At 60.8% G+C, this 109720-nt stretch carries 120 protein-coding genes, 3 tRNA genes and 2 pseudogenes (1 of these 125 cut by a window edge); 77 read left to right on the forward strand and 48 right to left on the reverse strand.

Features of this window, described 5'->3' with window-relative positions:
* The 28 genes and pseudogenes from ACQKKX_RS08340 to rplQ all read left to right on the forward strand — a co-directional run.
* Positions 1–94: pseudogene (locus tag ACQKKX_RS08340) on the forward strand (elongation factor Tu); the annotation flags it as partial.
* Between the two features lie 320 nt (positions 95–414).
* Positions 415–723, forward strand: coding sequence for a 30S ribosomal protein S10 (gene rpsJ / locus ACQKKX_RS08345; RefSeq protein WP_003507767.1), 309 nt, complete (start codon positions 415–417; stop codon positions 721–723).
* Positions 724–758: 35 nt separating this feature from the next.
* Positions 759–1400 (forward strand): 50S ribosomal protein L3, encoded by a 642-nt coding sequence (rplC, locus tag ACQKKX_RS08350; protein WP_427570137.1) that lies wholly within the window; start codon positions 759–761, stop codon positions 1398–1400.
* Between the two features lie 13 nt (positions 1401–1413).
* Entirely contained in the window at positions 1414–2034 is a 621-nt protein-coding gene (rplD, locus tag ACQKKX_RS08355) for a 50S ribosomal protein L4 (protein ID WP_427570138.1), read from the forward strand.
* Positions 2031–2324, forward strand: coding sequence for a 50S ribosomal protein L23 (locus tag ACQKKX_RS08360; RefSeq protein WP_427570139.1), 294 nt, complete (start codon positions 2031–2033; stop codon positions 2322–2324). Before rplD ends, ACQKKX_RS08360 begins: the two co-directional genes overlap by 4 nt.
* A 12-nt stretch (positions 2325–2336) precedes the next feature.
* Positions 2337–3173 carry a 50S ribosomal protein L2 gene (gene rplB, locus ACQKKX_RS08365; protein WP_112731766.1) on the forward strand — a complete coding sequence of 279 codons (837 nt, stop codon included), beginning with the start codon at positions 2337–2339 and terminating at the stop codon, positions 3171–3173.
* A gap of 15 nt (positions 3174–3188) precedes the next feature.
* The gene (rpsS, locus tag ACQKKX_RS08370; RefSeq protein ID WP_007531666.1) at positions 3189–3467 is read left to right on the forward strand and encodes a 30S ribosomal protein S19; all 279 of its coding nucleotides are present in this window, start codon (positions 3189–3191) and stop codon (positions 3465–3467) included.
* Positions 3468–3469: 2 nt separating this feature from the next.
* On the forward strand, positions 3470–3859 hold the full coding sequence (rplV, locus tag ACQKKX_RS08375) for a 50S ribosomal protein L22 (RefSeq protein ID WP_427570140.1): 390 nt from the start codon (positions 3470–3472) through the stop codon (positions 3857–3859).
* Positions 3859–4596, forward strand: a complete 738-nt coding sequence (gene rpsC, locus ACQKKX_RS08380) for a 30S ribosomal protein S3 (protein ID WP_427570141.1) — start codon at positions 3859–3861, stop codon at positions 4594–4596. The genes rplV and rpsC overlap by 1 nt, the downstream gene beginning before the upstream one ends.
* Positions 4597–4634: 38 nt before the next feature.
* Positions 4635–5048: a 50S ribosomal protein L16 gene (gene rplP, locus ACQKKX_RS08385; protein ID WP_093000489.1), complete on the forward strand. Its 414-nt coding sequence runs from the start codon at positions 4635–4637 to the stop codon at positions 5046–5048.
* A gap of 12 nt (positions 5049–5060) precedes the next feature.
* Positions 5061–5261: a 50S ribosomal protein L29 gene (gene rpmC / locus ACQKKX_RS08390; protein ID WP_132273298.1), complete on the forward strand. Its 201-nt coding sequence runs from the start codon at positions 5061–5063 to the stop codon at positions 5259–5261.
* Positions 5262–5273: 12 nt separating this feature from the next.
* Entirely contained in the window at positions 5274–5510 is a 237-nt protein-coding gene (gene rpsQ / locus ACQKKX_RS08395) for a 30S ribosomal protein S17 (RefSeq protein ID WP_153352825.1), read from the forward strand.
* Positions 5511–5747: 237 nt separating this feature from the next.
* Positions 5748–6116: a 50S ribosomal protein L14 gene (gene rplN / locus ACQKKX_RS08400; RefSeq protein WP_003495199.1), complete on the forward strand. Its 369-nt coding sequence runs from the start codon at positions 5748–5750 to the stop codon at positions 6114–6116.
* 12 nt (positions 6117–6128) lie between these two features.
* The gene (gene rplX, locus ACQKKX_RS08405; protein WP_112731758.1) at positions 6129–6437 is read left to right on the forward strand and encodes a 50S ribosomal protein L24; all 309 of its coding nucleotides are present in this window, start codon (positions 6129–6131) and stop codon (positions 6435–6437) included.
* Complete coding sequence (gene rplE / locus ACQKKX_RS08410) at positions 6430–6987, forward strand: 50S ribosomal protein L5 (protein WP_427570142.1); 558 nt, start codon at positions 6430–6432, stop codon at positions 6985–6987. Before rplX ends, rplE begins: the two co-directional genes overlap by 8 nt.
* 33 nt (positions 6988–7020) lie before the next feature.
* Positions 7021–7326 carry a 30S ribosomal protein S14 gene (rpsN, locus tag ACQKKX_RS08415; RefSeq protein ID WP_112731754.1) on the forward strand — a complete coding sequence of 102 codons (306 nt, stop codon included), beginning with the start codon at positions 7021–7023 and terminating at the stop codon, positions 7324–7326.
* A 12-nt stretch (positions 7327–7338) separates the two neighbouring features.
* Positions 7339–7737 (forward strand): 30S ribosomal protein S8, encoded by a 399-nt coding sequence (gene rpsH, locus ACQKKX_RS08420; protein ID WP_427570143.1) that lies wholly within the window; start codon positions 7339–7341, stop codon positions 7735–7737.
* Positions 7738–7780: 43 nt separating this feature from the next.
* On the forward strand, positions 7781–8314 hold the full coding sequence (rplF, locus tag ACQKKX_RS08425; protein ID WP_427570144.1) for a 50S ribosomal protein L6: 534 nt from the start codon (positions 7781–7783) through the stop codon (positions 8312–8314).
* Between the two features lie 12 nt (positions 8315–8326).
* On the forward strand, positions 8327–8689 hold the full coding sequence (gene rplR, locus ACQKKX_RS08430) for a 50S ribosomal protein L18 (RefSeq protein ID WP_427570145.1): 363 nt from the start codon (positions 8327–8329) through the stop codon (positions 8687–8689).
* A gap of 125 nt (positions 8690–8814) precedes the next feature.
* Positions 8815–9381 carry a 30S ribosomal protein S5 gene (gene rpsE / locus ACQKKX_RS08435; RefSeq protein WP_427570146.1) on the forward strand — a complete coding sequence of 189 codons (567 nt, stop codon included), beginning with the start codon at positions 8815–8817 and terminating at the stop codon, positions 9379–9381.
* A 14-nt stretch (positions 9382–9395) separates the two neighbouring features.
* Positions 9396–9605, forward strand: coding sequence for a 50S ribosomal protein L30 (gene rpmD, locus ACQKKX_RS08440; RefSeq protein WP_062282918.1), 210 nt, complete (start codon positions 9396–9398; stop codon positions 9603–9605).
* A gap of 10 nt (positions 9606–9615) precedes the next feature.
* Positions 9616–10092, forward strand: coding sequence for a 50S ribosomal protein L15 (gene rplO, locus ACQKKX_RS08445; protein WP_427570147.1), 477 nt, complete (start codon positions 9616–9618; stop codon positions 10090–10092).
* 236 nt (positions 10093–10328) lie between these two features.
* Positions 10329–11669, forward strand: a complete 1341-nt coding sequence (secY, locus tag ACQKKX_RS08450) for a preprotein translocase subunit SecY (RefSeq protein WP_427570148.1) — start codon at positions 10329–10331, stop codon at positions 11667–11669.
* The gene (locus ACQKKX_RS08455) at positions 11666–12250 is read left to right on the forward strand and encodes an adenylate kinase (RefSeq protein ID WP_427570149.1); all 585 of its coding nucleotides are present in this window, start codon (positions 11666–11668) and stop codon (positions 12248–12250) included. Before secY ends, ACQKKX_RS08455 begins: the two co-directional genes overlap by 4 nt.
* 233 nt (positions 12251–12483) lie before the next feature.
* Complete coding sequence (gene rpsM / locus ACQKKX_RS08460) at positions 12484–12852, forward strand: 30S ribosomal protein S13 (RefSeq protein ID WP_427570608.1); 369 nt, start codon at positions 12484–12486, stop codon at positions 12850–12852.
* A gap of 127 nt (positions 12853–12979) precedes the next feature.
* The gene (gene rpsK, locus ACQKKX_RS08465; protein WP_112731736.1) at positions 12980–13369 is read left to right on the forward strand and encodes a 30S ribosomal protein S11; all 390 of its coding nucleotides are present in this window, start codon (positions 12980–12982) and stop codon (positions 13367–13369) included.
* A gap of 177 nt (positions 13370–13546) precedes the next feature.
* On the forward strand, positions 13547–14557 hold the full coding sequence (locus ACQKKX_RS08470; RefSeq protein ID WP_112731734.1) for a DNA-directed RNA polymerase subunit alpha: 1011 nt from the start codon (positions 13547–13549) through the stop codon (positions 14555–14557).
* Positions 14558–14700: 143 nt separating this feature from the next.
* Entirely contained in the window at positions 14701–15126 is a 426-nt protein-coding gene (rplQ, locus tag ACQKKX_RS08475) for a 50S ribosomal protein L17 (protein WP_427570150.1), read from the forward strand.
* Between the two features lie 141 nt (positions 15127–15267).
* On the opposite strand, the gene msrQ is transcribed toward rplQ, so the two are convergent.
* Both msrQ and msrP read right to left on the reverse strand, forming a co-directional pair.
* On the reverse strand, positions 15268–15918 hold the full coding sequence (msrQ, locus tag ACQKKX_RS08480) for a protein-methionine-sulfoxide reductase heme-binding subunit MsrQ (protein WP_427570151.1): 651 nt from the start codon (positions 15916–15918) through the stop codon (positions 15268–15270).
* The gene (msrP, locus tag ACQKKX_RS08485) at positions 15918–16859 is read right to left on the reverse strand and encodes a protein-methionine-sulfoxide reductase catalytic subunit MsrP (protein WP_427570152.1); all 942 of its coding nucleotides are present in this window, start codon (positions 16857–16859) and stop codon (positions 15918–15920) included. The genes msrQ and msrP overlap by 1 nt, the downstream gene beginning before the upstream one ends.
* Before the next feature lie 226 nt (positions 16860–17085).
* Between msrP and ACQKKX_RS08490 the strand changes: the two genes are divergently transcribed.
* The 4 genes from ACQKKX_RS08490 to ACQKKX_RS08505 all read left to right on the forward strand — a co-directional run bounded on the left by ACQKKX_RS08490 (position 17086) and on the right by ACQKKX_RS08505 (position 20285).
* Positions 17086–17508 (forward strand): DUF4112 domain-containing protein, encoded by a 423-nt coding sequence (locus ACQKKX_RS08490; RefSeq protein WP_427570153.1) that lies wholly within the window; start codon positions 17086–17088, stop codon positions 17506–17508.
* A gap of 280 nt (positions 17509–17788) precedes the next feature.
* Positions 17789–19624 carry a dihydroxy-acid dehydratase gene (ilvD, locus tag ACQKKX_RS08495; protein ID WP_427570155.1) on the forward strand — a complete coding sequence of 612 codons (1836 nt, stop codon included), beginning with the start codon at positions 17789–17791 and terminating at the stop codon, positions 19622–19624.
* Between the two features lie 92 nt (positions 19625–19716).
* Positions 19717–19941, forward strand: a complete 225-nt coding sequence (locus tag ACQKKX_RS08500; RefSeq protein ID WP_427570156.1) for a DUF433 domain-containing protein — start codon at positions 19717–19719, stop codon at positions 19939–19941.
* On the forward strand, positions 19941–20285 hold the full coding sequence (locus ACQKKX_RS08505; RefSeq protein WP_427570157.1) for a DUF5615 family PIN-like protein: 345 nt from the start codon (positions 19941–19943) through the stop codon (positions 20283–20285). The genes ACQKKX_RS08500 and ACQKKX_RS08505 overlap by 1 nt, the downstream gene beginning before the upstream one ends.
* Before the next feature lie 12 nt (positions 20286–20297).
* Here the strand turns inward: ACQKKX_RS08505 and ACQKKX_RS08510 are convergent, their stop codons facing one another.
* The gene (locus tag ACQKKX_RS08510) at positions 20298–20651 is read right to left on the reverse strand and encodes a lysozyme inhibitor LprI family protein (protein ID WP_427570159.1); all 354 of its coding nucleotides are present in this window, start codon (positions 20649–20651) and stop codon (positions 20298–20300) included.
* Between the two features lie 399 nt (positions 20652–21050).
* Between ACQKKX_RS08510 and ACQKKX_RS08515 the strand changes: the two genes are divergently transcribed.
* Positions 21051–22457, forward strand: coding sequence for a DegQ family serine endoprotease (locus ACQKKX_RS08515; protein WP_427570161.1), 1407 nt, complete (start codon positions 21051–21053; stop codon positions 22455–22457).
* Positions 22458–22463: 6 nt separating this feature from the next.
* Positions 22464–23780 carry a replication-associated recombination protein A gene (locus tag ACQKKX_RS08520; protein ID WP_427570163.1) on the forward strand — a complete coding sequence of 439 codons (1317 nt, stop codon included), beginning with the start codon at positions 22464–22466 and terminating at the stop codon, positions 23778–23780.
* A gap of 4 nt (positions 23781–23784) precedes the next feature.
* Here the strand turns inward: ACQKKX_RS08520 and ACQKKX_RS08525 are convergent, their stop codons facing one another.
* The 3 genes from ACQKKX_RS08525 to ACQKKX_RS08535 form a co-directional block, all read right to left on the reverse strand.
* A complete protein-coding gene (locus ACQKKX_RS08525) occupies positions 23785–24093 on the reverse strand; it encodes a DUF1883 domain-containing protein (protein WP_427570165.1) in 309 nt (102 codons plus the stop codon).
* A 304-nt stretch (positions 24094–24397) separates the two neighbouring features.
* Positions 24398–25411: a ketopantoate reductase family protein gene (locus ACQKKX_RS08530; RefSeq protein WP_427570166.1), complete on the reverse strand. Its 1014-nt coding sequence runs from the start codon at positions 25409–25411 to the stop codon at positions 24398–24400.
* A gap of 181 nt (positions 25412–25592) precedes the next feature.
* The gene (locus ACQKKX_RS08535) at positions 25593–26489 is read right to left on the reverse strand and encodes a hypothetical protein (protein ID WP_427570167.1); all 897 of its coding nucleotides are present in this window, start codon (positions 26487–26489) and stop codon (positions 25593–25595) included.
* A gap of 864 nt (positions 26490–27353) precedes the next feature.
* Here ACQKKX_RS08535 and ACQKKX_RS08540 point away from each other — a divergent pair.
* Entirely contained in the window at positions 27354–27986 is a 633-nt protein-coding gene (locus ACQKKX_RS08540) for an outer membrane protein (protein ID WP_427570168.1), read from the forward strand.
* Between the two features lie 73 nt (positions 27987–28059).
* Here the strand turns inward: ACQKKX_RS08540 and ACQKKX_RS08545 are convergent, their stop codons facing one another.
* The 5 genes from ACQKKX_RS08545 to ACQKKX_RS08565 all read right to left on the reverse strand — a co-directional run bounded on the left by ACQKKX_RS08545 (position 28060) and on the right by ACQKKX_RS08565 (position 35319).
* Complete coding sequence (locus ACQKKX_RS08545) at positions 28060–28395, reverse strand: DUF6665 family protein (RefSeq protein WP_427570169.1); 336 nt, start codon at positions 28393–28395, stop codon at positions 28060–28062.
* A gap of 340 nt (positions 28396–28735) precedes the next feature.
* Positions 28736–29458, reverse strand: a complete 723-nt coding sequence (locus ACQKKX_RS08550; protein ID WP_427570170.1) for a hypothetical protein — start codon at positions 29456–29458, stop codon at positions 28736–28738.
* A gap of 294 nt (positions 29459–29752) precedes the next feature.
* On the reverse strand, positions 29753–33562 hold the full coding sequence (locus ACQKKX_RS08555) for a vitamin B12-dependent ribonucleotide reductase (RefSeq protein WP_427570171.1): 3810 nt from the start codon (positions 33560–33562) through the stop codon (positions 29753–29755).
* Between the two features lie 743 nt (positions 33563–34305).
* Entirely contained in the window at positions 34306–34803 is a 498-nt protein-coding gene (gene gpt / locus ACQKKX_RS08560; protein ID WP_427570173.1) for a xanthine phosphoribosyltransferase, read from the reverse strand.
* A gap of 180 nt (positions 34804–34983) precedes the next feature.
* Positions 34984–35319 carry a hypothetical protein gene (locus ACQKKX_RS08565; protein WP_427570175.1) on the reverse strand — a complete coding sequence of 112 codons (336 nt, stop codon included), beginning with the start codon at positions 35317–35319 and terminating at the stop codon, positions 34984–34986.
* A gap of 254 nt (positions 35320–35573) precedes the next feature.
* On the opposite strand from ACQKKX_RS08565, the gene ACQKKX_RS08570 reads away from it, so the two are divergent.
* Positions 35574–36851, forward strand: a complete 1278-nt coding sequence (locus tag ACQKKX_RS08570) for a DUF1963 domain-containing protein (protein ID WP_427570176.1) — start codon at positions 35574–35576, stop codon at positions 36849–36851.
* A 71-nt stretch (positions 36852–36922) separates the two neighbouring features.
* On the opposite strand, the gene ACQKKX_RS08575 is transcribed toward ACQKKX_RS08570, so the two are convergent.
* Both ACQKKX_RS08575 and ACQKKX_RS08580 read right to left on the reverse strand, forming a co-directional pair.
* Entirely contained in the window at positions 36923–37768 is an 846-nt protein-coding gene (locus ACQKKX_RS08575; protein WP_427570177.1) for a universal stress protein, read from the reverse strand.
* A gap of 121 nt (positions 37769–37889) precedes the next feature.
* Positions 37890–38669: a competence/damage-inducible protein A gene (locus ACQKKX_RS08580; RefSeq protein WP_427570179.1), complete on the reverse strand. Its 780-nt coding sequence runs from the start codon at positions 38667–38669 to the stop codon at positions 37890–37892.
* Positions 38670–38964: 295 nt separating this feature from the next.
* On the opposite strand from ACQKKX_RS08580, the gene wrbA reads away from it, so the two are divergent.
* Positions 38965–39561 carry an NAD(P)H:quinone oxidoreductase type IV gene (gene wrbA / locus ACQKKX_RS08585; protein ID WP_427570181.1) on the forward strand — a complete coding sequence of 199 codons (597 nt, stop codon included), beginning with the start codon at positions 38965–38967 and terminating at the stop codon, positions 39559–39561.
* 57 nt (positions 39562–39618) lie between these two features.
* Here the strand turns inward: wrbA and ACQKKX_RS08590 are convergent, their stop codons facing one another.
* A complete protein-coding gene (locus ACQKKX_RS08590; protein ID WP_427570183.1) occupies positions 39619–39852 on the reverse strand; it encodes a hypothetical protein in 234 nt (77 codons plus the stop codon).
* Between the two features lie 158 nt (positions 39853–40010).
* Here ACQKKX_RS08590 and ACQKKX_RS08595 point away from each other — a divergent pair.
* The 5 genes from ACQKKX_RS08595 (at position 40011) to ACQKKX_RS08615 (ending at position 43238) form a co-directional block, all read left to right on the forward strand.
* Positions 40011–40095 (forward strand) — tRNA-Leu (locus ACQKKX_RS08595).
* Between the two features lie 117 nt (positions 40096–40212).
* Positions 40213–41463, forward strand: a complete 1251-nt coding sequence (gene ilvA / locus ACQKKX_RS08600) for a threonine ammonia-lyase (RefSeq protein ID WP_427570184.1) — start codon at positions 40213–40215, stop codon at positions 41461–41463.
* Between the two features lie 71 nt (positions 41464–41534).
* The gene (locus ACQKKX_RS08605) at positions 41535–41858 is read left to right on the forward strand and encodes an HlyU family transcriptional regulator (RefSeq protein ID WP_427570185.1); all 324 of its coding nucleotides are present in this window, start codon (positions 41535–41537) and stop codon (positions 41856–41858) included.
* Positions 41859–42004: 146 nt separating this feature from the next.
* A complete protein-coding gene (locus ACQKKX_RS08610) occupies positions 42005–43108 on the forward strand; it encodes an EAL domain-containing protein (protein ID WP_427570187.1) in 1104 nt (367 codons plus the stop codon).
* Complete coding sequence (locus ACQKKX_RS08615; protein WP_427570189.1) at positions 42999–43238, forward strand: hypothetical protein; 240 nt, start codon at positions 42999–43001, stop codon at positions 43236–43238. The genes ACQKKX_RS08610 and ACQKKX_RS08615 overlap by 110 nt, the downstream gene beginning before the upstream one ends.
* 107 nt (positions 43239–43345) lie before the next feature.
* Here the strand turns inward: ACQKKX_RS08615 and ACQKKX_RS08620 are convergent, their stop codons facing one another.
* Positions 43346–43960: an FMN-dependent NADH-azoreductase gene (locus tag ACQKKX_RS08620; RefSeq protein WP_427570190.1), complete on the reverse strand. Its 615-nt coding sequence runs from the start codon at positions 43958–43960 to the stop codon at positions 43346–43348.
* A 146-nt stretch (positions 43961–44106) separates the two neighbouring features.
* Here ACQKKX_RS08620 and ACQKKX_RS08625 point away from each other — a divergent pair, with 146 nt between their 5' ends.
* On the forward strand, positions 44107–45072 hold the full coding sequence (locus tag ACQKKX_RS08625) for a LysR family transcriptional regulator (protein WP_427570192.1): 966 nt from the start codon (positions 44107–44109) through the stop codon (positions 45070–45072).
* Positions 45073–45166: 94 nt separating this feature from the next.
* On the opposite strand, the gene ACQKKX_RS08630 is transcribed toward ACQKKX_RS08625, so the two are convergent.
* Complete coding sequence (locus tag ACQKKX_RS08630; protein ID WP_427570193.1) at positions 45167–45544, reverse strand: acyl-CoA thioesterase; 378 nt, start codon at positions 45542–45544, stop codon at positions 45167–45169.
* A gap of 267 nt (positions 45545–45811) precedes the next feature.
* On the opposite strand from ACQKKX_RS08630, the gene ACQKKX_RS08635 reads away from it, so the two are divergent.
* Positions 45812–47290, forward strand: coding sequence for an extensin family protein (locus tag ACQKKX_RS08635; protein WP_427570194.1), 1479 nt, complete (start codon positions 45812–45814; stop codon positions 47288–47290).
* Between the two features lie 159 nt (positions 47291–47449).
* Here the strand turns inward: ACQKKX_RS08635 and ACQKKX_RS08640 are convergent, their stop codons facing one another.
* On the reverse strand, positions 47450–48373 hold the full coding sequence (locus tag ACQKKX_RS08640) for an MYG1 family protein (protein ID WP_427570196.1): 924 nt from the start codon (positions 48371–48373) through the stop codon (positions 47450–47452).
* Between the two features lie 583 nt (positions 48374–48956).
* Between ACQKKX_RS08640 and ACQKKX_RS08645 the strand changes: the two genes are divergently transcribed.
* The 3 genes from ACQKKX_RS08645 to ACQKKX_RS08655 all read left to right on the forward strand — a co-directional run bounded on the left by ACQKKX_RS08645 (position 48957) and on the right by ACQKKX_RS08655 (position 51344).
* A complete protein-coding gene (locus ACQKKX_RS08645) occupies positions 48957–49925 on the forward strand; it encodes an ABC transporter ATP-binding protein (RefSeq protein ID WP_427570198.1) in 969 nt (322 codons plus the stop codon).
* Entirely contained in the window at positions 49922–50698 is a 777-nt protein-coding gene (locus ACQKKX_RS08650; RefSeq protein WP_427570199.1) for an ABC transporter permease, read from the forward strand. Before ACQKKX_RS08645 ends, ACQKKX_RS08650 begins: the two co-directional genes overlap by 4 nt.
* Positions 50699–50822: 124 nt before the next feature.
* Positions 50823–51344, forward strand: a complete 522-nt coding sequence (locus tag ACQKKX_RS08655; RefSeq protein ID WP_427570200.1) for a TIGR00645 family protein — start codon at positions 50823–50825, stop codon at positions 51342–51344.
* A gap of 71 nt (positions 51345–51415) precedes the next feature.
* Here ACQKKX_RS08655 and ACQKKX_RS08660 read toward each other — a convergent pair.
* Positions 51416–52108: pseudogene (locus ACQKKX_RS08660) on the reverse strand (HPP family protein); the annotation flags it as partial.
* 123 nt (positions 52109–52231) lie between these two features.
* Positions 52232–53434: an MFS transporter gene (locus ACQKKX_RS08665; protein WP_427570202.1), complete on the reverse strand. Its 1203-nt coding sequence runs from the start codon at positions 53432–53434 to the stop codon at positions 52232–52234.
* 73 nt (positions 53435–53507) lie between these two features.
* On the opposite strand from ACQKKX_RS08665, the gene ACQKKX_RS08670 reads away from it, so the two are divergent.
* Positions 53508–54503, forward strand: coding sequence for an AraC family transcriptional regulator (locus ACQKKX_RS08670; RefSeq protein ID WP_427570203.1), 996 nt, complete (start codon positions 53508–53510; stop codon positions 54501–54503).
* Positions 54504–54529: 26 nt separating this feature from the next.
* Here ACQKKX_RS08670 and ACQKKX_RS08675 read toward each other — a convergent pair whose 3' ends face one another.
* Genes ACQKKX_RS08675 through cobS form a run of 3 tightly spaced genes read right to left on the reverse strand, consistent with a single transcriptional unit; the run spans position 54530 to position 56277 of the window.
* Positions 54530–55234: a TIGR02281 family clan AA aspartic protease gene (locus ACQKKX_RS08675; protein WP_427570204.1), complete on the reverse strand. Its 705-nt coding sequence runs from the start codon at positions 55232–55234 to the stop codon at positions 54530–54532.
* Positions 55231–55470, reverse strand: coding sequence for a DUF1289 domain-containing protein (locus ACQKKX_RS08680; RefSeq protein ID WP_427570205.1), 240 nt, complete (start codon positions 55468–55470; stop codon positions 55231–55233). The genes ACQKKX_RS08675 and ACQKKX_RS08680 overlap by 4 nt, the downstream gene beginning before the upstream one ends.
* Before the next feature lie 9 nt (positions 55471–55479).
* Positions 55480–56277 carry an adenosylcobinamide-GDP ribazoletransferase gene (gene cobS, locus ACQKKX_RS08685; protein WP_427570609.1) on the reverse strand — a complete coding sequence of 266 codons (798 nt, stop codon included), beginning with the start codon at positions 56275–56277 and terminating at the stop codon, positions 55480–55482.
* A 100-nt stretch (positions 56278–56377) separates the two neighbouring features.
* On the opposite strand from cobS, the gene cobT reads away from it, so the two are divergent.
* Together cobT and ACQKKX_RS08695 are read left to right on the forward strand one after the other, a co-directional pair.
* Complete coding sequence (gene cobT / locus ACQKKX_RS08690) at positions 56378–57400, forward strand: nicotinate-nucleotide--dimethylbenzimidazole phosphoribosyltransferase (protein ID WP_427570207.1); 1023 nt, start codon at positions 56378–56380, stop codon at positions 57398–57400.
* Positions 57401–57492: 92 nt separating this feature from the next.
* Positions 57493–57885, forward strand: coding sequence for a diacylglycerol kinase (locus tag ACQKKX_RS08695; protein ID WP_427570209.1), 393 nt, complete (start codon positions 57493–57495; stop codon positions 57883–57885).
* Positions 57886–57953: 68 nt separating this feature from the next.
* Here the strand turns inward: ACQKKX_RS08695 and ACQKKX_RS08700 are convergent, their stop codons facing one another.
* The gene (locus tag ACQKKX_RS08700; RefSeq protein WP_427570211.1) at positions 57954–59492 is read right to left on the reverse strand and encodes a sensor histidine kinase; all 1539 of its coding nucleotides are present in this window, start codon (positions 59490–59492) and stop codon (positions 57954–57956) included.
* 156 nt (positions 59493–59648) lie between these two features.
* Here ACQKKX_RS08700 and ACQKKX_RS08705 point away from each other — a divergent pair, with 156 nt between their 5' ends.
* The 4 genes from ACQKKX_RS08705 to ACQKKX_RS08720 all read left to right on the forward strand — a co-directional run bounded on the left by ACQKKX_RS08705 (position 59649) and on the right by ACQKKX_RS08720 (position 62692).
* Complete coding sequence (locus ACQKKX_RS08705) at positions 59649–60209, forward strand: thermonuclease family protein (protein WP_427570212.1); 561 nt, start codon at positions 59649–59651, stop codon at positions 60207–60209.
* A gap of 64 nt (positions 60210–60273) precedes the next feature.
* The gene (locus ACQKKX_RS08710; protein WP_427570610.1) at positions 60274–60918 is read left to right on the forward strand and encodes a uracil-DNA glycosylase family protein; all 645 of its coding nucleotides are present in this window, start codon (positions 60274–60276) and stop codon (positions 60916–60918) included.
* Positions 60919–60985: 67 nt separating this feature from the next.
* On the forward strand, positions 60986–61477 hold the full coding sequence (locus ACQKKX_RS08715; RefSeq protein WP_427570214.1) for an Lrp/AsnC family transcriptional regulator: 492 nt from the start codon (positions 60986–60988) through the stop codon (positions 61475–61477).
* 195 nt (positions 61478–61672) lie between these two features.
* Positions 61673–62692 carry an alpha/beta fold hydrolase gene (locus ACQKKX_RS08720; RefSeq protein WP_427570215.1) on the forward strand — a complete coding sequence of 340 codons (1020 nt, stop codon included), beginning with the start codon at positions 61673–61675 and terminating at the stop codon, positions 62690–62692.
* Between the two features lie 46 nt (positions 62693–62738).
* Here the strand turns inward: ACQKKX_RS08720 and ACQKKX_RS08725 are convergent, their stop codons facing one another.
* Positions 62739–63611, reverse strand: coding sequence for an NAD(P)-dependent oxidoreductase (locus ACQKKX_RS08725; protein WP_427570217.1), 873 nt, complete (start codon positions 63609–63611; stop codon positions 62739–62741).
* Positions 63612–63888: 277 nt separating this feature from the next.
* On the opposite strand from ACQKKX_RS08725, the gene ACQKKX_RS08730 reads away from it, so the two are divergent.
* From ACQKKX_RS08730 to ACQKKX_RS08745, 4 genes are read left to right on the forward strand one after another with little or no spacing between them, the layout of a single operon-like run.
* On the forward strand, positions 63889–64854 hold the full coding sequence (locus ACQKKX_RS08730; protein ID WP_427570219.1) for an aliphatic sulfonate ABC transporter substrate-binding protein: 966 nt from the start codon (positions 63889–63891) through the stop codon (positions 64852–64854).
* 23 nt (positions 64855–64877) lie between these two features.
* Positions 64878–66053, forward strand: coding sequence for an FMNH2-dependent alkanesulfonate monooxygenase (gene ssuD / locus ACQKKX_RS08735; protein ID WP_427570220.1), 1176 nt, complete (start codon positions 64878–64880; stop codon positions 66051–66053).
* A 21-nt stretch (positions 66054–66074) separates the two neighbouring features.
* Positions 66075–67016 carry an ABC transporter permease subunit gene (locus ACQKKX_RS08740; protein ID WP_427570221.1) on the forward strand — a complete coding sequence of 314 codons (942 nt, stop codon included), beginning with the start codon at positions 66075–66077 and terminating at the stop codon, positions 67014–67016.
* Positions 67017–67026: 10 nt separating this feature from the next.
* Positions 67027–67884 carry an ABC transporter ATP-binding protein gene (locus ACQKKX_RS08745; protein WP_427570222.1) on the forward strand — a complete coding sequence of 286 codons (858 nt, stop codon included), beginning with the start codon at positions 67027–67029 and terminating at the stop codon, positions 67882–67884.
* A gap of 19 nt (positions 67885–67903) precedes the next feature.
* Here the strand turns inward: ACQKKX_RS08745 and ACQKKX_RS08750 are convergent, their stop codons facing one another.
* The 10 genes from ACQKKX_RS08750 to ACQKKX_RS08795 form a co-directional block, all read right to left on the reverse strand.
* Positions 67904–68323 (reverse strand): CopD family protein, encoded by a 420-nt coding sequence (locus ACQKKX_RS08750; RefSeq protein ID WP_427570224.1) that lies wholly within the window; start codon positions 68321–68323, stop codon positions 67904–67906.
* Entirely contained in the window at positions 68316–68888 is a 573-nt protein-coding gene (locus tag ACQKKX_RS08755) for a DinB family protein (protein ID WP_427570225.1), read from the reverse strand. Before ACQKKX_RS08755 ends, ACQKKX_RS08750 begins: the two co-directional genes overlap by 8 nt.
* A gap of 33 nt (positions 68889–68921) precedes the next feature.
* Complete coding sequence (locus ACQKKX_RS08760) at positions 68922–69758, reverse strand: PhzF family phenazine biosynthesis protein (RefSeq protein ID WP_427570227.1); 837 nt, start codon at positions 69756–69758, stop codon at positions 68922–68924.
* Positions 69759–69906: 148 nt separating this feature from the next.
* Positions 69907–71895 carry a bifunctional 2',3'-cyclic-nucleotide 2'-phosphodiesterase/3'-nucleotidase gene (locus ACQKKX_RS08765; RefSeq protein ID WP_427570228.1) on the reverse strand — a complete coding sequence of 663 codons (1989 nt, stop codon included), beginning with the start codon at positions 71893–71895 and terminating at the stop codon, positions 69907–69909.
* Between the two features lie 98 nt (positions 71896–71993).
* Positions 71994–72326, reverse strand: a complete 333-nt coding sequence (locus ACQKKX_RS08770; protein WP_427570229.1) for a PilZ domain-containing protein — start codon at positions 72324–72326, stop codon at positions 71994–71996.
* Between the two features lie 109 nt (positions 72327–72435).
* A complete protein-coding gene (locus tag ACQKKX_RS08775; RefSeq protein WP_427570231.1) occupies positions 72436–72903 on the reverse strand; it encodes a DUF1203 domain-containing protein in 468 nt (155 codons plus the stop codon).
* Positions 72904–72970: 67 nt separating this feature from the next.
* Complete coding sequence (locus ACQKKX_RS08780) at positions 72971–73468, reverse strand: hypothetical protein (protein WP_427570233.1); 498 nt, start codon at positions 73466–73468, stop codon at positions 72971–72973.
* Positions 73468–74886, reverse strand: a complete 1419-nt coding sequence (gene sseA / locus ACQKKX_RS08785) for a 3-mercaptopyruvate sulfurtransferase (RefSeq protein ID WP_427570234.1) — start codon at positions 74884–74886, stop codon at positions 73468–73470. Before sseA ends, ACQKKX_RS08780 begins: the two co-directional genes overlap by 1 nt.
* Positions 74887–74945: 59 nt before the next feature.
* Positions 74946–75704: an alanyl-tRNA editing protein gene (locus tag ACQKKX_RS08790; RefSeq protein WP_427570236.1), complete on the reverse strand. Its 759-nt coding sequence runs from the start codon at positions 75702–75704 to the stop codon at positions 74946–74948.
* Between the two features lie 7 nt (positions 75705–75711).
* Positions 75712–76749: a cysteine synthase A gene (locus tag ACQKKX_RS08795; protein WP_427570238.1), complete on the reverse strand. Its 1038-nt coding sequence runs from the start codon at positions 76747–76749 to the stop codon at positions 75712–75714.
* A 362-nt stretch (positions 76750–77111) separates the two neighbouring features.
* Here ACQKKX_RS08795 and ACQKKX_RS08800 point away from each other — a divergent pair, with 362 nt between their 5' ends.
* Positions 77112–77753, forward strand: a complete 642-nt coding sequence (locus ACQKKX_RS08800; protein WP_427570240.1) for a ChrR family anti-sigma-E factor — start codon at positions 77112–77114, stop codon at positions 77751–77753.
* Positions 77754–77827: 74 nt separating this feature from the next.
* Here the strand turns inward: ACQKKX_RS08800 and ACQKKX_RS08805 are convergent, their stop codons facing one another.
* The 4 genes from ACQKKX_RS08805 to ACQKKX_RS08820 form a co-directional block, all read right to left on the reverse strand.
* On the reverse strand, positions 77828–79345 hold the full coding sequence (locus ACQKKX_RS08805) for a tripartite tricarboxylate transporter permease (RefSeq protein ID WP_427570241.1): 1518 nt from the start codon (positions 79343–79345) through the stop codon (positions 77828–77830).
* A gap of 112 nt (positions 79346–79457) precedes the next feature.
* Entirely contained in the window at positions 79458–79949 is a 492-nt protein-coding gene (locus ACQKKX_RS08810; RefSeq protein WP_427570243.1) for a tripartite tricarboxylate transporter TctB family protein, read from the reverse strand.
* On the reverse strand, positions 79946–80890 hold the full coding sequence (locus tag ACQKKX_RS08815; protein ID WP_427570244.1) for a Bug family tripartite tricarboxylate transporter substrate binding protein: 945 nt from the start codon (positions 80888–80890) through the stop codon (positions 79946–79948). Before ACQKKX_RS08815 ends, ACQKKX_RS08810 begins: the two co-directional genes overlap by 4 nt.
* 210 nt (positions 80891–81100) lie before the next feature.
* On the reverse strand, positions 81101–82174 hold the full coding sequence (locus ACQKKX_RS08820) for an ABC transporter substrate-binding protein (protein ID WP_427570611.1): 1074 nt from the start codon (positions 82172–82174) through the stop codon (positions 81101–81103).
* A gap of 175 nt (positions 82175–82349) precedes the next feature.
* Here ACQKKX_RS08820 and ACQKKX_RS08825 point away from each other — a divergent pair, with 175 nt between their 5' ends.
* From ACQKKX_RS08825 to ACQKKX_RS08840, 4 genes are all read left to right on the forward strand, one after another.
* Positions 82350–82859, forward strand: coding sequence for a DUF1993 domain-containing protein (locus ACQKKX_RS08825; RefSeq protein WP_427570246.1), 510 nt, complete (start codon positions 82350–82352; stop codon positions 82857–82859).
* A gap of 70 nt (positions 82860–82929) precedes the next feature.
* Positions 82930–83607 carry a response regulator transcription factor gene (locus ACQKKX_RS08830; protein WP_427570247.1) on the forward strand — a complete coding sequence of 226 codons (678 nt, stop codon included), beginning with the start codon at positions 82930–82932 and terminating at the stop codon, positions 83605–83607.
* A gap of 37 nt (positions 83608–83644) precedes the next feature.
* Complete coding sequence (locus tag ACQKKX_RS08835) at positions 83645–85030, forward strand: sensor histidine kinase N-terminal domain-containing protein (RefSeq protein WP_427570248.1); 1386 nt, start codon at positions 83645–83647, stop codon at positions 85028–85030.
* A 143-nt stretch (positions 85031–85173) separates the two neighbouring features.
* Positions 85174–85413: a hypothetical protein gene (locus ACQKKX_RS08840; protein ID WP_427570249.1), complete on the forward strand. Its 240-nt coding sequence runs from the start codon at positions 85174–85176 to the stop codon at positions 85411–85413.
* 31 nt (positions 85414–85444) lie between these two features.
* On the opposite strand, the gene ACQKKX_RS08845 is transcribed toward ACQKKX_RS08840, so the two are convergent.
* Complete coding sequence (locus ACQKKX_RS08845; protein WP_427570250.1) at positions 85445–85609, reverse strand: hypothetical protein; 165 nt, start codon at positions 85607–85609, stop codon at positions 85445–85447.
* A gap of 349 nt (positions 85610–85958) precedes the next feature.
* Here ACQKKX_RS08845 and ACQKKX_RS08850 point away from each other — a divergent pair, with 349 nt between their 5' ends.
* Positions 85959–86828: a hypothetical protein gene (locus ACQKKX_RS08850; RefSeq protein ID WP_427570251.1), complete on the forward strand. Its 870-nt coding sequence runs from the start codon at positions 85959–85961 to the stop codon at positions 86826–86828.
* A 214-nt stretch (positions 86829–87042) separates the two neighbouring features.
* Positions 87043–88308, forward strand: a complete 1266-nt coding sequence (locus ACQKKX_RS08855) for a GGDEF domain-containing response regulator (RefSeq protein ID WP_427570252.1) — start codon at positions 87043–87045, stop codon at positions 88306–88308.
* A gap of 64 nt (positions 88309–88372) precedes the next feature.
* Here the strand turns inward: ACQKKX_RS08855 and ACQKKX_RS08860 are convergent, their stop codons facing one another.
* From ACQKKX_RS08860 to ACQKKX_RS08870, 3 genes are read right to left on the reverse strand one after another with little or no spacing between them, the layout of a single operon-like run.
* On the reverse strand, positions 88373–89806 hold the full coding sequence (locus tag ACQKKX_RS08860) for a c-type cytochrome (protein WP_427570253.1): 1434 nt from the start codon (positions 89804–89806) through the stop codon (positions 88373–88375).
* A gap of 2 nt (positions 89807–89808) precedes the next feature.
* Positions 89809–91443, reverse strand: coding sequence for a GMC oxidoreductase (locus tag ACQKKX_RS08865; protein WP_427570254.1), 1635 nt, complete (start codon positions 91441–91443; stop codon positions 89809–89811).
* Positions 91444–91470: 27 nt separating this feature from the next.
* On the reverse strand, positions 91471–92016 hold the full coding sequence (locus tag ACQKKX_RS08870; protein WP_427570255.1) for a sugar dehydrogenase complex small subunit: 546 nt from the start codon (positions 92014–92016) through the stop codon (positions 91471–91473).
* Positions 92017–92332: 316 nt separating this feature from the next.
* On the opposite strand from ACQKKX_RS08870, the gene ACQKKX_RS08875 reads away from it, so the two are divergent.
* Both ACQKKX_RS08875 and ACQKKX_RS08880 read left to right on the forward strand, forming a co-directional pair.
* The gene (locus tag ACQKKX_RS08875) at positions 92333–92776 is read left to right on the forward strand and encodes a MarR family winged helix-turn-helix transcriptional regulator (RefSeq protein ID WP_427570256.1); all 444 of its coding nucleotides are present in this window, start codon (positions 92333–92335) and stop codon (positions 92774–92776) included.
* Positions 92777–92837: 61 nt separating this feature from the next.
* On the forward strand, positions 92838–93149 hold the full coding sequence (locus ACQKKX_RS08880) for a hypothetical protein (protein WP_427570257.1): 312 nt from the start codon (positions 92838–92840) through the stop codon (positions 93147–93149).
* A gap of 214 nt (positions 93150–93363) precedes the next feature.
* On the opposite strand, the gene ACQKKX_RS08885 is transcribed toward ACQKKX_RS08880, so the two are convergent.
* Positions 93364–93438: transfer RNA gene (locus ACQKKX_RS08885), tRNA-Asn, on the reverse strand.
* 147 nt (positions 93439–93585) lie between these two features.
* Here ACQKKX_RS08885 and ACQKKX_RS08890 point away from each other — a divergent pair.
* Positions 93586–93891, forward strand: coding sequence for a hypothetical protein (locus tag ACQKKX_RS08890; protein ID WP_427570612.1), 306 nt, complete (start codon positions 93586–93588; stop codon positions 93889–93891).
* A gap of 76 nt (positions 93892–93967) precedes the next feature.
* Here ACQKKX_RS08890 and ACQKKX_RS08895 read toward each other — a convergent pair whose 3' ends face one another.
* Positions 93968–94609 carry an exopolysaccharide biosynthesis protein gene (locus ACQKKX_RS08895; RefSeq protein WP_427570258.1) on the reverse strand — a complete coding sequence of 214 codons (642 nt, stop codon included), beginning with the start codon at positions 94607–94609 and terminating at the stop codon, positions 93968–93970.
* Between the two features lie 540 nt (positions 94610–95149).
* On the opposite strand from ACQKKX_RS08895, the gene ACQKKX_RS08900 reads away from it, so the two are divergent.
* Positions 95150–95431 (forward strand): hypothetical protein, encoded by a 282-nt coding sequence (locus ACQKKX_RS08900; RefSeq protein ID WP_427570260.1) that lies wholly within the window; start codon positions 95150–95152, stop codon positions 95429–95431.
* A gap of 235 nt (positions 95432–95666) precedes the next feature.
* Here ACQKKX_RS08900 and ACQKKX_RS08905 read toward each other — a convergent pair.
* Together ACQKKX_RS08905 and ACQKKX_RS08910 are read right to left on the reverse strand one after the other, a co-directional pair.
* Positions 95667–95740: transfer RNA gene (locus ACQKKX_RS08905), tRNA-Cys, on the reverse strand.
* A gap of 336 nt (positions 95741–96076) precedes the next feature.
* Positions 96077–96370, reverse strand: a complete 294-nt coding sequence (locus ACQKKX_RS08910; protein ID WP_427570261.1) for a hypothetical protein — start codon at positions 96368–96370, stop codon at positions 96077–96079.
* Between the two features lie 254 nt (positions 96371–96624).
* Between ACQKKX_RS08910 and ACQKKX_RS08915 the strand changes: the two genes are divergently transcribed.
* The 5 genes from ACQKKX_RS08915 (at position 96625) to exoR (ending at position 104437) form a co-directional block, all read left to right on the forward strand.
* Positions 96625–97272, forward strand: a complete 648-nt coding sequence (locus ACQKKX_RS08915; RefSeq protein WP_427570262.1) for a protein-L-isoaspartate O-methyltransferase family protein — start codon at positions 96625–96627, stop codon at positions 97270–97272.
* A gap of 178 nt (positions 97273–97450) precedes the next feature.
* On the forward strand, positions 97451–98404 hold the full coding sequence (locus ACQKKX_RS08920; RefSeq protein ID WP_427570263.1) for a DUF2497 domain-containing protein: 954 nt from the start codon (positions 97451–97453) through the stop codon (positions 98402–98404).
* 124 nt (positions 98405–98528) lie between these two features.
* Entirely contained in the window at positions 98529–101447 is a 2919-nt protein-coding gene (locus ACQKKX_RS08925) for a valine--tRNA ligase (RefSeq protein ID WP_427570264.1), read from the forward strand.
* A 325-nt stretch (positions 101448–101772) separates the two neighbouring features.
* Entirely contained in the window at positions 101773–103056 is a 1284-nt protein-coding gene (locus tag ACQKKX_RS08930; protein WP_427570265.1) for an OmpP1/FadL family transporter, read from the forward strand.
* 586 nt (positions 103057–103642) lie between these two features.
* A complete protein-coding gene (gene exoR / locus ACQKKX_RS08935; protein WP_427570266.1) occupies positions 103643–104437 on the forward strand; it encodes an exopolysaccharide production regulator ExoR in 795 nt (264 codons plus the stop codon).
* A gap of 88 nt (positions 104438–104525) precedes the next feature.
* Here the strand turns inward: exoR and xth are convergent, their stop codons facing one another.
* Entirely contained in the window at positions 104526–105314 is a 789-nt protein-coding gene (xth, locus tag ACQKKX_RS08940; RefSeq protein WP_427570267.1) for an exodeoxyribonuclease III, read from the reverse strand.
* Between the two features lie 76 nt (positions 105315–105390).
* Complete coding sequence (erpA, locus tag ACQKKX_RS08945) at positions 105391–105720, reverse strand: iron-sulfur cluster insertion protein ErpA (protein ID WP_427570268.1); 330 nt, start codon at positions 105718–105720, stop codon at positions 105391–105393.
* A gap of 126 nt (positions 105721–105846) precedes the next feature.
* Between erpA and ACQKKX_RS08950 the strand changes: the two genes are divergently transcribed.
* From ACQKKX_RS08950 to ACQKKX_RS08960, 3 genes are all read left to right on the forward strand, one after another.
* A complete protein-coding gene (locus tag ACQKKX_RS08950; RefSeq protein ID WP_427570269.1) occupies positions 105847–107064 on the forward strand; it encodes a deoxyguanosinetriphosphate triphosphohydrolase in 1218 nt (405 codons plus the stop codon).
* A 62-nt stretch (positions 107065–107126) separates the two neighbouring features.
* Complete coding sequence (argS, locus tag ACQKKX_RS08955) at positions 107127–108884, forward strand: arginine--tRNA ligase (RefSeq protein WP_427570270.1); 1758 nt, start codon at positions 107127–107129, stop codon at positions 108882–108884.
* A gap of 68 nt (positions 108885–108952) precedes the next feature.
* Positions 108953–109720: the start of an SPOR domain-containing protein gene (locus ACQKKX_RS08960; protein WP_427570271.1), read on the forward strand. It continues 2091 nt past the right edge of the window; only the first 768 of its 2859 coding nucleotides appear in the window; it begins with the start codon at positions 108953–108955; its stop codon lies off the right edge, out of view.

A 109720-nucleotide genomic window follows, 5' to 3' on the forward strand; every position in this document is an offset into this window, starting at 1 on the left:
CGTTCCGATCGCGATGGAAGAAAAGCTGCGCTTCGCGATCCGCGAAGGCGGCCGTACCGTCGGCGCCGGCATCGTTGCCTCGATCATCGAGTAAGACAGGTGAGGGCGCCGCTCGCGGCGCCCTTTTCCTTTTATTCAGGCCTTTTTTCATAGGCGGGCGGCGTAGGCCCTTGCGTATGACATAAAAATGTAGCAGATGGCGCGTGAGCGCAGTGAGATGTGGCTTCGGCCTTCGAATCGTCTGCCGCAAATCAATATAAAGGTGGGTCCCCTCGGGACCCGAAGACTGGAAAGAGCCGCGGTTCGCCGGGGTCTCTCTCGATCTTTGACACCGGTGGTCCGCCTTTAGGTAAGAAGAGCCTGTGCCCTGTTCTTTGCAGTGCACGGATAACAAGACAACAAGGATAACGTCGAATGAACGGCCAAAATATCCGCATTCGCCTTAAGGCATTCGATCATCGTATTCTCGACGCTTCCACGCGCGAGATCGTGTCGACGGCGAAGCGCACCGGAGCTAGCGTCCGGGGCCCCGTTCCGCTTCCGACTCGCATCGAGAAGTTTACGGTCAACCGGTCTCCCCACGTCGATAAGAAAAGCCGCGAGCAGTTCGAAATGCGCACGCATAAGCGCCTGCTCGACATCGTCGATCCGACGCCCCAGACAGTCGATGCTTTGATGAAGCTCGACCTCGCCGCTGGTGTCGACGTGGAAATCAAGCTCTGAGACCTGGTCTCGGGTGAGTGAGAAGGATTGAACCGATGCGTTCAGGTGTAATTGCACAGAAAGTTGGGATGACCCGCGTCTACAACGACGCCGGCGAGCATATCCCGGTAACGGTACTGCGCATGGAAAACTGCCAGGTGGTGGCCCAGCGTACCGATGAAAAGAACGGCTATACGGCTGTCCAGCTTGGCGCTGGCACTGCCAAGGTCAAGAACACGACAAAGGCTCTGCGCGGTCATTTCGCCGTTGCTGAAGTCGAGCCCAAGGCGAAGCTCGTCGAGTTTCGCGTATCCAGCGACAACCTCATCGATGTTGGCTCCACGCTGACCGCGAGCCACTTCTCCGCCGGCCAGCTGGTCGACGTGACGGGTACCTCGATCGGTAAGGGTTTTGCCGGTGCCATGAAGCGCCATAACTTCGGCGGTCTTCGTGCCACGCACGGTGTGTCCGTTTCGCACCGTTCGCACGGTTCGACTGGTAACAACCAGGATCCGGGCAAGGTCTGGAAGGGCAAGCGCATGGCTGGTCACATGGGTTCTACCCGCGTTACCACGCAGAACCTGGAAGTCGTATCCACCGACGAAGATCGCGGTCTGATCCTCGTCAAGGGTGCAGTCCCCGGTTCGAAGGGCGCTTGGATCATCGTCCGCGACGCCGTCAAGTCGGCCGCGAAGTAAGGGAGCCAAGCAAATGGAATTCAACGTCAAGACCCTCGAGGGTAAAGACGCCGGCAAGGTTTCCCTGTCCGACGCGATCTTCGGCCTCGATCCGCGCGAGGACATCCTCGCCCGTATGGTTCGCTACCAGCTCGCCAAGAAGCAGCAGGGTTCGCACCAGACGCTGACCCGCGGCGAAGTATCGCGCACGGGTTCGAAAATGTACAAGCAGAAGGGTACGGGCCGCGCTCGTCACCATTCGGCTCGCGCTCCGCAGTTCCGCGGCGGTGGCAAGGCTCATGGCCCGGTCTCCCGCAGCCATGCACACGACCTTCCCAAGAAGGTTCGCGCGCTTGCTCTGCGTCACGCCCTGTCGGCCAAGCTGAAGTCCGAAGACTTGATCGTCATCGACAACCTGGTTGCTGCTGAAGCAAAGACCAAGGGCCTCGTCGGCACGTTCGCTTCGCTCGGCCTGACCAACGCTCTGTTCATCGGCGGCGCCGAACTGGACGGCAACTTCAAGCTCGCAGCCCAGAACATCCCGAACGTGGACGTTCTGCCGGTACAGGGCATCAATGTTTACGACATCCTGCGTCGCGGCAAGCTCGTGCTTTCCAAGGCTGCGGTTGAAGCCCTCGAGGAGCGTTTCAAGTGATCGATATTCGCCACTACGACGTGATCGTCTCTCCGTCGATCACCGAAAAGTCGACGCTGGTATCTGAACAGAACCAGGTCGTCTTCAACGTCGCCAAGACCGCTTCCAAGCCGGAAATCAAGGCTGCCATCGAAGCACTCTTCGGCGTCAAGGTCACTGCCGTCAACACGCTGGTCCGCAAGGGCAAGGTAAAGCGCTTCAAGGGCTTTGCCGGCAAGCAGAAGGACGTCAAGAAGGCCATCGTGACGCTCGCCGAAGGCCAGTCCATCGACGTGTCCACGGGCCTCTGAGGGAATTAGATCATGGCATTGAAAAGCTACAATCCGACGACTCCGAGCCAGCGCCAGCTGGTCATCGTCGACCGCTCGGGCCTCTGGAAGGGCAAGCCGGTCAAGGCGCTGACGGAAGGTCTCTCCAAGAGCGGCGGCCGTAACAACAACGGTCGCATCACCGCCCGCTTCATCGGCGGCGGTCACAAGCGTACCTACCGCCTGGTCGACTTCAAGCGTCGCAAGTTCGACGTCGAAGGCACGGTCGAGCGTCTGGAATACGACCCGAACCGCACCGCGTTCATCGCGCTCGTCACCTACACGGACGGCGAACAGGCCTACATCCTCGCTCCGCAGCGCCTCGCTGCCGGCGACAAGGTCATCGCTTCCAACAAGGCTGTCGACGTGAAGCCGGGCAACACCATGCCCCTGCAGTACATCCCGGTTGGTTCGATCGTTCACAACGTCGAAATGAAGCCGGGCAAGGGTGGCCAGATCGCCCGTTCGGCTGGCACCTACGTACAGCTGGTCGGCCGCGACGCCGGCATGGCTATCCTTCGTCTGAACTCTGGTGAGCAGCGTCTCGTCCCGGGTTCGTGCCTCGGTACCGTCGGTGCCGTATCCAACCCGGACCACGGCAACATCAACGACGGCAAGGCCGGTCGTACCGTTTGGCGTGGCAAGCGTCCGCATAACCGCGGCGTCGTCATGAACCCGGTCGACCACCCGCACGGTGGTGGTGAAGGTCGCACCTCCGGTGGCCGTCACCCGGTCTCGCCGTGGGGCAAGCCCACCAAGGGCAAGCGCACGCGCTCGAACAAGTCCACGGACAAGTTCATCATGCGCTCGCGTCACGCTCGTAAGAAGTAAGAGGGAAGTCAGGAAATGGCTCGTTCAGTATGGAAAGGTCCGTTTGTTGACGGCTATCTTCTCAAGAAGGCTGAGAAGGTGCGTGAAGGCGGACGTGCAGAAGTAATCAAGATCTGGAGCCGTCGCTCCACGATCCTGCCCCAGTTCGTTGGTCTGACGTTCGGCGTCTACAACGGCTCGAAGCATGTACCGGTCAGTGTCAATGAAGACATGGTCGGTCACAAGTTCGGTGAGTTCTCCCCGACCCGTACCTATTACGGTCACGGTGCGGACAAGAAGGCGAAGAGGAAGTAACCATGGCGAAGGCTAAGACCGAACGCCGGCTGAAGGACAACGAAGCACAGGCAGTCGCCCGCACGCTTCGCGTCAGCCCGCAGAAGCTCAACCTCGTCGCTGCCATGATCCGTGGCAAGAAGGTTGACCGCGCCCTGGCAGAGCTGGAATTTTCGCGCAAGCGCATTTCCGGCCAGGTGAAGAAGACTCTCGAGTCCGCTATCGCCAACGCCGAAAACAACCACGACCTCGACGTCGACAGCCTCGTCGTAGCGGAAGCTTACGTCGGCAAGTCGATCACCATGAAGCGTTTCCACGCTCGTGGCCGCGGCCGCGCATCGCGCATTGAAAAGCCGTTCGCGCATCTGACGATCGTCGTTCGCGAAGTCGAGGAAAAAGGGGAGGCCGCATAATGGGTCAGAAAATCAATCCTATCGGTTTCCGCCTCGGCATTAACCGTACCTGGGACAGCCGTTGGTTCGCCGACAACGCCGAATACGGCCAGCTGCTCCACGAAGACCTGAAGATCCGCGCTTACCTGATGTCCGAGCTGAAGCAGGCCGGCATCGCCAAGGTGGTCATCGAGCGTCCGCACAAGAAGTGCCGCGTCACGATCCACTCGGCCCGCCCGGGTCTGATCATCGGCAAGAAGGGTGCAGACATCGAGAAGCTTCGCAAGAAGATCTCGGAAATGACCTCTTCGGAAACGCACCTCAACATCGTTGAAGTGCGCAAGCCGGAAGTCGATGCCACGCTGGTCGGTCAGTCGATCGCCCAGCAGCTCGAGCGTCGCGTGGCTTTCCGCCGTGCGATGAAGCGTGCCGTTCAGTCGGCCATGCGTCTCGGCGCCGAAGGCATCAAGATCACCTGCGCCGGCCGTCTCGGTGGTGCTGAAATCGCGCGTACCGAATGGTACCGCGAAGGCCGCGTGCCGCTTCACACCCTGCGCGCCGACATCGACTACGGTACGGCTGAAGCCTCCACCGCATTCGGTATCTGCGGCATCAAGGTCTGGATCTTCAAGGGCGAAATCCTTGAGCACGATCCGATGGCTTCCGAACGTCGTGGCCTCGAAGGCGACGCACAGGGTCCGGCAAGCCGCGAACGTAACGATCGTGGCGACCGTCGCCGCGAACGCGAAAACGCTTGATTATCGCTGGCGAAAGATAAGCTCGGAGAAGTAAGAAAATGTTGCAGCCAAAGCGTACCAAGTATCGCAAGCAGTTCAAGGGCCGCATCAAGGGCGTCGCAAAGGGCGGCTTTGACCTGGCATTCGGTGAATTCGGCCTGAAGGCTCAGGAACCGAACCGCGTGAACGCTCGCGAGATCGAAGCGGCTCGCCGCGCGATCACCCGTTACATGAAGCGCGCGGGTCGTGTATGGATCCGCGTCTTCCCTGACGTCCCGGTTACTGCCAAGCCCACCGAAGTTCGTATGGGTAAGGGTAAGGGTTCTGTTGAATACTGGGCTTGCAAGGTCAAGCCTGGTCGTATCATGTTCGAGATCGACGGCGTTTCGGAAGAAATCGCGCGCGAGGCACTTCGCCTCGGTTCTGCCAAGCTCTCGGTCACGACGCGCTTTGTTCAGCGCATCGCAGAGTAAGGAGAAGGCACGATGAAAGCCGAAGAAGTACGCGGCCTGACGGCCGATCAGCTCAAGGACAAGCTTGCTGACCTGAAGAAAGAGCAGTTCAACCTGCGCTTCCAGAAGGCGACGAACCAGCTTGAGAAGAGCTCCCGCATCAACGAAGTCCGCAAGGACATCGCTCGCGTGAAGACCATTGCCCGCCAGAAGGCGGCAGAAGCAAAGGCTTAAAGGAAGAATAATATGCCAAAACGCATTCTGCAGGGCGTAGTCGTTTCCGACAAGAACGAGAAGACCGTTGTTGTCCGCGTCGAGCGCCGATTCGCTCACCCGCTGCTTCAGAAGACGGTTCGCCGTTCGAAGAAGTACAAGGCGCATGACGAAACCAACCAGTACAAGATCGGCGATGTCGTTTCCATCGAGGAATGCGCACCGATCTCCAAGGACAAGACCTGGAAAGTGATTTCCGCCCAGGCTTGAAGACAACAGAATTGCGGCAGGCCCTTGCGTCTGCCGCAGAAATCTGTATGAAGCAGGCCATCGGCTTCGGAACGCCCGGTTTACGGGCGTTCTTTTTGCTTTGCAGCGCAGGGAAGGTCCCGCTTGGGGAAACCACCTTGGCAAGACCCAACCCGCGCGAAAAATAAGATATGTCCATGGCCGGAATAGGGGGCTCCATGCCCAACCGTTCCGGTCCTTACGAGAAGGCGACCTGACATGATTCAGATGCAAACAAACCTCGACGTGGCGGATAATTCCGGCGCACGTCGTGTCATGTGCATCAAGGTGCTGGGCGGCTCCAAGCGCAAGTACGCTTCGGTCGGCGACATTATCGTCGTTTCGATCAAGGAAGCCATCCCGCGCGGCCGCGTCAAGAAGGGCGATGTGATGAAGGCGGTGGTCGTTCGGACCGCCAAGGACATCCGTCGCGCAGACGGCAGCGTCATCCGCTTCGATAACAACGCAGCGGTCCTCATCGACAACAAAAAAGAGCCGATCGGCACCCGTATCTTCGGACCGGTTCCGCGCGAACTTCGTGCGAAGAACCACATGAAGATCATCTCGCTGGCTCCCGAAGTACTGTAAGGAGCGAGAACCATGCAGAAGATCAAGAAGGGCGACAACGTCGTCGTACTCACCGGCAAGGACAAGGGCCGTACCGGTGAAGTCCTCCAGGTTCTGCCGAAGGAAGACCGTGCGGTCGTCGGCGGCATCAACATGGTGAAGCGCCACCAGCGTCAGACGCAGACGCAGGAAGCCGGCATCATCAACAAAGAAGCATCGATCCACCTGTCGAACATCGCGATCGTCGCGAAAGACGGCAAGCCGACCCGCGTTGGCTTCTCCGTCGTCGACGGCAAGAAGGTTCGTGTGGCCAAGCGTACGGGAGATGTGATCGATGGCTGAGTCCAAGTACGAGCCGCGGCTCAAGACCGAATACGTGACCCGCATCCGCGCAGCGCTGCAGGAACAATTCTCGTTCGCCAATGAAATGATGATCCCCAAGCTGGACAAGATCGTCATCAACATGGGCGTTGGTGAAGCAACCGCCGACAGCAAGAAGCCCTCCGTGGCTGCTGCCGATCTGGCCGCTATCGCCGGCCAGAAGCCGGTCATCACCAAGGCTCGCAACTCCATCGCCGGCTTCAAGGTCCGCGAGCAGATGCCGATCGGCGCGAAGGTTACCCTGCGCGGCGCCCGCATGTACGAGTTCGTAGATCGCCTGGTCAACATCGCGCTCCCGCGCGTTCGCGACTTCCGCGGCCTGAACCCGAAGTCCTTCGACGGCCGTGGCAACTTCGCCATGGGCTTGAAGGAACACATTGTGTTCCCGGAGATCAACTACGACAAGGTTGATCAGATGTGGGGCATGGACATCATCGTTTGCACGACGGCTACCAGCGACGACGAAGCACGAGCTCTCCTGAAAGAGTTCAACTTCCCGTTCCGCACGTAACCGTAACGACAAGCGTTTAAAAGGAACTACGATATGGCGAAAACCAGCGCAGTTGAAAAGAACAAGCGCCGCCGCAAGACGGTTGCCGCACACGCTGAAAAGCGTGCTGCTTTGAAGGCGACCATCATGAACCAGTCTCTTCCGATCGAAGAGCGGTTCAAGGCTTCTGTCAAGCTCGCTTCCCTGCCGCGTGACGGCTCGAAGACGCGCATCCGCAACCGTTGCGAAGTCACCGGTCGTCCGCGCGCTTTCTACCGTAAGCTCGGAATGTCGCGTATCGCGCTTCGTGAGCTTGGTAACTCCGGCAAGGTGCCGGGCATTGTTAAGTCGAGCTGGTAAGGAGATCGTTAGATGACCATGACTGATCCCTTGGGCGATATGCTCACCCGTATCCGCAACGGCGCAGCCCGTCGCAAGAACTCCGTCACGACGCCGGCTTCCAAGCTGCGCGCTCGCGTTCTCGATGTTCTTCAGGCTGAAGGCTACATTCGCGGTTACACCGAAACCGACTTCGGTAACGGCAAGGCCGAGATCGAAATCGAACTGAAGTACTATGAAGGCGCATCCGTGATCCGTGAGATCGGCCGCGTTTCCAAGCCGGGCCGCCGAGTTTATGTCTCGGTCAAGTCCATTCCGCAGGTCGCGAACGGCCTCGGCATCACCATCCTTTCGACCCCGAAGGGCGTGATGGCCGATCACCAGGCTCGCGAACAGAACGTAGGCGGCGAGGTTCTTTGCTCGGTCTTCTAAGACCCGAGCAAGGATCTCCATAACGGACAGACAGGATAACAAAATGTCTCGTATCGGTAAAAAGCCCGTTCCGGTTCCTGCAGGCGTAACGGCTTCGGTCGACGGCCAGAAGATCACCGCGAAGGGCCCGAAGGGCGAACTTTTCTTCGTTGCTAACGACGAAGTTAAGGTCGAGTTCAACGACAACGCTGTTTCGGTGACCCCGGTCAACGATTCCAAGGATGCTCGTTCGAAGTGGGGCATGTCCCGCACGATGATCGAGAACATCTTCAAGGGCGTTAAGGACGGTTACGAGCGCAAGCTCGAAATCAACGGCGTCGGTTACCGCGCGGCCATGCAGGGCAAGAACCTGCAGCTGGCACTCGGTTTCTCGCACGACGTCGTCTACGAAGCCCCTGAGGGCATCACCATTGCCGTGCCGAAGCCGACGGAAATCATCGTCTCCGGCATCAACAAGCAGCAGGTCGGTCAGGTTGCCGCGGAAATCCGCGAATACCGTGGTCCCGAGCCCTACAAGGGCAAAGGCGTCAAGTACGCCGAGGAACGGATCGTCCGCAAGGAAGGCAAGAAGAAGTAAGGACGAGCGATCATGGCTACCAGAAAAGAAGCACTCACAAAGCGTGCGAGCCGTGTTCGCCGCCAGATCAAGAAGGTCGCAAACGGCCGTCCGCGTCTGTCGGTTCACCGCTCGTCCAAGAACATCTACGTACAGGTCATCGACGATGTGGCCGGCCGCACGCTTGCAGCCGCCTCCACGCTCGACGCAGGCCTGCGCGGCTCGCTGAAGACCGGCGCCGACATCGCAGCAGCTGCTGCCGTCGGCAAGCTGGTTGCTGAGCGCGCCACCAAGGCCGGCGTGACGGAAGTCGTGTTCGACCGCGGCGCCTTCATCTACCACGGCCGCATCAAGGCCCTGGCTGAAGCTGCCCGCGAAGGCGGCCTGAGCTTCTAAGAATTTTCGCCCGGTTTTCCTGAATAGGGGAGGCCGGGCGAAATGCGGTTTCTCCGCACCGCCCAGTTTCATCTGGGTTATCTTCAACCTGCCGTTCTACCCGCAAAAGAAAAAGGACAAGGACAATGGCACAGGAAAGAAAGGGCCGCGACGATCGTCAGGCCCGTGAAGAGCGCGATAGCGAATTCGTCGACAAGCTGGTCGCGATCAACCGCGTCGCCAAGGTCGTCAAGGGCGGCCGTCGCTTCGGTTTTGCTGCTCTCGTCGTCGTCGGCGACCAGAAGGGCCGCGTTGGCTTCGGTCACGGCAAGGCACGTGAAGTGCCGGAAGCGATCCGCAAGGCTACCGAATCCGCCAAGCGCGACCTGATCTTCGTACCGCTGCGTGACGGCCGTACGCTGCATCACGACGTGCATGGCCGCCATGGCGCCGGCAAGGTTCTGCTGCGCTCCGCCAAGGCCGGTACCGGTATCATCGCCGGTGGCCCGATGCGCGCCGTTTTCGAAACCCTCGGCATGCACGACGTCGTTGCAAAGTCGACCGGTTCGTCGAACCCGTACAACATGATCCGTGCGACGTTCGATGCCCTCAAGCACCAGGTGCATCCGAAGGATGTGGCTGCTCAGCGTGGCATGAAATATGCTACCCTGCAGGCTCGCCGCGCCGCTTCCGGCAATGCGTCGGAAGAATAAGAGGAGTCTGACACATGGCTAAGGCTACGAAGAAGACTGAAGCAAAGACGATCACGATCGAGCAGATCGGTTCGCCTATTCGCCGTCCGGCCGTTCAGCGCGCGACGCTGGTTGGTCTGGGCCTCAACAAGATGCACCGGGTTCGCACGCTGGAAGATACGCCTTCCGTTCGTGGCATGATCCGGGCCGTCCAGCATCTCGTCCGCGTCGTCGACGAGAAGTGAGGGTTTGATCATGAAACTGAATGAGATCAAGGACAACGAAGGCGCCACCAAGGACCGTATCCGCGTAGGTCGCGGTATCGGCTCCGGCAAGGGCAAGACCGGTGGTCGCGGCGTCAAGGGTCAGAAGGCCCGTTCCGGCGTTGCCATCAACGGCTTCGAAGGCGGTCAGATGCCCATCTACCGTCGTCTGCCGAAGCGCGGCTTCAACAACATCTTCGCATCTGACTTCGTCACCGTTTCGGTTGGCCGCATTCAGACCGCGATCGATGCCAAGAAGCTCGATGCCTCTGCAACGATCGATGCTGCTGCCCTCAAGGCTGCCGGCGTCATCCGTCGTCTGAAGGACGGCGTCCGCATCCTGTCGGACGGCGAACTGACGGCAAAGGTTTCGATCGAAGCCGCCGGCGCCTCCAAGGCAGCCGTCGAAAAGATCGAAAAGGCTGGTGGCTCGATCAAGCTACCGGCTGTCGAATCTGCCGCAGAGTAAAACCTTTGAAATCGCCCGGAGTGAGCTTCACACCGGGCGATTTTATGTCCATATGTGAGCCTCACGATCCTTGAGAGCAGTCCGGCCGGTCAGCTTACCGGGATCAAACGGAAATGCGGGTGAGGCAGGCGATTGCCGACAGCTATTCGCGCCCCCGACTTTCTGAAAAAAACAGAATCAAGACTATGGTCCGGTTCGGCTCTCGCCGCCGGGGACTGGGTCGGGCGGAGAATTCCATGGCTTCAGCAGCTGAACAACTGGCCTCAAATCTGAATTTTTCCACCTTTGCCAAGGCAGAGGATCTCAAGAAGCGCCTGTGGTTTACGCTGGCCGCTCTTCTCGTGTACCGTCTGGGCACGCATATTCCGCTTCCGGGCCTTAACCCCGAAGCCTATGCGGCGGCCTTCCAGGGGCAGTCGGGTGGCATTCTCGGGCTTTTCAACATGTTTTCGGGCGGCGCCGTCGAGCGCATGGCGATCTTTGCGCTCGGCATCATGCCCTATATTTCCGCATCGATTATCGTGCAGTTGATGACGTCGGTCGTGCCTTCGCTTGAAAACCTGAAGAAGGAAGGCGAACAGGGCCGCAAGATCATCAACCAGTACACGCGTTACGGCACGGTGCTGCTCGGCACGCTGCAGGCCTACGGCATTGCTGTGGGTCTTGAAAGCGGGCAGGGACTGGTTATCGATCCGGGCTGGTTCTTCCGCATCGCCACCGTCGTGACGCTGCTCGGCGGCACCATGTTCCTGATGTGGCTGGGTGAGCAGATTACCTCTCGCGGCCTCGGCAACGGTATCTCGCTGATCATCTTCGCCGGTATCGCAGCCGGTCTGCCGAGCGCGCTTGCCAATACGCTTGAACTCGGCCGCACCGGAGCGCTGAACACGGGCCTCATTTTGCTCGTCATTCTGGTCGCCATCGGCGTCATCGCGCTCATCGTTTTCATCGAACGTGCGCAGCGCCGCCTGCTGATCCAGTATCCGAAGCGCCAGGTCGGCAACCGCATGTTCCAGGGCGACACATCGCATCTACCGCTGAAGCTCAACACTTCGGGTGTCATCCCGGCGATCTTCGCTTCCTCGTTGCTGCTTCTGCCGGCAACGGCCGCTGGCTTCGCCAGCAACAACCAGTTGCCTGAATGGGCGACCATGGTTATCTCGGCGCTCGGTCACGGCCAGCCGCTGTTCATGCTTCTGTATGGCCTGCTGATCGCCTTCTTCGCATTCTTCTATACGGCCATCGTTTTCAATCCCAAGGAAACGGCGGACAACCTGAAGAAACATGGCGGCTTCATTCCGGGCATCCGTCCGGGTGAGCGTACCGCCGAGTATATTGACTACGTACTGACCCGCATCACGGTTATCGGCGCTGTCTATCTCGTCTTCGTCTGCATTCTGCCCGAGCTTCTGATCGCCCGCACCGGCGTGCCGTTAGCCCTTGGTGGTACTTCGCTTTTGATTGTCGTCAGTGTAACCCTTGATACGGTCGCACAGATCCAGGGACACCTCATTGCGCAGCAGTATGAGGGCCTGATCAAGAAATCGAAACTGCGCGGGGGAAAGAGGGGACGATGAGACTGATCTTTTTGGGACCACCGGGTGCCGGCAAGGGCACCCAGGCAAAGCTTCTGACGGAGAGATACGGCATTCCGCAACTCTCTACCGGCGACATGTTGCGCGCCGCCAAGGCCGCCGGCACGGAAATCGGCCTCAGGGCCAAGGCTGTGATGGATGCTGGCCAGCTGGTCTCTGACGAGATCGTCAATGCGATCGTCGCCGAACGGATCGAAGCCGAGGACTGCCTCAAGGGTTTCATCCTCGATGGCTATCCGCGCACCGTGCCGCAGGCCGTGGCGCTCGAGCAGATGCTCGAGGGCAAGGGCTGCCCGCTGGATGCCGTGATCGAGCTGAAGGTGGATGAGGATGCCCTGATCGGCCGAATCGAAAACCGGGTTGCCGAAACGATCGCCGCCGGGGGGCAGGTCCGGGCCGACGACATGCCGGAAGCTTTCAAGAAGCGTCTTGTCGAATACCGCGAGAAGACCGCGCCGCTGTCTGCCCATTATGCCTCGACCGGTCAGTTGCGCACGATCGACGGCATGGCCGATGTCGGCGCTGTGACGGCCGAAATCGAAAAGATCCTCCAGGCGCTTTGAACCTGTAGGGGGCTGTTAAAGAATCTTGGCGGGGCCGGTTGCTTTCGGGCAGTGATTCCGCTAAACACCGCGCCAACTCGCGACATTTCTGCGATCGGCGCGGTATTCCCGTAAGGGAGGCCGGGTCCGATCGTTTTGACATGTTCCGGATCGAAATTGAACTGGTGGCCGATCTGGTCGCTATCATGAACAAGCACCACTTGCCGGATGGCAACTGGAAAAGGAGAGCAGACGTGGCACGTATCGCTGGCGTCAATATCCCGACTGCGAAGCGCGTTGTTATCGCGCTGACCTACATTCACGGGATTGGTCCGAAGTTCGCGCAGGAAATCATGGAAAAGGTCGGTCTTCCGGCTGACAAGCGCGTCCATCAGCTGACGGATTCTGAAATCCTACAGATCCGCGAAACCATCGACCGCGATTACCAGGTCGAAGGCGATCTGCGTCGCGAAACCGCGATGAACATCAAGCGCCTCATGGACCTCGGCTGCTACCGCGGTCTGCGTCACCGTCGTGGCCTTCCGGTCCGCGGTCAGCGCACGCACACCAACGCGCGTACCCGCAAGGGTCCGGCCAAGGCGATTGCTGGCAAGAAGAAGTAATTTCCGGGAAGCCGGAAGGGGAGGCTGGCTGTCGCCGGCCTCTTTGTAGTTTGGTTCGCGCCTTTGTGGTGTGGACCGGTGGAGCCGCTGGAACTACGGCGGTGCAGAGATCGACGAAAGGAAGATCATGGCCAAGGAAGCCACACGCGTTCGCCGTCGCGAACGTAAGAACATCACGTCGGGCGTCGCCCACGTCAACTCGACCTTCAACAACACGATGATCACCATCACCGACGCACAGGGCAACGCGATTGCCTGGTCGTCCGCTGGTGCCAAGGGCTTCAAGGGTTCGCGCAAGTCGACCCCGTTTGCTGCCCAGATCGCTGCTGAAGACTGCGCCAAGAAGGCCCAGGAACACGGCATGAAGTCGCTGGAAGTCGAAGTGACCGGTCCGGGCTCCGGCCGTGAATCGGCTCTGCGCGCCCTTCAGGCTGCCGGGTTCATGATCACTTCCATTCGCGACGTCACGCCGATCCCGCACAACGGTTGCCGCCCGCGCAAGAAGCGTCGCGTCTGATCGCATTTCGAGGCTGCGGGTGACGCGGCTTCGTTGGAAGAACTCCGGTATTGCCGCCCGGTCTCGTGTTCGAGGTCTGGCGGCTTTGCCTGTATCGCCGGCAAGCATCTTGCGTCCCCGGTGTTCTCGTGATCGGTTGCCACGATTGGATGGTGGCAGCGTACGGAAGGGAAAACTATGATCCAGAAGAACTGGCAGGAATTGATCAAGCCGAACAAGGTCGATTTCACCTCGTCCGGTCGCACGAAGGTGACGCTCGTCGCCGAACCGCTTGAGCGCGGTTTCGGTCTGACGCTCGGCAACGCCCTTCGTCGCGTACTCCTGTCGTCTCTGCGCGGTGCTGCTGTCACCGCCGTGCAGATCGACGGCGTCCTGCACGAATTCTCCTCCATCCCCGGCGTTCGGGAAGATGTGACGGATATCGTGCTCAACATCAAGGAAATCGCCATCAAGATGGACGGCGACGATGCCAAGCGCATGGTCGTTCGCAAGCAGGGTCCGGGTTCGGTCACTGCCGGCGACATCCAGACGGTCGGCGATATCGAGATCCTGAACCCTGACCACGTGATCTGCACGCTCGACGAGGGCGCCGAGATCCGCATGGAGTTCACGGTCAACAACGGCAAGGGCTACGTCCCGGCCGAGCGCAACCGCGCGGAAGATGCGCCGATCGGTCTCATTCCGGTCGACAGCCTCTACTCGCCGGTAAAGAAAGTATCGTACAAGGTCGAGAACACCCGCGAAGGTCAGGTTCTCGATTACGACAAGCTGACCATGACCATCGAAACCGATGGTTCGGTCACCGGTGAAGATGCCGTCGCATTCGCTGCTCGCATCCTTCAGGACCAGCTGTCGGTCTTCGTCAACTTCGACGAGCCGCAGAAGGAAGCCGAAGAGGAAGCCGTTACCGAGCTGGCATTCAACCCGGCGCTCCTCAAGAAGGTCGATGAACTGGAACTTTCCGTCCGTTCGGCGAACTGCCTGAAGAACGACAACATCGTTTATATCGGCGACCTGATCCAGAAGACCGAAGCAGAGATGCTCCGCACTCCGAACTTTGGTCGCAAGTCGCTCAACGAGATCAAGGAAGTTCTCGCGTCCATGGGCCTCCATCTCGGCATGGAAGTTCCCGCCTGGCCGCCGGAGAACATCGAAGACCTCGCAAAGCGATACGAAGACCAATACTGAGGCCGCGCGCGCCCTTCGGGGCGCGTCCAGCTGGCCTCGGCAACTGAAACCCGCGCCTGTGCCTCGATGTCCTCTAAAGAGTGGGGATGCATAAGCGCCAGATCAGACTGCAGGCGAATGCCTGCAAGTGAAGGAGACACATCATGCGTCACGCAAAAGCCGGTCGCAAGCTTAACCGTACCGCCAGCCACCGTAAGGCGATGTTCGCCAACATGGCGGCTTCGCTCATCACCCATGAGCAGATCGTCACCACCCTGCCGAAGGCGAAGGAAATTCGCCCGATCGTGGAGAAGCTGGTTACGCTCGGCAAGCGCGGTGACCTGCACGCCCGTCGTCAGGCCATCTCGCAGATCCAGGACCAGGACGCTGTTCGCAAGCTGTTCGACGCCATCGCTTCGCGCTACGCAACCCGCAACGGCGGTTACCTGCGTATCATGAAGGCTGGCTACCGCCAGGGCGACAACGCTGCCATGGCCGTCATCGAGTTCGTTGAACGCGACGTCGACGCCAAGGGCGCAGCCGACAAGGCACGCGTTGCGGCCGAAGCCGAAGCTGCCGAAGCCGCTTAATCGGTTTTCGATAGACCAATTGAAAAGGCCGGGCGGAAACGCCCGGCCTTTTTCTTATCTTGCTCGGTAAGTCGGTAAGATGTTGACCGGGGCTGCACCTGTTGCCGACGGTTATGCGGTGAATGCCGAAGCATGAGTCCGTCAGCGGTGCGCCGGCTGCGGTGTATCCACCGTCTTGCGTGATCTTTTCCAGCGCAGGACCGGTTTGCGCAGGGGCCGATAGGCGAGAAGCAGGGCGATTGCCGCGATGTGAATGAACGGCCCCGCTGTGATCGATTTGACGGCGAGGAAATAGTGCAATGCGCCACCCAGCGCGATCGGGTAGATCAGGTGGTGCATGTCGACCCACAGCTTGCCGAGACGGCGGATCGAATAGTTGTTGGAGGTTGCCGCCAGCGGCAGGAGCGCCGCGAGGCAGACCATGCCGATGCTGATATAGGGCCGTTTCAGGATATCCGCGAAAACGGCGTTTACATCCATGCCCAGATCGAGCAGCATCCATACCGAAAAATGCATCAGCACGTAGTAGAAGGCGAGCAGGCCCAGTGCGCGGCGATAGCGGATCCAGTTGATCCCAATGAGGTCGCGCAGCGGCGTCACAGCAAGCGTTGCGATGATGAACCGCAAGGCCCAGAGCCCCAGCAGATGCTCGAATTCCTTGACCGGGTTGGCGCCGAGCCCACCTGTCGCGCCAAGATAGAAGGACCACGCCGCCGGACAGAGGCCGATGACATAGAGCGCCCAGATGCTCGCACCATGAAACCTTCGGGGCAGGGCCGGAACAAACGGCATCAGTAATTCGCCTTCAGGTCCATGCCGGCATAGAGGCCCGCTACTTCCTCACCATAACCGTTGAAGGGCAGGGTTGGCCGCCGCGCGGTGCTGAAGAAGCCACCTTCGCCGATACGCTGCTCGGTCGCCTGGCTCCAGCGCGGATGATCGACTGCCGGATTGACGTTGGAATAGAACCCGTATTCGCGGGCATTGCTGTTTTTCCAGGTCGTCTCCGGCTGCTGTTCCGTGAGCGAGATCCTGACGATGGACTTGATGCTCTTGAAGCCGTATTTCCACGGCACGACCAGCCTGATCGGCGCGCCGTTCTGGTTGGGCAGTGTCTCGCCGTAAAGCCCGACGGCAAGGATCGTCAGCGGATGACGCGCCTCGTCCAGACGCAGACCCTCGACATAGGGCCAGGGCAGGGGCTGAAACAGACCCTTCTGGCCGGGCATTTCCGAAGGCCGGACCACTGTCTCGAACGACACGTATTTGGCGCTGCCCTGCGGCTCCACCTGATCGAGAAGGGCGGCCAGCGGAAAGCCGATCCACGGGATGACCATCGACCAGCCCTCGACGCAACGCATACGATAGGTGCGCTCTTCGATCGGCATTTTCAGCAGGTCTTCGAGCCCGAATTCCTTCGGCTTGCCCACCAGCCCATCCACCTTCACCGCCCAGGGTGTCGGCTTGAAATCGCCGGAATTGCTGGCCGGATCGCCCTTGTCGGTGCCGAATTCGTAGAAATTGTTATAGGAGGTGATCGCCTCTTTCGGCGTCAGTTTCTCGTCCAGTGTATAGGCGCCGGGCTTGGCCTGCAGGGGCGCGGCGAGGGCTGAGCCGGCACCTGCGAGGGCAACACCAGCGGCGGCGGTGCCGAGAAAGCTGCGACGGGACAAGTAGATGTCCCGCGGTGTGATGGCGGATGCGGGAATATGGGGCGGGCGATAGGCGACCATGATGATCCTCGGCGCGAAGACTGTTCCTCGATGTCAAACGTAATACGTCCGCTTCGAGTTTCACAGACGGCTGATTGCCGACGGAGCCACGTTTGCGTGAAGGCCACATGGCTTAAGGAACACGGGCACAGGTATCGTGCCTGCATACGCAGCCCTTGTCGGGAACCGCTCTCATCCCCATTCATTATGATGACACGGTTAGCCCTTCTCGAAGATGGAGGCTGCAATGCCCGCCCAAACCTGGAATGCCGCCGGCCGGAAAGCGGGCGGAGATTTTACCGAAACCGCCGATCGGCTCCGCCGCCTGCGTCGCCTTGCCGGCGTCGCCCGCCTGATGGATACCGCCGTCGGCATTCCTGGCACGAAGATCCGCTTCGGCGCCGATTCGGTGCTCGGCCTCGTTCCGGTGGTGGGCGATGCCAGCGGTGCGTTGATCGGGCTTTACATCGTCAATGAGGCACGCCGGATGGGCGTGCCGGCCGAAAAACTGGCACAGATGATTGGCAATCTTGCGCTGGACTCGCTGGTCGGCAGCGTTCCGGTCGTCGGCGACCTTTTCGACGTTTACTTCAAGTCGCACCGCCGCAATGTCGCGATGATCATGGAGCATTTCGGCGTGATGCCGGAGGATCTTAACACCCGCCGATGAACGGCCGGATCGGTAAAGGATTACGTGTGGCGGGTACGTGAACGTAGTCCGGTCTCCGGTTAGCCAACGGCGGACATCTTGAGCGGTAAGCTCGGATCTCTGCGGCCCAAAGCAAATCGTTTCGATCCTCATGACGCGCCGAACCGTACCGTACCGTACCGCTTTGCCGGTAACTGGCAGTGACACATGCGGCCGGTTGGAGTAGGAAACGAGAGAAAACGGGCCTTTGCGTCTCCGCCGGGAGCGGATGGATGCCGGCCGACCGAGCAAGGAAATCCCAATGCCAGCCTATCGTTCCAGAACCACCACCCACGGCCGCAACATGGCCGGCGCCCGCGGCCTTTGGCGCGCCACCGGCATGAAGGATTCGGATTTCGGCAAGCCGATCATCGCTGTCGTCAACTCGTTCACGCAATTCGTGCCGGGCCATGTCCACCTAAAGGATCTTGGCCAGCTGGTTGCCCGCGAGATCGAGGCTGCCGGCGGTGTTGCCAAGGAATTCAACACGATCGCGGTCGATGACGGAATCGCCATGGGGCATGACGGCATGCTCTATTCGCTGCCCTCGCGCGAAATCATCGCCGACTCGGTCGAATACATGGTCAATGCCCACTGCGCTGATGCCATGGTCTGCATTTCCAATTGCGACAAGATCACGCCCGGCATGCTGAACGCGGCCATGCGCCTTAACATCCCGGCCGTCTTCGTCTCCGGTGGACCGATGGAGGCTGGCAAGGTCGTCCTGCACGGCAAGACCGTCGCGCTTGATCTGGTCGACGCCATGGTCGCGGCGGCCGACGACAAGATTTCCGACGAAGATGTCGCCACGATCGAGCGCTCGGCTTGCCCGACCTGCGGTTCCTGCTCGGGCATGTTCACCGCCAATTCGATGAACTGTCTGACCGAAGCGCTCGGCCTGTCATTGCCTGGAAACGGCTCGACACTGGCCACTCATTCGGATCGCAAGCGCCTGTTCGTCGAGGCCGGCCATCTGATCGTCGACCTCGCGCGCCGTTATTACGAGCAGGAGGACGAAACCGTCCTGCCGCGTAACATCGCCACCAAGCAGGCATTCGAAAACGCCATGTCGCTCGACATCGCCATGGGGGGCTCCACCAATACGGTCCTCCACATTCTGGCAGCCGCCTATGAAGGCGGGATCGAATTCGGCATGGAAGATATCGACAAGCTGTCGCGCAAGGTGCCGTGCCTCTCCAAGGTGGCGCCCGCCAAACAGGACGTTCACATGGAGGATGTGCACCGCGCCGGCGGCATCATGCGTATTCTCGGCGAACTCGACCGCGGTGGTCTGATCAATCGCGACTGCTACACGGTGCACGAAGCGACGCTCGGTGACGCCATCGACCGCTGGGACATCACCCGTACCAATTCGGAAACCGTGCGCACCTTCTTCAAGGCAGCCCCAGGTGGCGTGCCGACGCAGGTTGCGTTCTCGCAGTCCTCGCGCTGGGATGATCTCGATGCCGATGGCGAAAAGGGTGTCATCCGCTCGGTCGAACATCCGTTCTCCAAGGACGGTGGTCTGGCCGTCCTCTACGGGAATATCGCGCTCGACGGCTGCATCGTCAAAACCGCCGGCGTTGATGAATCGATCCTGAAATTTACCGGTCCGGCGGTCGTCTTTGAAAGCCAGGACGCCGCCGTGAAGGGCATCCTGGGCAATGAAGTGAAGGCAGGCGATGTCGTCGTCATCCGCTATGAAGGTCCCAAGGGCGGTCCGGGCATGCAGGAAATGCTTTATCCGACCAGTTACCTGAAGTCGAAGGGGCTGGGAAAGGCCTGTGCGCTCATCACCGACGGCCGTTTCTCCGGCGGCACGTCTGGCCTGTCGATCGGCCATGCCTCGCCGGAAGCGGCCCAGGGCGGCGCCATCGGCCTCGTGCAGCCGGGTGACTTGATCGAAATCGATATTCCCAACCGCACGATCAACCTGAAGGTTTCCGATGCCGATCTGGCTGCCCGTCGCCATGAGCAGGAGACGCTCGGCTGGAAACCGGCCGGCCCGCGCAAGCGCAATGTGACGACGGCGCTGAAAGCCTATGCAGCATTTGCGGCTTCGGCCGACAAGGGAGCGGTTCGGATCCTGCCGGAGTAAGGTTCGTCCGGCAGCCGTGTGGAACTTCAGGGCCCCGTGAGGTTTTGCCATGGAGCATTGTGCTATTCTGGCGGAATCCGGAAAGGTGACACATGTCCGAACTCAACCGCATCACGTTTGACCCTCAGCTCTGCTCAGGACGTCCCACCATTCGCGGGCTGCGCATCCGTGTAAAGGATGTACTCGACCTGCTGGCGGCCGGCGCCAGCCCCGACGAGATTTTGGAAGACTTTCCGCTTCTTGAGGACGCCGACATCCGCGCAGTGCTGGAATATGCTGCACGGCAGAGTGACCATATCGTCCTGCATGTCGCCTGATGCGCTTTCTTGTCGACGCCCAGCTTCCGCCAGCACTGGCTCGGTGGGTATCGGAGCACGGGCACGAGGCCGACCATGTCGCCGATTGCAGCCTGCAATCTGCCTCGGATCGGCAAATCTGGGATTATGCCGCGCAGCATAATGCGGTAATCATCACCAAGGGCGAAGATTTCGCGCCACGGCGCGCTTTAGCGCAAAGCGGACCAATTGTCGTATGGATTAGGCTGCCCAATGCACGCCGCAAGGACTTGCTGGATTGGTTCGAAAAGGCGATGCCGCAGATTGTCGCTGCGCTCGACAACGGCAAGACGCTCATCGAGGCGAAATCAAAGCCACTGTCCTGATAGCCTCTACCATCATAGCGGCCGGTTGATCTTCTCAAACGTCTCGCTGAGCTGCTTCAGCCGTTCGGCATAGGCGGCGCGAATGCATTCGGCGTCGCTGCCGCAGGCCTGTCGGCGTTTCAGCCACGCACTTTGGTCGTCCTGCATTTCCCCGCGCGTGCCCATGGCCAGGAGCCCGGTGAGGATCTCGAACGTCGTCACCATCTTGACGTCGGCATCGTTCAGGTCACGATCTTCGCAAATCGCCTTTTCGTCCGCGGCGAGCGTCGCTCCCTTGCAGTCGAAACTGGCGGCGGAAGCCGGCTTGGCCTGCACCGTAAAGCAGAGAGCCAAGGCGGCAAGGATGGAGGCTATCGTCGTTTTCATCACGGTGTTTCCTGGCGGTTGATAGACCCGGCCGAAGCGCCATAGGTCCAGACCCGCTAGATGAGGCGCAAAACCCAGACGACAAGGGCGGCGGCGATGACGAATTTCCTGTGTCGATCGTGCGCTGCCGTAGCGAGCCGGTTTCAGCGTCGCGTCCTTTACCGAGGATGCAGCCGTTTGCCACCGGGTAGGATATGGTCCTTCTCAGCATCGGGTTTTGCGCTCTGGCGGATATGGCCATGGCCTCCCGTCCCACCTATCCTATATGCTATCCGAAACCACTGGATTTCGCGGTTACGTCCGTGATTCGGCCATCTTTGTTTTCGACCGTCGCCTGTACCATTCGAAGGCGGACGTCGAATGCGATGTCGCGCCGGATCATTCTGAAATGAGGAATTTATGCTGAACATGCAAAAGTGCGTGTCGACGGGCCTTTTGGCCCTTTCGATTCTCCTGCCGGCCGGCGCCCAGGCGCAGGAGCAGAAAACCCTGCCGCAGAACCGCGAGCAGATGCAGCTGTCCTTCGCGCCGCTGGTCAAGCGGACATCGGGCGCCGTCGTCAACGTTTACGCCGAGCGTCTCGTCCAGCGTAACAATCCGTTTGCGGGCGATCCCCTTTTCGAGCAGTTTTTCGGGCAGCGCATGCCGAACCGTTCGGAAAAGCAGTCCTCTCTCGGCTCCGGAGTCATCCTCTCCGCAAATGGTCTCGTTGTTACCAACAACCATGTCATCCAGGGTGCAAACGACATCAAGATCGCGCTCGCCGATGGTCGGGAATTTCCCTGTGAGGTGATCCTCAAGGATGAGAGCATGGACCTTGCCGTGTTGCGCATCAAGGCAAAGGAGAATTTTCCGGTTCTCGCCATCGCCAATTCCGATGCGGTGGAAGTCGGTGATCTCGTTCTGGCGATCGGCAACCCGTTCGGCGTTGGCCAAACCGTCACCAGCGGCATCGTGTCGGGCCTTGCCCGCAATCAGGTTACAAACGGCGATTTCGGCTTCTTCATCCAAACCGACGCCTCGATCAATCCCGGCAATTCCGGCGGCGCGCTGATGAATACCAACGGCGAGTTGATCGGCATCAATACCGCCATCTTTTCGCGCGGTGGCGGCTCCAACGGTGTCGGGTTCGCCATTCCCGGCAATCTCGTCAAAGTGTTCCTCAGGGCCGCCGAAGAAGGAAAGTCGAGCTTCGAACGGCCCTATGTGGGTGCGACCTTCATGCCCGTCACCTCGGAAGTCGCTGAAGCGCTCGGTCTGAAGACGGCGCGCGGCGCGCTCGTGACGGCCGTCGTCGATGGCGGGCCTGCGGACAAGGGCGGGTTGAAGCCGGGCGAGGTCATCACTGCTGTCAACGGCATCGCCGTCGAGCATCCCGATGCGTTGGGCTATCGTCTGACGACTGCCGGTCTCGGCCGTTCCGCCGAACTCACGGTGGCGCAGGCAAGCGGTGAACGCAAGCTGACGATCGCGCTCAACACGGCGCCGGAATCGACCCCGCGGGACGAGCGGCTCATCGAAGGCCGCAATCCGTTTGCCGGCCTGCGCGTCGCCAACCTGTCGCCGAAACTTGCCGTCGAGCTGCAGTTGACCGCCGACAAGAGCGGTGTTGTGGTGACCGATATTGCCCGCAATTCACCCGCTGCCCGTGTCGGCTTCAGGGAGAAGGACATTATCATTTCGCTTAACGGCGAGCCCGTCACATCCAGCAGGATGCTCGAGGATGTCCTGAAAGATGCCGATCCAGGCTTCTGGCGTCTGGAAATCGAGCGGGATGGCCAACGCATTCGCCAGTTTTTCCGCTGATCGACGATGGGCAACGATCTTTTCGCACCGAAGATACCGGAGGAGGTCGCCAACCGGCGGCCTCTCGCCGATCGGCTGCGGCCAAGGACGCTTGCTGATGTGACCGGCCAGTTGCACCTGACCGGTGAAGATGGCGTGCTGCGACGGATGATCGATAGCGGTTCGCTCGGATCGATGATCTTCTGGGGGCCACCGGGCACCGGCAAGACGACCGTTGCCCGGCTTCTGTCCGGTGAGGCGGGCCTGGCCTTCGAGCAGATTTCGGCAATTTTCTCCGGCGTTGCGGACCTCAAGAAAGTGTTCGAATCTGCGCGCCTTCGCCGCATGGACGGCCGTCAGACGCTGCTTTTCGTCGATGAGATCCATCGCTTCAACCGCGCGCAGCAGGACAGTTTTCTGCCGGTCATGGAGGACGGTACGATCGTCCTGGTCGGTGCGACCACGGAAAACCCTTCCTTCGAACTCAATGCCGCTCTTCTGTCGCGCGCCCGCGTGCTGACATTCCGCAGTCACGACGAGGACAGCTTGACCGAGCTTCTGTCGCGCGCCGAAAAGGCGGAGGGTAAGCCCCTGCCACTTGATGAGAGCGCGCGGGCCGCACTGGTGCGCATGGCCGATGGCGATGGCCGGGCAGTGCTGACGCTTGCCGAAGAGGTCTGGCGGGCTGCACGGGAAGGGGAAATTTTCGACACGGAAAGCTTGACCCGGATCGTGCAGCGCCGCGCTCCGGTCTATGACAAGGCACAGGACGGGCACTACAACCTCATTTCCGCACTGCATAAATCAGTGCGCGGTTCAGACCCGGATGCGGCGCTGTACTATCTTGCGCGCATGTTCGATGCCGGCGAGGACCCGCTTTATCTCGGTCGCCGGCTGGTACGCATGGCGGTCGAGGATATCGGGCTTGCCGATCCGCAGGCACTCGTCGTCTGCAATGCTGCCAAGGATGCCTACGACTATCTGGGGTCGCCCGAGGGCGAACTGGCGCTGGCTCAGGCCTGCGTCTATCTTGCCACCGCACCCAAATCGAATGCCGTCTACACAGCCTTCAAGGCTGCGACGCGTGCGGCCAAGGAAAACGGCTCGCTGCTTCCGCCCCGGCATATTCTCAACGCACCGACCAAGCTGATGAAGGCGGAAGGCTACGGCGACGGCTACCGCTATGATCACGATGAGCCGGACGCGTTTTCCGGTCAGGACTATTTCCCGGAAAAAATGGGACGCCAGACCTTTTACGATCCCCCGGAGCGAGGCTTCGAACGCGATATCCGCAAGCGGCTCGAATGGTGGCAGAAACTGCGGCGCGAGCGCAACGAGGTGTGAGGCTTCAGAGCGCCTTGGGGGCAGGGCGCCCCGGCGCTGCGATCACCTTGACGGAAGACCCGGCCAACCCGCCATGCCCTTCCTCGTCGACGATGACGTGCCAGTGGCCGCCTTCGGGAATGACGATCCGCACGGGCGACTTCTTGGCGACGCCGCCGACATATTTGTAATCGAGCTTTTCCTTGAAGCGCTGGAAGTTCGTGGCCGTCATCAGCCGGACGTTGTTGACCGCGTTGAGTGTCACGTCGACGATCGTTCCGGCACGCTGCTCACGCAGATCGTAGTGGGTGAAGCGAAAGTTCGGAGACGACATTAAAGCCTCGGCTGCATGCTGGGTTGCAGAATATCACGGTCGATCGTGCTGGAAAGGTCCGGCACCCGCTTGTCGCCAAAATTGGAACAAACCGGCCGCCTGCGGGTTATCTACACAAGAACACATTCGAATAACAGGCGGCAGTCCTCCCCTCGGTGCCGCAGAATAACAAGAATATTTTTGACCTCCAAGTCGCTTGACCCTCCGCCGTTCCCCTGCCGCGGAGGGTTTTTCTTGTCCATGCCATCTCTAGTCTCGTGCTCCGCGCCTACGGCTTGATCTCACCGCGAACGGGGTGACGGCATCAGCCGGCATCCGCCCGGTTCTGCCGGTCGAGTTCGCCGATCAGAGCCAGAATGGTTTCGAGCGCCGGCACCGGGGTACCGGTCATGTGCGCAAGCCGCACCACGGTATCGACCAGAGGCACATATTCCAGCGGTTTGCGCGCCAGCAGATCCTGCAGCATGGATGTCGGGTGCGGACCGATGGTCATCGCTTCCTTCAGCCTTTCGGCGACCGTTTGGGCGGGCGGATGCCCGAGCGCCGTTGCGATACCATGCACTTCGGTCATCACGCGGGACATCAGGCCCAAAAGGGCGGGCTCGGCGACGATGCGGTCGCTGAGCGCGCGTGTCAAAGCGCTGATCGGATTAAAGGACGCGTTCCCCATCAGCTTGCTCCAGATCTCGCCGCGAATATCTGCGGTCTGGATGATGTTGACGCCGGCCCTCGTCAGAAGGTCCGAAATGGCGGTCAGGTCGGCAGAAATATCTCCCGACGGTTCGCCCAGAATGAACCGGCCCCGCACCGGCAGCCGGATAACACTGGGCTCGACCACTTCGGCCCCCTGATAGGCGACGCAGCCAATGACGCGCTCCGGTCCGACCGCATCCCAGAGGCGATTGCCGGGATCGAGTTCCGGCAGTCGGTGGTCCGCACGTTCGCTTTTCTCGTCGCCGTGAAAATACCACCATGGAATACCGTTCAAGACCATAACGACCCGGCTGTGCGTCGACAGAAGCGTTGCAATGCCTTCGGCTGCGGCCGGCAGTTGGTGGCCCTTCATGCCGGTAATGATCAGGTCCTGCTTGGGAAGATCGGCCGGATTGTCCGTGGCGGTGACGGCAACTACGCTTGGCTTGTCTTCGCCCGCGACATGAAGCTGCAACCCGTTCTCGCGGATTTTCTCAAGATGCGCTCCGCGCGCGATGACGGATACGCAGACCTGCTCACCCAGCCCTTCCGCGAGACGCGCGGCCAGCGTGCCGCCAAGCGCACCGGCGCCATAGATGCAGATATTCTTCAAACCCGGGGTCATGCTTCATCGCTCCTCTGCTTTGCCGCCGGCAGATTAGAGAATGAAGGCGATTTGGCGAGCAAAAATCGCAGCCTGCAACTCTGGTCGACACACGCCATATTGAAGCGGGCCGGGCCGAAGCGGTCCAATAAAAAAAGCTCCGCAAGTGTTGCGGAGCTTTCGTCGCGGTAGCGGATGCGGCTTACAGACGCGCCGCGATCAGGTCTTCCTCGTCGTCACGCTGACGCCCGCCGAGGGCTGCGGCAGCGCAGGAAATGAAGGCACCGACGAGAAGGGAGACCGCGCCGACCAGAGCCGTCGTCGCTGCTGCCTTGCGGGCTTCGTCCGCAGCCTGCTGGGCAGCCACCTTCGCGGCATCGACACGGGCAAGAACGGTATCCACACGGGTGCGGGCCTGTTCGGCGTCAAGGCCGGTGCGGGCCGAAACGATCGCGGCAAGATAGGCCTTGTCGTCTTCCGGTACGCCGCCTTCGAGAGCGCCGTTGGCAAGGATGCGCGAGACTTCTGCCGTCGCTGCCGTATCATCACCCTGTGCCGTCGCGGATACCCGCTCGGGACGCAGAAGCGCGTCGGTAAAATAGCCCGTGGCGGCGGACGTGTCTGTCTGCCCGTCCGCGTTGGAGGCGGCGGCAACGGTTGCCGTCGATGCCGCACCGCCGACGGCCTGTGCGCCGGCACCGGCAAGCGACGTCAGTGCCGAGGTGAGGACACCGGCAACGAAGAGCGTTCCGACTGCCCAGGAGATCAGGCCGTGTGCCGTATCGCGGAAGAACACTTCATCGGTGTGAACGGCCGCCCATTTGGTGCGCAGCCGGCCCGTCAGGTAACCGCCGAGCGCGGCAGACAACCACTGCACGACGACAAGCCAGATCGCCGCGGTGATACCGACGGTCGCCGCCGAACTGCTCTCGCCCGACCAGGGCGAGACCATGGTAAGGCCGAAGCCGGAGCCGAGCATGATGAGAATGAGGCTGGCCCCGGTGGCGGCAACCGCGCCGCCGAGGATCGGCCCCCAGGCGATGGCCGATTTCGACGATTCCACCGGTGTCACGGTCGTGCCGGATGCGTGAAGAGGCATGACGACCTCCTCAGCGCAGGAACAGGACGAGAAGGATGACGATTGGCAGCGGAATACCGAGAAGCCAGAGAAGAATACCGCGTCCCATGATGAACCTCCTGATTGACAGTGTTTTGATGTCGCTTCAACACGCCATGCCGGTTTTGGTTCCGCTGCGCCGGACCGGTCTTTTTGCACGCGCAATCAAGGGTGTGCGGAGCGACCATGCAATGCCGCAACGATGCCGAAAGCGCTACGGCGGGTGACGAACGAGGCGAGGGAAATGCAGGTGTAGGGCGCTTTAAGGGAAGAGATCTGTTCTTGGCAGGGATGCGCGCCTTGACGCTGTACGGCTCGCTTTTCCGTCGTTCAGCGGGCCGGGAGGGTTATGTCTGCAGGGCGGATGGCATCCGTTGGAAGCAGCCGTACCGTGACCGATCGGCTCGACGGCCGCGTAGGTGCCGCCTTCTGCGTTGTCGTTACACTCAACTGCAGAGGAAAGAGTTCTTGTCGACCGCCGACAAGCTCGGCGCCCGGTGCCATCGTTGTCTAACGGCAGCGAAATTTTTTTTGGCGTGAGGGGCAAGGCAGGAATGGCCGCCCCTGTCGAGACAACCGCTTGATTCCGTTATGGGGGATTTCGCGTGACCAAACACATCACACTGTCGGGTTGGCGCGCGCGGCCAAGCGAAGGCGGCAATCGGGACCAGGCTCGTCGACGCGGTTAATGGACTGTTTATATTTTCGTGAAAAATGAAAGCCATACCGGTGCGGAAGTGCCCATTTGGTCAGGGGACCGGGCTGGACCGGTGAAGCACTTCCGTGGCGAAAGCCGATGTATCGCCTGCGCATCCACCATCTGCGGGCTGTGTATGGAGTATAGTCATGATCAAGAAGTCGCTTGCCCTGGCGCTTGCCGCCACTTTCGTTTCCGGCCCGGTTTTCGCCGCCGACCTCACCAATGCCTACGAAGCCCCGTCCTATAACGAGCCTGTTTCGCAGGATTCGGGCTGGACCGGTGGTTATGTCGGTCTGCATGCCGGCACCTCTTCGGAGCGCAGCAACCCGTTTTCGGGTGACAAGGAATTCACCGGCGGCATCCAGGGCGGCTACAACATGGAAACCAACGGCGTTGTCGTCGGTGGCGAAGTCGAGCTGTCGCATCTGGGCGATGTCGAAGTGAACGTTCCGAACGGCAACCTGCAGGAACGCTATCGCCTGGCCGGCAAGGGCAAGGTGGGCATGCCGCTCGGCAACACGCTGATCTACGGCACGGCAGGTGTGACCATGACCAGCATCCGCGACAGCGCCGGCGTCGAAGGTCCGGACGGCTGGAAGCCCGGCTGGCAGCTCGGTGGCGGCGTCGAGCACAAGTTCAACCAGCAGATTTCCGGCAAGCTGGAATATAACTACACCCGCACAGGCGACGTGCGCAGCTTCGACACGATCAACAACACGGTCGCCGAAAGCAACGTCAAGGATCACACGATCAAGGCCGGCGTGAACTACCACTTCTAAGATTGGTGGTTTGAATGAATGCGGCAGCGCCGTGTGCCCGGAAGGGTGCGCGGCGCTGTTGGCGTTTGTGGCTCTAGTCAACCGGATGGCGGGGGCGGGCACCGAGACGGGCAAGAACCTCGCCGGGAATGCCGGAACGATCGATCACTTCCCGATTGTTGCGCAGGCCGCAGATCTCGCGCTGGATGAACAGCGCCCAGACGGTTTGCGCGGCATCATCGACCAGCCGTTCATGGGTGATCCTGTCGGGCGCTTCGGATTGTTTCAGGCGCTTGAGGGCGGCTTCTGCGGCAAGCCCGGTGCGGCCTAGCGCACTCGCCTGCTCGGACATCAGCTCGTATTCGAGCACATTGAAGCCGTTGGCGCCAAGGTCGGATTGCCGAAAATTCTGCGGCGGGCGAACCGTCATGTCGATCTCCGCGTGGGTGTGCCGTGGGGAGGAGCGTAACATGCTGGGGCGGGGCGGGTGAAGGACGGGGGCGTCTGTTAAGCATGCCTTTGACGGACGCCATTGAAGTGCTTCCGGGATCTGATAGGATTACCCTGAGACAGGCGCGGGCCGCGGTCGGTCGGTTCGCTATGTCCATGTTTTCGGTCTTGTGAGCGTCGTGACGGATGTCGCAGTGGCCGGTAACGCTTCGTGTTCCAGGTCCAGAACACTGCGATTAACGTTTGCATATCAAAACATAGGGTGGCGCCGAGCTGTTCCTCCTCGATTCGCAGAGTTTCAGGATCGGCCAAGGGATTTGTTAGGCTTCCTTCTTGGGGTTGTCGCCGAAGTGGAACCCGTCGGTGGGAAGTTCCGGTCGGGATGCCTGTCGTGATGTATCGCTGATGTTTTTGCCGTAGCGAGCGAACAACCGTTGAACGCCGAAAAATTCATAGTGCACAATATAATCGATCAGTGCTGCTCTTTTCTTGTTCGAGAAATGATCAAGTTTGTCGCCCGGTTGCTTGAAATCTCCAATCAATCGCAGCCAGTAAGAAAAGTTCTCTTCAAAATTTTTGTGGTCGACAACGCCACTAGAAATCAGCGACTCAATTCTCTCGAGGCGACCAAGAAACCTGTCGAAAACATCGCGAACATAAAGCTCCACGGGAGAAAACTTCTGGTCACAGTTTGCACCTTGCTTAAGACATTCGAGGAGGTAGTGGTCTTCTGCCTCCACATATGATCTCACCTCATTGCGGCGCTTCCGGTGAGGTCTAAGTGCAAGATGAAAATCTAGTTTTCCGAAATATTTTTTATCACGCACACCTGCATCGTCGACGTAGGGAATATATCCCGAGGTCCAGTCTAAGATACGTAATGCCGCTTTGACGCTGTCGTCTGAATAAAATAGTTCGAGTTCATCCGCTGCTGCCCGGGCGCGTGCCTCTTTGTTGCTTTTATAATACTGCCAGAGACCAAAAATGCCGCCAAGGCAGCCAGATATAAATGTCGCCATTTCCCAGGATACGCTTTCTGCCATCATACCCTCATATGGTTCCGCAACGCGCGCAACTCGCACCGCTAAACGATATCATAAGCTGAAGCCGGCTGGGCAAGGTCAATTGCATCAGGCCTCTAAAAATGATTGCAATGCATATTTTATACAAGTTATAATGGTATTGCAAAAAGATTGTATGGCTATTTTTTATCTAGAATTAGGAATGTGCATGCGTCTCAGGGAAATATCTACATCCTGATCAGTATAAACGCAGAATGCCCCCCGGAAATCCGGAGGGCATTGTTTTTAATCAGAACGATTGAGCTGCGTCGGTGATCAGCTGCAGCCGCTCGTAGCCCCACACGTGTCGCACTTCTCGCACGTACCATTCCGCACCATCGTAAAGTTCTGGCACTCGGAGCACATGTTGCCCGTATAGCCCTGCATGATCGACTTCATGCGGCGGTCAGCTTCCAGCTTCTTGGCTTCGGCCTTGGCGGATGCGGCATCCGCTGCGGCCTTGTCGGAGAAGAGGGCGGTGGCGGCCTGTTCGCTTTCGGTCGCAAGCGGTGCGTCCTCGGCGATCTCTTCGGCAAACTCCTTCGCGCGTTCCTCGTAATCGCGCTTGAAGGCGACGATTTCGGAGGTGGAGACGGCGACCGTCGGTTCCAGCTTGCGGGCGGCGGAGCCCGCAAACGAGGTGACCGTTGCCGAGGCGCGGGCAGGGGCGGCCGTGGCTGCACCCTTGGCGTCGTTGGCGCGGTCCGAACCGGTGCCGGAAACCAGCGTCGGCTTGTAGCCGCGGGTCCAGCCGGTCGAGACGAGCTGCGTCTTGCCTTCCTGGATGCCCTTGCCGAGTGCCGTGTTGGAGAAGTCCGACGTGTCGACATGGGCCAGATCGTGGCGGCCGAGATAGGAGACGGCTAGTTCGCGGAACACGTAGTCGAGGATCGACGTGGCGTTCTTGATCGCGTCATTGCCCGTCACGATGCCGGCCGGCTCGAACTTGGTGAAGGTGAAGGCCTCCACGTATTCCTCGAGCGGCACGCCGTACTGGAGACCCAGCGAGATGGCGATGGCAAAATTGTTCATCATCGCACGGAAGGCAGCACCTTCCTTGTGCATGTCGATAAAGATTTCGCCGATGCGGCCATCACCGAATTCGCCGGTGCGCAGATAGACCTTGTGACCGCCGACATTGGCCTTCTGGGTGTAACCCTGACGACGATTCGGCAGCTTTTCCCGCTCGCGGGTGACGCGTTCGATGATGCGCTCGACGATCTTTTCGGTGACGGTGACAGCCTGGGCGGCGGCCGGTGCCTGGATCAGCTCTTCGAGAGCGTCTTCGGCATCGTCTTCGTCGATCAGCGAGGCGTTGAGCGGCTGCGAAAGCTTGGAGCCGTCGCGGTACAGGGCGTTGGCCTTGAGAGCCAGCTTCCAGGACAGCATGTAGGCTTCGCCGCACTCTTCGACGGTCGCCTCGTTCGGCATGTTGATCGTCTTGGAGATCGCACCCGAGATGAACGGCTGGGCCGCTGCCATCATGCGGATGTGGGATTCTACCGAAAGATAACGCTTGCCGATCTTGCCGCAGGGGTTGGCGCAATCGAAGACGGCGAGGTGTTCTTCCTTCAGGAAAGGCGCACCTTCGAGCGTCATCGCACCGCAGACGTGGATGTTGGCGGCGTCGATGTCCTTCTTAGAGAAGCCGACATGTTCGAGCAGGTTGAAGCTCATGTCCGACAGCTGCTCGTCGGTGACCTTGAGGGTCTCCTTGAGGAAGTCGGCGCCGAGCGTCCACTGGTTGAACACGAACTTGATGTCGAAGGCGGCCTTCAGCGCGCCGTTGACGGCTTCGATCTTGTCAGCCGGGAAACCCTTTGCCGCGAGGCTCGACGGGTTGATGGCCGGGGCCTGGTTCAGGTTGCCGTGGCCGACAGCGTAGGCTTCGATTTCGGCGATCTGGCTTTCCGAATAACCGAGCGTGCGCAGCGCTTCCGGAACGGCACCGTTGATGATCTTGAAGTAACCGCCACCGGCGAGCTTCTTGAATTTCACCAGCGCGAAGTCGGGCTCGATGCCGGTCGTGTCGCAATCCATGACGAGACCGATCGTGCCGGTTGGCGCGATGACGGAGACCTGGGCGTTGCGGTAGCCGTGCTTCTCGCCGAGTTCCAGCGCCTTGTCCCATGCGGCCATGGCATGCACTGCCAGATCCTGATCCGGGTTCTCTTCGTGAATGAGAGCGACCGGATCGACCGACAGGGCCTCATAGCCGGCGGTTTCGCCATGGGCGGCACGGCGGTGGTTGCGGATGACGCGCAGCATGTTGTCGCGGTTCGGTGCAAAGCCCGGGAACGGGCCGTGTTCCGATGCCATTTCGGCGGACGTTGCGTAGGAAACGCCGGTCATGATGGCGGTCAGCGAGCCGGCGATGGCGCGGCCTTCCTTCGAGTCGTACGGAATGCCCGAGGACATCAGCAGACCGCCGATGTTTGCGTAACCGAGGCCGAGCGTGCGGTATTCGTAGGAGCGTTCGGCGATTTCCTTCGACGGGAACTGCGCCATCATCACCGAGATTTCGAGAACGACGGTCCACAGGCGAACGGCATGTTCGTAATCGGCGATGTCGATGCGCTTGGTGGCGGCCGACTTGAACTGCAACAGGTTCAGAGATGCCAGGTTGCAGGCGGTGTCGTCGAGGAACATGTATTCCGAGCACGGGTTCGAGGCGCGGATCGGGCCCGCGGCCGGCGAGGTGTGCCAGTCGTTCATGGTCGTGTTGTAGTGCAGGCCCGGGTCAGCCGACGCCCATGCGGCGTAGGAGATCTTTTCCCACAGGTCGCGTGCCTTCAGCGTCTTCATGACCTTGCCGTCCTTGCGGGCGGTCAGGTTCCAGTCACCGTCGTTTTCGACGGCGCGCAGGAAGTCGTCCTTGAGCGAGACGGAGTTGTTGGAGTTCTGGCCCGAAACCGTCAGGTAGGCTTCCGAATCCCAGTCGGTGTCATAGGTCTTGAAGTCGAGGTCCTTGTAACCCTGCTTGGCGAACTGGATGACGCGCTTGACGTAGTTTTCCGGAACCTGGTCCTTCTTGGCAGCGCGGATTTCGCGCTTCAGGGCCGGGTTCTTGGCCGGGTCGAAGCAATCGTCGCCATCTGCCTCGCAATTGACGCAGGCCTTCATGATCGACTTGAGGTGACGCGCAACGATCTTGGAGCCGGTGACAAGAGCGGCAACCTTCTGCTCTTCCTTCACCTTCCAGTCGATATAGGCTTCGATATCCGGATGGTCGATGTCGACCACGACCATCTTGGCGGCGCGGCGCGTCGTGCCGCCCGACTTGATGGCGCCGGCAGCGCGGTCACCGATCTTCAGGAAGGACATCAGGCCCGAGGAACGGCCGCCGCCGGACAGCTTTTCGCCTTCGCCGCGCAGATAGGAGAAGTTGGAGCCGGTGCCGGAACCGTATTTGAACAGGCGCGCTTCGCGCACCCACAGGTCCATGATGCCGCCCTCGTTGACGAGGTCGTCCTCGACGGACTGGATGAAGCAGGCATGCGGCTGCGGATGTTCGTAGGACGATTTCGACTTCGTCAGCTTGCCGGTGAAGGGGTCGACATAGAAGTGGCCCTGACCGGGACCGTCGATGCCATAGGCCCAGTGCAGGCCGGTGTTGAACCACTGCGGGCTGTTCGGAGCGACGCGCTGCGTGGCGAGCATATAGGCAAGCTCGTCCTTGAACGCTGCGGCGTCTTCTTCCGTGGTGAAATACTTGCCCTTCCAGCCCCAGTAGGTCCAGGTGCCGGCGAGACGGTCGAACACCTGACGGGCGTCGGTTTCCGAACCGTAACGCTCGTTTTCCGGCAGCTCCTTCAGTGCCTTTTCATCGGCAACCGAACGCCACAGGAAGGAAGGAACGTCGTTTTCCTCGACCTTCTTGAGGAACTTCGGAACGCCGGCCTTGCGGAAATATTTCTGGGCCAGAACATCGGTGGCGACCTGGGAGAACTGGGTCGGCACTTCGATGTCGGCGAGACGGAAAACGATGGAGCCGTCCGGGTTGCGGATCTCACTCACCGCCTTGCGGAAAGCGATCTCTCCATAAGCCCCGGTCTCGGGCTTGGTGAAACGACGTTCGATACGCATGGTCTCGTCCTTAGTTCGTGGCGCCGCTCCGGGCGCAAATCTTCAGCGCCGGCCGCTCGCCATCATGGGCAGCCGGTCGGATTCGATTGATCCAGGGGAATCAGCAGTGATGCCTACCTGTATCTTGTGTCCGATGCTGGCTGCAAACACTAAATATAGCATTAACAGATTATTTTTCCAGCCTTGGACGGCGTTTTAGCGGAGATTTCGAACGCGCACGGAGAGCCGTTGTCAGGTGAACCATCATGGTCGGCCTGAGCCTTGGCATATCCAACAAATCGAAGAAGGGCCGGCCTCGTTATGTCCGGTCCAGTCGCCGCCGCAACATGAGGATCATTCATGCCGAGTCGCGTTGCCGGGGTCAAGTACTGGTCTGCCACACTTTTTTAACCACAAGATATTGTGGTTTTGTGCTGTGGATAACGGGGAGTAAAAATTGCCGTTGAATCTCAGAGGGTTGCGATCGCATGCTGGAAATCGTCGGTCAAAAGCGAGGGAATTCACGGGTTATCGGACCATAAAACGGACGATAAATCGCCACATTTTTCGGTGGATTGCGGTGGCAGGGTCTGGTCTTGGCCGACCCTCTACACACGGCTCCTGCAAAGATCGAAAGCGATGAAACGTTGCCGGATACGGCCGCCCTGCGCTGCTTTGAGGGCTGCTTCGCTTAATGAGCCGACCAGCCCTGCACGAATGGGGCTGGCCAGCATTGTGCGACAGGCAAGCGTCGCAATGAAGGATCAGCCGCGATGGCCCTTGGCGATCGGTTCCTGATAGGTAAAGCCCATATCCCATGGGAAGTAGATCCAGGTGTCCTGAGAAACCTCGGTGACGAATGTATCGATCGTGGGCACGCCGGAGGGCTTGGCGTAGACGCAGGCGAAATGGGCCTTTGGCATCATCTGGCGCACCTCGAGGGCGGTCTTGCCGGTATCGGTCAGATCGTCCACGACGAGCACGCCTTCGCCGCCATCTTCCATCAGTTCCGGTGAAATGCCCTTCAGCAGGACCGTATCGCCCTGGTTCACGTAATCGTGGCGGGTGGCGATGCAGACGGTGTCGATGAGGCGAATATTGAGTTCGCGAGAAATGATCGCCGCCGGTACCAGGCCGCCGCGCGTGATACAGACGATGGCCTTGAATTCCCGGCCAAGCCCGGAAAGGCGCCAGGACAGGGCGCGGGTATCGCGATGGAACTGGTCCCAGGAAACGGGAAAGGCTTTATCGGGAAGAGACATCCGACGGGCTCCGCATGTGTTGAATGAAGAAACGGGCGTGTCGCCGGAGAGCCGGACGCGACGCCGAAAGGCCGGCTTTCCGGCCCTTGGCCGGTTGTCATAGCGGAGAGCCCGGATCGATGGCAAGCCGCAGGCGTGGCACTTGTGGATAGACAAGGCACCACGGGGTCCGCAGTTCCGTCAGGACTGGCCGTTTGGCGGGTGTGTGCCCGACACGACATGGTGATGTTCGACCTCTTCGGGACGGGTCAGCAGGTATCTGTCGTCTTCGGGATAATAGCGCGCACGCTCGGGCAGGTCTCCGGCAAAGGCCTTGATGGCGTCCATATCCGTCCACCAGCTGAGCGTCGAGAATTCGCTGATGCCTTCGCCGAGATCGCGCACGAGGATTTGGTGCGCGAGATAGCCGGTCGCAGTGCGGTAATCGCCGGCCCCTGTCTCTTCCACGTAACGGAGATATTCCTCGACCTGCGCCGTGCGAATATTGGCGCTCCATTTACGCAGGATCATCGACATCGCCAGCTTCCTTTACCCACAATGCACCACGAGGCAAGTGTAGCGAATTTGACCGGGCTGGAAAGCCCGATCACTGTAGAGACCGCACAGGTCTGGTGGCTGCGGTGCTCTGCAGCGGGGCTTCGGATCGAGACATCAACCTCGGATCGCAATCATTCGTCGACGGGTATAGTCGCGCCTGTCGTTGCCCGGCTTGATCTTGGCGCCCGAGTCACGGCACAGATTTTCGCCCGCGACCAGCCGAGGACCCGACCATGACCCGCCGTTTCCATCCTGCTCTTGCTGCCGGCCTGCTGGCCTGCCTGACGCTGTCGGGTTTTGAGGCGGTAAGCGCGCAAGAGAACGAGGCGGTCATGCCGCTGCCGGCATCGCGGGAAGAATTGGCTGACCGATTGACGGAAGCCGGCCTGTCGGCTGCGGGTGTGAACGCGATCGTGGCGGTGGCGCGGGACGGTATCGTGCTCGATACCAAGGTGGCGGACGAGGCCCAATTGCCGCTTGGCGCCACCAAGATCGGCGGCCTGCCGGATTTGCCGCGCGGCACCGCATGGCCGATGCGGCCGGCCTATGATGGCGCCGAGACGCTGACGGCCCAGTTCAATGCCGATGCCGCAAATCTTTACGCCGATGCTGGCATGGCGCCGCCCTGGATGCCGCAGACCGAGGGCGAGGCATTTCTGGCCACGCGCAAGCGCGCCAATGACGAGGCGATGGCCGCGACGTTGAAGATCATGCGCGAAAGCGGTGCCGAGGTGGATGAGAAGGACGTGGCGGGTATAACGGGCTTGCCGCCCGAGGCGGCCGCCAAGGCCGCGGCCGAACAGCGGCTTCTCGCCGAAAACGTGGCGAGACCCTTTCCCCTGCCGTTCATCGCGCAGGTGGATCTGTCCTCGCTTTCCAATCAGCCCGGCTTCGACAAGGCTCTGCCCGCGACGGGGCGATTGCTGTTCTTCTACGACATGCCGGTTCTGCCGGCGAGTCACGAACCACGCGCAAACGCGGGGTGGAAACTGATCCATGACGATCGGCCGGTGACGGAGCTTGAGCGCAAGCCGCTGCCGAAGGCGCTGGCCGATTTTCCCGGCGCCGCCAGCCTGAAGGCTGCAGCCGTCGCTCCGCGTCCGGTTGTGACGACCGTGCCGGTCGGCGATGCCGGCTGGGACGCGGTCGGTGAGATCGACGGCAACGACACCGCGCTTTATTCGCAATGGCTATTTTCGCTCGGCTGGCCGACGGCCGATGGCGGCGGCAACCACCAGCTCGGCGGCTGGCCTCGCGCCATCCAGGCCGGCATGCAGGCAACGAGCCAGCTTGCCGCAAACGGTCTCGACGCCGGCAGTGGCGAGACTTTTCAGACAGAAGCGGGAAAGCGATTGTTGAGCGGCGCCGGGCAGTGGCATCTGGTCCTGCAGATCGGTACCGACACCGCGACCAGCTACCCCTTTCCCGGCGCGCTTTACGTGCTGATGCGCGAAGAGGATCTCGCGGCCCGCAATTTCGATAGGGCCTGGGTGGTCTACGAGCAGGATTGATAGCCTGGCTGGGTGAGGCGGATGACGTGTCCGCAAGCGCTGTGCGTCGCCGTTCTACGCGAGACGTGGCCCTATCGCGACAAAAGCGTCAGCGCGGTCATCTTCTCGATCATCGCGCGGGTGACGCCGCCGAAAAGGACTTCCCACCAGCGGGCATGGCCATAACCACCCATGACCAGAAGATCGACGCTGGAACCGGACAGCCGGTTCTCGATCGCCGTCGACGCCTTGATGCCGCCGGTATTTTCGGTCCGGAGCGTTACGTTAACGCCATGGCGCGCCAGTGTGGCCGCCAGTTCGACCCCGGCCATGTCGGGCATCTGGCCTGAGGTTTCCGGCGGATCGACGCAGAAGATCTCGACGCTTTCCGCGCCCTTGAGGAAGGGCAGGGCATCGAACGTGGCACGGGTCGCCTCGCGCGAGCCGTTCCAGGCAATCAGCACGCGGCGGATCGGCTGCGGTCGAGCGATGCTGCGCGGCACCAGCAATAACGGACGGCCGCTTTCGAACAGAAATGCTTCGAGATCGGCGCGGTTGTCCGCTCCACCCTCGGGCGGCGTGCCCTGGCTGGCGACGATCAGATCGACCGCCCGCGCGCTTTCGATGACATTACCGGAGGCATAGCCGTTCGCCGAAACGAAACTACGCCATTCCGATGGCAGGCCCTGCGCTTCGATGCGCTCGCGAAAGATGCGCTCGACTTCAGCAGTCTCGCGCTGTGCCGCTTCCTGTAGAACCTGAACGGCGGCAGGATCGGGGATTTCCATTGGTGCGATCAACGGCACGGCAGCAAGCGTTTCGGCATGCACGCCGACGATATGCGCCGAGAAGCGCTCGGACAGGAGAGCTGCAAAATCACTGATCTGACGCGCGCTTGCGGGATCGTCGAGAACGGCGAGGATCGTCTTGTAACTCATTGCGGTGCCTCCAATCTTGCCGGATCAGCAACCCGGGTATCCTCACAACGTGGTGCTTACAACCGCTTGGTCAAGCCGCGTCGTCACGCTGGGCGACCGGCCGCAACCGCACCACCGCCGTTCAGGCGTCCGGCGAGGGGTTAGGGACTGTCTTTGCCATGGCAAGCTGCGCGATCATCGCCTCGACGGCCTGCGCGGCGGCATCGAGGGTGTCCATTTCTCGGGCGCGAACGATCAGTTCCGTCGAAAAGCGCTGCCCGTCATATTTCGGGTAGGAGCCGATGCTGGTATGCGGATGCGCTTTCTGGATGGCGGCAAGCGCCGTGCCGATATCGCCTTCGCCATAGGGGCAGGGGATGGCGCGTGACAGCATTTTCGCGCCGGTTTGAAGCTGCGGCAGGACCGCGTCGACCATGGCCTGGAAGACCTGCGGCACGCCCGCCATGACATAGACGTTCTCGACGATGAAACCCGGAGCGGTCGAAACCGGATTTGCTATATGCCTCGCGCCCTGCGGCATGCGGGCCATGCGCTGGCGTGCCTCGGTAAACTCCATGTCGCGGCGCCGGTACATCTCTGCAAGCAGGGTCATCGCTTCTGGATCATGGATGCAAGGCAGGCCAAACGCCTTGGCGATCGAATCGGCCGTAATGTCGTCATGGGTGGGGCCGATGCCTCCTGAGGTAAACACATAGGTGTAGCGGCCACGCAGCGCGTTGACGGCTTCGACGATAGCTTCTTCCTCGTCGGCGACGATGCGCACTTCCCTGAGGTCGATGCCAGACAGCGTCAGCAGGTCGGCGAGATGGCCGATATTCTTGTCCTTGGTGCGCCCGGACAGAAGCTCGTCGCCGATGGCGAGAATGGCGGCCGTGATCGAAGGCGATGCGGAAAGGGTCATGGAACTGCTCGCTGTGAAAGACGGTGCGGACGTTAACGCGGCACCCGGCGAATGCAAGCCGCGCCGCGAGAATGCCACTTGTCTTTCGGCAAGGATGACCAAGATTGCGCCCTGTCGTTCGTGAAGGTGGACACTGTGCGCTGAAATCGGTGGCTCGCCGCATACGCCTATCTCGCTAACCTGCAGATCGACACAGGCCGCCGTCCGCCGGCAGCGCTCGCCGCAACACGGCGGACGCTTGGCAAGACGACGGATCGATATCTCGCCTCCCAACCTGATCAAGGAAACGAAGACAATGGCAAAAGTTCTGGTCCTCTATTATTCCTCCTACGGCCATATCGAGACGATGGCCTATGCCGTGGCGGAAGGCGCCAAATCGGCTGGCGCGGACGTGACGGTGAAGCGGGTGCCGGAACTGGTACCGGAAGAGGTGGCGAAATCGTCGCATTTCAAGCTCGACCAACCGGCCCCGGTCGCCACCCCCGACGAACTGGCCGAGTATGACGCGATCATCGTGGGTGCCGGCACCCGTTTCGGCACGGTGGCATCCCAGATGCGCAACTTCTGGGACCAGACCGGCGGCCTGTGGTCCACCGGCAAGCTTGTGGGTAAGGTCGGCTCGGTATTCACCTCTTCGGCGACCCAGCATGGAGGCCAGGAAAGCACGATCCTCGGCTTCATCCCGACGCTGCTGCATCATGGTCTGGTCGTCGTCGGCCTGCCCTATGCTTTCCAGGGTCAGATGGGCGTGGACGCCATCAAGGGCGGTTCTCCCTACGGCGCCTCGACGATCACGGACGGTGACGGCTCGCGCCAGCCCTCTGAGGTCGAACTGGAAGCCGCGAAATACCAGGGCGCGCATGTCGCGAACATCGCTGCGAAGCTGGTCTGATCAAGCGAGAAGGGCGCCCTCTGGCGGGCGCCCTTTGCTCTCATGCCATGTCGGCATTCAGATCACGACAGCAGCCGCATATTCGATATCGAATGAGAAGCGCATGCGGCCGACCATGCGGCGTTGCTGGTCAAGCACCGTGATGGAAACATTGTCCGGCGGCGGAAAGCTGCGGCAGGCAAATGTGCTCAACGCATTGAGGCCGTCATTCATGGCCGTATGCGCGTTTTCGGCATTGATCTCGACTTCGGCTTCCTTGCTGTCGGAAATATGCAGATAGAACGTGGGCATGATCTTCCGTTCCAGAACGCCAGAGATGGGCAGGAACGGGCTTGGGCCGACAAGGTTGCTCACATAAGTTGCATTGTGTCGCATTCGCGGTTGAAATAGGCGTGATCGCCAAGCCGCCTGTTGACTGCACGGTGCTTGTATCTGAAAAGACGCTTCATGCGGACGTGGCGAAACTGGTAGACGCAAGGGACTTAAAATCCCTCGACTTCGGTCTTGCGGGTTCGATCCCCGCCGTCCGCACCACATTTTTCGGCGCCGTCGCAACCTAACCGTACCGATCGGTTCGCAATCATCCTTCCGTCTTGTGCGCCAGTGTGGCATAGCCGCTTGAGGCAAGGAACAGGTTACGGAGTGCAGAACTTGGACAAGATCGCGGTCGGACAGGCGCAGGGGGCGATGCGGGAGATTTTTCCCGAGACGCCGCTGCAGCTCAACGAACATCTCAGCCGCCGTTACGGCGCGGAAATCTGGCTGAAGCGCGAGGACCTGTCGCCGGTTCGTTCCTACAAGATCCGCGGCGCTTTCAACTTTCTGCGCAAGGCCGTGGAAGCCCATGGCCGCGAGCGCGTGTTCGTCTGCGCCTCGGCCGGCAACCATGCCCAGGGTTTTGCCTTCGTCTGCCGGCATTTCGAGGTCCAGGGCGTTGTCTTCATGCCGGTGACGACGCCGCAGCAGAAGATCGACAAGACCCGCATGTTCGGGGGTGCCTTCATCCAGATCCGTCTGGTCGGCGATATTTTCGATCAATGCTATCAGGCAGCCCGCGATCATGTAGAGACGACCGGCGCCATGATGGTGCCGCCCTTCGACGATGCCGATATCATCGAGGGGCAGGCGACCGTGGCTGCCGAGGTCATGGACCAGCTGCCAAGTGGCAGCGTGCCGGATCTGGTCGTGCTGCCGGTCGGCGGTGGCGGTCTGGCATCGGGCGTGACCGGCTTTCTCAAGGATATCGTCGATCCGAACAACTTTCTTTTTGTCGAGCCGCAGGGCGCGCCCAGTCTGCAGCAATCGCTGCTGGCCGGCGAGCCGGTCACGCTGCAGAAAGTCGATAATTTCGTCGATGGCGCAGCCGTTGCGCGCATCGGCAGCCTCAATTTCGAGCGGCTGCGCGGCTTTCCGCCCGACCAGGTGAAGCTGATCGAGGAAAACGCCATCTGTGTGACGATCGGCGAAATGCTCAATCTCGAAGGTGTGGTTCTCGAGCCGGCCGGCGCCCTGTCCATCCGGGCCCTAGAGGAACTGGGGCCGCAGCGGCTGGCGGGCAAGACGGTCGTGGCCGTGGTCTCCGGTGGCAATTTTGATTTCGAGCGCCTTCCCGATGTGAAGGAGCGCGCCATGCGGTTTTCCGGCGTGAAGAAATACTTCATCCTGCGGCTCCCCCAGCGCCCCGGCGCATTGCGCGATTTCCTCAGCCTGCTGGGACCGGACGACGATATCGCCCGTTTCGAGTATCTGAAGAAATCGGCGCGCAATTTCGGTTCGATCCTGATCGGCATCGAAACCACGGCGCCGGAAAATTTTGCCGGCCTCTACCAACGTTTCGAAGCGGCCGGCCTCGGTTATGAGGACATCACCGAAAACGAAATCCTCGCCAATCTGATCATCTGATCGACACGGGAGGCGGAAGTTGCAGAACGCGGCAGCTTCCGCCCTCATCAATGCTGTGATAAGGCAATCGCATGGCTTCCTTTCTTTCCAATCTCCTGTCGATGTTTTCCTCCGGCAATGCCCCTGCCGCAAAAACCGGGCCTGAGATTGCGCCGCAGGAACATGCCGGCTGTCTGATCTATCCTGATCCGATCAAGGAAGGCAGCCAGTATCGCCTGGCGGGACGCATTGAAAAGCAGGTCGGCGAGACCGTGCTGGTGCGCACGTTCATTCGCGCCGACATGTTCACGTCGATGGATGATGTCGTGGAAAGCACGTTTCGCAAGGCGCGCCAGATCATCGATCAGAACGGCGCCTCGCTGTTTGCGGATGGGGCGCCCGAACGCGCGACCTGATATTTTTTGCATGCCGTTTGCTGCGTGCTACAGGCCGGAATAGGCACGGAAGCAATTGACGCGGCGCAAGGCCGCGATTCCGAGCATGACCCCAAGCCGGCACGGAAACCAGCCCGCAGCCCGAGGCGACACTCAATCTTAAAATCTTGCCGGTAGTTTCGCTGCATCTTGCCAAGTTTTATGTCGAGTTGCTGATGCGGGTCCGGTGCATACAGATCTTCTGCCTAGCTTTCAGCCTTGCTGCCGGCTCGATGCCGCAGGCCGCTGCCGCGGCGGTGTCCGCCACCCGTCCTGGCTCGATCGATGCCATCGTGACCGACCTGTGCTGGGGGCTGGCCGTCAGCACAATTGCCTTCGTCCTGATCGTCTGGCTGATGCCGGGTCGCAAGGCGTGGTCGCTCGCCGGCGTTCACGGCAGGATCGCCGGTGCCGCACTGGCCCGGCATGGCCGACACCGGAGGGACTCGCTCCATTCCGGAGAGCAGCATGCAGAGCGACCGGATGACGGACATGGGAGCACGAGTGGTGCGCGAAAGCGTCTGTCGGCGATCCTTGGCGCCAAAGACTGCCAGACCGGACCTGCCGGCGTCACCGGGCAGGGGAATGGCATGATATGGCTGCAGCCGCGCGTCGATGTCACCACCGCAACCATCATGGCTTACGAGATTTTGCCTGCCTCCGACCATACGCAGGGTAGTCCCGTCCTGCCGTGTGAAACCGAGGAAGATGCGCGCACGTTCGCAAAGCCGACCGGGGCGCGAATGCGCATGATCGCCGAGGCGTGCCGTCTCAGCCGCTTGCTGCCGGACAAGCGCTTCATCGTCCAGCTCGGCACGCTGTCCTTGCATGACCTGGAATGGCTTTCCGAACTTGAGGGCATTCTGCGGCACAGAGACGGTACGGCGTCGCGGATCGAGCTGGAAATTGCGCAAGATATCCTGATCGATGACGTGCGCGTGGCACGCGGGGTCGCTGAAGGGATAAGGCGGCTGGGATTCGGTCTGGCGCTACGCGTGACGGCGGCCGACAATGCGTCGCTCGCCTGCCTTGACCAATATCCTGTCGATACCATCAGGATCGATCGCAGTCTGGTCGTCGATCTTGCAGTCGCAGACGCTGCCCGGGAGCGCCTTGAAGGGTATGAGCGTCGCTGCCGAAGGGGTGGAAACGATCGAGCAGGCACTGTTCCTGATACAGGCCGGATGCGATGCGTTGCAGGGAGACCTCATCGGTCGGCCGACCGCTCTTGAGGATCGGCTGGAGACGCTGCGGCCGGCGATCGCCGTGCAGATTACAGGAATGGCCGAAATGATACGCCGCCGTAGAGGCGGCAATACCATCGACGCGTCCGCGGCAATCTTGGCGCGTCAGGCGGTCTAGCATTACGGCACGCCGTACCTTGAGCGGTACGGCTGCTCCTTCTCAACAGGATGGCGGCCGATTGGCATCGGCCGCCATCCTGGTGTCAGCATTTGATCAGTGAAAAATCAGGCTGCCTGCGCCAGTTCGTCCGTCCGCGCAGCCGCCGAAGCGATCGCTTTTTCAAACGCTTCCGGGCCGAAAGCGGTGCCCTCGACATAGATGACTTCGACATCGGTCATGCCCATGAAGGCGAGAACGGTCTTCAGGTACGGGACAGCGTGGTTCATCGCCACGGCCGGGCCATCGGAATAAACGCCGGCGGCCGAAAGGACGATATAGACCTTCTTGTTTTTGGCCAGACCTTCAGGACCTTCGGCCGTATAACGGAAAGTCATGCCGGCGCGCGCCACCATGTCGATCCAGGACTTCAGCGAGGAATAGATGTTGAAGTTGATGAGGCCGGTCGCGATGACGACGGTATCGGCAGCCAGCAGTTCGTTCGTCAGCGTGTCGGACTCGACGACGGCAGCAGCCTCTTCAGCGGTGCGGTCGGCAGGCTGCTTCTTGATGGCCAAGGTGGTCACCGGGTCGAGGTGAGCGATCGGCGACTTGCCGAGGTCGCGATGCGCAACGGTTACGCCCGGATTCTTGGCTTTCAGCTTATCGACGAATTCGGTAGCGACCTTTGTCGACAGCGATTCGGCGCGCGGGCTGGAGGTGACGAGGAGAATGGACGACATGGCTGAATTCCTTGAACGGATTGCGATTTGTTCTGAGCGGGTTGAGACGAAGTTCCGCCCTTGTTGTGAAGACAGATAGGCATGGACACCGACCGAAAGAACCGGGATAATGTCGAAGCTTGTTATCTAGGAAATGGATAGGTCGCATGGACGCCAATCCCACGCTCGATCAATTGCAGGTTTTCCTGGCCGTTGCCGAAACCGGCAGCTTTTCCGCCGCTGCGCGCCGGCTCAACCGTGCCCAGTCGGTGGTCAGCTACACGATCGCCAATCTGGAAGCGCAGCTGGAAATGGTGCTGTTTGACCGCGCCGGCCGCCAGCCGAAGCTGACGGAGGAGGGGGGAGCGATGCTCGCCGATGCGCGCCGTATCGTCGCCGATCTTCAGGTCATGCGGGCGCGGGCAAAAAGCATCAAGCAGGGGCTCGAGGCGGAACTGACCATGGCGATCTCGGTCATGGTGCCGGCCGATGCCGTCGTGGTGACATTGCGGGAATTTCGCGCCCGCTTTCCGTCAGTGGCGCTTAACCTGCATGTCGGCGAACTCGGCATGGTGATGGACATGGTCTCTTCGGCCCGTGCCGATGTCGGTCTCGGCGGTGCGATGTTGAGCAAGGACGATACGCTGGTGGCCGAAAAGATCGGCCATTCGTTCATGGTGCCGGTCGCGGCAAGCGACCATCCGCTCGCGCGGATAGATAGGCCTCTGACGCTGGCGGATGTGCGCGAGGAAGTGCAGATGGTGGTGACGGACGCTTCCGGCCTCACCAAGGGGCGCGATTTCAACGTTCTGTCGTTCAAGACCTGGCGGGTGAGCGATATCGCCACCAAGCATCAGCTGATCAAGGGCGGGCTCGGCTGGGGCGGCCTGCCGGCCTCCCTGGTCCGTCTCGATCTGCTGGAGGGCCGGCTGGTTGCCCTGAAACTCGACGCCTATCAGCAGGGCGAATATCCGCTTTATGCCATGCATAAGGCTTCCCATCCGCTGGGGCCGGCCACGTCCTGGCTGGTGGAGGCTTTCAAGACGCGGCTTTCGGACTGCCCGAATCACAAGGATTTTTCAGATATTCTCGGGCTGGATGCACCGCGCCCCCTCCCTCAGGCGGCGGAGTAACGCACAGTCAGGGTGCATCGATGGTTCGATGCGTCGAGGATCGAGCAGGCACAGCGCCGGCAATGGGATGCCTGGCTGAAAGCAATGCCGGGGATTACGCCGCCGGTACAGGCTTCGGTTTGCCGTCGTCGTCCAGCGCCACCATGATAAACGTGCCGGCGGTGACCTTTTCCAGGGCGCGGTGACGAGCGCGTTGGGCCCAGGCCTCGACCGACAGCGTGATCGAGGTGCGGCCGACGCGGGTGATCTGCGTATAGATGTTCAGCGTGTCGCCGATCTTGACCGGCAGTTCGAATGCCATTTCCTTCACCGCTGCCGTGACCACTCGGCCATGGGCAAGCTCGGCCGCGCGTATGCCGCTTGCCAGATCCATCTGCGCCATCACCCATCCGCCAAAAATGTCGCCGGCCGGATTGGCGTCGGCAGGCATGGCAAGCGTGCGCAGCGTGAGTTCTCCGGTCGGTGTGGTCATGCGGGGCTCGTCTGAAAGAGATGATGGCCAAGGGGCCGGATTGGGCGATGCGGCGCGACCATAGGCATGTGCCAAGGTTTCGGCAAGGCGGCAACTGTAGTCGCCTGTCCCATCTTCGAACGCGCCGTTTTGCGCTACTCGTCCCAAGATGACCTTGAAACCGCCTTGATCGTTCAAGGTTTCGTTTACCAAGCGCGCCTAAAATTCAGATGTGGCGAATCTGTCACGAAGGACGGAAGACCTCTAGGACAGGTAAGGCATTCTGGTATGGCGTATGCTCTTTTCTGGCGCCGGGTGACGGCCTCGCTGATGATCTCGACCATGCTGACGGCCTGTTCGGCAGAAGGGCTGGTGCCGTCGGTCGGTGTCGACAACGGCACGCGCGTCGGCGCCATCCGTCCGATGCCGCCGGCAAGCATGCCGGCCAACCAGACCTATGGCGGAACTTCGACGGCAGGTCTTTCCAGCCCCATGCCACCGGCTTCCGTCGATCAGGGACAATCTTCATACGGTTACCTGCGCGCGCCGGGCGAGACCGGAAATCCCGGTTCGTCCTATGCCGGTTATGATGGCCAGAATGGCGGGATTGCACGCCAGCCGATGCCGCCGGCAACGGGAAGCGAACAATGGGGCGGCCCGATGCCACCGCAACAATCGGATCCGTATGCCGCCCGCGATGCTTCGCGGCCTGCGCGCCAGCGTGAAGGGCGTCTTCCCAGCATCGATAGCGACGAGGGCGTGGCCGCAGTAGCCAGTGGCATGTCAGCACGAGGGTCCGATGCCGGCGTCAACATGGATGATGGACTGGGTGTGGCCGGTCAGGCCGAGGTGGTCGGGCTGGCGCAGGAACAGCAGACGGATATTGCCGAAGGTATCGGAAGCCAGCCTGTGGTGGACGGCATCGGTACCGACAGCCCGCGTGCGCTGGCGCGACAGGGCAAGGCGGTGGCTCCGGACCTCGGAGAGGCGCCTGTGATCGTACCGCCCAAACGCGCCGGCAGCGGCCAGCGCGCCAATCTGGATGCTGGCCAAACCGATAACGAGCAGCCGTGGCAGCGCCAGTCGACCCCGTTTGGTACGCGCCAGGTCGGTGGTGCGGCACGCGCGCAGGAAGTCGCAATGCTGCGCACGCCCAATCCATTGGAAGAGCGCGCCCCGATCGCGCCGCCGCGCGGACCTGAAGCCATGCCGGCATCCGAAGCCGCCTGCCGCGTGGAATTGCGCCGTCTCGGCGTCGAATTCCGCAATGTGCCGACGATCAGCGACGGACCGAGCTGCGGTATCGACTATCCCGTCGAACTGACCGGCCTGTCGGGCGATATCGACGTGAAGCCGTCGGTGAAGCTGAACTGCCAGACGACGCTCGCCTTTGCGCGCTGGGTGAAATACGAACTGGCTCCGTCCTCGCGCTACCGCTACTGGAGTGGCGTCAAGCGCATCGTGCCGATGGGCGGGTATTCCTGCCGCCGCATGAACAACAGCCGCCAGAAATACAATCCGATGTCGGAACATGCGCGCGGCAATGCCATCGATGTCGGCAAGTTCGTTCTGAAGAACGGCAAGGATATCGACGTGCGCAAGAAGGGTCTGTTCTCCTTCCGCGAAGGCGCGCTTTTGAAAGCGGTGCGCACCGACAGCTGCAAATATTTCAACACTGTGCTCGGGCCCGGTTCCAATAAGGAGCACTGGAACCATTTCCATTTCGATCTGAGGCAGCGCAAGTCGAACAGTCGTTACTGCGATTGAGTGTGTCCGGCGGGTACCGGAGACTTTCACCGCGTCGTCATCCTAGGGCCTGTCCCTAGGATCTAACTAGGCCAGTGGCCACAGGTCGTTGCAGATCCTCGGGACAAGCCCGAGGATGACGGTGGTGGAGTCGTCGACTTCGGCAACTCGGGATGCGATTTAATCCGCCAGCGCTTCCCTGACGGCGATCTTTGCCATGGCAAGTGCGGCTTCCCGCGTTTTCGCGGCGGCGATAAAACGGGCGTTATGGCAGAAGCTCGCGCCGACAACGCCCGACACCTGTTCCAGTTCGCCGTTGTTGAGCCCCGCCCAGGCGGCCGGCAGGTCGGCGCGCAGTTCGAACCCTTCGTCGCTGCGGCGAATGCCCGTGACGCACCAGTCCTTTTCGCGCGGATGCACGACGAAAAGGAGATGTTCGGCTCCCGCCTTCACGATGGCGGGGCGAAACGGCATGCCCATCGGCAGTTCCAGCACGGGATGGTCGCCCGTTTCCGCAATAGCCCCCAGCACCAAGCTTTCGGCACGCAGCTTGGCCGCCCGCTGAGCGATTGCTGCCTCGACAAAGGTGCGGGCAACGCCAAGAGCAACGTCGAAGGCACGGTCGTCGGCGCCTTCGTCCCGCATGTCAAACACAGGTTTCAGGGTTTCGAGCAGGGCCGAAAGCGTGAGGCCTGCCAGTGGGCCGGCGGAAGAAGGGTCGAGCGCGCCATTGTCCATCAGATCTATCGGCAGCACGAATTTCTGGTCGAAGGCGGCGTGGACGTCATCGGCATGCACGTCCGGGACATCGAGCGCCAGCAGATAGGCGCGGCCGAAATGCTTCCAGATCAAGCCGAAGGAACTGTAGGGCGAGCCGTCCTGCCGCAACGGCGCGCCGCGCTGGTGATGGTCGAAAATGCCGGCTTCGGCATCGTAGGCGCCGCCGACGTCGTAGATGATGCGGTCGCAGCCGGGCGTGATCCATTCCGTAGCGCGGCTACGCACCAGTTTCGCATTTGGAAACAGCCGCGTGAGGATGACGCTCGACATCAGTTCATCGGCATGGAAGCCCCCGGAATGGGTGACGAGAAAGTCTGGGATCATGCCGGGAAATGCCTTGTCTGGAAGGATGGGGTTCGGTGCCGCTCCAGATAGCCGCTGAGGCGCCGGCGCTCAAGGGTGGGAGCGACATTCATGAGCTAGAAAAAAAAGAGGCCGGCGCTTGAGGCCGGCCAGGGAAGGAAAGCGGGCAAGGGATGGAAGCCGGCTTTCTGTCATCACGACTGCATGTATCGACGCAGGAACCGCATGGGCGGCCATGTTTCCCGCGCAATGGAGCCAGCGGCCGGAACGAACCCCGACAGCCCGACGAGGAAGGGCGGGGAGGACGGCTGATGGCCATGCTGTGGGACCGGCGGCGTGTGCGGCGGTACAGCCAATCCCGACCACCGCAACATGGCGCGACATGATTACGGTTCGATGACGGTTGTGGCGGAATTTCCAAGTTCTCGTTTTCGGATGGCTGTCGGACGGCCTGCCACGGTGTGGAGTGGCTCTCGATGACATCCTGGACACCGCATGGAACGCGGTGATTGTTCACGAAAACGGGGAACAGCCGACAGGGGATGTTTTTCGGTGGCAGGTCACTTATATCCGGCGCCACACCGTTCCAGCCAGAAGTCTCTCCATGCTTGCAGTCCCGCCGAATTCCAGCAAACCGCCCGTCGTTTCCATCCGTGGCCTGACCAAGGTCTACGGGAACGGGTTCAAGGCGCTGAAGAGCGTCGATCTCGATATCCGCGAAGGCGAGATCCTCGCGCTTCTGGGGCCGAACGGTGCCGGAAAAACGACGATGATCTCGATCATCTGCGGGCTCGTCAACCCGACCGACGGGCAGGTGACGGTCGGCGGCCATGACGTGGTGCGCGATTTCCGCGAAACCCGCTCGATGATCGGCCTGGTTCCGCAGGAACTGACGACCGACCAGTTCGAAACGGTCATCAACACGGTGAGTTTTTCGCGTGGCCTGCACGGCAAGGGCAAGGATACGGCCCTGATCGAGCGGATCCTGAAAGACCTTTCGCTCTGGGACAAGCGCAACAACATGCTGCGCGAACTGTCCGGCGGCATGAAGCGACGCGTGCTGATCGCCAAGGCGTTGGCGCATGAACCGCGCATTCTCTTCCTCGACGAGCCGACCGCCGGTGTCGACGTGACGCTGCGGCGCGACATGTGGCAGGTGGTGAACAAGCTACGTCAAACCGGCGTCACCATCATTCTGACGACGCATTATATCGAGGAAGCCGAGGAGATCGCCGACCGCGTCGGTGTCATCAATGCCGGAGAATTGCTGCTGATCGAGAACAAGCGCACGCTGATGAAGAAGCTGGGCAGCAAGCAGCTGCGGCTGGAATTGACCAGGCCGATTGCAGCCGTGCCGCCGGGACTGGAAAGCTTCGAGCTCAAGCTCATCGATGACGGCCATGCGCTGATACATGATTATGCTGCCGACGAGACGCTCGGCAATGGTCATGACAGCCGGATCGCAGCGCTGATGAAGGCGCTCGCCGCCGCGGATGTGCCCCTTTCCGACATTTCCACCCATCAGAGTTCGCTCGAGGATATTTTCGTCAAGCTGATCGGAGAGCGGGCATGAGCGCGGCAAGATTCAATTTCGAAGCGGTGAAGGCGATCTACTTCTTTGAGATGGCGCGCATGCGCCGCACGCTTCTGCAGAGCGTCATCTCGCCGGTCATCACCACGTCGCTCTATTTCATCGTGTTCGGCACCGCGATCGGTTCACGCATTCAGGAAGTTGGCGGCGTTTCCTATGGCTCGTTCATCACGCCGGGCCTGATCATGCTGACATTGCTGACCCAATGTATCGCCAACGGCTCGATCGGCATCTATTTCCCGAAATTCACCGGGACGATCTACGAGCTTCTGTCCGCGCCGGTGGCGATGTCGGAAGTGCTGGTAGGGTATGTCGGTGCCGCCGCGAGCAAGGGACTGATCATTGGCCTGATCATTCTCGCCACGGCCTCGTTCTTCGTCGATATCCGCATCGCCCATCCCGTTATGATGGTGGTTTTCCTGGTGCTGACGGCGGTGACGTTCAGCCTCTTCGGTTTCATCATCGGCATCTGGGCAAAGAATTTCGAGCAGTTGAACATCGTGCCGATGCTGATCGTGCCGCCGCTCACCTTTCTCGGCGGCAGTTTCTACTCGATCGACATGCTGCCGCCCTTCTGGCAAGCCGTCAGCCATTTCAACCCGGTTCTTTATCTCGTCAGCGGTTTCCGCTGGAGTTTTTACGAGATCGCAGATGTCAATCCGGTCGTCAGCCTGGGGATGATCGGCCTGTTCCTGGTCATCTGCCTGTCCATCCTGGCCTGGATTTTCCGCACCGGTTACCGGCTCCGGAGCTGATGCCAAAGCCGGTTTGCGCTGGGAAAACCGCGACTTCGCGTCGCGGTGGCCTGTCGGCGTCTTGCGGGTGTGGTGGTCAGCGACTATCTGATCCGCACCCCAAGACAGTCGGAGTTGCACCCCCATGAAATCGCTGGAACTGCTCGTCGAGAAAATCATCCTGTCGAGCCGCTGGATCCTCGTCGCCTTTTACCTCGGCCTTGTCGCGGCTCTGGCAGTCTATGCGGTGTCCTTTGCTGCAAAATTCTGGAAGGTGGCGGCGAATGTCTTCACGCTGGATGAGAATGGGATGATCCTCGCCATGCTGGGCCTCATCGATGCGGCGCTGGTCGCCAGCCTGATCGTCATGGTGATGATTTCCGGCTACGAGAATTTCGTAAGCCGCTTCGACGAGACCGAGGCCGACGTCTCCTTTCTCGGCAAGCTGGATGCCGGCAGCCTGAAGATCAAGGTAGCCTCCTCGATCGTTGCGATCTCATCCATCCACCTCCTGCAGATCTTTCTCAATGCCAACCAGTACACCGACGGCAAGCTTCTGTGGTACACGATCATTCACCTGGCCTTCGTCGTATCTGCCGTCATGCTGGGATGGCTGGAAAAGATCATGGCATCCGTCAAGGCCGACAAGAACGAGCTGAAGATCTGATCGCGTCTCCGCTGACCGGGAAACAGAAACGGCGCCTTGCGAGGCGCCGTTTGTCATTTCATCGCGGTGCGCCTGGCTATGTGCTCGGCCTCCACCTGCCGCATCACGCGGATCAGGTCTTCCCGGTCGATGTCGAAGGTCTCGTCGAGATGGGCAAGCGCGGCATCGACATCCTCCTCCTCAAAATTCGGGATATCGGGCGGTACGGGAACGTTCGGCGCGGTGACGACGGGTGCCGGGCGGTGGGGATAGGAGCGTCCGCACAGGCGGTGGAAGACGATTCCGAAAATCGTCAGCAGAACCGCGTTGAGCATGACCGGCAGGATTGGAAAAAGGGCGCCCCAGGCATCGATCGCGCTGCCGCCGAGAACCGCCATCAAGGCGGCAGCGCCGCCGGGTGGATGCAGGCATCGCGCCGCCGACATTACCAGAATGGCCAGCGAGACTGCGATGCCCGTGGCCAGAACCGGGTCGGGCACGACATAGGCGACCAACAGGCCGACGGCGGCCGAGAGCGTGTTGCCGCCAATCACGGGCCAGGGCTGTGCCAGCGGACTGGCGGGCACGGCAAAAACCAGTACGGCGGATGCGCCCATCGGCGCCACCAGAAGCGGCGACAGGCCGTGTCGGGTCATGAGGCCGGCAAGCATGCCAGTCAGCGATATGCCTATGAGCGCGCCGAGGCCGGCGATCAGGCGTTCGCGCAGGCTGGCACCGGCAAGGATGGGGCTGAAGATGAGGGAGGCGATTTTGCGAGGGGGCATGGGACACTGACAGGATGATGATATGCGGTCCTTGCTCCCAAAACAGTCGATTGCCAAGGTTGAAAATTCCAAAAAAGGCCGGCCGAAAGGATCGGCCGACCGTGCGTGAGGGCAAGAGTGTGCCTAGCCCATCGACAGGCGACGTCGTTCGCCGCGGCTGGCCATGACCGAAGCGCCGAGAAGCGCACCGGCGGCCAGGAAGGTGACGACCGCGATTGGGCCTTGCGTTTCGATCAAGATGCCACCGAGAACCGCACCGCTGGAAATGGCGATCTGGAACGTGGTGAGCATCAATGCTCCAGCGCTTTCCGCCTCATCAGAACCGGCACGCACCACAAAGCTCTGCAGGCTGACCGGCAAGGCGCCAAAGGCGAGACCCCAGATGGCGACGGCGGTGGCTGCAACGATTTCCGAGCTTCCGGCCACTGCCATGCTGACCGCTGCTGCGGCGACCAGGCTTGCAAAGATCGTGATCGACAGGCGCGGGCTGCGTTCCGATACGAAGCCGCCAAGCAGGTTGCCGAAGAAGCCGGCAACGCCATAGGCGAGCAGGATCAGCGAGATCGTCTCGACGCCGAGATGCGGCACGCGCTCAAGGAACGGGCGGATATAGGTGAAGCCGGCAAAATGGCCGGTGATGACCAGAAGGATGGTGATGAGGCCGAGCCGCATGGCCGGACGGCGCAACAGCGCTGCCATCGTCGCAAGGCCGGCATGGCCGCTCGGCGGCATCGCCGGCAGTGTCGAGGCCTGAACCAGAAGGGCAACGGCGCCGATTCCCGCCGACAGGCCGAAGGCGGCCCGCCATCCCAGCGTTGCGCCGATCCAGGCCCCAAGCGGCGCGGCACAGACGGTGGCAAGCGAAACGCCGGCCATGATGATGGCCATGGCGCGCGGCATCAGATGCGGCGGCACGAGACGCATGGCAAGGGCAGCCGACATCGCCCAGAAACCGCCGAGCCCGATGCCGAGCAGGAAGCGGGCGGCAAGAAGCATATGGATGCTGGTGGCGGCAGCAGCGATGAGGCTGGAGATGATCAGTGTCATGGTCAGTGCGAGAACGGTCCAGCGTCGATCGAACTTGCGGGTGCCGATGATGACGCCGGGACCAGCGATGGCGGCGACGATGGCGGTCATGGTGATCGACTGGCCGGCAACGCCGGAGGTGACGGCAAGGTCACCGGAAATCGGCGTCAGCAGGCTGACGGGCAGGAATTCTGCGGTGACGAGCCCGAAGACGCCCAATGTCATGGAAACGACGGCGCCCCAGCGGGCGTGTTCGATCGTCCGGGCGTCGCGGCCCGGGGATGGGATATGGTCCAGCATGGGGATCTCCTGATTTGCTGTTGATCAAGGGATAGACGTGACGAGCTGGCGTTTCCATGCTAGAAACTCCGTCATGCTTGATCATTCGTCCAATTCTCTGCCCGATCTTCCGTCTGATCCGCTCAGCGAAATGTTGCGCGGCCTGAGGCTCGATGGCGTCGAATATGGCCGGTGCCGTCCGGCGTCACCCTGGGCGACGGCCTTCCCCGCCCAGGAGGCCGCACGGTTTCATTTCATCCAGTGCGGGTCCGCTGTGCTTCGGCTCGACGGACATGACGACTGGCTTGAACTGAAAGCCGGCGATGCCGTTCTCGTGCCGCGTGGCAACGCGCATGTGCTTGCCGGCGCCCCATCTGTGCAGCCGGTGCCGTTCGAGCGCTACGGACGCACGAAAATCTGCTCCGGCGTCTTCGATGTCGCCTGTCAGAAGGAGCCGGGCGAAACCCAGATGTTCAACGGCTCGATGCGCTTCAATCTCGACCGGCTGCATCCGCTATTGCAGATGATGCCGGATGTGATGACGACGATCGATCTTGCCCGCAGCGAGCCGACGATCCCCCATCTGCTTGACGCGATGGCGCGCGAGGTCGATCTCGATCGCGTCGGCGCCGGCGGCATTCTGGCGCGGCTGGCGGATGTGCTGATGGCAACGATGATCCGCACATGGGTGGAGCATGGCTGCGGCAAGACCAATGGCTGGGTCGCAGCGGTGCGCAGCCCCGATGTCGGGCGCGTGCTGGCAGCCATTCATCTGGAGCCTGAACGCGATTGGTCGGTGGTCGAACTTGCGCGGCACATGGGGGCCTCGCGTTCGGGCTTTGCCGAGCGGTTCGCCAAGGTGGTGGGCGAAACGCCAGCGCGCTACGTGGCGCGGGTGCGTATGCATCAGGCGCGGCTGTGGCTGAAAGAGGGCATGCGGGTTTCGGTCGTTGCCGATCGGCTGGGCTATGACGCCGAAGCCTCGTTCAGCCGCGCCTTCAAGCGTGTCATCGGTGCCCCGCCGAGCCATTTTCGCAGCCGGGCTGATGAGGTCGTACCCGCGGCGGCGCCGCTGATGGCGGCGGAATAGGCTGCAGCATTGCGCCTGACCCGGTGTTAGTCGCGCAGCCGCAATTCGTCCGTCTGGATCTGCAGCGAACCGAGCGTCGACAGAAACGTCATGCCGAGAAGGCTTTCGTCCAGACGTCCTTTCGATGCGACCATGGCGCGCACGTCACGCCGCACGATCGGACCGATCGCCATTTGATCGAGCCGTACCGGGGCGGCCATCGCGCGGCCGTTGGCGGTGGAGACGCTGACGGTAAAGGAGAGGTTTTCCGGATCGAGCCCGAGCGTCTGCGCGTCGTCCCAGGACAGCACGACGGCGCTTGCGCCGGTATCGACCAGCATCGGGACGGTGCGGCCGTTGACTTCGATGCGAGCCTGAAAATGACCGCCCATCGACCGGTGCAGGATCACCTCGGGACTGCCGTCGGCCGCAGTTGTAACGACGGCGCTGCCGGGGAGGAGGCCAGCCAGAAGGCGATTGCCGACCGCGGCAAAATCATTGCGATAAAGATAGCCGACCATCAATCCCATGATGATGACAAGCCAGATGGCGATCATGCGGGCGGTTTCGCCGAACCTGCCGTGTCGCCCGGCCAGTACGCCAGCGGACAGCATGGCGGCGATCGGAGCCAGGTAGACGAGGCTGGCGAAATCGTCATTGGCCATGCCGAACGTGCGGCCGCCTGCATCGTTGAAGATCAGAAGCGCCAGGCCGGCGCCGAGAACGAGGAGGACGACGGTCAGGCCATTCACGGTACGGCTCTCCTCGCGGACTTGTCCGTAACAGGCATGCTGGCGCTGCTCAGGCGGCCGGGCAGGGCGGCCATGATGCGCCGTCTGGAATCGTCGGACAGGTCACGCCAGAGGCCGATCTCGTCGAGCGAGCGGCCGCAGCCGATGCAATGGCCGGCCAGCCGGTCGTCGTGCGCCGCAATTGTGCAGATGCCGGTGCAGGGTGAAAGGGCGGGAGATGCAATCATCTTCGTCATATCGGGCGTTCACGTGGCCAGAGCAAGGGCGGTCAGCATCGCCATTGCCGTGACCTGTTGGGTGGCGCCGATCGTATCACCGGTATGGCCACCGAGTTTCCTGTCGACCAGGCGGGTGAAGGCGAAGGCGGCGGTGACGGCACAGGCAAGGGCGAAAAGCACCGAGCCCAGATGGTAGCTTGGTAGCAGAAGCAGAAACGCGAGAAGCGTGGCAAACGCCAGCGCGGTTGTACGGGCTCCGGTTTCGGGACTGCCAACGGCGACGGCGACGCCGTTTGTGCGCGCCGGCTTCAGCATGGACCAGTGCCAGACCATCAAGGCCCGGCTGGCGGCGCATGCCGACAGGAAGGCGAGGGCGGCTCCGAATGGGGAAAGGTCGGTGCCAAGCTGCGCCAGACCCGCACCGCGGATGCCGAATGACAGGATCAGCGCGACAACGCCATAGGAGCCGCTGCGGCTGTCCTTCATGATGGCAAGCGCATGGTCCCTGTCGCGACCGCCGCCGAGCCCGTCGGCCGCATCGGCAAGCCCATCCTCGTGCAGGCAGCCGGTGGTGAGCGCCAACGCGCCAAGCCCCAGGATCGCGGCAAGAAACGGTTGTGCTCCGACCGCGAGCGCGGCCCAGAACACGCAGATCGCCGGCAGCCCGATGACGAGGCCGGCCAGGGGAAACGCCCGCACGGCCCTCGAAATGCTGCCGTCATGGCCTTCGAAAAAGCGCGCGTGAACCGGTAGCCGGCTGAGAAAGCCGACCGAGCGGGCGATGTCCGCAATGAGTTCGCCGAGAAGATGATGTGCGTTTGGCAGTTGTTCCTCCGGCCGCGCCTGATAAACAGAGGGCCACAAAGCGGGATTCTGGGCGCAAACACAAGTCTCCCGCAGGACAGACATGACAAGGATGGATGATATGAGCGTGAGCGGCATGCCTTTCGACGATTTTCGCGTTCTTTTGCGCGAGCTGCCGGGGCCGGACCAGCGAGCCTTGGTGGCAGCGCGCGAGCGCGATGCTCAACTGACCAAACCGCCGGGCTCGCTCGGGCGTCTGGAGGAGATCGCCTTCTGGCTGGCCGCTTGGTCGGGCCGTTCGCCGGCCGTCAATCGCCCGCTGGTGGCGATCTTTGCCGGCAATCACGGCGTAACCCGGCATGGCGTGACGCCGTTCCCATCCTCGGTCACGCAGCAGATGGTGGAGAATTTCGCCGCCGGCGGCGCTGCCATCAACCAGATCTGCGTGACGCATGATCTTGGCCTGAAGATCTTCGATCTGGCACTGGATTATCCGACCGGCGACATCACCGTCGAACCGGCGCTGTCGGAGCGCGACTGCGCGGCGACCATGGCCTTCGGCATGGAGGCGATTGCCGGTGGCACTGATCTTCTGGTGATCGGTGAAATGGGCATCGGCAACACCACGATCGCCGCCGCCATCAACCTGGCTCTCTATGGGGGCACGGCCGAAGACTGGGTTGGGCCCGGTACCGGCTCGCAGGGCGATGTGCTGGCGCGCAAGGTCGCGGCCGTGAAGGCTGCTGTCGAATTCCACAAGGACCATCTCTCCGATCCTCTGGAAATTTTGCGTCGCCTGGGCGGGCGTGAAGTCGCGGCCATGGCCGGTGCGATCCTTGCCGCGCGCATGGAAAAGATCCCTGTCCTGATCGATGGCTATGTTGCGACATCGGCGGCAGCGATCCTGAGGGCGATCAACCCGTCCGCGCTCGACCATTGCCTGATCGGCCATGTGTCAGGCGAACCGGGACATCTTGCGGCGATCGAAAGACTGGGCAAGACGCCTCTTCTGGCGCTCGGCATGCGTCTGGGCGAGGGCACCGGCGCCGCACTCGCGGCCGGCATCGTCAAGTCCGCCGCGGCCTGTCATTCCGGCATGGCGACCTTTGCACAGGCTGGCGTGACGAACGGTGGTCAGAACTGATCGATTGCGGGATGGGCGGATCGCGGCGGAGGAGTCGTCGCGACGCGTGCCAGCCTTGTTGAGAATGTGACCGGCAAACCGAGGGCCCGGGCATGGAAATGACGCCGCTCGACAGCAATATCGAAAAGGCGAGCGGTCTGCGCCGTTTGGTCGCGGCCACACGCTACTCCCTACAAGGGCTGGTCCGGCTGTGGCAGGAGGAAGCGTTCCGCCATGAAGTGATCGCCTTTGCGATGGGCCTGGCCGTTTTCGCCGCGGTCGACGCGCGGCTTGGCGATTACCTCATCTATCTCGTGCTGATGCTGATACTGTTTGCGGTAGAGGCGCTGAATACCGCGATCGAGGAACTCGTCGACCGCATTTCGCCGGAAATCTCCACCGTCGGCCGGCATGCAAAAGATCTCGGATCGCTGGCGGTGTTCTGCCTGCTCTGCGCCAACGGCGTGTTTGCCGTCTACGTGGTCGTTGTTCGGATCGGCGGTTAGATGTTTCGCTACCACCGGCCGGCAGGAAACGAGTGACGACGACCGGATATGCGTTTGCGGCCCGCTGATCAGGCGAAGCTCTTGCGGCGACGTTCGATCGGCGGCGCGTCCTCGACCGCAGGCAGGCTCTGTAGCACCCGCGTTGCGGGCAGGATCGCGATCACCTCGGTTCCCTCGCGCAGCTTCGACTTCAGAATGAACTGCCCGTCATGCTTGGCAAGGATCGCCTGCACGATCGGCAGGCCGAGGCCTGTGCCCTGTTCGGCGCTCTTGATGGCGATCGAGCCCTGGCCGAAGGCGGACAGAACGACGGGAATTTCCTCTTCCGGAATGCCGGGTCCATTGTCCTTGATCGAGACATACTGACCGCCGCCGGCCGTCCAGCCGACCTTGACCATAACGTCGCCGCCCTGGCTGGTGAACTTGACGGCGTTCGACAGGAGGTTGAGCAAAACCTGGCGCATCGATTTCTCGTCCACCCAGACCTGCGGCATGTCCGGCTCGAACTGCTGCTGGATGGTGATGTTCTTGCCGCGGGCGCGCAGCTGTACCATGCCGATGCAATCCTCGGCGATTTCGAGAAGCGACAACGCCTCCTCGTTGAGATCGTAGCGTCCGGCCTCGATACGGGATAGGTCGAGAATTTCGTTGATCAGATTGAGAAGATGCTCGCCCGAACGGTGAATGTCGCCGGCATATTCCTTGTAGGTCGGATTGGCGAGCGGCCCGAGCACTTCCGAATTCATGACCTCGGAAAAGCCAAGAATGGCGTTGAGTGGCGTGCGCAACTCATGCGACATCGAGGCCAGAAAGCGCGATTTGGCGAGGTTGGCTTCCTCGGCGCGTCTGCGGGCTTCGTCCGACATCGAATTGGCCACTTCCAGTTCAGCGATCAGGTCGTCCTTTTCCGACTGATAGGACATCAGCGACAGGTTGGACTGATAGAGGCGGTTGGAAATGTAGTAGAACAGCACGAGCGCGGTAGCGACCATGGCCGTCAGCGCAAAATCCAGCGTGCTCTTGGTGATGATGGCGATCATCAGCAGCGTCAGCACGGTGGGGATAAAGGCGAACAGGGCGGCCTGACGCAGCATGAAACTGGTCATCGCGGTGATCGAGATCGCGACCAGCAGCACCGCCACCTTGTAGAAATAGAAGCCGTCGGTGCTGCCGCAGGCATCGCAGCGCTGGAAGGCAAACAGCGCCCAGCAGAAGCCGAGCCCAATTTGCCCGGCAAGCAGCCATTTGCGCCAGCGCAGCGCCTGCTGGGCGTTGAAATCGGCGCGAGCGACCCGTCTTGCCAGAACCAGGTTCAAAGCATGCATGGCGAGCGTCAGCAGGCCCCAGGATAAGAGACCGCTGTCGTGGTTGATGGCATAGCCGACCATGGTCACGAGGATGATGACAACGGGGGTGATCAGCGCGCTTTGCAGGACGGTTCGGACATGCTGGAACAGCATTTCCCGATCAAAGACATTGCTCCCCTGGGCGCTATACTGCAGTCTTTCGCGCGTAGCGCGCACGGCTTTGGACACGGGCTTGCGCCGGTGGGCGCGGGTGCGATCCACGATGATTTTGTCCGTCGATGTGCTGACGCCGTTACTCATTGCCCATGGACTGCTGACCCGGATGATGCGAGCCTAGTAGGAAATTATTAAGAAGGTCCTGATGCGAAAGAATTTGTTTTCCATTTTCCTGAAGCTTCTGTTGGGATTTGCGGCGGAAACATGATCAGGACTCCTTGGGGCACACAACGGAAGCGCATGCGCATCGGCCGGTTGCGCGATGCCGTGCTGACCCTGAGTTTTCTGTTTCTACTGGTGCTGATTGCCGCGCGACTGCAGGAGGGCGTGCAGCAATCCATCGCCGGTCCGTTTTTTGTGGTGGATGGGGATACTTTGGCGGCAGAGGGCGAGAGACTGAGGATTGCTGGCATGGATGCCCCGGAAATCGACCAGACTTGTGCACGCGACGGACAGGCCTGGGATTGCGGGCAGGAGGCGAAAACGGCCTTGCGGCAAGTGATGGCGCGGGGGAAGGCCACGTGTCACGGCAGCGAACGGGATCGATACGGGCGACTTCTTGTCGACTGTTTCGTCGATGGCCGCCCGGTGGCCGGCGCAATGGTCGGCGCCGGCATGGCGGTTGCGACGGGCATGATCACCTACCAAAAGGAACAGTCGGGCGCCAAGGCGGAACGCAAGGGGATTTGGGGCGGCGCGTTCGTTATGCCGGCCGAATGGCGGCGGCAGCGCATGCTGAAAAAGGACGCTGACGGCTTGTTCGCGCGGCTACGAGCTCTCCTCTCGCTGCAATGGTTGTGAGGTACGCATCATGTCTGACACCATGCCCGATCGGGCAACCGAGGTCGTGCAAGATGCCGCCACGATGCAGGCCGATGTTGATGGGGCGGATCGCCTCGACCTATTGCGTCGTTCGATCGCGAACTGCCGGCTCTGCCGCGATGTGCCTGTGCGCGGACCGGACGACCGGCTGCCGCACGAGCCGCGGCCGGTCGCCGTCCTGTCGTCCAGCGCCAGGATCCTGATCGCCGGGCAGGCGCCGGGTCTCAGAGTTCATGACAGTGGTCTGCCGTTCAATGATGCGTCCGGCGACAGATTGCGCGAATGGATGGCTGTCAGCCGGGAGGAGTTTTACGATCCCGCACGGTTTGCGATCGTGCCCATGGGCTTCTGTTTCCCCGGCTATGACGTTAACGGCAGCGATCTGCCACCGCGCCGCGAATGTGCACCGCTGTGGCGCAGGAGCGTGATCGACGCCATGCCGCAGATCGAGCTGATCCTGGCGATCGGACAATATGCGCAGGCCTGGCATCTTGGCACCAACAGGGCAGCGACGATGACGGCAACCGTCCAGCAGTGGCGCGCGAGCTATTTCGTCAACGATGGTCCGCGCATCCTTCCATTGCCGCATCCGAGCTGGCGAAACAGCGGATGGCTGAAACGCAACCCATGGTTCAGCACGGACGTTCTGCCGACATTGCGCCAGGATGTGGAAAGACTTTCGCGTTGAAAGATTATTCGGTTACATGTGCCAAAAATCGCGGTATGACGAAAAATAATTTCGAAGGGGAGAATATATGGACCGTCTCGATCGTAAGATCCTGCGCATCCTGCAGGAGGATTCCACTCTGGCCGTGGCCGACCTCGCCAAGAAGGTCGGACTGTCGACGACGCCCTGCTGGCGGCGTATCCAGAAAATGGAAGAGGATGGCGTCATCCGCCGCCGTGTGGCTCTGCTCGATCCGGTCAAGGTCAACACCAAGGTCACGGTCTTTGTGTCGATCCGCACCGCCAGCCATTCGATCGAATGGCTGAAGCGTTTTTCCGAAGTGGTCGTTGAATTTCCCGAAGTTGTCGAATTCTACCGCATGAGCGGCGACGTGGATTATCTGCTGCGTGTCGTCGTGCCGGATATCGCCGCCTATGACGCCTTCTACAAACGCCTGATCGCCAAGATCGAGATCCGGGACGTCTCCTCCGTCTTTGCGATGGAGCAGATTAAGTACACGACCGAACTGCCGCTCGACTACATGACGCTGGATAACCAGAAGTCGCAGGTCGAGGAATAAGGTTCTGTCTTCGGCGTCGGCTCAGGGCCGACGCCATTTGCCAAATGCGTATGCTTCAGCACTTCTCCTAATCAAATCCGATCGATAAACAACTTTCACGGCCACGTCATTGCGCGTTGTCGTGAGATGACTTTTGTCTAGCTCTGCCGGTGGACGGTGCGCGCGAACTGCGTCCCGCTATCAGAGGAGTTTTTCATGTCCATTCGATCCCTGACATCAGCCGCGATGCTTGCTGCACTGGCCTGCACTGCCTTGCCTGCTGTGAGTGCAGCACAGGAGCGCCCGACTTATGGCCCGCGCCTTGAGGGTTTCGATTATCCTTTCAAGACCGAAGTGTTCAACCTCGACAGCCAGCGCCAGAAGCTGGAAATGGTGTTCATGGATATCGCGGCTGAAAACCCGAACGGCCGCACTGTCGTGCTGCTGCACGGCAAGAATTTCTGTGGCGCGACCTGGGAAGGCACGATCGGCCAGTTGAGCAATGCCGGTTATCGGGTGATAGCGCCCGATCAGGTCGGGTTCTGCAAGTCCAGCAAGCCGACCGGATATCAGTTCAGTTTCCACCAATTGGCGGAAAACACCAAGGCGCTTCTCGAAAGCCGCGGCATCGACAAGGCGACAGTGATCGGCCACTCGATGGGCGGCATGCTGGCGACGCGGTTTGCGCTGATGTACCCCGAAACGACCGAAAAGATGGTGCTGGTCAACCCGATCGGGCTGGAGGACTGGAAGGCGAAGGGCGTGCCTTACCAGACGATCGAGGCGGCGTTCGAAGGTGAAAAGAAGACCAGCTTTGATAGTATCAAGACCTATCAGCAGAAATTCTATTATTCGGGCGAATGGAAGCCGGATTACGACAAATGGGTGGAGATGGGCGCCGGCATGTACCTAGGCGAGGGCGGCGATCAGGTGGCCTGGAACCAGGCGCTGACCTCGGACATGGTGTTTACCCAGCCGGTCGTGCATGAATTTGCGCAGGTGAAAGTGCCGACGCTGCTGATGATTGGCATGACCGACAAGACGGCGCCGGGAGCCAACCGCGCGCCAGAAGAGATTGCCTCTACGCTTGGCGACTATACGCAGCTTGGCAAGGATGCAGCCAAAGACATTCCGGGCGCAAAGCTGGTCGAGTTCGAGGACCTTGGCCACTCGCCGCAGATCCAGGCGCCGGAGCGTTTCCACGAGGCGCTGCTGGAAGGGCTGAAGGAAAGCTGAGGAAGCAGATAAGGAAAGGGCGGCATTTGCGGCCCTTTCTGTTTCCTTATTTCCGTTCCAGCCGGGCAAGCAGCGAGGACGTGTCCCAGCGATTGCCGCCCATGGCCTGCACGTCGCCATAGAACTGATCGACAAGGGCCGCCAGCGGCAGTTTGGCGCCGTTGTTGCGGGCTTCCTCCAGCACGATGCCAAGATCCTTGCGCATCCAGTCCACCGCGAAGCCGAAATCATACTTGCCTTCGTTCATCGTCCTGTGACGGGCTTCCATCTGCCAGGATCCGGCGGCACCCTTGGAAATCACCTCCACCACCTTTTCGATGTCGAGGCCGGCCTGTTTGCCAAAATGGATGGACTCGGCCAGACCCTGAACAATGCCGGCGATGCAGATCTGGTTCATCATCTTGGTCAGCTGCCCCGAACCGACCGGACCCATCAGGCCGACCATGCGGGAAAAGGCGTCGATGACCGGTTTTGCCTTGTCGAAGCTTGCCTGATCACCACCGCACATCACCGTCAGAACGCCGTTTTCGGCACCGGCCTGACCGCCGGAAACTGGGGCGTCGATGAAACCGATATTCCTTTCGGCAGCAGCGGCAGCGAGTTCGCGCGCCACATCGGCACTGGCGGTGGTGTTGTCGATCAGGATAGCGCCGGGTTTCATGCCGGCCAGAACGCCGGTTTCACCAAGCGTGACCGAGCGCAGGTCGTCGTCATTACCGACGCAGGTGAAAACGAAATCGGCGCCGTCGGCAGCTTCAGCTGGCGTGGCGCCGGTCCTGCCGCCGAACTTTTTCGCCCAGTCGTCGGCCTTGGCAGCGGTACGGTTATAGACGGTGACCTCGTGGCCGCCCTTTTCTGCAAGATGCCCCGCCATCGGGAACCCCATGACCCCAAGACCGATGAATGCCACTTTCGCCATGCCAACCTCCAATGATGTGCTTGTTCAGGCTTAGAACAAACCGGGAGCAGCGGAAAGCACGCAGATGCGAAAAATCATTTTTCGTTATGCGGCCGGTTCGGCAGGTTTAGGAGTTTCACATTCCGATATGGCCGAAAGCCAGAAATCAAAACTCGAAAACATGGGTTTTTTTGAAACGCGCCAATGTCGACCAAGGCAATAGAGTATGGGAGCCTGTGATCCATCGATGAGCCGCCGACGGTGATGGCACCGCGGGGTCGAAAAGGGGATGGGTTCGATGGTTACACGCAGGCAGACACTCGGGCTGATCGGTGCCGCAGCGGTTTCGACGGTTCTTCCGATTGCGGGAAGCGCGCTGGCGGCGGCGAAGGAATTGCGCATCGGCTGGCAGAAGAACGGCGTGCTGGCGCTCGCCAAAAGCCAGGGCGCGCTGGAAAGACGCTTTGCCGATCGCGGCATCAAGGTGACGTGGTCGGAATTCACTTCCGGCCCGCCGCTGCTGGAGGCGCTCGGCGCAGGTGCGCTGGATTTCGGCCCGACCGGCGACGTGCCGCCGCTGTTTGCGCAGGCCGCGCGCGGAAACCTGCTTTATGTCGGCACCTATCGCGGCAGCGGACAGGGGTCTGCCATTCTCGTGCGCAAGGATAGCCCAATTCAGTCAGTCGCCGACCTGAAGGGCAAGAAGTTGGCCTTCAAGCGTGGCTCCAGCGCCCATAACGTGACCGTCAAGGTGCTGCGCAACGGTGGGCTTGCTCCAACCGACGTGACGCAGCTCGACCTCGCACCGCCGGATGCGGCCGCCGCCTTCAAGAACGGCTCGATCGACGCATGGTCGATCTGGGATCCTTACACCGCGATTGCCGAGGCCGACCCGAACACCCGGGTGCTGACGACGGCGGAAGGTGTCGTTGACAGCTGGAGCTATTTCCTCGGCAACGGTGATTTCGTCGGTGTAAACGGCGATCTGATCGTTGAGATCATTGATGAACTGAAGAAGGTCGGAACGGCTGCGCAGAGCAATTTCGATGACACGGTGAAGGCGATCACCTCGATCACCGGCGTGCCGGAAAACGTCACCAAGGTCGTGCTGTCGCGTCGCGGGGCTGACCTCGGCGCCGTCTCGACGCTGCCGGAGGCTGCCGTTCAATACCAGCAGGCGCTGGCCGACGAGTTTTACGATCTCAAGATCATTCCCCGCAAACTCGACATCAGCGACATCGTCTGGCGTCCGAAAGCCAGCTGAGCCGGACAGAGAGGAGCACCGACATGAGCGATATATCCAACCCCATTGATTTCCTGTGGTTCATCCCAACAGCTGGCGACGGTGCCTATCTAGGCGGGTCCGAATTGAACCGTCCACCGGAAAACCGCTATCTGCGCGAACTGGCACAGACGGTGGACCGGCTGGGTTATTCTGGCGTGCTTCTGCCAACTGGCGTTTCCTGCGAGGAATCCTTCGTGACTGCCGCATCGCTGGCGCCGTTCACGGAAAGGCTGAAGTTTCTGGTGGCGATCCGTCCGGGCACGGCATCTCCGGCCTACTACGCGCGGCTGGCGGCAGCGCTCGACCGTGTTTCGAACGGCAGGCTTCTGCTCAATATCGTTGTCGGCGGCAATCCGTCGGAGCTGGCCGGTGACGGAATTTTTCTCGAGCATGACGAGCGTTATTCCCATGCGGAAGAGTTCTTTCAGGTTTTCGAGGATCTCGTCACCACTGGGCATGCAGATCTCGACGGCAAGCATATCAGGGCGAAAGGCGCCAAGCTTGGTTTCCCGACCATCCAGCAGCCGCGACCGCCGCTTTATTTTGGCGGTTCATCGGATGCCGGCATCGAGTTTTTCGCCGGACGCGCCGACAAATACCTGACCTGGGGCGAACCGCCGGAGCAGGTGGAGCAGAAGATCAGGACGGTGCGGGCGGCGGCCGAAAAACAGGGTAGGGATGTCTCCTTCGGTATCCGCCTGCATTTCATCGTGCGCGAGACCGATGAAGAAGCGTGGGAGGCGGCAGACAAGCTGATCTCCAAACTGTCAGACGAGACGATCGCCAAGGCGCAGGCGCATTTTGCGACCGAGTCCGACTCGGTCGGGCAACGGCGCATGGCGGCGCTTCACAACGGGCGTCGCGATAAGCTGGAAGTTTCACCGAACCTGTGGGCCGGTATCGGGCTGGTGCGCTCAGGCGCTGGCACGGCGCTGGTCGGTTCGCCGAAAACGGTGGCGGCAAGGCTTCGTGAATACCAGGAGCTTGGCATCGAGACGGTCATCGGTTCCGGTTATCCGCATCTGGAAGAGGCTTATCGCGTTGCGGAACTGCTGTTTCCGGAGCTGGGCATTACGCGTGAAGAACAGCGGGCCGGGTTCAGCAACGAGTTTGCTGCGGCAAAGCCGATCTTTGGTGGCGGCGGGCACGCGACCGTGCGTGCCGTTGCGGCATCCTGATAACCCGTGGAGGCTTGGCCGATGACGACGATCGATACGTTTTCCGAAGGGCGAACGCTGCAGCGGGCGACCAGTGGCACGCCCCAAACTTTGACCACGGGCGCGCTGACCGACGAGAGGTCAAGCCGCCAGCAAAACAACCCTCCCAAGGGCGCGGCGGACGGTGTGCAGGCAAAGGGCGGGAAACCGTCTGGCCTGCGCACCATCTCGCGCGCGGCATGGCTGCCTTATCTCGTGCCGGTGGCATTGGTGGCCGTGTGGCAGGCCCTGTCGTCACTCGGTGTGATTTCCGATCGCATCATGCCGTCGCCGGTGGCGGTGGTGGCGGCATTCTGGGAACGGCTGCTGTCCGGCGAACTGGCTCGGGATGTCGCAGTCAGTGGCGCACGGGCGCTCGGCGGACTGGTGATCGGGGGGTCGATCGGTTTTCTGCTGGGCATTGCTAATGGCGTTTCAAAACTGTCTGAACAGTTGACCGATACGACCTTGCAGATGCTGCGCACCATCCCCCATCTGGCGATGATCCCGCTGGTCATCCTGTGGTTTGGCATCGGCGAGGAGGCAAAGCTGTTTCTCACCTCGCTCGGCGTTCTCTTCCCGATCTATCTCAACACCTATCACGGCGTGAAGAATGTTGATCGTGATCTGGTCGAGATGGGAAAAGTCTACGGCATGAGCAACTGGTCGCTGTTCCGCAAGGTGATCTTTCCGGGCGCACTGCCGTCGATCTTTGTCGGGCTTCGTTATGCGCTCGGCATCATGTGGCTGACGCTGATCGTCTCCGAGTCGATCGCCGCCAATTCGGGCATCGGCTACATGGCCAATACCGCCCGCGAGTTCATGATGACCGATGTCGTTGTGCTGGCACTGGTCATCTATGCGACGCTCGGCAAGCTCGCCGATGTCATCGCTCGCTCACTTGAGCGTTGGGCCTTGTCCTGGAACGTGGCCTATCGGGCCTGAGGAGACGATCATGCCAGTCAGTTCCTATCTTTACCCGACCGCTATGGTTTGGGATGCGTTCGAGCTTCACGAAAGAGCCCATTTCTCCAATGCAAGCGAGGTGCTGCCGATCGCCGCGCCTCCGGTTTTGCCCAAGGCTCCTGCCGGACTTCGCCTGCGCGGCGTTGAAAAGGCATTTGGCGATAACCGTGTTCTGCGCGGTATCGACCTCGATGTGCCGGCCGGGCAGTTCGTCGCCATCGTCGGAAAGAGCGGTTGCGGCAAAAGCACGCTTTTGCGGCTGTTGGTCGGACTGGATGAGCCGACCGGTGGCGAGATCGATTTCATCGACGATGGCGGTGACCGCGTTGCGCCGGATGCCCGCATCGTGTTTCAGGAGCCGCGCTTGCTGCCGTGGTTTTCGGTGGCTGACAATGTTGCCGTTGGTCTGGGCGATGGCGTCCCAAAAGCGTTTGCACGACGCGAGGCCGAACTGGTGCTGGATGAGGTCCAACTTTCCGAGAAGGCGAGAGAATGGCCGGCAAAGCTATCGGGCGGACAGAGGCAACGTGTGGCGCTGGCACGCGCGCTGGTCAGCCGGCCGGGGCTGCTGGCGCTGGACGAGCCGCTTGGCGCGCTCGATGCCCTGACCCGCATCAGCATGCAACAATTGCTCACAAGGGTTTGGCGGGAACTGGGTTTTACCGCAGTGCTCGTCACGCATGACGTTACGGAAGCCGTGCATCTGGCCGACCGGGTCATCGTGCTGGACGAGGGCGAAGTGAAGCTCGACCTTGCGGTGCCGCAGGCGCATCCGCGTCACCATGGCGATCCGGAACTGGCGCTGCTGGAGGGCCAGCTTCTGGCGGCTATCCTCGGCGAAAGCTGAGGATAGCCGGACCCGTTCGTCAGAACGGTTTCAGAACCGCCAGCGCCACGATGATGACCGTCGAGACGAGAATGATCGGCATGCCGGCACGCACGAACGCGGGCGGGTCCAGTTTCGGATCCTTGGCCATGCGGCGCATCCAGCCCTGCTGCATGCCGTGCAATGCCGACAGAAGCACCACGAACAGCAGTTTCGCGTGCAGCCAGCCATTGCCGGCAAAGCCGATGTAACCGAAGGCCAGCCACAGGCCAAAGATCCACGCGCCGGCGAGCGCGGTCGTGTTGACGATACGGTCGTATTTGCGCAGCACCTCGATCACGCCGGTGCGGATGGCCGGCGGCACCATGCCGATGGCAAAGGCATTGACCAGCAGGCCGGCGACCAGCACAAAGTTTGAGATCAGGTGCAGGGCCTTGAGACAGAGATAGAGATCAGGCATGGGCGGTTCCCCAGATTAGGGCTTCGGTAAAGGCGAGTTCGGCAAAATCCTGACGCCTCAGCGCCTGTTCTGCCGGGTCGGCGGTAAAAAACTCATCCAGCTGCGGCGGACGAATCCGCGTTCCCGATAACATGGCATGCACCTGACCGCGATGGTGGATCTGGTGCTGGAAGAGATGCAGCAGGGTGCGATCGGCTGTTTCCACCTGAATATGCGTGGCGCGGGGGATGCGAATCTCGGCGGCGAGGCCCGCTTGGTCAAGATGCCGACAGTGGTCGATCAGGCGACGGTCGGCAGCGCGTTGTTCCCGCTCGAGGTCCGCAAAGTCGGGACAGGGGATTTCCGGGGCAAAGGCGGCGGCTCCGATGCAAGCGCCTTCGAGCGCGCTGATATAGAGCCAGTCGACGGTGAGGATATGATTGAGCGTGTGGATGATCGACGGGAAGAAATTCTGGCGCGCCATGCTCAGTTCTTCCGCAGACAATTGCCCGCAGGCCTTCAAAAGCCGATGATTGGCCCAGGCATTGTTATAGGCCTGGGCGACAAAGTATCGCTGCGCGTTCATCCGAGTTCCCCACGCTTGCCATTCGTCAGGAGACTATAGCGTCAGCGTGCCGGATATGCAGGTGGTCACGTTACCGCCCACCCAGATATCGTCGCCGACCTTGTCGACATGCACGCGACCGGCTCGGCCAAGCGCGGTGCCCTGCGCGGCGACATAATGTTCGGGGGCGACACCCGAGCCGATCAGCCACTGGGCAAGCCCGGCATTGAGGCTGCCGGTGACCGGGTCTTCATAACCGTTGCGGGTGAATGCGCGCACTTCGAACTGGGCATCGGTGCCATCAAGATCGGGATCGAACGGGGCGACCAGCCCGACGCGGGTGCCAGCGAGAATGGAATAGTCTGCCTTGGCCGCCAGAACATCGGTGCGCGATGGCAGGAGGACGCCGATCCAGTCCGGGCCGTTTTCCACCCAGTTGCTGTCCCTTATCATCGCGTCCGGCAGATTGAGGCCACGGGCGATCCGCTCGACGATGGCCGGATCGACCGGCCCGGAGCGAACGAGCGGCGCCGCCGCGAAGGCAAGTCGTTTGCCATCACGACGGATACGGACGGGGCCGGCTCCGCATTCCTGCACGACCTCGCCATCGGGCGCGCTTGCTGCCTGGCTGAGCCAGACATGGGCGCTGCCGAGCGTCGGATGGCCTGCAAAGGGCAGTTCCTGTGTCGGCGTAAAAATGCGGACGCGGTAATGCGCATCAGGTTTGGTGGGTTCGAGCAGAAAGGTGGTTTCGGACAGGTTGGTCCAGTTCGCAAAGGCCTGCATGTCGGCGTCGGAAAGGTCATCGGCACCGATGACGACGGCAAGAGGATTGCCACGCATGGCCTTGGTGGAAAAGACGTCGACCTGCTGGAAGGAAAATGTCGGCATGGGGGGCACGGAAGTTGTTTCTAATAATCGGTGCGGCCGTCATCCTCGGGCTTGTCCCGAGGATCTGCAACTGCCTGCGATTATTGACGTGATTGGATCCTCGGGACAAGCCCGAGGATGACGTCCGGGTGGATGATGCCCGAGTGGATCAAAGCACCAGACGGAACTTTGCAAATCCGCTTTGGCCGTCGCCGGCCTCTTCGATCTTGGCGCCCTTGACCGCTGCCGCATACTGGCGGCCCTTTGGACCGCTTTCGAATACGGCGGTCGTATCCGCCAGCGGCTTGAACGACCAGTTGGCATCGGCCGACGGGTTGATCGTGCCCTGATCGACGATATAGCGAACGATGACGTCGCGGTTGGTGTCGGGCGCGACGAAGATCACCTTGTCACCGGCGATTTCCGGGAATTTGCCACCACCGCCGGCGCGATAATTGTTGGTGACGACCACGAATTTCTGGGCCGGATCGATCGGCTTGCCGTCGAATTGCAGATCGACAATGCGGTTGGAATCCTGATTGATCAGCTTGCCATCCTTGTCGAAACGGACCGGCTGGCTGAGGTCGATCTGATAGGTGACACCATCGATGACGTCGTAATTGTAGGACGGGAAACCGTCATTGAGCAGGACGGCATCTTTCGAGCCGGCCTTGACCTGATTGAACATGCCGGCCGACATTTCCAGCCAGTTCTTCACCTGCGCGCCGGTGATGAGAACCGCCTGCACGGTGTTCGGATAAAGATAGAGGTCGGCGACGTTCTTGATGGCGATATCGCCGGCAGCGACATCGGTGAAATAGTCCGGCCCGCCGCGGCCCCCCGCCTTGAAGGGTGCCGCCGCCGAAAGAACCGGCAGATCCTTGTACTGGCCATCCTTCAACATCTCTTTGATGTACCAGGTCTGAGCATTGGACACGATCTGCACGGACGGATCGTCTGCCACCAGCGCGAAATACGAATAAAGCGGCGCCGACGTTTTGCCGACTGCGCGGCGGACATAAGCAAGCGTCGCATCATGGTCGGCCTTGGCGGCAGCCAGAACTTCCGGCTTGTCCTTCACATCGGCGACGATCTTGCGGTTGTCGTCGCGGTGGTAGATCGGTCGCGCCTCGGAGGTGGAGGAGATGATCTTCCAGCTGTTGCCGTCCTTTTCCAGAAGCAGGTCGATCAGGCCCATATGCGAACCCCAGAAACCGGCCATGACGGCGGGCTTGCCCATCAGCGTGCCCTTCTTGGAATCGGCGCCGGTGATGCCCTCAAAATCCTTGGGGCCGGGGAAGACCAGATGCTGGTGGCCGGTAAAGATCGCGTCGATGCCCTCGACGCCTGCGAGATAAAGCGAGGCGTTTTCCATGCGGTCGCTCTGGCCGGTGCCATCGATGCCGGAATGGGAAAGCGCGATGACGATATCCGCGCCTTCCTCCTTCATCACAGGCACCCACGCCTTAGCAGCATCGACCATATCGCGGGTCTGTGCCTTGCCCTCGAGGTTTTTCGCATCCCAGATCATGATCTGCGGCGGCACGAAACCGATAAAGCCAACCTTGATCGGGGAAGTGGCGCCCGAACCGTCGCGGATCTGCTTTTCGATGATCACGTAAGGCTTGAACATCAGTTCATCCTTTTTCGGATCGGACGCCAGCATGCCCTTGGTAAGATTCGCGCATACGAAGGGGAAGCCAGCGCCGGCCAGAACCTTGTTCAGGAAATCGAGCCCGTAGTTGAATTCGTGATTGCCCATCGTACCGACATCGTAGCCGAGCACGTTCATGGCGGAGATGACCGGGTGCTTGTCGCCTTCCTTCATGCCGCGCTCATAGGCGACGTAATCGCCGAGCGGATTGCCCTGCAGAAAGTCGCCATTGTCGATCAGCATGGAATTGCCGGCTTCGGCGCGAATGCCGTCGATCAGCGAGGCGGTGCGGGCAAGACCCAGCGTGTCGTTCGGCTTGTCGGCGTAATAGTCGTAGGGGAAGACGTGGACGTGAATGTCCGTGGTTTCCATGATGCGCAGATGGGCCTGATTGCTGGCGGCGCGGGCGGCGAATGGATGAAGGACAACCAGGGCCGAAGAAGCGGCAAAGCCGCCGATAAGGGCTCGGCGGCTGATGGGATGAAGACCGGACAATTGCGACATGAAAATCTCCCTTGGTGCTTAACGAGGCAACCTAAGCGCAATTGCATAGGGTTGCATCAGCTAAATGACAGGGGGTGGATAAGTTCGAATGTCGCCGTTCAGCGCGTCAGGACCGGACGAATTTCCTGATGGAAGAAACGGAAATAGGACTGCACCTGCGCGGAAGCATTTGAATTCGGGCGGAAATGGATGCCAAGGCGGCCGCGATGCGACCACTTCACGGTACCTTCAAGAATGCCGAGTTCATCAGTCTCGATCTTGACTGCGCTGCCGGCGGCGGCATGGAACGGGCTGCCGAGATCGAGCGCCAGACCGGTGTCTGACAGATCGACGATACGGCCTTTGGCGGCCTGATTGTAATATTTCACAGTCCCGTAAATGCGGGTTTTGCGGCGCTGGGCGCTGCGGGTCTTCATACCAATGACAGCCATGCTGTATCTCTCCATCTTGTAACGAGAGGTATAGAGATAAGCTGTTGAATTACATTTCATCGCATCTGTAAAATTATAGCAATTCGAATGTAATCCGAGAAAAGACCAATTAATTCCGGTCTATACGGCATTGGTAGCAGTTGTTGCGGGCGGAACGCACATGCAGATAGGCGATATCTTCTCGCGCCAGAAGCATTTTCGCGCGGTCAGCGATGTCGGTGGTGGGTGTGACAGCACCACTGCCATAAACGATACGATCATCCGCATCATAACCGCGAACGATATAGTCCGGGCTTTGCAACATCGGCGGCAATACTTCCGTCGCTCCATATCGTTCGCAGCTTTTGGCATGCAGGAAGATCGGCCCGGTCTCGGCATAGGGCTGCAGCGATGGGAAGGGGCGGTAGGCGAGGACCAGAAACGCGTCGCCGGCGTCGATGTTGTTCAGGCAATGTCGGCAGGGATGGCCGGGGCCGTCAGAAATGGCGGTTTCCGGCAGGTTGCCATAGGCGTCCTTGCCACCGTTGCGCAAATGGTCGGCATGGTCGGTCGGCAGGGCTGTGAAGGTGACGGTCATGTCTGTCTCCCGTTCGGTTGAGCGAGAGATTAAGCGGATGAAAGCCTGCCGCCACCCGTTTCTTGCCTCAGCGTCCAGAAGAATCATGCGTGATGGGGCTGAATACGCGATCATCTTCGGCGATGCTGCCGGTTGACCAATCCGTGATGGCCAACGGCCTCAGTCGCGAGGCTTCTATCACGATCCTGTCGCCGGGTTTTGCCTCGAGCCCCTGATCGTTGTGACCGCGCCGCAAGGTTCCGGTATGTCTCTGACCGTCCGCCGGGGAAATATAGGAAAAGGACAGGAATAGGCCGCTTTTGAAAGAGTGACGACGCCCGGTGAACTTGGTCTTGAACAATCGTTTCTGCCCCTCGCAATCGCTTGTCCAGGCCGTTTGCTCGTTGAATATGAACAGACGATGTCTTGATCGGATCGAACACAGTGTCTCGACTTTCGAGACCGTGACCGTCTGGGGCACGTAAAGCGCTGCCCGCAGGCCCCACCACGAGCCATAGGCCAGAACCGCGAGGACGGGCAAAAGCCCCAAGGCCCAGAGAGTAGCCTTGGGGGAAATCTGCTTCATCAGCGATCGAGCGCCATCAGCAGTTCGGCATCCGACATCGGCGGCACCCATGCTTCGCTGGTGCCGACCGGCGAAAATCCCATCATCTGGTAAAGTTGCAGCGCGCGTGGATGGTCGAGCGTGTTGGTGGTGACGGTGACCTTTTTTGGATTGCCCTGCCAGGCGGCATACAGCGCCTGCAGCAGGAACCACTTGCCGATGCCCATGCCGAGTGCGTGCTCGAACAGGCCGAAATAAGAAAGTTCGGCGAGATCGTCATTGATCTTGTTGAGCTCGAAGAAACCTGCCGGCGCGCCGTTGACGTAAAGCACGGTGACGCTGACTTTGGGGCTGTTGAGGATGTCCGACAGTTCCGCATCGCTCATGCGCAGCCGCTCGTACCAGTGCCAGCGTTTTCCCACCTGACGGTAGAGATAACGGTAATAGCTGAGCGGAATGTCCTGCACGCTCATCAGCGCCGTCTGGATATTGGCAGGGACCGGCAGACTGTTCTTTGGCGCGGACGTCATTTCAAGCCGGGTGATACGGGTCTTGAGGGGCTGCCTGTCCTCGCGCTCGACCGGCGTCGCCGGACCTGTAACGACAGCGGTATCGCTGCGTGCTCCCCATTCCGACCACGAGCCGTCATAGAGCGAATTATCGCTATGGCCGAGCGATTCCAGCGCCAGCGTCACGACCGCGGCGGTCACGCCGGAGCCGCAGCTGGTCACGACCGGTTGCGAGAGATCGATGCCGGCCTCGTCGATCATGCGCTTCAGCGTCGCAAGATCGTGGAAACGGCCATTCGCCGACAGGCTGGTGGCAGGCAGGTTGCGGGCGCCAGGCATGTGGCCCGACCGCATGCCGGCGCGCGGTTCGGCTTCGTCGCCGGTAAAGCGACCCGCGCCGCGGGCATCGACCACCTGGCGCACGCCGGTCTCGACGACGGCACGCATTTCGGCAAAGCCGGTGACGCGGTTTGCACGAAACCGCGGTGTAAACGTCGTTGGCTCCGGTTCCGGCAAATCCGTTTCGAGCGGGCGGCCCTCCACCTTCCAGCCGTCAATTCCGCCATCGAGAACATAGACGTTTTCGGCACCCATGGTGCGCAGCATCCACCAGACGCGTGGCGCCGAGAAGAAACCGGGTCCGTCACAGACGACGATCGTATCGTTCTCGGCAATGCCGAGCTTGCCGATCTCCTCGGCAAAATAGTCCGGCGAGGGCAGGCTGTGGGGCAGGCCGGTCGTGTGGTCGGCGATCACGTCCTGATCAAAGAAAACCGCGCCCGGAATATGGCCTTCGGCATATTCGGCAGCGCCGTTGCGGCCATGCGCCGGCAGGTACCAGGCGGCATCGATGACGCGAAAACCGTTTGTGCCGAGCTGCTGTTCAACCCAGTCGGCGGATACGACGAAACGGCTCTTTGCTCCGCTCATGGCACTCTCCCTTGCATGGCCTTGCGCCACAATACTGTATGGACGTTATCAGAAAGCCGTCAGCCGGTTGCTGGAATGGTCTCCTCGGGCGTGCCGAAGCGAATGCGAAAACGGCGGTTTTCCTTGCCCTTCTTCTCGATCTTGGAAATGTAGACGGCGCCGACTTCCTGCGTTTCAGACACATGCGTACCGCCGCAAGGCTGGCTGTCGACGCCGGAATTTTCGCCGATGCAGACGAGACTGACACGACCGAGCCCGACCGGCGGGCGCACGTTCTTGGATTTGACCAGATCCGGGTTGGCGGCGAGTTCCGCGTCGGTGATCCATTGCAGGTAGACCGGATGGTTCTCGTTCACGAGAGCCATCATCCGTTCGGTAGCTGTCGCCTTGTCGAGCGGATCGGCGATGTCGCTCATGTCGAAATCGATGCGCGATTCGTCTTCCCCGACCGCCGCGCCTGTGACCGGGTAGGGACAGACAACCGACAGCAGGTGGCAGGCGGTGTGCATGCGCATCAGCTTGTAACGGCGCGGCCAGTCGATATGCAGCGTCAGCGTCTCGCCGACCAGCGGTTGCTGCTGGTCAGCGGCGGGCACATGCAAGATGATTTCCTTGCTGGCGCCGTTGCGGGTGGTGGCGATCTCGATGCGACTGCCATCGGCACGCTCGAAAAAGCCGATATCGCCCGGCTGGCCGCCGGACGTGGCGTAAAAGCAAGTCTGGTCAAGTTCGATCGCGCCATCCTCGTGCAGCACGGTGACCGTGCCCTCGGCAGTGGAGAGATAGAAATCGTCACGGAAAAGCAGTTTCGTGGTCATGCGTATCTCAAACGGCTTCGAAGGGTGCGGCGATCTTGCTGGTCCTGGCCATCCATTGCGGCACGGGTAGGCCCTTGGATTTGAGGAAATCCGGGTTGAACAGCTTCGACTGATAGCGATTGCCGTAATCGCAAAGAATGGTGACGATCGTGTGCCCGGGGCCGAGATCGCGGGCGAGGTGGACAGCGCCGGCAATGTTGATGGCCGAGGAACCGCCGAGGCACAGGCCCTCGTTCTCGACCATGTCGAAGACGTAGGGAAGCGCTTCCGCATCGCTGATCTTGTAGCTGAAATCCGGCGTAAAGCCTTCCAGATTGGCGGTGATGCGGCCCTGGCCGATGCCTTCGGTGATCGAACTGCCTTCGGATTTCAGCTCGCCGTGAGCGTAGTAATCATGAAGCGCGGCGCCATCCGGGTCGGCCAAGCCGATCTTGATCGACGCGTTGTGGGCGCGAAGCCCTTCGGCGGTGCCGGCCAGCGTGCCGCCGGAGCCGACAGAGCAGATGAAACCGTCGATCTTGCCACCGGTCTGCTGCCAGATTTCCTGGGCGGTTGTTTCCACATGCGCCTGGCGGTTGGCGACGTTGTCGAACTGGTTGGCCCAAATAGCGCCGTTCGGCTCGGTCTTTGCCAGCTGTTCGGCAAGGCGACCAGAAACCTTGACGTAATTATTGGGGTTCTTGTAGGGAACGGCCGGAACTTCCACCAGTTCGGCGCCCATCAGTCTGAGGGCGTCCTTCTTTTCCTGGCTCTGCGTTTCGGGAATGACGATGACGGTGCGATACCCAAGTGCCTTGGCGACCAGCGTCAGACCGATGCCGGTATTGCCGGCCGTGCCTTCAACGATGACACCGCCCGGACGCAGCAAACCGCGTTTCTCCGCATCGCGAATGATATAGAGGGCCGCACGATCCTTGACCGACTGCCCGGGGTTGAGAAATTCGGCCTTGCCGAGGATGTCGCAACCGGTCGCCTCGGATACGCCTTTCAGGCGAACGAGGGGCGTATTGCCGATAACACTGAGGACCGAGGAATGCGGGGTCATGGAAAAGCCTTTTCTGTCACCTAAAGAGCGCACCGTCGTCCCGCGCCCTTGGACGGGAGTACACGACCTAGTCACTGTCTTGTCTAGGGACAATGGCCGAGAAACAAGAAAATCTGTTCCCCCGCTGCTGATCGCGGGACCGGCCGAGACCACGCCCCCTATTTTTCGGGAGTGGCGATCCTGGCGCGGTTCACACACATAACCAAGAGACATGACGAGGACCAACGTGGGCGGGATAATGTGCGCTACCGGACCACGGACAGCTGGCGGTTGCCAAACCGCCTGGATGATTGTCTTTTAATGACGGCGATCGTGCGTGGTCGTAACGACGTGGCGTTGGTCCGGGAGGGATAGGCGAAAGGATGAGTACAGGCATGGTCGATGGCCTGATTGCGGATTATGTGGCCGGTGCTCTGCCAGAGCCGGCGCGGGTGCTCATGGCGTCCCATATCGAGATGCGATCTTCGTCGGCCTCGATGGCTCACGCTTTCGAGGTGCTTGCCGGAAAGACGCTGGAACGGACAGAGACGCGGTTGCTGACAAATGGCGAGGGCCTGCTCGATGTGATCCTGCGTTCCACGCCGCCGGTACTAAAAGTCGTTCAGTCCGAGAACCGTCCAAGCGTCCTCCCGTCAGCCCTCCGGGATTATATCGGTCGCGACCTTGCCGATATTCCCTGGAAGGGGAAGCTGCCTGGTCTCAAACAGCATGTGATCGAGCATAACAAGGACGGCACGGAGGCCTCCCTTCTCTTGGCCCGGCCCGGAAGGGCGCTTCCGAACCACACCCATGAGGGTCTGGAACTGACCCTGGTCCTGGATGGCGATTTTCATGATCATCGCGGGACGTTCATCCGCGGTGATGTATCGGTAGCGGACGAAAGCCTCGATCACCGCCCGGTGGCCGGGATGTCCGGGCCCTGCCTCTGTCTGTCCGTGCTGTTTGCGCCGATCGTGCTGTCCGGTTCGAAGATGAGCCTGCTGGGAGACATTCTGGGAATCTGATCGTCACCGGCGGTCGAAACGAAAACACCCCGCCGGGAGACCGGGCGGGGTGTTGTTGTCCTGAGGGGTCTACATCAGTCTTCGGCGCCGGCGACCTGCGACAGCACCTCGCCACGGCCGCGGGCGCGCATGACGAGTGGCACGATCAGGGCGACGACGGCCAGCACCAGCAGGGTGGCTGCAATCGGCGAGCTCACAAGCACGGTCGGATCGCCCTGGCTGATCGACAGCGCGCGACGCAATTGTTGCTCCGCCATCGGGCCGAGGATCAGGCCAACGACGACAGGCGCGATCGGGTAACCCATGACGCGCATGACGTAACCGAGGAGGCCGAAGGCGAGCAGCATGCCGAGTTCGAAGACCGACGGATTGGCGCCGATCGTGCCGAGCGTCGCGAACATCAGGATACCGGCGTAGAGCCATGGCTTCGGGATGGTCAGCAGGCGCACCCAAAGGCCGATCAGCGGCAGGTTCAGCACCAGCAGCATGAAGTTGGCAATCAGCAGCGAGGCGATCAGGCCCCAGACGAGCTGCGGATTGGTGGCGAACAGGAGCGGGCCCGGCTGCAGGCCGAACTGCTGGAAACCGGCAAGCATAATCGCGGCGGTCGCCGTGGTCGGCAGGCCGAGCGTCAGGAGCGGCACGAGCGTTCCGGCAGCGGATGCGTTATTCGCCGCTTCCGGCCCGGCGACGCCTTCGATTGCGCCCTTGCCGAACTCTTCCGGATGTTTGGAAAACTGCCTTTCCGCCGAATAGGACAGGAAGCTTGAGACGTCCGCACCACCGGCCGGCATGGCGCCGATCGGAAAGCCGATCGCCGTGCCGCGCAGCCAGGGCTTCCACGAACGCGCCCAATCCTGCTTGTTCATCCAGAGAGAACCCTTGACCGCCTCGACCTTTTCAGGCGCGCGGCTGCCCTGTGCTGCAACGTAAAGCGTCTCGCCGACGGCGAACATGGCAACGGCGAGCGTCGTCACTTCGATACCGTCGAGCAGATCGGGAACGCCAAAGCTCATGCGGGTCTGGCCGGTCAGCTGGTCGATGCCGATGATGGCAAGCGCCAGGCCAATAAACAGCGAGGTGAGGCCTCGCAGGGTCGAATCACCGAAAGCGGCCGATACCGTGACGAAAGCCAGCACCATCAGCGCGAAATACTCGCGGGGGCCGAAGGCGAGCGCGAACTTGACGACGAACGGGGCGATGAAGGCGAGTGCGACGGTAGCGATGAGGCCAGCGACGAACGAACCGATCGCGGCCGTTGCCAGCGCGGGGCCGCCGCGGCCGGCACGGGCCATCTTGTTGCCCTCGAGCGCGGTGACGATCGACGCGCTTTCGCCGGGCGTGTTCAACAGGATCGACGTGGTCGAGCCGCCATACATGCCGCCGTAATAGATGCCGGCGAACATGATCAGCGAACCGGCTGGATCGAGCTGGTAGGTGACGGGGAGAAGGAGCGCGACCGTCAGCGCCGGTCCGATGCCGGGCAGAACGCCGACCAGCGTGCCGAGCGTGACGCCGATCAGCGCGTAGAACAGGTTGACCGGCTGCGCGGCGATCGACAGGCCCTGGAGGAGGAAATCGAAGGTATTCATCGGGGCTTACTTCCTAGAGCATGCCAGACAAACCGGCTGCGCGGTTCAGGACATTGGCATGCGAGAAAACGAAGGCCTAAGGCGAGACTGGTGATGCGGCACGCATCACGCCTTAGAAGAACAGTCGCTCCAACGGACCGGCCGGAAGCGACAGCTGCAGAAGCTGCGCAAAGGCGATCCAGACGACGAAGGCAAGCGCAATGCCTGCAGGGATGGAGAACCAGAGCTTGCGCTTGCCGAAACCGGCGGCGGTCATGGCGAACAGAATGCCTGTCGCGATGGAGAAGCCGGCGGTGGTCAGCAGCAGCATCTGGGCGGCGAGGCCACCAACGATCCAGATGACGGGCGACAATTCCTGATGCTCGCGCTCGGGGAAATCGCCACGGAAAGCGGCAACGACTGTCCAGATCGCCAGTCCGATCAGACAGAAGGTGATGACTTCAGGAACGGTGGCCGGGCCGATGCCGGAATAACCGCCGCCGCTTTCCAACCGGTTGACATCGAAGAAGATGACGGCGGCGATGACGGCGAGAACGACCGCCACGGCAAGCGCCGCCCAATCGGGGCGGCGCGCGTGTTCATGGTTATGGTTACCAGTGGTCATTTAACCAGTCCGATGTCCTTGAGAATGGTTTCGGTTGCGGCAATGTCCTTGGCCAGCTGTTCCTCGAACGGCTTGCCGGCGAGGAACGTGTCCTGCCACTTCTTGGTCTTCAGCGTTTCCTGCCAGGTGGCGGACTTGACCAGCTTTTCGACGTCGGCGGTGATGGCGGCCTTCTGCTCTTCGGAAATGCCGGGAGCTGCGGCAACCATGCGCCAGTTTTCCAGAACGACGTCGAGGCCGGATTCCTTCAGGGTCGGGGCGTCGGCGCCTTCGATACGCTCGGCGCTGGAGACCGCGAGGAGACGCAGCGTGCCGGCCTTAACCTGCGGCTCGAACTCGCCGTAGGACGAAATGCCGGCGGTAACCTGGTTGCCGAGAATGGCCGCAAGCGCTTCGCCACCGCCCGAATAGGCGATGTAGTTGATCTTGGTCGGATCAACGCCGGCTGCCTTGGCGATCAGGCCTGCGCCGATATGATCGGTACCACCGGCCGAACCGCCAGCCCAGGAAACCGAACCCGGATCCTTCTTGAGCATCTCGATCAACTGGCCGATGTTCTGGATTTCCGACGAGGCCGGAACGACGACGGCTTCGTATTCGCCGGTCAGGCGCGCGATCGGGGTGATGGCGTCGAGCGTCACCGGAGCCTTGTTGGTAAGGATGGCGCCGACCATGACGTAACCGCCGACGAGCAGCGAGTTCGGGTTGCCCTTCTGCTGGCTGGCGAACTGGGCAAGGCCGATCGTGCCGCCGGCGCCGGGGACGTTGACGACCTGAACCTTGCCGGAAATCTTTTCCTTCTGCAGGTCGGCCTGCAGGGAGCGGGCCGTCTGGTCCCAGCCGCCGCCCGGTGCGGCCGGAGCAACGATCGTATAATCGGCAGCGTATGCCGGCAGGGCCATAGCACCGGCCAGGATCGAGGCGATGAAGAAATGTTTCAAGTGTGTTCCTCCGTTGGCGCCTGAGGGCGCGGTGTCTTTTCTGGAGACGGGAGGAAGCGGTGCCGGGTTCTCCCAGCTTGCAAGTCTCTCTCCCATATCCGCCGGTTTCCGCCTCCACGCGTCCACCGATCGGGTGTCAAGCCAACATATGAAGCTGACATCTGACTGACACTTCGCCCATGGGAAACATTTGGCAAGGGGAAATCGTGTTTATTGCCGCCTGAGGACATCGTTCCAGCGGGAGATCAGCCGCGTGCGCTTGACCTGGTCAAGGTAGACCATCAGGCCAAGGCTGACGGGAACCGGTTTCAATTGACCGCCAAGAATCTTCTGTAGCGCCGTGCCGGTATTGGCGCCGGCGACATCCGGGCTGACGGCCGGAATCTGCACATCGACCGCAAGGATTGTCTGGCCTTCCGTCGACATGAAGAATTCCAAATATTTCCGGCCAAGATCCGGCGATGCGGCCGCCTGCGGCACGAGACCGATGCGCGACATTACTACCGTGTAATCCTTCGGCAGGAGAATGCCGATATTGGGGTGCCGTATCGCCCAGTTGGAGGCGTAGGAGCCCACTATGTTGTACCCCAGTACGAAACGCCCGTCGGCCACGCGTTCCAGAATGGCCTCGCTGGTGGAATAGAGCTTGACGCCGGCCGCACCCATGGCCCTGACGACGGACCAGATGTCCCCGAACTGCTCCTGGTCGCGCGACATGAACAGAAGGCCGACGCCGGACCGCTCGATGTCATAGGTGCCGATACGGCCATACACGGCATCGCCCTGGCTCTGCAGATACCTTACCAGTTCCGCGCGGGTGGAGGGCGGTGGCGTCTTGTCAAAACTGGGCTTGTGATAGACGAAGACGGCCGGTTCGAAGGTGAGTGCATAGACCGTGTCGCGCCAACTGGCCCATTCAGGCCAGCGTGCCTTCATCGGCGTGTGGCTGACCTGCGCATAACCATCGTTTGCAAGCTTCACCTGCAGGTCCATCGCAGATGAAAAGGCGAAGTCGGCAGTCTTCTGCCCGGCGTCGGTTTCTCGAACAATACGGTCGTAGATTTCCCCCGTCAGCATTTCCTCGTAGCGGATGGCGATGTCCGGATTGGCTTTTTGAAAGCCTGCGATCATAGGGGTCGCCAAGGGGCGATCGAGCGAGGAATAGACCTTGAGCTCACGCGCATTCCCGTCGCCGGAAAGCGCTGGAAACAGCGTCTCCTCCGCCGCAAAGCCGGCAGTTGGGCAGAGGAGGGTGAGGAACAGGGGAAGCAGGAGAACCTTCATCACAGAAGCATGCCCCACGGTCCGGGAAACGACAAGCGTGGCCAGGCGGCTGCGGCAAGACGGGTTGAGGAAAAACAGATCTTGCACTGCTTGTGCGGGAAAGTTCGGGTGCCTACCTTTGCTCAGCTTAACGCGCCCAGGCTTTCCGCCAATGGCCCATTTCAGGACCTGTCCCATGTCGCTTTCTCTCTACGATATCACTTTGCCTGCCTTCATTCGGGCTTTCGAGAACCTCTCCGCCATTTTGAAGAAAGGCGAGGCGTTCGCCGACGAAAAGGGATTGGATCACAGGACGCTGCTGGAGGCTCGCCTGATCGAGGACATGGGGCCGCTGACCGCACAGATCCAGCGGGCCAGCGATACGGCCAAATTCGTCGCCGTGCGCGTGGGCGGCATCGAAAACGTGCCGATGGCTGATGACGAGGTGACCTTCGCCGACCTGCATGCCCGTATTGCCAAGACGGTCGATCTTCTCAAGGCGGTTGAACCCTCGGCGATGGATGGCAAGGACGAGACCGAAGTCGTGCTGAAGACCAGCAGCGGTTCAACCACCTTTACGGCACGCAATTACGTGCTCGGCTTCGCAGTTCCGAACTTCTATTTCCATGTGACGACGGCCTACGCCATCCTGCGCCACAAAGGCGTTCCGCTCGGCAAGATGGATTATCTCGGCCCGCGTTCCTGAAGCCGCGAACACCGGTGACAATTCGTCGCATCGTCGCTATTCTCCGCCCTGCGGAGAGGGAGGAGCGCCGGTGCGTATCTTGCTGGTGGAAGACAATGGCGCGTTGGCAGAAGGGCTGGCGGCGATCCTGCGGGGCAGCGGCTATGTAGTGGACGTCGTTCATGATGGCGCATCCGCCGAGGCGGTTGCCGCCGCTCAAACCTTCGATCTCGTCATCCTTGATCTGAACCTGCCGGAAATGGATGGTCTTGACGTTCTGCGCGCCATGCGGTCGCGTCAGAACCGTGCCGCCGTCATCATCCTGACGGCCCGCAGCGCGCCGGAGGAGCGCGTGAAGGGACTGGATCTCGGTGCCGACGACTATCTTACCAAACCCTTCGATGTGTCCGAACTGGAAGCGCGGATCCGCGTGCTGCTGCGGCGCCAGGCGGGCCTGCGTTCGTCGCAGATCGGATATGGCGGCGTCACCTTCGATCTGACCTCCCGCAGCTTTTCAAGCGAAGGTCGTCCGCTCGATATTCCTGCCCGGGAACTGGGTCTGCTCGAACTTTTATTCCTGCGGGCCGGCAAGGTCGTGTCCAAGGAAGCGATCATCGGCTCGATGACCGGTTTCGACGAAGATCTTTCGGCCAATGCGATCGAACAATATGTCAGCCGCCTGCGCCGTCGTCTGCAGCCGCATGGCCTGACGGTGAAAAGTGCGCGGGGCATAGGCTATTACCTCGAAGGCGCGGCGGCAGGCCGGTGAGTGTCGCAACCTGTCTTGGCCCGACCGGCTTCATCGCATGAGAATGGCGCTGTTTTCCATCCGTCGGCGTCTGCTGGCATGGCTTCTGGCGTCTACGGGGTTTCTGGGAGCGCTTGCTCTGTCCGATACATGGCGGGAAGCCCGAGAAACGGCCAATGACGTCTCCGACAGAGTCCTTGCCGGGTCGGCGCTGGCCATTGCCGAGCGCGTGGTCGTTTCCGAAAATGGCGGGCTCGAGGTCGACATTCCCTATGTGGCGCTGGAAATGCTGACATCGGCGGCGCAGGATCGCGTATTCTACCGCGTCGACGGGCCACCTGGAACCTTCATTACCGGCTATGAGAAGCTGCCGTTCCTAGCTCGCTATGAAGGCCAGCCAACAGCGTTTTTCGATTCGACGTTTCGCGGCGAGCCGATCCGCGTGGCGACGCTGGCGCGATCCGCTTCGACCGGGATCAACTCCATGCCCTTCATGGTGACCGTCGCGGAAACCACGATCGCCCGCAGACAATTGACCAATTCGATCCTGCTGCATTCTGCCCTACGGCTGTTTTTCCTGATCGTCGGGGCGGCCGTGATCGTCTGGATCGCGGTCACCGTATCGCTGCGGCCGCTCAATCGCCTCGGCGGCGCCATCGCCCACCGTAACCCCGAGGACTTGGCGCCGATCGCCGACCGCGTCCCCACGGAAGTGCAGGACCTTGTGGATACGGTCAATTCCTTCATGGTGCGGCTCCAATCGGCGCTCGACGCGCTGCGTCATTTCACCGGCAATGCCAGCCATCAGCTGCGGACGCCGCTGGCGGTCATCCGCACCCAGCTGGCGCTGGCGACACGCGCTGCAAATCTTGACGAAGCCCGCCGGGCCGCGTTGAGAGCCGATGAGGCGGTTGCGAATGCCGAGCGAACACTGGCCCAGCTTCTGCTGATGGCGCGGATCGATGCGACCGCCCGGGCGCGCCGCGACGATTTTCAGCCCGTCGATCTGACCGCACTGGCCCAGGCGACGACGGCCGATCATGTCGTCGCGGCCGCCGACGCGGATATCGACCTCGGCTTCGAAGGCGACGCGCCACTCAAGGCGAGGGCCGATCCGCTGCTGCTGACCGAGATGATGAAGAACCTGATCTCCAATGCCATTCTATATGCGGGGAAGGGCGCGGTGGTGACGGTGCGCACGGCTGAGGTCGGCGGCAAGGTCGTGCTCGAAGTGGAGGACAATGGTCCCGGCATTCCCATGGAAAACCGCAGCCGAGCGCTCAGGCGTTTCGAACGTGGCGTCCCGCAGGATCGGCCCGGCAGTGGTCTCGGCCTGCCGATCGTGGAAGAGATCGCCGTGCTCCACGGCGGCAGCGTCGAGCTGGCCGAGCCGCCGGGCGGCGAGGGGCTGGCAGTCAGGGTATACCTTCCGACCTACCGCTAAGGCTTTGCTTGTATTGCGTGATTTCTAATGCAAGCGGCGGTTACAGGTTAATCCGAGCTTGACTAACGATTTTGATAGGGGCGGACGTTTTCCCCTCCTGACGCGTTTTGGCCGCGATGTGATGATGATCATGGCGAATGGATATGAGCAGACAGAAGCGCGATTGGAGCAAGGTTGCAGCCGAAATCGTGAGCTATAGGCAAATGTACAATTTCGCGCGGGAAATCGCCGACAGCGTGCCCGCTGAGACGGGCGCGCGCCATGCGGCCAATCTGCTGGCAGAATCGTTGGAAGAAATCATAGACAAGCCGATTGCGGCGGCAAAGCAGCTGGCGCGGGCGCGCCGGCGGTTCGAGAGATTGAAGGCGGTGCTGGCGGCGTGAGCTGGACATGGCTCCAACCCACGCGAGGACCTCAATGGAAAGTTTCGGTGCGAATATCCTGTTCCATGATGCGGAAGGCCTCATCGAGCGCCGCAACCAGAATGTCAGTCAGCTGATCCGGATCGCTTTCCTGCAGGAAAAGCGCGATTGCCGAATCGCTGGGTTCGTGGCGGGCGTGATCGGTCTCATTCGACATGTCATTGTCCTCGTTGGGGCCGGACTCATTCCGGTGAGGAGTTTCTAAATTACATGGCTTGCGCAAAACTGGTTCGCCCATGCCGGCAAGACTCGCGTCGGCGACAGGTGACTGGTTTTGATACACATGGCAGTAGACCCCGGCATATAGAGGGGAAATTAGCTTTTCCAGAGGCCGCCACCTCGTGTGCACCCATTTTGTCGGGCGAAGGCGACGAAGGGCCTTTGTTTACAAGTCTGTGGACGGGACAAAAAAACTGCATCGAAACGCGGCGTCGCGTTCGCGCGCGCCAACCATTCGGAAAGATTTGTTAACGATACTCCGCTCCACGGACACGAAGGAGACGGTGATGGCAAAGGCATCGACGAGCAGGGGGCGCAAGACCCGGCGCGGTTCAGCCGCAAAAGCAAAGGGCGGCATGGCGGTCTGGTACGCCACGGCCGCTTTGGTCATGGGGGGGATTGTCGCCTACGATCACCGCGACGACCTTGCGCGCTACCTCCCGCCCGAGAAACGGCCGGCAAAAACCGCCGCTCAGCCCGCGGCGGCAAAGCCGATGCAGCGTCCCCCTGCTGCGAACGGCCCGACGACAGGCCGCGACACGGCGAGTGCGCCGGCCAGGGCGATCCCCGTGCCACCGGCCTCCATACCGTCGCCGACACTGACTGACTCGTCGCGCCGCGGCCCGTCCATGCCGGAGCCGTTGGCGCAGGGACATGCCGTGCCGGCGCGCGCAGGGACGCAAACCCTGCCGCAACAGGCGGCCAAGCCGATGCTTGCGTCACTGCCACCGCCGACCATTGCCCCCACGCCTGGCGCAAAAAGTCTTGCCGCTGATGGAGGGGCAAAAATGGTGGGAGCAGGCTTCAAGGGTCGGTTCTATTATTGTGGTCGTTCCGGCCTCAACGACTGCATCGCCGAGTCCGGCGTGTTCTGGCATGACCGCACCGCCGTACGGCTGGCCGATGTCGATGTGCCGAGCGCCGAATCGGCCAGATGCGAAGCGGAACGCCAGCGCGGTTTCCGGGCCAAGGTTCGGCTGCGGGAACTGCTCGATGCCGGCCCGTTCGACCTCGTTCTGTCCGACAATGGAGACCGAGAACAGGCAGGTGCTAAGCTGCGTGTTGCAATGCGCAACGGTAAATCGATTGGTGATCAGCTTGTGCGCGAAGGTTTAGCGCAACCGAAAGGCGGTACTGTTTCAAATTGGTGCTCATAATAACGTGAGCTTTTGCTCCAAAATCTTCTTTACGCCCGCAATCTTACTTTCGATATAATCGGTTGGTAACAGGTTGCCCCTACAAATGTCCGCAATTGGGGCGACTGTTATTGCGGTGGGGTTGATGGCAGCCAGAAAAGACACACGTCGTGGGAACACGGTGGCGACGAGTGACAAGCATAACCGAATACTGCTTATCGAGGATTCTCCAGCCATGACGATGTTGCTTCGGCAACGGATGGAGGAGGAAACCGGGGCACAGGTAATTTGTTGCAACAGCCATGCCGCAGCCCGCATCTGCCTCGAGAACGAGGAGTTCACGCTGGCGCTGACGGGTCTCAACCTGCCCGATTCGCCGCGCGGCGAAATTGTCGCTTTGCTGGGCGATTTCGGGGTGCCGACCATCGTCTTTACCGCGATGTTCGATCCGGAAGCCCGTGAACGCTATGCGCAAAAGAAGATCATCGATTACATCGTCAAAGATGGTCCCCGGACGGTGGAAACCGTGCTGCAGACCGTTGCCCGCATTCTCTCCAACAGCGCATTCACCATTCTCGTCGTCGACGACGCGCGATCCGCTCGCTCCGGTCTGGTCGAGATCCTGACGCGTCAGAATTTTCGCGTTCTGGAGGCGCATTCCGGCAAGCAGGCGCTCGAAATCCTCGAAGCCGAGGAAAAGATCGATCTGGTCGTGACCGACTATCACATGCCGGACATGGACGGGTACGAGCTGACGCGACGGATCCGCGAGACGCGCTCTTCCGAGGAAATGCGCATTGTCGGTGTTTCCTCCTCCACCGATCGCTGGCTGTCTGCAAGCTTTCTCAAAGCGGGAGCTTGCGATTTCATGTACAGACCCTTCGTGCCGGAAGAACTGCAGTGTCGGATCGACAACAATATCGAGACGCTGCGACAGATCCAACGGCTGCGCTATCTTGCCGATCGGGACTATCTCACCGGTCTTGCCAACCGTCGCTGCTTCTTCGAAAAGACCCGACAGATGGAGGAGGCGCGCTCGCTGGACAATTTCAGCAGCGTCGCCATTCTGGACATCGACCATTTCAAGCGCATCAATGACACATACGGCCACGAAGCCGGCGACCGCGTGCTTAAAATGGTCGCCGATACCCTGAGCGAGGCCTGTGCGCCGGCCAAGCATTTTGCCGCCCGTCTGGGCGGCGAGGAGTTCGCGCTCTACCTGCGCAACACGGATGCATTTCAGGCGCATTCGTTCTGCGAGCAGGTGCGCCAGCAGATCGAGGAACTGGTGATGGAGGTGAACGAACGCGAGATCGCGGTGACCATCTCGATCGGCGTGGTGGAAACCGAGACCGGCGAAAGCTTTGACAACAATCTCAACGCTGCCGACCAGTTGCTTTATCTCGCCAAGAGCAATGGCAGAAACCGCGTCTATTCGACCCTGACGCTTCCCGAGGCAATGGCGGCTGCCAATGCGTCGGCCGTGGCCGAACTTTTCTGACACCATAGCAAAAAAAAGCCTCCCAACGAATGGAAGGCTTTCTCCTGGACGTTTCGCCGCCGCCTTATGCGGCGGTTTGTGTTTGCACGCGCCTACGGCGGACGATCCACACGGCCGCGCCCAGCGCGACCATCGCCAACGCCGCCCCCACGCCCATGCCGATACGTGCGAACAGTACCAGTCGCGAGCCGGGGCCGCCGTTACGGATCACCTGCACGTCTGCGGGCGTCACCGTCAGCTTGGCATTGCCGTAATCCTTCAGCAGGTAGTTCGAGAGCGAGGCGACTTCGACGTCGGTCAGCGGATTGACGCTGTTTGGCTGGCCTCCGAAGGGCGGCATGAACACGTGGCCGTCCTCGGTGTGCCGGTCGACGCCATAGAGGATGGCGGCAATGACATTATTCGCATTGTCGCCGGCCGTTGCCGCATTGTGGAACAGGCTGGGGTAATAGCCGTCCGTCGTGCCCTGGCCGTCATAGCCGTGGCAGGAGGCGCAGTTGGCCGTGTAGAGCGCAGCCCCAGCGTGGTCGCCCTTGATGCCCTGCACGTAGTCCTTTCCGCGGAAACCGGTCAGCGCGTTGCCAGGCTGGCCCTGATCGAAACGCGACTGGCCGGATGTCGATGACGCACTGGCCGTGGGAACGCTGCGAATATAGGTGGCAATCGCGTTGAGGTCCGGATCGGTCAGATGCTGGAACGAATAGCTGATCGCTTCCGCCATGCTGCCGGCGGCTTGGGCGCGATGATCGAGGCGACCGGTTTTCAGATAGGTCACCAAATCCTGCTGTGTCCACGAACCGATGCCATTCAGCTTGTCGTTGGTGATATTGGGCGCGAACCATGGGCCGATCTGGGCGCCGGTGAGGTCGCGATCCTTCTGCTCCTGCATGAGCATGCCGCGCGGCGTATGGCACGTGCTGCAATGCGCCGCCCCTTCGGCAAGGTACTTGCCGCGGTTCCATTCGGCCGACTGGCTGGGGTCGTCCTTATGTGTCTCGTTGGGGCGGAACAGCATGTTCCAGCCCATCATCGAGGCACGAATATTCATCGGGAATGGCAGGTCCGTTTCCGGCGCCTTTTCGTCCACCGGCGCAACGCCCTGCATAAAATAGGCATAGAGCGCATGGATGTCTTCATCCGTCATGTTGGAATAGGACACGTAGGGCATGGCCGGATAGAGATTGGCGCCATCGCCGCGAACGCCCTTGCGCACCGCATCGGCGAACTGCGCCTCGGTATAGTTGCCGATACCGAATTCTTTTGATGGCGTGATGTTGGTCGACATGATGATGCCGACCGGCGACGTCATCGGCAAACCACCCGCCATCGGCTTGCCGCCATCATGATTGGTGTGGCAGGCGACACAGTCGGACGCGGTGGCCAGATAGCGGCCCTTCTCAATCAGATCCTTGGAAAATTCCTGAGCCGACGCGGTGACAGGTGCGAGCGCGGCAAAGGCCAGCGGAGCCGCGAGGACGAAGGTTTTTAACGTCGTCATGATCATGCACCCCGCATCTGGTCGACAATGGCGTCTGCGGCCTTGAGCGCGAGCGCCGTCATGGTGATGGTGCTGTTGCCGCAGGCGCCGGCGGCCATGGCACCACCGCCTGGAATGAACAGATTTTCGTGGTCATGGGCGCGGCAATCGACGTCGACGACCGAGTTGGAGGCATCCTTGCCCATGATCGTGCCGCCCATGATGTGCTTGCTGTTGTTGAATTTCGGACTGATCTTCACGTCGACCGCGCCCATCGCCTCGGCGATCTGCTTGCCGATCGGCTGCGAATAGACCTCCCAGGATTTGCGGACGTAATCGCCGACATCATAGTGGATCGACGGTTTCGGCAGGCCAAGCCAGTCCTTCTTGTCCGAAAGAGTGAGGCGGTTGTTCGGGTCTGCGAGGATTTCATGCGCGGCAACGATATCGGCCGTGCAGGCCGTCATGCGACGGATTTCCTCGTCGAGCGCCTTGCCGACCAGGCCCTTCTTCAGGGCCGCGAAGGTGACGAAGCGGTTGCGAGCGAAATTGTTGTAGCGGAAATAGGCGCCGGCATGTTGCGAGCGGAACGACCCTTGCGAGGTTTCCATAATCCCGGAATTGACGACCGGGCCGATACCGGACCAGTATGGCTCCTTGGTGGTGACCGTAAACGAGCGGGCCGGATGGTCCATCATGTTGCGGCCGACCTGATCGGATGAGTTGGCAACGCCGTTCGGGTTGCGGTCGTCCTTCGACATTAGCAGCAGTTTCGGGTTTTCCAGGCCGTTGCAGGCAAGCACGAAAAGCTTGCCGGTAACACGGTGGCTTTCCCTGTGCTGATCGTAATAGCTGACCGCCTCAATCTTGTTCTGGGCGTTCGTTTCGACATTGTAGACGACCGAATCGACCAGCAGCCTGGCGCCCTTCGTCTCCAACCGGCGCAGCGCGGTTTCCGCATCGTACTTGGCGGCGACGGGGCAGACGGGCACGCAATTGTTGTTGGCACAGCAGGCCGGGCGGCCGTCATAGGGCATGCCGCTGTTGCGCGCCTGCGAAACGGGGATGTTGTTGTAACCAAGCGTCTTGACGACTTCCGTAAATTTGACTTCGCCCGGCGAGAACGGCAGAGCCGGCATCGGGTACTCCGCCGAACGGACGCCTGTCTGTGGCCATTGCAGTGCCCGATCGGACGGGCCGCAGATGCCCAGCTTATGCTCGGTGCGGACGTAGTAGGGCTCCAGCGTATCGTAATCGAAGGCCCAGTCGCGACCGACGCCGTAGAGCGAGTTGAGGCGCATGTCTTCCGGCGTCAGGCGCCAGGAGGTGCCGGCCCAGTGCCAGGTCGAGCCGCCGGCATAGCGGATGAAGGTCTGGTCATAGGCATCCGGGCCGGTGAATTGCAGATAGGCGTCGTCGCCCTTTTCCGCGCCGGTCGGGTGGGGCGCCCAGGGGCGGGGCGGGTAGGCAACGGATGTATCACCCTTCACGCCGAGGGGCGCGTTGCGCCAGTTTTCGACGACTTCGGCGCGCGACACGCGCGGGCCGGCCTCGATCATCAGCACGGAATGGCCTGCATCGAGCAGCTGTTCGGCGATCACGACGCCGACGACGCCCGTTCCGACGATCACGACGTCGGCACTATTCTTGGTAACCATGGGAGAACTCGTTGTAGGAATGAGGCGTCAGAAGCGCGGCATGGGGGCCGAAAGTGGAACGTTGGGACGCGTCCACAGGTTTGGGCCGGAAATGCCGTAAGAAGGGATCGTGACGACATCGCTGGTCGTCTTGAAGGTCAGCGCTTCTTCATAAGTGAAGACTTTGGCATCACGCTTGTCCGAGGAGCAGCCGCTGTACCAGGCGAAGATGACCCAATGGGCAAAGTCCCTGAGTTCGCCTTCCGGAATGTCGTTGAAAAAATCCTCGACCTGCGCGGCATGCTTCTTGTCCGCGATCGCGATGATCGCATCGAGCATGCCGGCAAAATTGGGGTACTGGCCGCTCGCGGTTTCGGCGATGCGGGCCCCGACCTCTGGATTGAGGCCGTGGTTGATCAACAGACTGGACAGCTGCATGAACCGGCTCTGTGCGCCGGCATCGATCGCGGCCAGCGAAATGCCCGGACACAGCGAGGCGGCAAAACTTCCTGCAAGAAGGGTGGCGCCGCTGAGAAGCATGCCGCGGCGCGACATGAGCAGCTTGTCGTTAGGATCACTCGGATGTCTTTTCATTACTTTACTGTCCGTGAGAAGGGCAGGGCAATTGCCTGCGGGGAATGGAAGGGGTTGCCAAGCCGGCGCGTTGCATCCGCATTCAATGTCGGGCAAGGTCGCGCTCTTCACCGTGGCGAGGGACGCCGGGCATCTGGAGGCTGGAAACTGCTGAAGGATATCGGCATGCGGACGTCACGAAAAAAAGGCGCAAGCAGACCCACTGACGCTGTCGCGAGACAGCGCAGTCCTCCACCGCGCCAAATTAGTTGGATAGCTGACGATCGGTTACGCCACCAATTGGCGTATGTCAATCTGTCGCAGGAAGAGGTTTTTCGTGATCGTTACCGCCGAGCATATGCTCAATACCCACGGGATCCTGTTGCGGCGCTGCCAGCAGGTGGCGCTGGCGCTGTTTAGCGAGCAGGCGGCCGAACATGGATTTTCTCCCACTCAATATAGCGCGCTGGCCTTCACCTATATCGAGCCCGGCATCCAGCAGAACGTGCTCGGCGAACGGATCGCGCTTGACCGCTCGTCGGTGACCAAATGTGTGGAGATTCTGGAGAGGGATGGCCTGATCCGACGCGATGTAGATCGCAATGATCGCCGTGCCCGGATGCTTTATATCACGCCGGAGGGGGAAAAGGTGCTGCAGACCGTGCATGATGCCGCGCTAAGGGCGAGAAGCCGGATTTATGCGACGATTGGAAAGGAGCGTTTCCAGAATTTCCTGGAAGACATGAAGGCGTTCAGCGCAATCCTGGATGAGCGTTCGTAACGCGATGGAGCGAGGCACAGCGCCCGAGCAGGTCGATTCTCTTTGTCAAATGAGGAACAAAATGATTCCGGCGCCGTTATGCGCGGTCATTCGCACGAAATGCATCAGCGCACCGGGACCAACCATGTTTTCCAGCAGTGTTTCGACAACCGTTCTCTCCTCTGAGGACCTGGAGGAGATCAACCGCTTCCATACAGCTTGGTGTGAGGAGAACGGTGTCGACAAGGCCGACGCGAAGGCCCTGGACGTCGCTTCAAGCCTGATCGAGTGGTACGCATCCGATACCAAGTACCGCTCGCGCGCAAAGCTCGAACACGAGCCGGCATTGCCGGAATCGGACCGTATCAGATCGCTTCTCATGCAAATTACGTGATCGTGGCCGTAAGCGGTCCGAACGGCAGATTGCCAGCACTGGGGCAGTAGAGCCGCGTGGGCGAAAAGCTGCCGCCTGCGGATGGAGATACGGCAACCATTCCATGCTGCGCGGACGATGACCGAAGCAGCCCTGCAAGCTCAGTAACAGATGCCAAAAATGAAAACGCCTGCTTTCGGATCTCTCAACGAAAGCAGGCGTTTATCTTCGAATTTGGCTCCCCGGGCCGGATTCGAACCGGCGACCTGTCGATTAACAGTCGAATGCTCTACCGCTGAGCTACCAGGGAAAAACCGCGTCGCCGCGGCGGTGAGCGGGGTAATACAAACGCTTGGACGATTTGCCAAGCGGTTTTTGTAAAAAAAATGAAGGAACTTGTTTTATCCACCGCGACTTCCCACCTCGCGCTTGTGAGAGCATCATAAACGGAGGCCAGATGGCGGCGGCGGAGAAGGCAAAAAAATCCGGATTCGGGATCGATCCCAAGGACGGCAAGCTGATGCTTGGCCGGTTCCGGCTTCCCATGCCGCGCTCGCGCCTGGGACGAATGGCGCTCGGCACTCTGCTGGTGATCGGCGGCTGTCTTGGATTTCTGCCCATTCTCGGTTTCTGGATGGTCCCGCTGGGTCTTGTCGTGCTTTCCGCCGATATTGCCTTCGTGCGGCGCCTGCGCCGGCGGATCGCCGTCTGGTGGGCAAGACGTCAGTCTGGGAATGCCCGCCAGCCCCGCAATGTCGGATAGGCGCTACCGCCCGCAACGCTGTCAGGCCCTGCGGGCAATGAATTGTGGATGGTCGAGAGCAGGCTGGCGCAGCCTGTCAGCTGACGACGGACATCAGGCCCTGGCCGGCGCTGAAGGCGGCATAGGCGAGCGCTGCGAAATATATCTTCGTTCCCACCAGAAAGGCATAGCCGCCCAGCGCAACAAGGCCGTCGCGCTGGATCATGCCGACCGCCAGCATCAGGATCGCCACCGCCGGCAACGTGTTGGAAAAGGGAATGAGACCGAGCGGGAACATCAGAAGGACGCCGCCGACGGTAATGGCCAGCGCATTGACGCGATTGGCGATCGCGCTGCCCGTCACCTGCGTCAGGCGCGGTTTTACGAAACGGTCCAGCTTGCCGACAATGCCGATGCCCCGCTTGAGGGCCGGGACCAGTTTTTCGGTGTCCAGCTTGCGGTCGAGAATGCGTTTCGGCAGCCAGGGCAGGCGGTTGAGGCATACGGCAATGCTGATGAGGATGATCGCGGCGCCGAAAACGGTGCTTACACCGGGAATGGAGACCGGGATAAGAAAGGGCAGGCAGGCGACGGCGCACAGCAATAGCAGGCCCTGCTCGCCGACGGCGTCCATCAGTTCGCGTAATGTGATCGACTGACCGCGAATGCCGTCGACAAGCGTCTGCAGGCTCTCCGTCAGGGAGCGCGATGAATCTTCAAATTGGACGGACTGCTGCACATTCACCTCCGTGTTGATGCGGGAGTGACCTATGTAGCAGTTTTGCGCGATGAGACCAGCGTCAGGCCTTGCCGCGTCCGGCGCACTGCCCGCGCCGAACGAAACGTGCAACAATATCGGCCAAGCCGGCGCTGTCGGCTTACTTATGCGCGACGAAGTGATCGTACACACCGACGCAGACGACAAGCGCCAGAACCGCGAGCACGAACGGATTGATGGTGGTGACGAAATCAAGATATTGCATGACGGTTTCTCCTCCTGCCGCATGACCATTTTGAAGCAGCGCCGGGCATCACTGTGCCGGGGGTGCCGCTCGTCTTTGCGCATCGCTGGCGCGATGCGGCGCCACGGGTCTCCTCAGGCCTTGGCACGGGTTTTATATTAGCAGATGCGACTGCATGCGGCCAGAGGTGTTTTTCAGCTCCCCGTTCTACAAGTTCTTCTAGATGGTTTTCGATAGGGCGATTGGTCAGCATCGCTCAAGAAAGCGGGTCCATACTTGCGTCATGTCTAATGTGCCAGACGGGGAAGGCGGCGGGCATGGTGAAGCTGGTGGTGATCGAAGGGGGCAAGGGCGGAGGGGCACGTGGCGGAACGGCTGAATGGCACCGCCCCACCGCAGACGATGTGCGAAAGGAAGCGGAAAGACGTATTCACGCCAGCGGATATGACGACTGGCGCATTCGCGAGTTGGCGACGGGCGCGCCGATGCCGATCGAAATCCGCTACCTGCGCATGCAGATCGAATACGCCGCCCAGGCCATTGCCCGTTTCGTGAAGATCCCTAGAGATTTCACGTCGGATAGCTACTGGCCGGCGTGAGCGCTGCGACCGGCTGTTGGATGTCATGCAGGATAATCGAGAACGGCCACGTGATCTCGTGGCAGCGACGTGACGTCAATCGGTCACCCGACCCCGTTCTAAAGCTAACGGCGGTCGCGTTCGGCACTGCTTTTGACAGGGAAGGGCGGTAAAGTCCAGCGTTGAGACACGCGCCACGGCTCGAGGCGGCCAATTTAGCGCGCAAGCGTAAGATACTGACTATTCGGGAAATTGATGGAGGCCTCGCCGAGAATCGAACTCGGGTGCAAGGATTTGCAGTCCTCTGCGTCACCACTCCGCCACGAGGCCATCCGGGTATTCATCGAGCGGTGACGGGCGTTTAGAACGAATCCATGAACCACGCAATAGGGCCGTGGTGAAGTTTATCGTTTTTTCATGTCAGCCATTCGAAGACATGGGTTGAAGGTATGGTATCTTCTATTTTGGCATGTCGGTTCAGCCGCAGGTGAAGATCTCAAGGCATTTCTGGGTAAGGGAAGGAGGGTGCCGTTGCTGCTAAACTCAGCCGATGGGTCGATGAAAGCTCGCGCAGGAAAACAAATGGTTCTCCGATGATGTAAGAGACACATTCGTTGAGTAAAAATAATGACATGAGTATTTCTGTACGTGTCGCCAAATCACGAATTAAGCCTTCGCATCTGCGCGCAGCATTTCCGCGATCATCGTACCTAGCATCGTGTGAATATTCCTGGCGGTACCGATGTCGAATCGCAAACGGCTTGCGACCTCGACGGTCGGAGAACCGTTTACATCCATGATCGCAGAGCCTAGCGACAAATAGACAATATTGTTGTGGTGTCGACATTCTGTAATCATGTCGACAAACTTCACCGGCGTGCCGTCGTCGCGCACGGACCAGAAATTGTTGAAGCTCGCGACTTTCTCTAGACTGTCGCGCAAGGTGGCTTGCTCTGCCATTGCTATCTCCTCGAAACGTGACACTCTATCGCCATAAAGATCCACCCGCGTCCAGCGCATAGTGAATTTTACGTTAACGGGCCGCAGGGCGGTGTGCCATGCGTGTACGGCGCATTATGCTTCTCCGCGCTGCTGAACACGCGCACCTGCCAGTACTGGAGTTTTTCCTGGTCCTGCCACGCCACGACTTGAAAGCCGCTGGCACCGTCAGTAAGACGGGAAACAGTTGGACCGCTTTGATGAGGCGCAGAAGCATGACCGATTACGAAAAAGCCCGGATCACCATGGTGGATAACCAGATTCGCACGACCGATGTCACGTCGCATTCGGTCCTCAAGGCATTTCTCACCGTCCCCCGCGAAGCCTTCGTGCCGGACGCCGTCAAGCCGATTGCCTATATCGACAACGATATCGAGGTGGCGCCGGGCCGTTACGTGTTGGCCGCTTCGCCGCTCGCAAAGCTGCTGCAACTGGCGGCCGTCACCCGCGAGGATCTGGTTCTCGAAATCGGCTGTTGCACCGGCTATACTGCAGCGCTTTTGTCGCATCTGGCTGGCGGTGTCGTCACGCTTGATAGCGACGGTGACCTGGTTGCGCAGGCGCAGAGCCTGCTTACCGGCTACGACAATGTTCAGGCCGTCTCCGGAGACATGGCAGCGGGCCATCGTGACGAAAGCCCCTATGATATCATTTTCATCAGCGGTGCGGTGGAAGAGGTGCCGGCCGGCCTGTTTGACCAGTTGCGCGATGGTGGCCGCCTGATCGCCGTCGTCGGGCACGGAAATTCAGCGTTCGCGACCCTGTTTACCAAGGAAAACGGTGGCATTTCCGCAACGCCGCAGTTCAACTCGTCGATCCGTCCTCTCCCGGGCTTCCTGAAAGCGCGAGAGTTCGTCTTCTGATCGGCTATCGGCAAGGACGCGCCGGATAGCGGGACGCGTCGAACAAATCTGTGCACGCGCAGCATGACTGGCCCGCCATCGATTGTTTCGAGGCGGGCTTTCCCGTTAAAATGCCGATGATTCGTCCCGGCTCATACTTGAGGCTGCGGATCCGCGAACCGTCAGATCGGGGAAGAGTATGGCTCAGCCAAGTGTAGCGCGTGAACCCTCCATGGAAGAGATCCTGGCTTCGATACGCCGGATCATCGAGAGCAATGAACCGGTCGTTGAAGGTTCCGCGCGTCGTGACTTTTCCGATTACAACGATGATGACGGCATTTCTGATGATGCCGGCGATCTTGCCTTCGTGCCGGACATGGCCGCGAATGACCGCGGCATTCCCGCGCGCGACGCAACCGTGTCTCGGTCGAGTTTGCAAGGTAGTGATTTTCCGACGCCATTGCGCAGCGAGCACGAGGCGCAGACCCGCCAACGAACCGAGACCGAGGCTAGTCCCGCAGCCGTCCCGGAACGCTCGCTTTCGCTCGCCGACGTGGCTGCCCGTGTGCGCGCCGCTTCCAGCCGCGCACCTGAAGCGCCCTCCGAGGTTGCACGGGAACCTTTGAAGGCTGCCGGCGAGCCCGCCTCGATCTCGCAGCCGCAGCCACAGCCCGTCGCCACTGCGTCGCCACGACCCTTGCCGCGTCCCGTTCTGCCGGCCATTCCGGAACTCGGCGTTGCGGGCTTTACCCCCGACGACGCGCCTGCCGAACCTGAAAGGATGCCCCGCATCGTGGAATCTGCCGCCGAACCGACCCTTCCAAAGATCGTTTTTGACGAACCGGGCGCTGTTGACCAGACTGCGGAAGCTGCCGCGGAAGCGCCCTTGGACGAGGCCCGCGCGGAAAGTCTGCCGGCCAAGATCGAGGCTGCTGCCAACCTGATGTCGGCCGAAGCCGGTGCGCAGGTTGCCCGCTCCTTTGGCGAACTAGCCGATATGCTGGATGGCTTCAATAAGCAGTCCGTCGAGGAAATGGCACAGGACATGTTGCGGCCCATGCTGCAGGAATGGCTGGACTACAATCTGCCGACACTCGTCGAACGTCTCGTGCGCGAGGAGATCGAGCGCGTGGCCCGCGGCCCCCGCCGATAAACTCCTGCTGCTGTGGCGACGGGTCAGGCCGCTCCGGCGACGGGGCGGCTTTTTTATTGACTTCACCCGCCCCACATACGTAACACCGCACCATCCTATTCAGAAAAGAAAAACGGGTCAGGAAATGCTCGATAAGACCTTCGATTCCGCCGCCGTCGAACCGAAAATCGCATCCGCCTGGGACGAGGCAAACGCGTTTCGTGCCGGCGTCAATGCCAAGCCGGATGCGGAAACCTTCACCATCGTGATCCCTCCGCCGAACGTCACCGGTTCGCTGCATATGGGCCACGCGCTCAACAACACGCTGCAGGACATCATGGTCCGCTTCGAGCGCATGCGCGGCAAGGACGTGTTGTGGCAGCCGGGCATGGACCATGCCGGTATTGCCACGCAGATGGTTGTCGAGCGCAAGCTGGCCGAAAATGGTAGCAATGTTACTCGTCGCGACCTTGGTCGCGAGGCATTCATCGAAAAAGTCTGGGAGTGGAAGGAAGAGTCCGGCGGGCTCATCTTCAACCAGTTGAAGCGCCTGGGCGCCTCCTGTGACTGGTCGCGCGAGCGGTTCACCATGGACGAGGGGCTTTCCAAGGCCGTTCTCGAGGTTTTCGTCACGCTCTACAAGCAGGGCCTGATCTACCGCGGCAAGCGGCTGGTCAACTGGGACCCGAAATTCGAGACGGCGATTTCCGATCTCGAAGTCGAGTCGAAGGAAGTCGACGGCCATATGTGGCACTTCAAGTACCCGCTGGCCGGCGGCGAAACCTATACCTATGTCGAGAAGGATGCCGACGGTAACGTCACGCTGTCGGAAGAGCGCGACTATATCTCGATCGCCACCACCCGTCCCGAAACCATGCTGGGTGATGGCGCGGTTGCCGTCCATCCGTCCGACGAGCGTTATGCGCCTATTATTGGCAAGCTCTGCGAAATTCCGGTCGGTCCGAAGGAGCATCGCCGCCTGATCCCGATCATCACCGACGAATATCCGGAGCCGGATTTCGGTTCGGGTGCGGTCAAGATCACCGGTGCGCATGACTTCAACGACTATCAGGTCGCCAAGCGCAACAGGATCCCGCTTTACCGCCTTATGGATACGGTTGCCGCCATGCGCACCGATGGCGAAAGCTACGCCGAATGCGCGGCAAAGGCTGCCGCCATCACCAAGTCCGGCGAACTGCCGAGCGAGGCCGAGGTCGACGAGATCAACCTCGTTCCCGACGAATATCGTGGCCTCGACCGCATGGTCGCTCGCGCCAAGATCGTCGAGACGATCAATGCCGAAGGTCTGGCTGTCACGGTCAAGGATGCCGAAGGCAACGATATTCCTTACGTCGAGAAAAAGAAGATCATGCAGCCGTTCGGCGACCGCTCCGGGGTCGTCATCGAACCGATGCTGACCGACCAGTGGTTCGCCGACGCCAAGACGCTGGCCGAGCCGGCGATCGCTTCCGTTCGCGAAGGCCGCACCAATTTTGTCCCGAAGAACTGGGAAAAGACCTACTTTGACTGGATGGAAAACATCGAGCCATGGTGCATTTCGCGCCAGCTCTGGTGGGGGCATCAGATTCCGGCCTGGTACGGCCCGGATGGCCAGTGCTTCGTCGAAAAATCCGAGGAAGAAGCGCTCGACGCTGCCGTTCAGCATTATCTGGCCCATGAAGGTCCATGGAAGGCCTGGGTTCAGGAAAGGCTCGAAAACTACGAGCCGGGCTCGATCCTCACGCGCGACGAGGACGTTCTCGATACGTGGTTCTCGTCCGCACTGTGGCCGTTCTCGACGCTCGGCTGGCCGGATAACACGCCGGAATTGGCGCGCTATTACCCAACCAACACGCTCGTCACCGGTTTCGACATCATCTTCTTCTGGGTTGCCCGCATGATGATGATGGGCCTGCACTTCATGAAGGACGAGGAGGGTAATGCCGTCGAGCCGTTCAACACGGTTTACGTTCACGCGCTGGTTCGCGACAAGAACGGCCAGAAGATGTCGAAGTCGAAGGGCAACGTCATCGATCCGCTGGAACTGATCGACGAATATGGTGCCGATGCGCTGCGCTTCACGCTCGCCATCATGGCGGCGCAGGGACGTGACGTGAAACTCGACCCGGCCCGTATCGCCGGCTACCGCAACTTTGGCACCAAGCTGTGGAATGCGACGCGTTTTGCGGAGATGAACGGCGTCAAGCGCGATCCGCATTTCATTCCGGATGCGACGACGCTGACGATCAACCGCTGGATCCTGACGGAACTCGGCCTCACCATCCGTGACGTCACTGAGGCGATCGAGACGCATCGCTTCAACGAGGCAGCGTCTTCGCTCTATCGTTTCGTCTGGAACCAGTTCTGCGACTGGTATCTGGAGCTCCTGAAGCCGATCTTCATGGGTGACGACGAGGTTGCCAAGAGGGAAGCGCAGGGCTGCGCCGCCTACGTTCTTGAAGAGATCTACAAGCTGTTGCATCCGTTCATGCCCTTCATGACCGAAGAGCTGTGGGCTCATACCGACAGCCGTGCCAATCTTTTGTGCCATACCGATTGGCCGGTTCCGGAATTCGCGGATGCAACGGCAGCCGCCGAAATCAACTGGCTGGTGGATCTCGTCACCGGTTTGCGGTCGGCGCGCTCGGAGATGAACGTACCGCCATCGGCAACGGCGCCGTTGATCGTCGTCGGCGCCAGCGAACTGACGCATGGCCGTCTGCAGCGACATGATGCTGCCATCCGTCGTCTCGCGCGCGTGGACGCCATCTCGCTGGCAGACACGGCGCCGAAGGGCGCGGCCCAGGTGATCGTCGGTGAGGCAACGGCCTGCCTGCCGCTTGGCAGCCTGATCGATTTTGCGGCCGAACGGGCGCGGATCGAGAAGACCCTTTTCAAGGTGGATGCCGATATCGGCCGCGCCAAGGGCAAGTTGTCGAACGAGAAATTCGTCGCCAACGCCGATCCGGAGGTGGTCGCGGCGGAACGGGAGCGTCTTGCCGAACTCGAGGTCCAGCGTGCCAGCTTGCTGACGGCGTTGCAGCGGCTGAACGAGGCGGATTGAGTCTGGGATAACCCCTTGGATTTGAGTGGTAAAAGGCGCGCCGGGTAACCGGCGCGCCTTTTGTGTTCCAAGATGGGTGAAAAGGTGCCGCTGTTGCGGCGGTGCCACGGCCACTGCCGGTTGCGTGAAATCATTCTAATGAGACCGCCCATTCCGCGTGGCTGTGAAACGAAATTCTACCAAGAAGCGCACAAGTGCAGCTTCTTCATCGGCCCACGTCAATTTTCAATGGTTTGCAGCGATATTCCGCCCGTCACGGAAAGTTGTTATTTGCGGATAACTGCATCACACTGATTCCCACAACTGCTGGGAGGAGCGGGTTCACATGACGTTCAAAACTAAGACTGCCTCGATTGTTCTTGCTGCCGGCGGGTTGCTGGCCGTGCAGGCGCCTGCATTTGCTGGCGGCCTTGAACGAGGCGGTTACAATATCGATCTGCTTTTCGATCCGTCGTCGGTTGCGGCGGAAGCCGCGACGACCTTTGTCGCTCCCGATCGCGAACTGAAGAATGTCGTAGACGATCCGGGTCTGGTTGCGGCACCTCCGGGCCCGCGTCCGGGTGGCAACCTCAACGGCCTTTCGGACACCGCGAACGACAGCGAAAATTATTGGACCACGCGTCTGGGCATCAAGGGCGGCGTTGAAAATGCGGACTGCATGTTCGACTACTCGCAGCCCTGGGGCGCCCATCTGAAACCTGGCCGCAACTGGGCCGGTGCCAACCAGAATATCGAAACCAAGGTCAACAGCCGCAACTACGCGCTGACCTGCTCCTATCGATTCGATGCCGGACCGGGTCAGCTCCGCCTGATCGGTGGTGCCTTCTATCAGGAGGTCTACGGTTTCAAGGAGCGCCTTGTTCAGGACCTGACGGGCCTTCCGCCGATCCTGACGGGCGGTCGCACCGGCATCGGTCGTCTCGATCTGGAAGGCGACGGCTGGGGCTGGCGCGCTGGCGTCGCCTACGAGATCCCGGAATATGCACTGCGGGCGAGCCTCGTCTATAACAGCGAGGTGAAGCTTGACGACATCACCGGCACGTTGAACCTCAGCCAGGTTCCGCTGCCGCTTCCCAATGGCGGCGTTCTGCCGGTCTATGGTTCGCAGGCTATGCCTGATTCCCTCGAACTCAAGCTGCAGTCCGGTATCGCGCCGGATTGGCTGGCATTCGGCTCCGTTAAATGGACCGACTGGAGCCAGCTTCAGCGCGTGACGTTCAGCTGCAACGTCCCCGGCGCACCGACCCTGTGCGGTCCGGGCATCGTCGCCACTTCGCTCGACTTGGGCTATCGCGACGGCTGGACGATCAGCGGCGGCATCGGCCATAAGTTCAACGAGCAGTGGAGCGGCGCGGTATCGCTGACTTGGGATCGCGGTACGTCGCAGGGATATGGCACGCAGACCGATACCTGGACCGTCGGTACCGGCGTTTCCTATACGCCGACCAAGAATGTCGAGTTCCGGCTTGCCGGTGTGCTCGGTATCCTGACCAGCGGTTCCTCCGGCACGGTCATCATCGACGGGGCAACCGTCGGCAATGACGTGCATTACGACTTCGACAATGATCTCGTTGCAGCTGTCTCGACATCCGTTAAAGTCAGATTCTAAGGCCTAGCCCTAACTGCTGTGAAGATCACGAAAGCCCGGTTTGCCGCCGGGCTTTTTGCCGGCCGGCCGCGCGATCAGAGGTCGAAATTGGCGGCTGAAAATGTGACGATTTGGCAACATCTGTCTGCGACCATGAGCGCCAGCGTTTTTGTGGTGGAATTTGTCCATTTCCCGCCACAAACAGAGCGCAGCGATAGTTGCAACGAAATGTACGGACCTCGGGGGCGGGGCTCGTTGTCGGGGAAATATGGGCGGTTATTCGGAAGAAATGTCATTGAATCAAGGCTCTCGGCAGTCTGCGATTTGCGGTGGCGTTCTCGTATCCATGGCTGCGGCTAAAGGTCGTAGTCTTGCCGAAAACCGGGACTACTGTTTCTCCGATCGGACGATGGTGCAGCTCCCCTGGAAGACGATGTTCGGACAGAACCGTGTCCATCCTGAGCGTAGGGGCCAGAGTGTGTATTGGAGTATCGGCATGAGCATGGGATGCGATCGGCGGCCCGCCTTGGGTGCATCTGCCAGTTTGGCGAAAATACATGGCATTTCGCTGCGTTCCGAATGCTGCGAGGCGGAAGAAGTCTGAACCATGCTGAAGACTGAACTACGCTCCCTGAGAGCTGCTTTCCTCGTATTCGTGCTGGCATCGATAGCTGCCGCGCCTGCCTCGGCTTTCGACATCAATGCGGGCGTCAACAAGGAATCCGGTCCGTTCGATCTCTTCAAGTTCGGCTTCAAGGCCTACAAGAACGGTCAGAAGAAGGATGCGGTGGAAGCCTATCGTTACGCCGCCGAAAAGGGTCATACCGGCTCGCGCTGGGCTCTCGCCAACATGTATGCCTATGGCGACGGCGTCGTGCAGAACGATTTCGAAGCCTTCAAGATCTATAGCGATATCGCCAGCCAGGGCGTCGAGCCCGGCTCGGAAGATACCGGCTTCTTCATCAACGCCTTGCTGTCGCTTGCCGGCTATTATCGCGAGGGGATCCCCGGGACGCCGGTGAAGGCCGATCTTTATCAGGCACGCCAGCTCTATTTCCAGGCGGCCTCCGCCTTCGGCGTGGCCGAGGCGCAGTTCCGGCTTGCTCGTATGATGCTCGCTGGCGAGGGCGGCCGCACCGATGTGCAGCAGGCCAAGAAATGGCTTAATCAGGCGCGCAAGAGCGGCCATGCCGGGGCCATGGCCGTGTTCGGCAATATCCTGTTCGATGAAGGCCAGACGCTTCGCGGACTCGCCTTCATGACCGCGGCGCTCGATCGCTGCGGCAAGAAGGATTGCCCCTGGATGCAGCAGATGCAGGAGGACGCCTTCTCGCTGTCCACCGAAAACGACCGTCGCAACGCGGTCGCTCTGGCGCAGAGCCTGGAGCGGAGCGGCGACTGAGCAAGGCGCGGTGTGCGCGGTCCGAAGCTCAAAACTGGGTCGGTTGGCGTGACTGAAGCCGGGTGCGTTTCCCGGCTGGGTCTCAGGCTCAGGCGAAATCGAACACGGCTGACACCGGCACATGGTCTGACGGCTTTTCCCACGCACGCGTCGTCTTCTCGATCGAGGTCGATTTCAGACGATCGCTGGCTTCCGGCGACAGAAGCAGATGGTCGATGCGGATGCCGTTGTTCTTCTGCCAGGCGCCGGCCTGATAATCCCAGAACGTATAGAGTTTCGTCGCATCGGTCGTGGCGCGCACGGCGTCGGTGAGACCGAGTGCCTCCAGACGGCGGAAGGCAGCACGTGTCTGCGGCAGGAAAAGTGCATCGGTGGCCCAAGCGGCCGGATCGAAACAATCATGCGGCTCGGGAATGACATTGTAGTCCCCTGCCAGAATAAGCGGTTCCTCAAGCAGCAGTAGCTTTGCCGCATGCAGGCGCAGCCGCTCGATCCAGGCAAGCTTGTAAGGGTATTTGACCGGATCGTCGGACGGATTGCCGTTAGGCAGGTAAATCGACGCCACGCGAAGGACGCCGCCCGGCCGCGAAAAGACAGCTTCGATATAGCGCGACTGTTCGTCGCTGTCGTCGCCGGGCAGACCGCGCATCACCTCGTCGGGCTTGGTCTTGGAAAGGATCGCGACGCCGTTGAAACCCTTCTGGCCATGGGTTTCGACATGATAGCCGAGCGCCTCGATCTCCAGACGCGGAAATCCCTCATCGATGGATTTGATTTCCTGGAGGCAGGCAATATCCGGCGACGATTCGGTCAGCCAGGCGCGCAGGTTGTCGATCCGTGCCTTGACGCCGTTGATGTTCCAGGTCGCGATTTTCATAAGCCAGACTTCCTTCCGTTCGGGCCTTTTTATCGCAAGGCCGGCGCATTGGAAGGAAAAAGACGGTCAGCGCTCGTCAGATGGCAAAACTCGTGCCGCATCCGCAACTTGCGACGGCATTCGGATTCCGGATCTGAAAGGACTGGCCCAGGAGATTGTCGACGAAATCGATTTCCGAACCGGCCATGTAGACGAGGGATAGGCTGTCAACGAGCACTTTCGCGCCACCCTTGGCAATCACGATATCGTCCTCTTGCTGATCCTCCACCAGATCGAATTTGTAGGAAAAACCCGAGCAGCCGCCGCCTTCTACGGAGACACGCAGTGCCTGCTTTCCAACATCGGCGCTGACGATTTCGGCGATCCGCTTGGCAGCAGCGTCGGAGACGGTAACATCATTGGTCATTTGAGGCTCCTTCCGGATTGAAGGTCCGGCGAGATATGGTCATCGGCTTTATAGCCTTGTTGCACTATAGGTATGAAGGGTTAAATGACGCGTCAATGCTTCGCGGCGTTTCTGGAAGGCTTTTGAATGACGATCGACACACGCAGTCTGGGTTTTGGAAGCGGCGACAGGGCGATTTTCGCGGCCGATCCCTGGACCTCGCGCGGCCGGCTGTTTCCCGAAGCGGGCAGCCTGACCCGATCCGAATTCCAGCGCGACCGCGATCGCATCGTCCACACCACAGCCTTTCGCCGCCTGAAACACAAGACGCAGGTGTTTATCGGGGTCGATGGCGACCATTACCGCACACGGCTCACCCACACGATCGAGGTTGCGCAGATCGCCCGCGCGCTGGCGCGCGCGCTCAAGGTCGATGAGGATCTTGCCGAAGGCGTGGCGCTGGTTCACGATTTCGGCCACACGCCGTTCGGCCATACCGGCGAAGATGCGCTGGACGAGATGCTGAAACCTTACGGCGGCTTCGACCACAATGCTCAGTCCTTGCGCATCGTTACCAAGCTGGAGCGTCGCTATGCGGATTTCGACGGCTTGAACCTGACCTGGGAGAGTCTTGAAGGCCTGGTCAAGCACAACGGGCCGATGATGACGAAAGCGGGCCAGGGCATCAAGGGGCCGGTGCCGCAGCCAATCCTCGACTATTGCGAAATCCACGATCTGGAAATCGCCAGTTTCGCCAGCCTCGAAGCGCAGGTTGCGGCGATTGCCGACGATATCGCCTACAACACGCATGATATCGATGATGGCCTGCGCTCCGGTTTCCTGACGCTCGACATGCTGGAGGAAGTGCCGTTTCTTGCAGCGATGATGCGCGGGGTGCGGGACCGCTATCCCAACCTTGAACCCAGCCGGTTCGCGCACGAGATCATGCGCCGGCAGATTACCCATATGGTGGAGGACGTCATCGGCGTTGCGCAGCAGCGGCTGGCAATACTCAAGCCGCAAAGCGCTGCCGATATTCGCGCCGCCGATCTGCCGATGGCGACCTTTTCCGCGGAGATGGCGGAAACCGACCGACAGATCAAGAAGCTGCTGTTTACCCGCATCTATCGCCACCCGGATATCATGCGGATCCGAGCCGGGGCGGCCGAGATCGTCTGCGATCTTTTCCGCGCCTACATGGCAGCGCCGCAGGAGATGCAAAGTCATTATTGGGTCAGCCAGATGGCCGAACTCAGCGAGGCCGCGCGAGCACGCCATGTTGGCGACTACCTGGCCGGCATGACCGATACCTATGCCGTCAAGGCCCATCTGCGGCTGTTTGACCGGACCCCCGAATTGCGTTAGGCACCCCGCCACATGAACCACTATCGCGGGGGCGTTTGGGCCTGCCGCGCGGATTATAGACCATGAACCTTTTTGCCGATTTCGACCTGCGCATCAAAGCTGCCCTGGAAACGCTGGATATCGTGAAGGAAAAGCGCGCCGAGCTCGATTTCGGCCGTATCACCATCGAGCCTCCGCGAGACCAGAGCCATGGCGATGTCGCAACAAATGCGGCCATGGTGCTGGCCAAGCCGCTCGGCACCAATCCGCGGGCGCTGGCAGACCTCATCGCGCAGGCGATGCGCGCAGACACGGATGTCAGCGAAGTGTCGGTGGCGGGTCCCGGTTTCATCAATATTCGCCTGTCCACCGGTTATTGGCAGCGCGTTCTCGCCGTCATGATCGCGGGCGGGACCGATTACGGACGTTCCGCGATCGGCGGCAACCGCAAGGTCAACGTCGAATTCGTGTCCGCCAATCCGACCGGGCCGATGCATGTCGGTCATTGCCGCGGCGCGGTCGTCGGTGACGCCCTGGCCAATCTGATGGCCTTTGCCGGCTACGACGTGACCAAGGAATATTACATCAATGATGCCGGCGGTCAGATCGATGTTCTGGCAAAATCGGTGTTCCTGCGATATCGGGAGGCGCTTGGGGAAACCATCGGCGCCATCCCCGAAGGTCTCTATCCCGGCGACTACCTCGTGCCCGTTGGCGAGGAACTGGCGCGGGAATTCGGCACGCGTCTGCACAACATGCCGCAGGACGAATGGATGCCGATCGTGAAGGATCGGGCGATCGACGCGATGATGGCGATGATCCGCGAGGATTTGCACGCGCTCAACGTTCATCACGAAATCTTCTTTTCCGAGCGTGCGCTTCATGCCGACGGTGCGCAGAAGATCCGCACGGCGATCAACGATCTGACCTTCAAGGGCCATGTCTATCGCGGCGCCTTGCCGCCGCCGAAGGGCGAGGTGACGGAAGACTGGGAAGATCGGGAGCAGACCCTGTTCCGCTCGACCGAAGTCGGCGACGATATGGATCGTCCGTTGATCAAGTCGGATGGCTCCTACACCTACTTTGCCGCCGACGTCGCCTACTTCAAGGACAAGTTCGATCGCGGCTTCGAAGAGATGATCTATGTGCTGGGTGCCGACCATGGCGGTTACGTGAAGCGGCTCGAAGCCGTGGCAAGGGCTGTATCGGAAGGGCAGTCGAAACTGACCGTTCTGCTCTGCCAGCTTGTCAAGCTTTTCCGCGATGGCGAGCCGGTCAAGATGTCGAAGCGTTCCGGCAATTTCGTGACGCTGCGGGAAGTCGTCGACGAGGTCGGGTCCGACAGCGTGCGCTTCATGATGCTCTATCGCAAGAATTCCGAACCGCTCGATTTCGACTTTGCCAAAGTGACGGAACAGTCGAAGGACAACCCGGTCTTCTACGTTCAGTATGCGCATGCACGCTGCATGTCCGTCTTCCGCCAGGCCCGCGAGGCATTCCCCGATCTTGATATTGATTCGCTCGATCTGGCCGAATCGGTCGCCGGTATTACCGATCCGAACGAGTTGCAGCTCGTCGCCAAGCTGTCGGAATACCCGCGTGTCATCGAGGCCGCGGCGCAGGCGCAAGAGCCGCATCGCGTTGTTTTCTATCTCTATGATCTCGCCAGCGCCTTCCACGGGCACTGGGCCAAGGGCAATCAAAACGTCGACTTACGATTTATTAACGACAAAAACAGAGAATCGAGTATAGCCAGACTGGGGTTGGTGCATGCCGTCGCTTCCGTGTTGAAGTCAGGGCTCGCCATAGCGGGCACTGACGCTCCGGTAGAAATGCGGTAGCATTGCCACCATTTCCCCATATTGCGCTGGCATATGCAATTGTTACGCGTAGGTAAGTGGACGAGGGAATGGCAGACAACAACCTTGCACTCGGCCGGCACGATGGTCCGGACATCTTTGCGGAAGACGATCCGCTGGCGGAACTCGCCCGCATCGTCGGTTACGAAGACAGGTCGGCACGCCCATCTGCTCAGGCCGCGGCACCGCGCCGTGAACCCGAGTTTAATCTCGAAGACGAATTGATGCGCGAATTCGAGCGTTACGACGCGCCGCGCCTCGATCCTGCCAACGATATCGGGCCGGCCGTCGTCGCCGGCTCCGCGCGTCAGCCTGTTGAGACGCCCGTTATCGAGACGACGCAGCCGGTTGCCGTCGCTCACGCCATGCCGGTATTCGAGACGCCGGCACCTGTCGACCGCAATCCGCCGTTGCAGCATCTCCCATTCGACCTGACGGCCGGTGCCCCGGCCATGCCCATCCAGCCACGGGCGGCGTTTTCGCATGCCGATCTGGTGGCCGAACTTGAGTCCTCGCTTGCGCCTGCTGTTCAGCGCCAGCCGATGCAGGATGAAGCGGTGTCGGCCGATGTCACGGTCCCGGCCGACGTTGCGGCTCCGTCCGAGGCGGCGCCGACCGCGCGTCCGGCTGACAAGGGATATAAGCCCGGCTTCCGCATGCCGATCGCCAATTTCCAACGCACTGACACGCCTGCGCGTGAAACCTATCGGCCGTCGCCAATCGAACCTGCGCAAGTCGCCGTGGCGGCGGCCGCTGTCGCGCCCACTGAAGCCGTCAAGCCAGTTGCCGTCGAAACGAACGAATCGATCTGGAGCAGC

Origin of the sequence: Neorhizobium sp. NPDC001467 (assembly GCF_050275975.1) — a bacterium.
GTDB lineage: Bacteria > Pseudomonadota > Alphaproteobacteria > Rhizobiales > Rhizobiaceae > Neorhizobium.

Coding starts and splice junctions, on each gene's coding strand:
- rpsJ (WP_003507767.1), top strand. CDS start 415: ATGAACGGCCAAAATATCCGCATTCGCCTTAAGGCATTCGATCATCGT.
- rplC (WP_427570137.1), top strand. CDS start 759: ATGCGTTCAGGTGTAATTGCACAGAAAGTTGGGATGACCCGCGTCTAC.
- rplD (WP_427570138.1), top strand. CDS start 1,414: ATGGAATTCAACGTCAAGACCCTCGAGGGTAAAGACGCCGGCAAGGTT.
- rplB (WP_112731766.1), top strand. CDS start 2,337: ATGGCATTGAAAAGCTACAATCCGACGACTCCGAGCCAGCGCCAGCTG.
- rpsS (WP_007531666.1), top strand. CDS start 3,189: ATGGCTCGTTCAGTATGGAAAGGTCCGTTTGTTGACGGCTATCTTCTC.
- rplV (WP_427570140.1), top strand. CDS start 3,470: ATGGCGAAGGCTAAGACCGAACGCCGGCTGAAGGACAACGAAGCACAG.
- rpsC (WP_427570141.1), top strand. CDS start 3,859: ATGGGTCAGAAAATCAATCCTATCGGTTTCCGCCTCGGCATTAACCGT.
- rplP (WP_093000489.1), top strand. CDS start 4,635: ATGTTGCAGCCAAAGCGTACCAAGTATCGCAAGCAGTTCAAGGGCCGC.
- rpmC (WP_132273298.1), top strand. CDS start 5,061: ATGAAAGCCGAAGAAGTACGCGGCCTGACGGCCGATCAGCTCAAGGAC.
- rpsQ (WP_153352825.1), top strand. CDS start 5,274: ATGCCAAAACGCATTCTGCAGGGCGTAGTCGTTTCCGACAAGAACGAG.
- rplN (WP_003495199.1), top strand. CDS start 5,748: ATGATTCAGATGCAAACAAACCTCGACGTGGCGGATAATTCCGGCGCA.
- rplX (WP_112731758.1), top strand. CDS start 6,129: ATGCAGAAGATCAAGAAGGGCGACAACGTCGTCGTACTCACCGGCAAG.
- rplE (WP_427570142.1), top strand. CDS start 6,430: ATGGCTGAGTCCAAGTACGAGCCGCGGCTCAAGACCGAATACGTGACC.
- rpsN (WP_112731754.1), top strand. CDS start 7,021: ATGGCGAAAACCAGCGCAGTTGAAAAGAACAAGCGCCGCCGCAAGACG.
- rpsH (WP_427570143.1), top strand. CDS start 7,339: ATGACCATGACTGATCCCTTGGGCGATATGCTCACCCGTATCCGCAAC.
- rplF (WP_427570144.1), top strand. CDS start 7,781: ATGTCTCGTATCGGTAAAAAGCCCGTTCCGGTTCCTGCAGGCGTAACG.
- rplR (WP_427570145.1), top strand. CDS start 8,327: ATGGCTACCAGAAAAGAAGCACTCACAAAGCGTGCGAGCCGTGTTCGC.
- rpsE (WP_427570146.1), top strand. CDS start 8,815: ATGGCACAGGAAAGAAAGGGCCGCGACGATCGTCAGGCCCGTGAAGAG.
- rpmD (WP_062282918.1), top strand. CDS start 9,396: ATGGCTAAGGCTACGAAGAAGACTGAAGCAAAGACGATCACGATCGAG.
- rplO (WP_427570147.1), top strand. CDS start 9,616: ATGAAACTGAATGAGATCAAGGACAACGAAGGCGCCACCAAGGACCGT.
- secY (WP_427570148.1), top strand. CDS start 10,329: ATGGCTTCAGCAGCTGAACAACTGGCCTCAAATCTGAATTTTTCCACC.
- ACQKKX_RS08455 (WP_427570149.1), top strand. CDS start 11,666: ATGAGACTGATCTTTTTGGGACCACCGGGTGCCGGCAAGGGCACCCAG.
- rpsK (WP_112731736.1), top strand. CDS start 12,980: ATGGCCAAGGAAGCCACACGCGTTCGCCGTCGCGAACGTAAGAACATC.
- ACQKKX_RS08470 (WP_112731734.1), top strand. CDS start 13,547: ATGATCCAGAAGAACTGGCAGGAATTGATCAAGCCGAACAAGGTCGAT.
- rplQ (WP_427570150.1), top strand. CDS start 14,701: ATGCGTCACGCAAAAGCCGGTCGCAAGCTTAACCGTACCGCCAGCCAC.
- msrQ (WP_427570151.1), bottom strand. CDS start 15,918: ATGCCGTTTGTTCCGGCCCTGCCCCGAAGGTTTCATGGTGCGAGCATC.
- msrP (WP_427570152.1), bottom strand. CDS start 16,859: ATGGTCGCCTATCGCCCGCCCCATATTCCCGCATCCGCCATCACACCG.
- ACQKKX_RS08490 (WP_427570153.1), top strand. CDS start 17,086: ATGCCCGCCCAAACCTGGAATGCCGCCGGCCGGAAAGCGGGCGGAGAT.
- ilvD (WP_427570155.1), top strand. CDS start 17,789: ATGCCAGCCTATCGTTCCAGAACCACCACCCACGGCCGCAACATGGCC.
- ACQKKX_RS08500 (WP_427570156.1), top strand. CDS start 19,717: ATGTCCGAACTCAACCGCATCACGTTTGACCCTCAGCTCTGCTCAGGA.
- ACQKKX_RS08505 (WP_427570157.1), top strand. CDS start 19,941: ATGCGCTTTCTTGTCGACGCCCAGCTTCCGCCAGCACTGGCTCGGTGG.
- ACQKKX_RS08510 (WP_427570159.1), bottom strand. CDS start 20,651: ATGAAAACGACGATAGCCTCCATCCTTGCCGCCTTGGCTCTCTGCTTT.
- ACQKKX_RS08515 (WP_427570161.1), top strand. CDS start 21,051: ATGCTGAACATGCAAAAGTGCGTGTCGACGGGCCTTTTGGCCCTTTCG.
- ACQKKX_RS08520 (WP_427570163.1), top strand. CDS start 22,464: ATGGGCAACGATCTTTTCGCACCGAAGATACCGGAGGAGGTCGCCAAC.
- ACQKKX_RS08525 (WP_427570165.1), bottom strand. CDS start 24,093: ATGTCGTCTCCGAACTTTCGCTTCACCCACTACGATCTGCGTGAGCAG.
- ACQKKX_RS08530 (WP_427570166.1), bottom strand. CDS start 25,411: ATGACCCCGGGTTTGAAGAATATCTGCATCTATGGCGCCGGTGCGCTT.
- ACQKKX_RS08535 (WP_427570167.1), bottom strand. CDS start 26,489: ATGCCTCTTCACGCATCCGGCACGACCGTGACACCGGTGGAATCGTCG.
- ACQKKX_RS08540 (WP_427570168.1), top strand. CDS start 27,354: ATGATCAAGAAGTCGCTTGCCCTGGCGCTTGCCGCCACTTTCGTTTCC.
- ACQKKX_RS08545 (WP_427570169.1), bottom strand. CDS start 28,395: ATGACGGTTCGCCCGCCGCAGAATTTTCGGCAATCCGACCTTGGCGCC.
- ACQKKX_RS08550 (WP_427570170.1), bottom strand. CDS start 29,458: ATGGCAGAAAGCGTATCCTGGGAAATGGCGACATTTATATCTGGCTGC.
- ACQKKX_RS08555 (WP_427570171.1), bottom strand. CDS start 33,562: ATGCGTATCGAACGTCGTTTCACCAAGCCCGAGACCGGGGCTTATGGA.
- gpt (WP_427570173.1), bottom strand. CDS start 34,803: ATGTCTCTTCCCGATAAAGCCTTTCCCGTTTCCTGGGACCAGTTCCAT.
- ACQKKX_RS08565 (WP_427570175.1), bottom strand. CDS start 35,319: ATGTCGATGATCCTGCGTAAATGGAGCGCCAATATTCGCACGGCGCAG.
- ACQKKX_RS08570 (WP_427570176.1), top strand. CDS start 35,574: ATGACCCGCCGTTTCCATCCTGCTCTTGCTGCCGGCCTGCTGGCCTGC.
- ACQKKX_RS08575 (WP_427570177.1), bottom strand. CDS start 37,768: ATGAGTTACAAGACGATCCTCGCCGTTCTCGACGATCCCGCAAGCGCG.
- ACQKKX_RS08580 (WP_427570179.1), bottom strand. CDS start 38,669: ATGACCCTTTCCGCATCGCCTTCGATCACGGCCGCCATTCTCGCCATC.
- wrbA (WP_427570181.1), top strand. CDS start 38,965: ATGGCAAAAGTTCTGGTCCTCTATTATTCCTCCTACGGCCATATCGAG.
- ACQKKX_RS08590 (WP_427570183.1), bottom strand. CDS start 39,852: ATGCCCACGTTCTATCTGCATATTTCCGACAGCAAGGAAGCCGAAGTC.
- ACQKKX_RS08605 (WP_427570185.1), top strand. CDS start 41,535: ATGGCTTCCTTTCTTTCCAATCTCCTGTCGATGTTTTCCTCCGGCAAT.
- ACQKKX_RS08615 (WP_427570189.1), top strand. CDS start 42,999: ATGAGCGTCGCTGCCGAAGGGGTGGAAACGATCGAGCAGGCACTGTTC.
- ACQKKX_RS08620 (WP_427570190.1), bottom strand. CDS start 43,960: ATGTCGTCCATTCTCCTCGTCACCTCCAGCCCGCGCGCCGAATCGCTG.
- ACQKKX_RS08625 (WP_427570192.1), top strand. CDS start 44,107: ATGGACGCCAATCCCACGCTCGATCAATTGCAGGTTTTCCTGGCCGTT.
- ACQKKX_RS08630 (WP_427570193.1), bottom strand. CDS start 45,544: ATGACCACACCGACCGGAGAACTCACGCTGCGCACGCTTGCCATGCCT.
- ACQKKX_RS08635 (WP_427570194.1), top strand. CDS start 45,812: ATGGCGTATGCTCTTTTCTGGCGCCGGGTGACGGCCTCGCTGATGATC.
- ACQKKX_RS08640 (WP_427570196.1), bottom strand. CDS start 48,373: ATGATCCCAGACTTTCTCGTCACCCATTCCGGGGGCTTCCATGCCGAT.
- ACQKKX_RS08645 (WP_427570198.1), top strand. CDS start 48,957: ATGCTTGCAGTCCCGCCGAATTCCAGCAAACCGCCCGTCGTTTCCATC.
- ACQKKX_RS08650 (WP_427570199.1), top strand. CDS start 49,922: ATGAGCGCGGCAAGATTCAATTTCGAAGCGGTGAAGGCGATCTACTTC.
- ACQKKX_RS08655 (WP_427570200.1), top strand. CDS start 50,823: ATGAAATCGCTGGAACTGCTCGTCGAGAAAATCATCCTGTCGAGCCGC.
- ACQKKX_RS08665 (WP_427570202.1), bottom strand. CDS start 53,434: ATGCTGGACCATATCCCATCCCCGGGCCGCGACGCCCGGACGATCGAA.
- ACQKKX_RS08670 (WP_427570203.1), top strand. CDS start 53,508: ATGCTTGATCATTCGTCCAATTCTCTGCCCGATCTTCCGTCTGATCCG.
- ACQKKX_RS08680 (WP_427570205.1), bottom strand. CDS start 55,470: ATGACGAAGATGATTGCATCTCCCGCCCTTTCACCCTGCACCGGCATC.
- cobT (WP_427570207.1), top strand. CDS start 56,378: ATGAGCGTGAGCGGCATGCCTTTCGACGATTTTCGCGTTCTTTTGCGC.
- ACQKKX_RS08695 (WP_427570209.1), top strand. CDS start 57,493: ATGGAAATGACGCCGCTCGACAGCAATATCGAAAAGGCGAGCGGTCTG.
- ACQKKX_RS08700 (WP_427570211.1), bottom strand. CDS start 59,492: ATGAGTAACGGCGTCAGCACATCGACGGACAAAATCATCGTGGATCGC.
- ACQKKX_RS08705 (WP_427570212.1), top strand. CDS start 59,649: ATGCGCATCGGCCGGTTGCGCGATGCCGTGCTGACCCTGAGTTTTCTG.
- ACQKKX_RS08710 (WP_427570610.1), top strand. CDS start 60,274: ATGCAGGCCGATGTTGATGGGGCGGATCGCCTCGACCTATTGCGTCGT.
- ACQKKX_RS08715 (WP_427570214.1), top strand. CDS start 60,986: ATGGACCGTCTCGATCGTAAGATCCTGCGCATCCTGCAGGAGGATTCC.
- ACQKKX_RS08720 (WP_427570215.1), top strand. CDS start 61,673: ATGTCCATTCGATCCCTGACATCAGCCGCGATGCTTGCTGCACTGGCC.
- ACQKKX_RS08725 (WP_427570217.1), bottom strand. CDS start 63,611: ATGGCGAAAGTGGCATTCATCGGTCTTGGGGTCATGGGGTTCCCGATG.
- ACQKKX_RS08730 (WP_427570219.1), top strand. CDS start 63,889: ATGGTTACACGCAGGCAGACACTCGGGCTGATCGGTGCCGCAGCGGTT.
- ssuD (WP_427570220.1), top strand. CDS start 64,878: ATGAGCGATATATCCAACCCCATTGATTTCCTGTGGTTCATCCCAACA.
- ACQKKX_RS08740 (WP_427570221.1), top strand. CDS start 66,075: ATGACGACGATCGATACGTTTTCCGAAGGGCGAACGCTGCAGCGGGCG.
- ACQKKX_RS08745 (WP_427570222.1), top strand. CDS start 67,027: ATGCCAGTCAGTTCCTATCTTTACCCGACCGCTATGGTTTGGGATGCG.
- ACQKKX_RS08750 (WP_427570224.1), bottom strand. CDS start 68,323: ATGCCTGATCTCTATCTCTGTCTCAAGGCCCTGCACCTGATCTCAAAC.
- ACQKKX_RS08755 (WP_427570225.1), bottom strand. CDS start 68,888: ATGAACGCGCAGCGATACTTTGTCGCCCAGGCCTATAACAATGCCTGG.
- ACQKKX_RS08760 (WP_427570227.1), bottom strand. CDS start 69,758: ATGCCGACATTTTCCTTCCAGCAGGTCGACGTCTTTTCCACCAAGGCC.
- ACQKKX_RS08765 (WP_427570228.1), bottom strand. CDS start 71,895: ATGTCGCAATTGTCCGGTCTTCATCCCATCAGCCGCCGAGCCCTTATC.
- ACQKKX_RS08770 (WP_427570229.1), bottom strand. CDS start 72,326: ATGGCTGTCATTGGTATGAAGACCCGCAGCGCCCAGCGCCGCAAAACC.
- ACQKKX_RS08775 (WP_427570231.1), bottom strand. CDS start 72,903: ATGACCGTCACCTTCACAGCCCTGCCGACCGACCATGCCGACCATTTG.
- ACQKKX_RS08780 (WP_427570233.1), bottom strand. CDS start 73,468: ATGAAGCAGATTTCCCCCAAGGCTACTCTCTGGGCCTTGGGGCTTTTG.
- sseA (WP_427570234.1), bottom strand. CDS start 74,886: ATGAGCGGAGCAAAGAGCCGTTTCGTCGTATCCGCCGACTGGGTTGAA.
- ACQKKX_RS08790 (WP_427570236.1), bottom strand. CDS start 75,704: ATGACCACGAAACTGCTTTTCCGTGACGATTTCTATCTCTCCACTGCC.
- ACQKKX_RS08795 (WP_427570238.1), bottom strand. CDS start 76,749: ATGACCCCGCATTCCTCGGTCCTCAGTGTTATCGGCAATACGCCCCTC.
- ACQKKX_RS08800 (WP_427570240.1), top strand. CDS start 77,112: ATGAGTACAGGCATGGTCGATGGCCTGATTGCGGATTATGTGGCCGGT.
- ACQKKX_RS08805 (WP_427570241.1), bottom strand. CDS start 79,345: ATGAATACCTTCGATTTCCTCCTCCAGGGCCTGTCGATCGCCGCGCAG.
- ACQKKX_RS08810 (WP_427570243.1), bottom strand. CDS start 79,949: ATGACCACTGGTAACCATAACCATGAACACGCGCGCCGCCCCGATTGG.
- ACQKKX_RS08820 (WP_427570611.1), bottom strand. CDS start 82,174: ATGAAGGTTCTCCTGCTTCCCCTGTTCCTCACCCTCCTCTGCCCAACT.
- ACQKKX_RS08825 (WP_427570246.1), top strand. CDS start 82,350: ATGTCGCTTTCTCTCTACGATATCACTTTGCCTGCCTTCATTCGGGCT.
- ACQKKX_RS08835 (WP_427570248.1), top strand. CDS start 83,645: ATGAGAATGGCGCTGTTTTCCATCCGTCGGCGTCTGCTGGCATGGCTT.
- ACQKKX_RS08840 (WP_427570249.1), top strand. CDS start 85,174: ATGAGCAGACAGAAGCGCGATTGGAGCAAGGTTGCAGCCGAAATCGTG.
- ACQKKX_RS08845 (WP_427570250.1), bottom strand. CDS start 85,609: ATGTCGAATGAGACCGATCACGCCCGCCACGAACCCAGCGATTCGGCA.
- ACQKKX_RS08850 (WP_427570251.1), top strand. CDS start 85,959: ATGGCAAAGGCATCGACGAGCAGGGGGCGCAAGACCCGGCGCGGTTCA.
- ACQKKX_RS08855 (WP_427570252.1), top strand. CDS start 87,043: ATGACGATGTTGCTTCGGCAACGGATGGAGGAGGAAACCGGGGCACAG.
- ACQKKX_RS08860 (WP_427570253.1), bottom strand. CDS start 89,806: ATGACGACGTTAAAAACCTTCGTCCTCGCGGCTCCGCTGGCCTTTGCC.
- ACQKKX_RS08865 (WP_427570254.1), bottom strand. CDS start 91,443: ATGGTTACCAAGAATAGTGCCGACGTCGTGATCGTCGGAACGGGCGTC.
- ACQKKX_RS08870 (WP_427570255.1), bottom strand. CDS start 92,016: ATGAAAAGACATCCGAGTGATCCTAACGACAAGCTGCTCATGTCGCGC.
- ACQKKX_RS08880 (WP_427570257.1), top strand. CDS start 92,838: ATGATTCCGGCGCCGTTATGCGCGGTCATTCGCACGAAATGCATCAGC.
- ACQKKX_RS08890 (WP_427570612.1), top strand. CDS start 93,586: ATGGCGGCGGCGGAGAAGGCAAAAAAATCCGGATTCGGGATCGATCCC.
- ACQKKX_RS08900 (WP_427570260.1), top strand. CDS start 95,150: ATGGTGAAGCTGGTGGTGATCGAAGGGGGCAAGGGCGGAGGGGCACGT.
- ACQKKX_RS08910 (WP_427570261.1), bottom strand. CDS start 96,370: ATGGCAGAGCAAGCCACCTTGCGCGACAGTCTAGAGAAAGTCGCGAGC.
- ACQKKX_RS08915 (WP_427570262.1), top strand. CDS start 96,625: ATGACCGATTACGAAAAAGCCCGGATCACCATGGTGGATAACCAGATT.
- ACQKKX_RS08920 (WP_427570263.1), top strand. CDS start 97,451: ATGGCTCAGCCAAGTGTAGCGCGTGAACCCTCCATGGAAGAGATCCTG.
- ACQKKX_RS08925 (WP_427570264.1), top strand. CDS start 98,529: ATGCTCGATAAGACCTTCGATTCCGCCGCCGTCGAACCGAAAATCGCA.
- ACQKKX_RS08930 (WP_427570265.1), top strand. CDS start 101,773: ATGACGTTCAAAACTAAGACTGCCTCGATTGTTCTTGCTGCCGGCGGG.
- exoR (WP_427570266.1), top strand. CDS start 103,643: ATGCTGAAGACTGAACTACGCTCCCTGAGAGCTGCTTTCCTCGTATTC.
- xth (WP_427570267.1), bottom strand. CDS start 105,314: ATGAAAATCGCGACCTGGAACATCAACGGCGTCAAGGCACGGATCGAC.
- erpA (WP_427570268.1), bottom strand. CDS start 105,720: ATGACCAATGATGTTACCGTCTCCGACGCTGCTGCCAAGCGGATCGCC.
- ACQKKX_RS08950 (WP_427570269.1), top strand. CDS start 105,847: ATGACGATCGACACACGCAGTCTGGGTTTTGGAAGCGGCGACAGGGCG.
- argS (WP_427570270.1), top strand. CDS start 107,127: ATGAACCTTTTTGCCGATTTCGACCTGCGCATCAAAGCTGCCCTGGAA.